We start from the raw sequence: 115,343 nt of genomic DNA on the forward strand, positions 1-115,343 counted from the left end.
AATCAAGTTGATGGTTTCGGAAAAAAAATTGCAGAAAAACTAAATGCAGAATTTTACGATAAAAATTTATTGAAGATTAAAGCATCCAAGCAGCGCGCTCTAAAAAAACGCATTTCTCGTTGGGAAAACATGGCTCAATCTTTCATTATTAAAGATGCTTCCGCTCTAGAGAACAAAAACATTTTATTAGTTGATGATATTTTAACTACCGGTGCAACTCTAGAAGCTTGTGTTAATTGCATTTCTAAAACTAATATTAAATCGATAAGTATAACTACCATGGCAATTACAATCTAATTATTACTTTTACAGCCAAAATAATTTCTAGTAGCCAATAACTATTAGACTTTTAAAATAATTGGTTCAACCTAAACTGAGCCTCTGAATATTTACATCTCACTTAGTGAGTAAAATTATTAGATTTTGAAGATGAAAAGTAAGTTTCCCGGAATTATAATAGGTATTGCTGTTGCTTTTTGTTTACTACAGTGTGCAAAAAAAGGGATGCCAGAAGGTGGACCTAAAGATGAAATTCCTCCTAGATTTATTAAATCCTTCCCGGAGAATTACACAACTAATTTCAACAAAAAAGAAATTAGTATTCTTTTTGATGAATTTATAAAATTAGAAAATCCACAACAACAAATAATTATTTCTCCGCCTATAGATCCTAGGCCTAATATTGCTCCTCAAGGATTAGCCAGAAAGGATATTAAAATTGAAATTACCGATACACTTCAGGAGAACACAACTTATACCATAAATTTCGGAAAAAGTATTGTAGATAATAATGAAGGAAATTCAAGTCCTTATTTTAAATACGTGTTTAGTACCGGAAGTTATATAGATTCATTAAAAGTCTCCGGTTTTGTAGAAGACAGCTATTTAAAAGAAACACCTCCTTATGTATCTGTATTACTTTACGAAATGGATAGTACCTATTCAGATTCTGTTGTATATAATAAAATTCCAAGATATGTAAGTTACACTAGAGATAGTAGCGTAAACTTCAACCTTGAAAATCTAAAAGCAGGAAAATACCAAATGGTAGCTATGTTAGATGACAATTCTAATTATAAATTCAATCCAAAAAAAGATAAAATAGGCTTTTTAGATCATCCAATTACTATCCCTACCGATAGCGTTTATACTATTTCTATCTTCCAAGAGGAATTGCCTTTTGATGTGAAACGACCGAAATTATTTAAAGGAAATCAACTAATTGTAGGATATGAAGGAAAACTAGAAATAGAAGATTTAGACCTGAATATATTATATCCGAAAATTATCGCTCCTACCACAAGAATTACTCGAGATGCTGAAACCGATACGCTTTATTACTGGTTTAAAGAACCCATAGAAAACGATAGCTTATCGATGGAAGTTGTAACATCTAATCAACGAGATACGGTATTTGTAAGAATGACAGATATTCCTAGAGATTCTTTAACCATAAGCGTAGAACCTAACGTTAATATCGCTTATAATGCGCCTATTTTTTTAAAAGCCAACACCCCTATTACTGAAAAAAATAATGATTTAATTTCGATTTTGAATAAAGATTCTATACCTGTACCTTTTACTTCTGAAATTAAACTAATAGAAAACGAGATCGTAATCAATTTCGATAAAGAAGAAAGCGAAACTTATTATTTTAAAGCTTTGCCTGGAGCGGTTATCGATTTGTTTGAACAAACTAACGACACACTCGTTAAAAAGTTTACCACAAAAGCGTATTCTGAATTTGGTAGCATCGCTATGAATTTAAGAAATGTTCGTAGCTACCCCATTATTATACAATTAACGTCAACAAAAGAAGAAGTTTACCGAGAACAAACCTTAACAAGCGGAACTTCATTTGAATTTAAAAATATAGATCCGGGAGAATATTATCTTCGAATAATTTACGATACCAATAAAAATGGAAAATGGGATACTGGTAAGTGGTTAGAACGCAGAAAACCCGAAAAAATAAGTTATTACCCAGATACCTTAGAAGTTCGAGCCAATTGGGACCAGAACTATCCTGCTTTTTATTTAGATTAATGTAAACCGGTCTCGATCCTGTAAAAATTTAAGCTGATTTCGTGTATTTTCGAGGTGAGTTTTATCGAGAGTAATTTCTTTTGCGAATTCAGTTTCGATATTTTCTTGGATTAATAGTTCGCCTAGGCAATCGTAAATAGCACTATGCCCATTGTAAATATGAGCAGCGCCATCTTTGCCAACCCTATTTACACCAACACAAAAACTCATATTTTCAATCGCTCTTGCTTTGAGTAAAGCATCCCAAGCTGCCACTCGTTTTTTAGGCCAGTTGGCCACAAAAACCAAAAGATCATAATCATCCGTATTTCTTGCCCAAACAGGAAATCTAAGGTCGTAACAAATAAGCGGACAAATTTTCCAGCCTTTATAATTTACAATCAAACGTTCTTCGCCTGCAGTATAAGTTTTATCTTCTTTAGCCAATGTAAAGGTATGTCGCTTGTCATATTTCTTGACCGTTCCATCTGGAAAGACAAAAAATAACCGATTGTAAAACTGTCTATTTTCGGTAATAATTATACTTCCAGTAATAGCCGAATTTTTCAGTTTTGCCTGCTTCTTCATCCATTGCAAAGTCTTACCATCATTTTCTTCTGCAAGATCTTCAGCATTCATACTAAAACCTGTAGTAAACATTTCAGGTAAAATGATAAGTTCTACGGAATCACTTAAAGTTTTGATTTTTTCACTAAAAAGATCTCGGTTGGCTTTGGAATCTTCCCATTTAAGATTCGCCTGAATTATTGATATATTCAAATTTTCGTTCGTACTCATATCCTAAATTTAAAGTTTTTTAAGCAACGGCTGTCAAATGATTGTTAAATCATTGCAGAAGCTCATCTTATTAAATAGCTTTATTGTGAAAATCACTCAGCAAGAACTATAATTTAATCTCACAAGGTGAGCAAAAACTCGATTTTATGTTTTTAGATACCATTAAAAATAATCCTACAATAAATAATTCTACAACCCGAAGTGTAGTGGCAGGAGCTATAGGTGGATTGGCAGGTGGAGCCGTAAAAGGATTAGTAGAATATTTTTTACCGGTTAGGAAAGTCGAAAATCGAAGCGCACAACTTAAAATTATAGATAATCTCTCTACCAAAATTACGGGAACTCCTATTAGCGTTCAGAATGAAGAACTGGCCGAACAGTTGGTAAATTTTCCTGTAGGGGCCAGCGTTGGAGCTGCTTATGGTTATGGAAAGAAAAATAAAGAGGGACTAAATATTGCAGAAGGCATTATTATGGGAACCTCAACTTGGATTTCTACCCATCAAACTTCGTTACCACTTATGGGACTTAAAGAAAAACCCACAGATGTTCCTGTAAAATTGCAGATAAACGAATTTATCGCCCATGTTTTATTCGGAATTACTACTGAATTGGTGAGAAATAAAGTGAATCAAAGCCTTAAAAAATAGCTGACAGTTTTCTATGTTAAAAAAATCTATATCCTAGGAACGAAGAGACATAAAGCAAAAAAGATCTCTCCGCAAGGTTGAGATGACACCTTTTTGCATTCAAAATTTAACCTGATTCATGATTTTTTGCCTCTCAAGTCTCTTTTCTATCTTCTAAAAGCGCAGCGATCTAACTTCTATCCTTCCAAACTTTTCATCATTCTTCGAATACGATCTTCGAGTTTTTCCGAAGACAATTTTTCACGTAACCTATCGGTAATAATCGGGAAAGAAAAAGGAGTGGGTTTCTCGCAATTTCGCCATATCATTTTTTGATGGTGTATTCGTTCTAAAGCCTCTCGCAATCGTCCTTCTTCCAGCTGATGCTCAAAAGTTTCTCTAAATGATTGTAAATACAACAAGTTATCTTCCTCGTAATCTTTAAATACACTAAACAACAACTGCGAACTGGATTGCAAATGCTTGCTTTTTACCATTTTGTTTGGATAGCCCGTAAAAACTAAACCCGCAATCACTGCAATATCCCTAAATTTTCGCCTAGCCATTTCAGTAGCATTTAAACTTTTGTAAAGATCATCCATCAAAAATTCAGCAGAAAATAAATTATTGTCAAGCACTTGCTGCATATCTATTTCCTGATCGCTCAACAATTCAAATCCATAATCATTAAAAGCTATTGAAAATGAGATTGGTAATAACAAGCTAATACGATAAGCTAGTAAACTTCCTAAAGCTTCATGTACAAACCGGCCTTCAAATGGATAAAAAATAGCATGATAACCTTCTCTGGTTTTAAAGGTTTCTATTAAAAATTCATCGCTTTTTGGTATTATCGATTCCTTTTTTTGACGCTCAAAAATACCGGTCAATGCCGAAAGTTCTTCAGACTTTCCGGTAACCGGATCATATTCTGAGGCTAAATACATTTCCTCTCGTAACAATTCACTCATCTGGGCCGAAAACGTCATTCTTCCGCCCATCCAACTAGGAACTTTAGCGGTTTTTTTCTTCGATTTTTTAACCAAAACCTGCATATTTTTAATATGAACCAACTCCAAATTTCTACCCGCAAAGGTAAATACATCACCAGGTGTTAATTTCGAAATAAACCACTCTTCAATCGTACCAATATAACCACCTTTCATATATTTTACGCTCAGCATCGCATCGCTTACAATCGTGCCAATTTGCAAACGGTGGCGCATAGCTACCCCACGATGATTCACTTTAAACTTTCCATCTTCTTCAATTTCTACTTTTTTATATTCGTCGTAAGCCTGTAAACTCTGGCTGCCTTTGGTAATAAAATTCAGTATCCAACGCCAGTCATCTTCGGTCATCGCCTGAAAGCAAAATGTAGATTTTATTTCAGGATAAATATCTTTAGGAAAAAATCCGTTTGAAACCGCCAAGGTCGTTAAATACTGTACTAATACATCGAAACTCAGCAAATACGGAATTCGATCTTCTACCGCTTTTTTTTCGACTGCTTTTTGTAAAGCAGAAGCTTCGATTAATTCGATAGCATGAGTGGGTAAAAAATAAATTACACTTTCTTTTCCCGGCTGGTGACCACTACGACCGGCGCGCTGCAGAAAACGTGCTACGCCTTTTGGGCCGCCAATCTGGATAATGGTTTCTACCGGTGCGAAATCGACTCCTAAATCTAAACTCGACGTACAAACCACCGCTTTTAAACTTTCGTTCCTTATCGCCTGCTCTACCCACAATCGAGTCTCTTTATTGATGCTCCCGTGATGCATGGCTAATTCTCCTGCAAACTCAGGGTATTTACTTATCAACTTCTGAAACCATAATTCGCATTGCGATCGGGTATTAGTAAAAAGCAGTGTAGTTCTCGAATTTTTAATAATCGGCACCACTTCATCAATTAAATGCAAGCCCATGTGTCCCCTCCAAGGAAATTTCTCCATGGTCTCTGGGATTATTGATTTTATTTTTATCTTTTTCTGAAGATTCGCCCTTATTAATTCTGAATGCTGAAGCGCTTCAGATTCTGGTCCCAGCAATACTTCTCTTGCCTGCTGAAGATTGCCTATAGTTGCTGAAATTCCCCAAATTCGGAGCTTTTTTGAAACCGTTTTCAATCGCGATAATGCCAATTCTACCTGAACTCCTCGTTTACTACCCAAAAGTTCGTGCCATTCATCAACTACAATGGCTTCCAGGTTTTTAAAGGTTTTATCGTAGTTTTTAGAAGAGAGTAAAAGATGTAAACTCTCTGGAGTAGTAATTAGTAAATCGGGCATCGATTTTTTTTGTGCAGCACGTTCTTTTTGTGAAGTATCACCAGTTCTAATTCCTACTGTTAGATTGGTGCCTAACCCACTAGCAAAACGTTCAGCAGCTTGTTTAATTTCTACAGAAAGTGCACGTAAAGGCGTTATCCAAATCGCTTTTAATTCTTTTTTGTGTTTGGTTTTATAATCGGGATTGTTTTTAATGTAATTCAGAACGATCGGTACCCAAAGCGCGTAGGTCTTACCACTTCCTGTAGGTGCATTTAGAAGTCCGTTTTTCTTTTGCAGATAAGCTTTCCAGGCATCCTTCTGAAATTTAAATGGTTTCCAACCCTGCTCGGCAAACCAATCATCAGCAATTTTCAAAAGTTCCGTTCTCGTCATCTATAATGCTTAGTTACTAAAAAGCCTTCATATTTTATACAATGAAGGCTTTTAGTTTCAATTAAATACTTTGTAATGCTGTCTTCTTTTCTGCAGGGATTTTTCGCTCTTCCTCTTGCTGAAATAATTGCGGATACTGATTTTTCAGCATCTGCTGATGTATAGAATCCATCTTTCTTATTTCCTGCTGAAATTCTTCCGGTAAACTTCCAGTCTGGAAGAAATCACTTCCGAAGAAGTTGTTTCCCACTGAAGTGGAATCGTTAAAAAACTGCTGCATCATCGCTGAAGACATTTCATCGTCTCCAAAAAATCGTTTAAAGTGTTGCCTAAGTTCGTCGCTATTAGCAATCGCTTCTCCATTAACACTACCGTAACTGTAAGTATACGTTGAGTCGTAACTTTTTAAGTTACCGTTTTCATCAAACTCCTTGTTCACCGTCCAGCTACCTTCCGGCTTTTCGTTGTTAGTTTTGGAACTTAATCCCAAATTGCTATTCTCATCAGTCTTTTTCTCCTGTGCGTTGCAGCCGGTAAACCCTAAAACTGCTAATGCCAACATTACGATTGATGTTCTCATTGTTACACATTTTAAATTTATAATCCAGTTAAAAATGACATCTGATTTTAAGCAATTTAAATACCAAATTGTTCAGACTGACATTAAAAAATTTATAAAATTATATCCTGAATTATGGAATTAGTGCTTTTAAATCTTCGAGCGTATTGGCTTCTTCAATTTTCTTATCGGTACGCCAGCGTAAAATGCGCGGAAACCTGGTCGCTACCCCACTTTTATGCCTTTTAGACTCAGCTATTCCTTCAAAAGCCACTTCAAAAACATGATGCGGCGTTACGCTTCTTACCGGTCCAAATCGTTCTAAGGTGTTTTTCTTAATCCAGGCATCTAATTTTCTGAATTCAGCATCGGTTAAACCACTATACGCTTTGGCGAAAGTGACCAACTCTTCTTTTTTCTCATCCCATAAACCAAAAGTATAATCGGTAAATAAATTACTTCGTCTACCATGACCACGCATTGCATAGGTAAGTACTGCATCAATAGTTAATGGATCAACTTTCCATTTCCACCAATCACCTTTCTTACGTCCTACCAAATATGGAGAATCCAAACGCTTCAGCATTAAACCTTCAGATTTTACTTCTCTAGAACGTTCTCTTTCTTCAGCAGCTTCCTCCCAACTTTTAAACTGAATGGTTTGCGATAAATGTAACGGCAGCTTGTCAGACCTAACTTCAGCATATAATTTCTCTAAAATCGTTCTGCGTTCCTGAAATGCATTTTGCCGAATATCTTCGCCTTGCCATTCTAACACATCGTAGGCTTTTAGAATCACCGGTGTTTTTTTCAATAAGCTTTTTGAAATGGTCTTTCTACCGATACGAGTTTGCAAATCTTTAAAAGTTCCGATTTCTCCTTCAGGATAAGGTAAAATTTCACCATCGATCACTGTTCCGTTAGGAATTACACCGAGAAATTTTTCGAATTCCGGATATTTATCAGTGACCAGTTCTTCCCCACGGCTCCATACAAATAATTCATCATTTCTAACAATTACCTGCGATCGGATACCATCCCATTTATGCTCTGCACTCCATTCGCTAACATCACCTAAATCTTTTGGTTCATCTTCGATGGCATAGGCCAAATAGAACGGATAAGGTTTGGATAAAAAATCCTCTTCGTTTTCTTCTAATATCAGCTTAGTATAGGTTTTCGCCGGATTCCAATCGCCCATTAATTTATATGCCAATATATCCTCGTCGATAGCTGTAGCTTTAGAAAGTGCTCTAGTCATTAACTTCTGACTCACTCCAATTCTAAAACTTCCGGTAATTAGTTTAGTGAATACAAAACGCTCGTAATAATTTAAACTGAGCCAATTCTCTTTTAAATATTCTTTTTTCTCTTCTTCAGATTTTGGTTTTAGATCGATGATTTCCTGTAAAAATTGCGTCAAACTTTTTTCTGAAGAGTCTTGAGAAGGCGGGATTACTAAAGCAATAGTTTCTGCTAAGTCACCTACAATATGATACGATTCTTCAAATAACCACAACGGAATATTTGCAATTTCTGAAGCCCACCCCCGCATTAACGTTGTATTTACAGGCCTTGGCGGACGGCGATGAGAAAGAATGGCTATCGTCCAGACTTTATCGCGATTAGGAGCATTATTAAAGTATTTGGTTAATGCTTCAACCTTTAAGGTCGTTTTATTAGTGGTATCCAGTGTTTTTATAAGTTCTGCAAACTGTCTCATTCGTCTTCGGTTTTAGAAGTTTGCTCGGCGTTTTCTTCCTCATACTGCGTTTGCTCGGTTCTTGCATCATAACCAAGCTCTCTAAGATATTTCGAAAATATATCGGTATATCCGTGCGTACAAATAATTTTTTCAGCTCCTGTTTCTTTTATAGAAGATAATAAGCCTTTCCAATCACAATGGTCGGAAAGTACAAATCCGCGGTCGATGGCCCGGCGGCGGCGTGCCCCCCGAAACGTCATCCATCCACTTGCTGAAGCGGTAACGTAAGGCACCATTTTTTTGATCCAAGGAGTACCATGAGCACTAGGCGGTGCTATCACAATATTCCCTTTAATTTCTTCCTTCTTTACTTCACGGGTAATTCTTATAGTTTCAGGCATTTCTAGTTGCGGCCGTAAAACCTCAGTCATATTCTCAATTGCTCCGTGTGTGTAAATTTTTCCAATAGAAGGATCCAAATATTTCAGTAATCGCTGTGCTTTTCCTAATGAATAACCAAAAATTACCGATGTTTTACCTTCCGACTGGTTTTGTTGCCACCAGTTATTTATTTCAGCAAAAACCTCTTCCTGCGGTTGCCATTTAAAAGCCGGCAAACCAAAAGTGCATTCAGTAATAAAGGTATGACATTTTACAGGTTCGTAAGGTTTAGCTAATCCATCGGCCTCGGTTTTGTAATCACCTGTAAACACCCAAACCTCACCTTTATATTCCACCCTAATTTGAGCAGAACCAATAATATGCCCAGCAGGATGAAAAGAAAATTTCACGTTATTAACAGTAAAAGTTTCATCCCAGTCTTTACCACTAACATTAATTTCTCCTAACCGATGTTTTATAATTGGTATATTACTATGATGAGTAATATATTTCTTATGCCCCCAACGAGAATGATCAGCATGTCCATGCGAAATAATTGCTTTATCTACTGGCCGCCATGGATCCAGATAAACATCGGCCTGAGCACAGTAAATTCCTTTTTCATTAAATGCCAACAAGGGAGTTTTCATCTATAAAGCTTATTTATTCAGCTGCAATTGTCATGAAATTAGGTAAAATAGAAAGGCTAAAAAAGGGATTAAGAAAAGATTAGTAATTCTTTGATTACGAAAAATCTAAATTTTCAACAAAATTTTAAAGTCTTTATTTATATTTACTGCCAAAATCCCTAAATATGTCATTTTCAGATTTGTTCGGCTCAGGAGAGCACTTAAGAAATTTAAGCCATTTTGCGGCTATTGTAAATCTTGCCGCTATAGATGGTGAAATTAATACTGAAGAAGAAAAGTTATTAAGGCGCTTTGCCGGAAAGCTAGATATTACTGAGAGTGAATATCAAAAAGTATTGGAAAACCCTAAAGCATATCCCCTTACCGCTTCTCACAATAGCGAGAAAAGATTAGAACGTCTTCATGATCTTTTTAAGATTATTTTTGCAGATAGCCGTATTGAAGAAGAAGAAGCCGGGCTAATTAAACGTTATGCTATTGGCCTTGGTTTTTCCAGCGAGGCTTCAGAAAATATTATCAAAAAATCTATCCGGATTTTTAGTGGGCAGATTCCTTTTGAAGATTATCAGTATTTATTAAACAAGCAGGATTAATCCTCAAATGCTTTCATAAATTCTTCTGCTTTTTCCACCATTTTTTTGCTTCCGCAGAAAATGGGAGATCGCTCGTGCAATTCGGTTGGTTTAATATCCATTATACGTTGGTAACCATCAGTAGCTTTTCCTCCGGCCTGCTCTACAATGTAGGCCATAGGATTGCATTCGTACAGCAAACGAAGTTTTCCCTTTTCGTGCTTAGAACTTTTTGGATAAATATAGATACCTCCTTTAATCATGTTTCGATGAATGTCTGAAACCATAGAACCAATATATCTTGAAGTATAAGGGCGATCTCCTTCTTCTTCCTGACAATATTTTATGTATTTTTTTACACCTGTTTGGAAATGTGCATAATTTCCTTCATTAATTGAATATATACTTCCTATCTCAGGAAACTTCATGTCTGGATGAGAAAGATACCAAGATCCTAAAGCAGGATTCAAAGTAAAACCATTCACACCATGACCTGTGGTATAAACTAACATTGTTGAAGTTCCGTAAATAATATATCCAGCGGCTACCTGCAAATTACCGGGTTGTAAAAAATCTTTTTCGGTTACCGGAGTTCCTATAGGTGTTACTCTACGATAAATAGAAAAAATTGTTCCCACCGATACATTCACATCTATATTAGAACTACCGTCTAATGGATCCATCAGGACCACATATTTGTTTTTATTATCATTTTTACTTCCCGAAATAGTAATATATTCATCGTTTTCTTCAGAAGCTATTCCGCAAACAATTTGGCGATTTGTCAAGGTTTTAATAAAAGTTTCATTAGCAAAAACATCCAATTTTTGTTGCTCTTCTCCTTGAATATTTTGCTCACCTACTGCTCCGGTTATGTCTACCAGTCCAGCTTTATTTACTTCGTGATTTACAACTTTTGCAGCTAATCTAATTGAACGAATAAGCCTTGATAATTCTCCTGTTGAGTATGGAAAATCTGATTGATTATCGATAATAAACTCTCCTAGTGTTGGTCTTGTGTTAGCCATTTGATATTTTGCAGTTTATATCTAAATTATTCAATTTATAGCTATTTATAACGTTTTCGATAACAATTTAACATATTTTAAAATATAATTTATGAATCTTATTATTCGCGAAGGCACAAAAAAAGATATGCCAGCTGTATTTGCACTAATACAGGAACTTGCTGAATTTGAAAATGAACCGGAAGCCGTACAAATAAGCATACGAGATTTGGAAAAAGACGGATTTGGAACAGCTCCCTTATTTTCTTGTTTTGTTGCCGAAATTGATGGAACTATAGAAGGTATGGCTTTATTTTACAATCGATATTCTACTTGGAAAGGCAAAACCATACATTTAGAAGATTTAGTGGTAAAAAAATCATCTCGAAATAAAGGTATAGGGAAACACTTATACCGCAAAGTAATTGAACATGCTAAAGAACAAGGATGCCAACGTGTAGAATGGGTTGTGCTGAATTGGAATACAAATGCTGTAAACTTCTATAAAAAAAGTGGCGCTACAGTATTTGACGATTGGCAAACCGTACAAATGGACAAAGAAGCTATTGATGCCTTTTGTAGTAACTAAAATTCAATACATAGAAGCTAATTTATTATTAGCACATATGTTTTACTATTCAATTAGCACTTAAATAACGTTAAGCTTTAGCAAAGGTCTCTTGTTTACTATAGTTTATAGAATTAGATTGCTATTTTTGTTAACTTAAGCTTTTAACTATGAATTATATTATACGAGAGGCAAAACGTACCGATATGCCTCAGGTACTAGAATTGATAAATGAATTAGCAAAACATGAAAATGCCTCTGAACAAGTAGAAATATCAGTTTCCGATCTTGAACAAGAAGGTTTTGAAAACGGTAATTTTAAATGTTTTGTTGCTGAAGTAGAAAACAAAATTGTAGGAATGGCTTTAGCCTATTTTCGATTTTCTACTTGGAAAGGACGAACTGTGCATTTAGAGGATTTAATTGTTACTGAAAGTCACCGAGGAACGGGGCTAGGAAAAGCTTTATACCAACGCGTAGTAAAATATGGATACGACCATGATGTAAAACGAGTAGAATGGGTTGTTTCCGAAGGAAATACAAACGCTATAGAGTTTTATGAAAACTCTGGTGCAAATATTAAAAAGAATTGGTATACGGTACACATGTCCGAGAACGTTATAAAAAAGAAAATAGAAGAATATAACGAATGAAAGTCTTCAAATTTGGAGGTGCATCTGTAAAAGATGCAGCAAGTGTCTATAATGTTTTAAAAGTATTACATAAGCATAATGCTAAAGATTTACTCATTGTTATTTCTGCAATGGGCAAAACTACTAATGCATTAGAAAAGCTTATTCAAAAATATTTAAGTGGTAGTTTTCCTTCAGAAGAAATTGTAGATTTAAAACAATTTCACAATCTGATTATACAAGAGTTATTTAATAGTGAGAAAGCTGCTGTGTATCCAAAAATCAATCAATTATTCGAAGAATTAAATGCTTTTTTAATCGGTAATAAATCGAATGGATACGATTTTGTATACGACCAAATAATTGGTTTTGGAGAATTACTTTCAACCACCATTGTAAGTGAATTTTTAGCAGAACAAGGCATTAAAAACACTTGGTTAGATGCCAGAAGTTATATAAAAACAGACACAGTTTATAGAGATGCAAATGTAGATTGGGAAAAAACTCAAAAAAATATTTTGGAGGGGATTCAACCAAATACAATAAACATCACTCAAGGATTTATAGGTTCAGATACTAACAACTTTACAACCTCTTTAGGTCGAGAAGGTAGTGATTATACTGCCGGTATTTTTGCGTATTGCTTAAATGCAGAAAGCGTAACTATCTGGAAAGATGTTCCCGGAGTTTTAAATGGAGATCCTCGTGTATTTGAAAATGCACAATTACTTCATCAAATTTCATACGAGGAGGCTATAGAATTAGCTTTTTACGGTGCTTCTGTAATTCACCCTAAAACACTTCAACCCCTTCAAAAAAAAGAAATTCCGTTACAGGTTAAATCATTCTACGAGCCAGATAATCCGGGAACTATCGTTTGTAAAGGAAATGGTAAACCTGTACAACCTGCAATTCCTTGTTTTATAGTGAAAAGAAATTTGGTACTCATTTCACTTTCTACCTTAGATTTCTCTTTTATGGTAGAAGAAAATATTAGAGATGTATTTAATCTGTTCCATAAATATCAAATGAAAGTAGATCTTATTCAAAATTCAGCCATCAGCTTTTCGGTTTGTGTAGATAATAAATTTAACCAACTTTCAGCTCTAATTCAAGAACTTAAAGCTCGTTTTAAAGTATCTTACACTACGGGAGTTTCTTTATACACTATTAGGCACTTCGATCCTCAATCGATAGACCGCATCGAAAACGGGAAGCAAATTCTACTAAAACAACTTACGCATAATACTGTGCAAATGGTTACTGTAGAAATAAAGAATTTCTAGATTTAATATATTTGATAAAAATTAATCATAACCCATGGGATTTGTTACTGCCAAAGAAGTTGCCAAAATAATGAAGCTAGAGAAGCTCGGTCTTCTTGGCACCTCTATGGGGTGGATGGTTTTACGAACTACTAAATTATCACGCCTTAATAAAGAATATCAAAAACGAAAGAACCTAGAAGGAACTGAATTTATAGATTCTATACTAGAAGGTTTTGAAATTCAATTCGATATTCCCGAAAAAGATTTAAAACGAATTCCAAAAGAAGGGCCTTTTATTACGATTGCCAATCACCCGCTTGGTGGAATTGATGGAATGATATTAATGAAACTATTATTAGCTCAACGAAAAGACTATAAAATAATAGCTAATTTTTTACTTCATCGATTAGATCCTTTGCGACCATTTATAATGGCGGTTAACCCTTTTGAAACCCATAAAGATGCTAAATCTAGCGTTGGTGGTATTAAAGAAGCTTTAGGTCATTTACGAGATGGGCATGCTCTGGGGATGTTTCCTGCCGGAGAAGTATCTACTTATAGAGATGAAAAACTTATTGTAGATAAACCTTGGGAACCAGTTGCAATGCGATTAATCCAGAAAGCAAAAGTTCCGGTAATCCCAATCTATTTTCATGCAAAAAATAGTACATTTTTTTATCGATTAGCTTCCATGAGCGACGTGTTTAGAACCGCGAAGCTACCTAGTGAAATGCTATCGCAAAAACGCCGCAAAATAAAAGTGCGTATCGGGAACCCGATATCCGTAGAAGACCAATCAAAATATAAAGATTTAGAAACTTTTACAGCCTACTTACGCCGTAAAACCTATATGTTAGCCAATGTTTTTGAAAAGAAAAAACTCTTCGAAAAACTACCGCAAACTTTAAAACTTCCAAAATTTCCAAAGAAAATCGCTACAGAGATTCAGACCGAATTGATGGAAGAAGAAATCGAAAATTGCCGAAAACTCGATAAAAAATTATTAGATAGTAAAAATTACGAAGTCTTTTTAGCAAAAAAAGAAATTATTCCACACATTTTACAAGAAATTGGACGATTACGAGAAATCACTTTTCGAGCAATAGGAGAGGGCACTAATAACGCATCAGATTTAGATGAATTTGATGATTATTACTACCACTTATTTCTTTGGGACAACGAGGCTAAAAAAGTAGTTGGAGCCTATAGAATGGGGATGGGTTCTGAAATTTTTGAGAAACACGGAATCGATGGTTTCTATCTTCAGAATTTATTCCGCTTTGAGCCTGAACTTCACCAAATGATGAGCGAATCTATTGAGATGGGAAGAGCCTTCATCGTTAAAGAATATCAGCAAAAACCAATGCCTCTATTTTTACTATGGAAAGGCATTGTGCATTGTACACTGCGCTTCCCTGAAAACAAATATTTAATTGGCGGAGTAAGTATAAGTAATAAATTTTCTGAATTTTCAAAATCATTAATGATAGAATTTATGCGCTCTAATTATTACGACCCGTATGTGGCTCAATATATTAGACCTAAAAAAGAATTTAAGGTAAAACTTAAAGATGCCGATAAAAATATTGTGTTTGATAAAAACGATGCTGACCTTAATAAATTCGACAAATTAATTGACGAAATTGAACCCGGAAACCTACGCTTACCGGTGCTTATCAAAAAATACATTAAACAAAATGCTAAAGTTGTAGCTTTTAATGTAGATCCGCTTTTTAACAATTCCGTAGATGGGCTTATGTACATTCAGATTTCAGACTTACCGGAAAGCACAGTAAAACCCGTAATGGAAGAATTTCAGAAGAAATTAGAAGAAGATAAAATTGCCGAAAATTGATGGTTTTCTTGTTAATTTCATGTTATTCTCAATCCATATTTAGGTAAGAAATACGTCAATTCATATCTTCCAAAAAAAGAAAAATTGTTATGGAAAAGATATTAATTGCTGGTGCTACTGGAAATACCGGTAAGCGCATAGTCGAAATACTAAATAGCTCAGAAAGTTTCGCTCCCGTTGCTATGATTCGTAAAGAAGAGCAGCAACAAATTTTTGACGATATGGGAGTTAAAAGTGTATTAGCCGACTTAGAAGGCGATGTAAATAAGGCTTTCGAAAAAGTTCCTGAAATCGATAAAGTAATATTCGCGGCAGGATCAGGAAGTAAAACCGGAGCCGATAAAACAACTAGTGTAGATGAAGAAGGCGCTAAAAAACTAATTGATGCTGCCAAAGAGAACAAAGTGAAAAAATTTATTTTATTAAGCTCAATGGGAACTAATAATCCTGAAGAAGCTGATGAAAGTATGCAGCATTACTTAAAAGCAAAAAAAGCAGCGGATGAGTATTTGCAAGCTAGCGGACTTACCTATACAATTGTAAGACCCGGACAGTTAAGTGATGATATGGGAATTGCAAAAGTAAAAGTAGCTAAACAATTAGGAGAGTATGGAGAAATTCCTCGTGATGATGTTGCTTTTATTATGGTAATGGCGTTGGCTGACCCGTTAACTAAAAATATGGTTTTTGAAGCTATTGAAGGAGAAACTCCAATTAAACAAGCACTTATTGAACTTAGCGGAATTGGATGAAAATTAGAAAAAATCAATTAAAAAAGGATGGTAAAAAACCATCCTTTTTTAATTGATTTATAAATATTCTCTCACAAATTTTTTACAATACAATTTTATTTCGTCTCGTGCTTTCTCAAAAGCATCATGTATTTCTCTATCCGAACCTTTAACCGTAGATGGATCTTTAAAATTCTGGTGAAGCACCTTCGTTTTTTCCGAGAAAAATACGGGACAAGTCTCTTTGGCATGATCACAAACCGTTATCACAAAGTCAAAATCCACATTTTCATATTCTTCTACTAAATTACAAGTGTGATCGCTAATATCAATCCCATCTTCTTGCATTATGGCAATAGATCTTGGTTTTACTCCATGTTTTGCAACCCCTGCACTATAAAATTGAGCTTTTTTCATTCCAAAATAGTTAAGGTAACCATGAGCTATTTGGCTACGGCAAGAATTTCCGGTACACAACACAAGGACATTTTTCATAGAAGCTTTTGCTTTACATTACCTGCTAAAATATTCAACTACTGAAAATTTTAAGTGATTTTCGCTAATATAGAAAGGAAATTATAGAGGTTTGTTTCTTGTATGTTAAGCCTATTTGAAATTAACCTATTAACAATACGTTATTATTTGTATTAAATTGAAAATAAAAAAGCCTGAAGTAACATACTTCAGACTTTTAAATAAAGGTTTAAGTCCGATTACTTTTCGGCTTCACCAAATTCTTCAATTATCTTGTTAGCAATAACTTCTGCTAAACGCTTATTAGATTCTACTGTCCATCCAGCTATATGGGGACTCAATATAGTATTAGGCATAAACATTAATTCTTGCATGGCTTTAGGAACTGCCTCAGCCGCACTTACCGCTACATATTTCTTATTTGCAAAAAGACTCTCAAAAGAAGATTTTTCATATTCCAAAACATCTAATCCGGCACCTAATACTTTTTTAGATTGTAAGGCAGCTACTAAATCCTCAGTAACTACATTTTTACCTCTAGAAGTATTTATAAACCAAAAAGGTTTTGCAAATTGACTAATAAAATCGGCATTTACCATTTTATTAGTGACTTCTGTCCACGGCACATGTAAACTTACTACATCACATTTATTAGTGAATTCTTCCCAACTTACTTGGGTTGCATTACTATCGTCTACATCTTCTTTAATATCATAACAAATAACTTCTACATCAAAACCTCTTAATTTTTTAGCAAAAGCTTTTCCCATATTTCCGTATCCTAAAAGTCCTACGGTTTTACCGTCTAGCTCTATTCCTCGGTTATCTTCTCTAGCCCAAAGTCCTTCTCGGACTTCCCTATCTGCTTTATTTAGTTTATTAAAAAGAGATAACAACATACCTAAGCTATGCTCACCTACTGCATTTCTGTTACCTTCTGGTGCAGAAAATAATTTTACGCCTCTCTTTTTTGCATATTCAACGTCTATATTTTCTAGACCTGCTCCTACTCTTGCAATAAATTTAAGATTAGGAGTTGCATCTATAAAATCTTTATCGATTGTATACCGGCTACGGATTACAATTCCATCATAAAGATGCTGATTTTGTATAGTTTCCTCTCTGGTTTGATTAAATCCTTCGATATTGTGATGCCCCGCATCTGCCAATAACTTCATCAAATTAGGATGATTGGTATCGGCGTGTAAAATAATCATTTTAAAAAGTTTTTATTAGTATTTAGTGATTGCTCTATAGAATAGCTAATACAGTAAAACGCTTCACTTTTAAATACATTATATGCACTTAAAAATGTTTGATTTTTTTGATATAAAAGAATTGAATTAAAAAAGTACTCGATACTTTTAATTTTAAAAAGCGTTTTTGAGAAAGTATGTTGTTGAAATTTGAAAAGTGTCATATTCAACCGCTACGAGCTTTCAAATTTAGCAAATCCTTTCAATATTTTGAAGAAAAAAAGGCAGAATCTTAAAATCCCAAAATAAGTTTTGCAATCAAAAAGTAAGTCAGAATACCAAAAACATCATTACTCGTAGTAATAAATGGCCCTGTAGCAACAGCAGGATCTATATTGTTTTTATCTAACACTATTGGAATTATCGTTCCTATTACAGCTGCTAATAATATTACAGATATTAAAGCTACACCAATACTTATCGATTCGGTATATGATGTATGAAAACCAAAGCTACTTATAAAGAATACTATTATTGCAATACAAAGTCCGTTTACTATAGCTAAAGAAGTCTCTTTTAATAATCGTTTAGCTATTATATTTCCTTTTAGGGTACCATTAGCTAAACCTTGTACTACAATTGCACTTGATTGCACCCCAACATTACCTGCTGTTGCCTGAATTAAAGGAACAAATAATAATAACTTCGGGAAGGTTAGCATAGCGCCTTGAAATCCTGAAATTATACTAGCAGCTCCTAAACCTCCGAACATACCAATAAGCAACCACGGTAATCGGGCACGGGTTTGTTTAAAAACATTATCATCTACTTCTATATCTTCAGAAAAACCAGCTGCCATCTGATAATCTTTATCTGCTTCATCTTTGATAAAATCGACAATATCATCAATTGTAATGCGCCCTACTAATCTTTTAACCTCATCAATCACAGGGATGGCTTCTAAGTCGTATTTACGCATTATTCTGGCCACTTCTTCACCTTCGGTATGAACTGTTACATAATCTACATTCGGGATATAAATATCACGTATATTTTCGTTGTTATGCGCAGTAAGTAAATCTTTTAAGGAGAGTCTTCCTTTTAGCCTATTTTTATCATCAACCACATAAATAGAATGTACACGAGTTACATTTTCTGCTTGTGCTCGCATTTCTGTCATACAGCCAACCACACTCCAATTTTCATTAACTTTCACCAACTCTTTTGCCATTAAACCTCCGGCAGAATCTTCATCGTAACGTAAAAGTTCAACAATATCTTCTACATGCTGCTCATCATCTATTTCAGAAATTACTTGCTGCTGAAGCTCTACTGATAGTTCGTTAATAATATCGGCAGCATCATCAGTATCCATTTCAACCAACTCATTCGCAATTTCCTTTGCGGAAAGTGATTCAAGGATACGTTCCCGAACGCTATCTTCTAATTCCATAATTGCCTCTGCCGTTTTATGGCTATCAAGCAATTTTATAAGATAGATCGCATCTTCTTGGCTAAGTTCTGTAACGATTTCTGCAATATCAGCATGGTGAATATCATCTAAATGCAGTTTCAACTCTTCATCTTTCTTTGTTTCGATGAGGAATTGAATTTTTTCAATTAGTTCGTTACTGATTTGAAACTGCATAGGGCTGAATTTTTAGTGTCAATGATATGAAATCTTCCGTACTAAGCTGTTCTGGGCGTTTACCAAAGATAGCATCTTCTCGTAAACTGCCTGGTAAATTAAGAGTTTTTAAACTATTTCTTAAGGTTTTACGGCGTTGTTGGAAAGCTGTTTTAACAACTCTAAAGAATAATTTTTCGTTACAAGGTAACTCATAATTTTCTTTTCTTGTTAACCTCAATACTCCACTATCTACTTTTGGAGGCGGATTAAAAACCGTAGGAGGCACAGTGAACAAATACTCTGCTTCATAAAAAGCCTGTGTTAATACCGAAAGTATTCCATACGCTTTACTTCCTTCTTTTTCACAAATTCGCTTAGCCACCTCTTTCTGAAACATTCCTGAAAATTCAGGAATCTGATTCCTCATCTCCAACACTTTAAATACAATCTGAGTGGAAATATTATAAGGGAAATTTCCGGTAACCGAAAAAGGTTTATCACCAAAAATAGCGGTAAGGTCGTACTTTAAAAAATCTTGTTCGTGAATGCGCTCACGGAGTTTTAAATAATGTGCTTGTAAATACTCTACACTTTCAGAATCGATTTCAACAACATGAACTTCTATACTTTTTTCTAACAAATATTTAGTTAGAACGCCCATACCAGGCCCTATTTCTAAAACATAGTCGTATCCGGAAAAACTTAATGTATCTGCAATTTTTTCAGCAATATTCTCATCATTTAAAAAATGTTGCCCTAAATGTTTTTTCGCTTTAACGGCATCTTCATTTACTTGACGAACTACTTTAGTACGGTAATCATTTTTATATTTTTTCTTACTCATATTGCTGTTTTTACTATGTTATTATTGTTGATCGATAACCTGAAGCTCTGTAGTAAATTCAACAAACTTTCCTTTAAAAGGAGCTGTTTTAGCTACCATATCGGCATGATTTTCAACATAAAATGTTTTTAAATGCGCCATGCTCTCAGCGGTATATTGAATTGAATAGGTTACTCCTCCCATAGGCTCTCTTGCTAAAACTTTAGTCATTAAAGCTTTTGTAAATTTTCCCGTAGCCAACATTGCCGGAATCTGTTCTTTTTGCATCCAGCTTTTCCATTCGTTATGCACTTCTTCTTCTACGTTTACCGTTACGTTATAGATAACCATAATTTAATAGCTTTTATTCTAAAAATGCGAAAGTACAATTAAAAACTAAAGTGATTCACCTCATTTAAAATTATACATGCTTTTCTGATTATTCTATAGTAAAAAAAGAACATTTTTATCTTATGTACAAGCAATAAAAAAGCGCATTTTGAAGGTTTCAAATGCGCTTTTAAATTAATACTGTATTAAAAAATATTAGTTGATGATATCAAACCCTGTATATGGAACCAATACTTCTGGAATTTTAATTCCATCTTCTGTTTGGTAATTTTCTAGAATACCAGCCAATACTCTTGGTAAAGCTAATGCACTACCATTTAAAGTATGTACCAATTCCTTTTTTCCTTCTTTATTTTTATAACGAAGTTTAAGACGATTCGCTTGAAAGGTTTCAAAATTAGATATAGAACTAATTTCTAACCAACGATCTTGTGCGGTAGAAAAAACTTCGAAATCGTAAGTTAATGCTGAGGTAAAACCTAGATCCCCTCCACATAATCTTAAAATTCTATATGGAAGTTGAAGTTCTTTCAGTAAATCTTTCACATGATTTACCATATTTTCTAAAGCATTATATGAATTTTCTGGTTTTTCTATACGAACCAATTCTACTTTATCGAATTGATGCAATCTATTTAACCCTCTAACATGAGCTCCATAAGACCCCGCTTCTCTTCTAAAACATGGTGTATACCCAGTACAAGCAATTGGAAAATCTTTATCTGTTAAAAGACGATCTCGATACATGTTAGTAATTGGCACTTCTGCCGTAGGTATCATATATAAATCGTCTGCCGGCATATGATACATTTGCCCTTCTTTATCTGGTAACTGCCCAGTACCATAACCAGAAGCTTCATTCACCATTAACGGCAATTGATATTCTGAATATCCGGCTTGAGTTGCTTTATCTAAAAAATAAGAAATTAAAGCTCGTTGTAACCGAGCTCCTTTACCTTTATAAACAGGAAATCCTGCTCCGGTAATTTTATTACCCAATTCAAAATCAATAATATCGTATTTCTTAGCTAATTCCCAATGTGGCATAGAACCTTCGGCTAATACAGGAATATCGCCTTCTTTAAACACTTCTTCATTATCTTCTTCTGAAACTCCCGAAGGCACTACTTCATTCGGAACATTCGGGATAGTATAAAGCAGTTTTTCTAGCTCTGCAATAGTATTTGCTAAAAGTTCGGAATATTTTTTAGAATCTTCTTTTAAAGTTCCGGTTTTCTCTTTTAAAATAGTTGCTTTTTGATGTTCTCCATTTTTAAACATCAAACCAATCTGTTTGGATAATTTATTCGATTCGGCCAAAGTCTCATCAAGTTTGGACTGAGTAGATTTTCTCAAATCATCCAATCTCAGTACCTCATCGAAAATGGAGGTAGCATCAAAATTTCTCTTTTTCAATGCTTCAATATACGCTTCTTTATGCGCTTTGATGTTGTTAACTTGTAACATAAGGCCTCTATAATTTTAATTGCCGTTAATAAATTGTATAAGCTACAAATTTAGGAAAAGTGTAGCTATTTATTCGTTTAATTTAGAAGGTAAAATCCAATCGTTATGCCAAAAGAAATTCCATTCGGTATTTGCTAAATCTACATCCGGATTTATTAATTGAACTTTTGGACGCCCATTTACAGATATTTTTGTATTTACATACACTTCTACATCTTTACCTTTTGCTGCAAAGTCTTCTTTTAAATGTTGTGAAAATTGCCAAATTAAATCGGGTTTAGAATTAATAGCCCGAAGTTGTTTTCTAGACAAATACAATTTTTTATTTATATAAATAGTGTCCTTTGTTCCTTTCTCTACAACCTTAAAGATAGAATATCCACTTTTAGAACGAAGCATCATTCGCCAGCTTAAACGATGGCCTTCTTCCGTCCACAACACATTATCCTGAATAAGCCAATGCCGTAAAGGCAATAATAACTGAATTGTAAACCACACCGATAAAATAGTTATGAGCAGATTCCGGTAAGGTGGCACAACAATTTGATCTTCTGAATAATATTCTTTTTTTCTGAATAGTAATTTTTTATTGATTTGCTCTGTAGGAAAAAAGAAAGCACAAAAAGCTAACGACAAATAAGGAAAAATACCTACCTGAAAAACGATACTATTAAAAATATGAAAAAATATAGCTAAACAGAAAAACGAAAACCTAGTACGTTTCCATAGTAACATAGGAACAATTAATAAATCGAAAAGTAAACCGTAATAAGCTACGACGTATTTAATCCAAGATTGCTGTAAAAAATCTCCTATTAATGCATAATTTTTTTTTGCTTTCATTAATAACTCGGGAACTGTACCGTCTAACCAATCTGGATACATTTTCGCTATTGAACCGTAGGTATAAACAATCGATATTTGTAATACAATAACTAACCAAACCCATTGTGGCATTGCAATACGATGTATCTTTTTATTTTTCCAAGCATCATACGATAAGGCTCGATGTGCCGGTAAAAAAATCATAATAAAACATAATAGCAACAATAAATAATAATGGTTGTTATACGATGATTTTTGCATTAAGTAAACCGATGCCCACATAATAGTATAACAAAACATCGAAAATCGATATTTAAAGCCCAGCATTACTAATAAACCAAAAACTCCCATTAACGCATAATAGTAAAGCATTAAATTCCCTGGAAGTGGTTGTAAAAAATCAAAACCAATAAAATTGAATGTAAATGTAGGCTCGATAAAAGTTCTATCTATCCAACCTGTAAAAATAGCTCCAATTGCTTCTAAGGCTATTAAAAAACCAAAAATAATTCTGAAAAATATTAAAGCAGAATTATCAATTTGTTTAAAAAGCCATCTATTTATCATTTTTGATCTTTTATAAATTGAAGCGAAAATGCCTCATCTTGTTTCATAGCGATCTTAAGTTCTTCAACAGAGTCGAATTTCTTTTCATCACGAATACGAATTAAAATATCTATTTGAAGCTCTTTTCCGTATAAATCGGTATCTAAATCAAAAAAGTACGTTTCAATTGTACGTTCAACACCACCTACAGTAGGATTAGTGCCAATGTTCATCATCCCATAATACTCTTCACCATCAATTTCAGATTTCACTACATATACGCCATTCTTAGGAACAAGCTTATAGGGTTCTTCTAACTGTAAGTTAGCTGTTGGATAATTAAATTGTCTACCAAGTCCTTTGCCTTTTACTACTTTTCCTCGCAGGGCAAATGCTTGCTTTAAAAAAGCATTTGCTTTACGAACATCCCCATCTTTAATGGCATTTCGTATTTTGGTAGAACTCACTCCAACTTCTTCTACATCGTGGCGTGAAATTTCTTCTACTTCAAAATCGTATTTTTTTCCAAATTCTCTTAAATCAGAAATATCGGCGGTACGATTACGGCCAAAACGATGATCGTAACCAATAATCACTTTTTTAGCCTTTAATTTTTCAACTAAAATATTATGAACAAATTCTTCCGCACTTAAGCGAGAAAATTCCATTGTAAAAGGATGGATCACTAAATGATCTATCCCGGTGTTCTCCAATATATCGATACGTTCTTCTATGGTATTAATAAGCTTTATATTTTTATGCTGTTGCAATACCATTCTAGGATGCGGAAAAAAAGTAAGTATTACCGATTCTAATTGATTCGCTTTTGCTGTATTTACTAATTTTTGAATGATTTTTTGATGCCCGGCATGTACACCATCAAATGTACCGATAGTAACAACTGTTGCCTTGCTACTTAAAAATGAATATGCGCTGCTATGTATTTTCAAGTTGATTTATTTTCCGTTAAACGTATTCATTGTATTAGCAAGACCTGCCGTAGCGAACGATTTTATTAATTCACTAGATTTTTCTAAACGCTCTGGCAATTCGCTACGTTCATCTTCACCCCATTCTCCCAGTACATAATCAATTTGTTTTCCTTTAGAATAGTTTGCACTAATCCCGAACCGAAATCGGCTATATTTAGTTGTTCCTAATTGAGCCTGAATATCTTTTAAACCATTATGGCCACCGTCACTTCCTTTACCTTTTAGCCGAATAGTACCAAATTCTAAATTTAGATCATCAGTTACTACTAACAGATTCTCTAAACCTATTTTTTCTTTTTGTAACCAATAGTTTACTGCTTTCCCGCTTAAATTCATAAACGTATTAGGTTTTAGTAATATAAAACTTCTACCCTTAAACCGAAATTGAGCAATTTCACCCAATTTTTCTGTAGTGAAACTTATATCTTCTTTCTCTGCTAGACTATCTAAAATTTTAAATCCGATGTTATGTCGGGTTTCTTTATAATCTAAGCCTGGATTTCCTAATCCAACTATTAAAAACTTTTTCATCAATTTAATTTTCACATTTTCTTTTCTCTAGTTCTGAAAAACAAAACGTAATAATTTACATGGGTAAAGATAAAATTTTCAAGTCGCTTTTTATAGTTCTTTACCTTAAACCAAAAAAATATCCCGTATCAAATTGATACGGGATATTAAAATACTATAATTTTTTATAGAAATTTATTCTTTAACAGCTGCTACATCATCTGTTTCAGTAGATGGTACATCTTGTGCATCATCATCGTCATCATCGTCTAATGCAACAATGTTACGAGATGTTCTTACTTGACAGATTACTGTATTATCAGGATGTTGTACTGTATAATCTTCGCTCTCTACGGCAGTAACATATAATTTCTGACCGATTTTAAGTTTAGATACATTTGCCTCGATATAATCTGGAAGTGATCCTGGTAAACCACGTACTTTTAAACGACGTAGGTTATATCTTAATACACCACCATTTTTAACACCTCTTGCAACTCCAACAGTATGAACTGGAATCTCCATAGTGATCTCTTTGTCATCAAAGATTTCATAAAAATCTACGTGAAGAATAGCATCAGTAACTGGATGGAATTGAATATCCTGAAGGATAGCATTAAATTTTTCTCCACTTCCCAACTCGATTACCACAGTATGTACATCTGCTGTATATACTAGGTGCTGGAATGATTTTTCCTCAGTTGCAAAGTGTAATGGTTCTGCATCACCACCATACAATACACAAGGAACCTGACCAGCATTACGTAGTGCTTTTGTAGCTTTCTTTCCTACGCTTTCTCTTTTAGATCCTTTAATTGTAATTGATTTCATTACTTGTATTTAAATTTTAAGATTTGCAAATTTGCGACTTTTTATTTAAATAATAAACTAATCCTACAATTTTTTTAATCTCAGGAATTTACATTAAAAATTTAGAGCTAATCGATCTATTTTCGTGTACACTTTTCATTACATCTGCGAATAAGTCGGCACAACTCACTACTCGAATTTTTTTACTTTCTTTACGAAGAGGAATAGAATCGGTAACAATAAGTTCTTCCAATTTAGATTTTTCTACACGTTCGTAAGCATCTCCAGACAAAACAGGATGTGTACAAACTGCACGAACACTTTTAGCTCCGCGCTCTATCATTAAATCTGCAGCTTTTGTAAGCGTACCAGCAGTATCTACCATATCGTCTACCAATACTACATTTTTACCGGTAACTTCACCAATAAGCTCCATATGAGAAATAACATTTGCTTTTTCTCGCTGCTTATAGCAAATAACAACATCGCTCTCCAATGCTTTAGAATAAGCATAAGCTCTTTTAGATCCACCCATATCTGGTGAAGCAATTGTTAAATAATCTAGATTTAGATTTCTTAGATACGGTAAAAACACGGTTGATGCAAAAAGATGATCTACCGGTTTTTCAAAAAAGCCTTGAATTTGATCAGCATGTAAATCCATTGTAATAATCCTGGTAGCACCTGCAGTTTCCAAAATACTAGCAATCATTTTCGCCGCAATCGGGACTCTCGGCTTATCTTTTCGGTCTTGCCTAGCCCAACCAAAATAAGGCATTACGGCTGTAATATGCCTTGCTGATGCCCTTTTAGCTGCATCTAACATTAGCAGCATTTCCATTAAATTATCGGCTCCCGGATTAGTAGAACCAATAATAAATAAACGAGCTCCGCGAACGGATTCTTCGAAAGAAGGTTGAAATTCTCCATCGCTATAAGTAGAAGTAATTACATTACCTAATTTAGCACCGTAGGCCGCTGCAATTTTTTTAGCTAATGCCGTACTTTGAGTGCAGCTGAAAAATTTAGCCTCGGTAAGAGGTGTAAGCATTGTTGTGTTGTTTTGATATTAATAAATAGTTGCCTTGCAAATTTAGAAATTAATTTTTTGTCAAAACAACATTATGAAAATGCTTAGCTTTAAAGTGAATTAAAAATAACAACCTCTATTTCCTCGTCTTACTTTAGCATTTCGGCTTGAGGTTTTAGTGAAAATTGCGTAATGGACATTTAAGGTTAGAATATTCATACGAGCATCATCCATATAAAACGACACACCTTCTCCTCCATAATTCAAAAAAGGCCGATTGTATCCTTTGGAATCAAGGGTCCAATCATACATAAGGCTAGCCTCAAATCTTTTACTAAACTGAAATTTAACTCCAAATAAAAGATTCATTTTTTTCATGTTGTCACTCATATCTTCACCTCGAACGTCAAACTCATTTCTAGCAATACGCTGATAAGCCGGTCCTGCCATTATTGCTACATTTTTAACAACCTCATAACCCAATAATAGCTCAAAATTAAATTTTTTTAATTTGTAAACTGGAGACGAGTTTGGAAAATCATAGTCTCCTCTAGAGAGATAATACATCAGCTGTGGACGCAGTATAAAACGAGAAAAATTATGCTCAAAAAACACACCGGCCTGGTAGCCTAGCATTGGATTTGGAAAAAAACTTCCTACGCTACCTACTAATTCTCCATTGTTTTCTTGTACAGGATAGTTTAAACCTGCTGAAACACCAATTTTAGTAGTTTGTGAAAATCCAAAAAAAGGCAATATGCCTATCAAAAGAGAATAAAGTATTTTTTTGTAAAACATAATCATGGTAATTTGGGAATCCGAAAGATAGAAACAACTTTAAAAAAAACAACGAGAGTTTTTATTTATTTAGTATCTTTTAACTTTTTATTAGTTTGTTTAGCTAGCTTTTGACCTCAATGGTAATTTATTATTTTGCCACAAGCTTCAACTTAAACTCAAAGATTATTTGTAACTAAATCTAGTAGTGTATGGTATTTTTTTTAGAACTGTAAAAAAATACACGATTTACATAAAACGCTAGTTCTCCATTATCAATTGTGTAACTCCACCATTTAGCCTGAAGATCTCCAGTTAATTCCATTTGGGACTCTTTAAGATCAAAACTGAAGTAAGCTGTATTTCCATTTTTGAAACGGAATACACCCGTACCATCATCATTAAAAAAGTATGTAGATCCCGTAAAATTATTATATAAATTACTTTCTAAATCCTCGACAATTTTGACATCTATTCCATCAATACCCAAAGTATTCAAATGATTAAATTTCCGTTCTTTTTCGTTAACCAACCATGCTCTTTTTGTCGCTAGATCAGGTCCTGAATCTATTATATTTCCATCTTCTGTACAACATAAGAATTAGAAAAAAACAACTTACTAAATATAAGACTTATTCATTTACCCTTATTAAGCACTCCTATTTTTCAATATATTCATGAATCACATAATCTTTATTGGAATTAGTTTCATCATAAAAAACTTTTACTACGTAACCCTGTTCATCATATTCAAAATATGCAGGGTAAGTACCTGTTTCATTAAAATCATAATATCCCGTCAAAGGATTATCTTTTGTAACTATTAGTCCGAAGATATCTAAAATATGACCTAGCTCATACTCGATAACACCTCCATAAGGATCCAATTTTTTATTAGAATCGAAATTAGAATATTCAAAACGGTACCTTCCGTCAGTACTTGAAATTAACTGATTTTTTGAATTCCTAGTAAATACCTGATCTGAAACATTCTCAGGATATTCAGAATTATATTGTTTAGTCGAGTCTATATATTTTTCGGTATGATAAATTTCTATAATTTCATTAAATTTTTCAGACTCAAGAGTAATTAAATTCTTGCTAAAAGAAATATGGTTATAATTAATAAATTCATTCCATTTTGAATCTTTATAATTAGTACTCACAGTTATATTAATAATCCGTTTATCAGAATAACTCACTTTATAACATTCCTTTAACTCCCCAATATATTCTATAGAAATTGAATCGATTTTAGCATCTTCATTATAAAAATATTCAGTAATACCAGTTATAGTATCTTCTGTAAACTCAATTGACTTTTTATATAATTTGTCTACATTTTTTTTTGTAGATAAGTTATCATTATCAGAAGAACAAGAGACTATCAATATAGTCAAGAATAGAAATAGTAATTTATAGTTTCTCATTATAATTTTACCATATTTAATTTATGCTGTATTTCTAAAAAATAAGTATCAAACCTATAATCCAAAATTGTTACTATATAAAAAGACTTTAAAATTCATCCAATAAGGATAAGTGTATAATGAAAAAAAAATATTACTAATCCTATTAAGTGTATTTTTTATGTGTTTTTAATGTAATTGTTTTTTTCATTTTATATTTCCTTTTAAATTTATGCCCTACCTTATTTTCAGGATTGGTCAGGTCAAATTTTATATCGCTATGTTCAAATTCTGTCAGAATACTTTTTATCAGTTCTTTTTTTGATTATGTCGGTTATTTTACTGAGATATTTTCTTCGTTCGCTAATTGCCCATAACGGTTTTGTATAACCTTCATTTACAGGTTAATATGCGTTAATTTTCGGTTTAGCACAGACTTTAGCAATTCCGAGTGGATTTGGACGTAGTCGAATCCGCCGTAATTGCGGTTATACATTGTTAGCATATGTTATTTTGATTCATGATTTGGATAAAAGTTTCATGCAAATAGATACGCCTTAATTCATTTTCTCCGTTTTTATTATAAATTATAATTTCAAATTCCACATCTGGACGGTGATTTTGAAGAGGCCCAGATAACATCTCTGATTCGACTTTTGCGATTGTGTGTAGATATCGAGTTTTTCCACTTAGAACCAAATTTCGAATAACTTGCTTAGCTTGTCCAACAGTTTGGTTGTCGGAATTTAGGAAGTAATCGTATGATTTAATAATTACCTTTTCCATGGACGGGTCATAAGAGAATCCATAAATGCTGTCCTGTGTAATTATTGCGCCATTTTTTATGAAATCATTGGACGTTTGTATTTGTAAGGCTCGCTCTTCCACAAAAACGAGGGAATCATATTGCTGTATATCTATCTTTAAACTTGAAAAAATCTCGGCAATTCTTTTAGATTTTTTTCTATGTCTATCTTTGGCATGATACAGAAGTTCCTCTTCAGGACTTCTCCCACTAGCTAGTTTATAGACTACGTTAGTATCTATAAATTGTTTAACATATTCTTTGTTTTCATAGACCGTCCAATCACTTTTGAATTGTTCGGAATACAGTTCTTTAATACCTTGACCTTGTGCATTGGCAATTGAACTAAAAATTAAAATAAGTAAATAGTATACTATTTTGAATTGAAAAGGAGTAATTTGGTTGTTAATTACATTAGAATAATCTTCAAAGATTGATAATCTAATTTCTTCTTTTTCATTATTAATTTTCTCTAACCTTTCAGCAAAATTGTCTAATTCTTCTTCAGTTAGAGCTCTGGTTTTCTTTAGGTTTAATTTTTCTCCTACAATATTTTTAAATTCTTGATGTTTATCTAAATACTCTTGAGTAAAGTGAGATTTATCAAAAATACCTTTTCTGTTTTCTTTTAAAAATATTTCATTAAAATTACTACTGGAAAAGGATTGGTCTAACATTATTTTTTCTAATTATTTTTTTGATTTCTAATTGTTCTCTTCACTTACTGCCAACATGTTTGTGTAAGAATAGTTGCGTGTGTTAGCACGGAACTTCGCAAGTACACACCAAGTTGGAAATTTTTGTGGAATCTCCAAACTACTCGATAACAAGCAATTACTTATAGCTATTGTTGACAAATCATTATTCTTTCTCTTAATTATATAGAACAATTTCCATTTAACATATCCGCTTCACTAGGATTGTATCCATTATTCGATGCGAAATTATAATCACTAATGAGATCATCTATTTCTGTAATAAGAGTAGTCAAGCCACACAAATCTGTTAGTTGTGTGTTGAATTTTACACTAATTAAACCTCTATTAAAGGTATAATTGGATAACGGGTTTAAGTTCGTGATATTTATATTTTCCCAAATAATTAAAGCGTGATAATTAGCTTGGTTGTCACTAAAAACAATATTTTGAATACCATTTAATTCTGTAAGACCAGAATTTCTTGCTATCTCAAGAGTATGATTTACATTTGTTAAGTTTTCTAAACCTGTTAGGTTAGTTAGCAAAGGGTTATCTGTAATACTTAAAGATGCCGAATAAGTCAAACTAGACAAATGACTCAGATTTTTTAAGCTTTCATTGCCAGCAATAATCAAAGAGGATGTACATGAATTTAAATTGTTTAGGCCATTTAAGGTCTCTAAAACCTCATTGTCTATTATATTTAATTGTCCTACAGAAGTAATATTTTCTAACCCACCTAATGTTAATAAACTGTCATTATTACTTATGTTAAGTGTGTGTGAAACACTATTCAAATTTTGAATTCCAGAAATAGAATTTAAATTTGGATTTAAAACTATCCATAAATAATTTGTTACTGAGTTTAAAGACGAAAGTCCATTTAAATTTAAAAGAGCATCATTATCTGCTATGTAAACTTCATGGACTTGACTGATACTATTAAGACCATTAAGATTAAGTAATTCATCATTATTTTCAATAGTTAACTTAGCATATTCATTTGTTATGTTAATGTTTTCTAGGCCAATAAAATTTGTACAAATAGTATTTCTTATTGAGAGGTCACCATTAACAGTACTTAAACTTGCTAATGGAGAAAGATCTACAACATCTGTTAAATTAATATTTAGAGAGCCGATTCGGAGACTACCATTTATTTGGTTATACCCACCTTCACCAAAAGTTTCAACTGATGGCTGATTATCTAATAATAAATCACCATCGTAAATTTTTATTTGGGTTGTAAAAGAGAAAGCATGGGTAGTTATTTTTCCTGTATTATCAATAGCTTCAATTTTTCCACTGTAACCAGTCAAACCTTTTAACTCTGGAAAAATATTATTTAGTGAATTAGTTCCTTCGACTAAAAGTTCTTCGTCCAAATAAACATTATAAGTTAATGCGTCGCCTTCTGGATCTACAGATTCGGTCCATTCAATTCTAGAAAAAAATGGATCAGTGCTAGTGACTGTTATTTTAAAAGGCGTAGGTGGTTGATTTTCTGTTGTTGTAAACGTAAATAAACTTGAAACGACATTGCCCTCTGGATCTGAGGCAATTATTTCTCCGGAATAACTTGTGTTTTCTAATAAATCTTCAAACGTATAATTGAGTTCAGTTATGTTATCAGATAACTTATTAGAGTTTAAGAATACATCATAAAAAACTGTGCTTCCTTCTGGGTCTACTGATTCTTCCCAAGTAATAGATGCTAATGTTTCAGATAAAGAATTTACTGTTACTTCAAAAGAAGAAGGGGGCTTATTTTCAATTTCATCAATATTAGTGTCAGAGCAACTTGATAAAATTAGAAATAATAAAAATATGTTTAAATACTTTTTAGTTGCTACAATTTCCATTTAAAATTTCTTCTATTGTTGGATTATATAAATTATTATAGATCGAATGACGAGATGAAGCAGTAAAAGTTTGCATTACAGTTTGAAGTGCGCAAAAATCTGACAAGCTACTATTTCCAACAAAATTAACAGCATTCCCAATTTGAGTTAGATTGTCCAAGCCATTCAAACTGGAAAGAGATGTATTATTAAAAAAACTTAAATCACCATATGTTATTTCTGTTAGAGCTCTTAATCCTTGAATATTATTTAATGACGAATTATTAGTAATGTCTAAATCTCCCCCAACTATTGATAGAGAAGAAAATGTGTCAAAATTTTGAATTTGTGTGTTTTTTATAAAAACTCGACCAATTTGTTCAATATTGTTGAAGCCACTAATAGAAGTTAACGAGGTGTTGTCAACAATACTTAAATCCCCAGTTAACTCAGAAACATTACTGAAGGCATTTATTTGAGTTAAAGACCAATTTGCATTTATAAAAATATTATCAACCGAATGTAGACTGTTAAACCCCTCTATGTTACTCAAAGCTATATTATTATTAATTGACAAAATACTACCAACTTGAGTTAAATTATTAATAGAGGATATGTCTTGTAAGTTTCCATTCTGCTCTATTTCTAAATTTCCTAGAACTTCCGATAAATTTTCTAACCCATTCAAGTTTAGTAAATTTTCATTTCTTGTTATTCTGAAACTGTAACCAACATGTTCAATTCCTAAACCAGTTAATGATGTTAGTTCATCCATAAAATTAATGGTGAAATATCCTCTCACTTTTTTTATACTATTTAATGGAGATAAATCATGTACATCTGTAAAAGCGGCGAGAGCATCCATTTCTAAATTTCCAGTTATTTCGATATAGCCCAATGCTCCAAAACTATTAACACCACTTTGAGTTCTCAAACTTACATCACCTTGATAAACGCCATTTAATGTTTCTTCATCAAATACAAGGTTAGTAACATTTCCTGCTTCATCTTTAGCTTGAATCTTTATATTATAAATATTTGCTGCACTCAGGTTTGTAAATAGAAAATATTCCTGCTCGTGATTTGATACTATTAATTGGTTATCCAAATATAAGTCATAGACAACATTTTCATCTTCAGGGTCTATAGCTTCTGTCCAACTTATATCTAACGACACATTACTTGGGGTAACATTAATTAGCTCAAAATCACTTGGGGGCAAATTTTCTGTAGTTGTAAAAGAAAAACTAGCAATAGTTTCATTGCCATTCGGGTCTGATGCAATAACCTGACCATTATATACTGTTGAAGTTAATAAATTTTGGAAATTATAGTTTTTTTTTATAATATTATTAGCTAATTCCTCATTCTCTAGATAAACTGAATATTTTATTATCTCATTCTCAGGATCAAATGACTCGCTCCAACTAATTTCCACATTAATATAGGATGAAGAATTTACCATTACCTCAAAGTCCGAGGGAGAACCATTGATGTTTTCGTTGTTTTCATTTTCACTACAACTTAAGATGATTAATAAAATTAATGAGTAAAGTGTTTTTTTCATATTACCTAACTTCCTTTTATCGACTAATTATTTTTCCATTTGGAAACGTTTAAAAACATAAAGCCGTTAAAATTAACGGCTTTTTTGTTTTAGAATATTTGAATATTCATTGAAATACTACGATTTTCAATGCAATTGATTCAAAATATTTATTCTACGTCAGCCTAGTGCAATTTTAAGTTAAATTCTTCTTAATACAAATCAAATCGACTAATTTAATTTTTATTGCAAAGAGTTAGTTTGTATTCCTTCCTATTCGATTAAATCTTCTTTCTCTAAAATCATACTGTCTCATCTTGCAAGCCTAAACAAGTAAATAGAATAGCTTCAATGGCTGTAAAGCAGGATATCAGCGCACCACTCAAGCGCAAACTGAAATCGGGAAAGCAGTATGATAAACTCATTCCGACGGTAAGTTGTGCAGCTACCGATCTAGGCGAAGGTGACACTTTCCATACGGTAGAAGAAATGCGAGATTGGATTATTGAGTATGCCCGGCAAACAGAAAAACTTGCCCCCCTGCTCTACAGCCATAATTTGCAACAGCTTGCCAATACTATTTATCAGTTTCAATACGATCATATCCAATATACCGCAGACGGTGCTTTGCAACAATTATCCTCTCCGGCTTGTACCTGGCGTAAACGTAAAACCGGTGTAGATTGCAAAAGCTATGCAATTTTTGCGAGTTCCCTCCTTACCAATTTAGGGATCAATCATGCCATTCGGCAAGTACGCCAACCTCATTTTAATCCAGAAAATTGGACACATGTTTACGTGGTTATATTTCAAGATCAAAAACAAAAAAACTATTCAGAAGATGCACCAACGTTTGTTATCGATGCTACACGGCATCACAATCAAGAAGTTAATTATTTAGAAAAATCAGACCTTATGATGTTACAACATGTTGGGCTTAATGCACCTTCTGTATTAAGTGCAGAAAAGCAAAATATTATTGATAATTTTAACCAATTTTGTCAATTCTTATTAGAACAAAAAGTTCCCGTTACAACGGTAAATGCCATTCGTCAAGAGGTACACAAATATACCTCCCAGGGGATAGATCCACAGTTTGCGATCATTACCAATGGTATCAGCATCCAGGGCAAGCCTTTTACCTTTAGATTGGTAGAAGACCGGGCATATCAACAAGGTTTAGGAGTAGTAGTAACGGCTACCGCTTCCCTAACGGCAGGGAAAGCCCTTATGAAAATGCTTCCTTCAGATTTCTTTGGTAGCACTTTCGGGGCCATTTTCGCGAATGGCTTTGATTTAAGTTGTTGGAATGCTTCTTATTCTGAAAGTAAAGCGCAAGCCGATTTATCAATCGATCTTCCTTATCTAATGAATGAGTATTCCGGCTTAGGTGACGGTGTAAGCACTGCAAAATTAAACAAGTTCCTTAATGCGATTGAAGCCTACATCTCGAATGCAAAGCACGGTCAGCAAAGCAAATATGCGAGCTGTACCCGTAAAGGCTATGCCGCGGTAGAAAAAGCCGCAACGGAAGCACGAGACAAAGTTTTAGCCACGATAAAGCAAGCAGGGCTTTCGCTTATACCTACGGGAACCCAGCAGGGATTTTTGGAGACAAAGATGCCCTCATTTGAAGGCCGGACGTGGAATTGGGGCGATGATGCCAACGAGCAATTCACCTACAAGACTTACCGTGTAGAAGGAAACGAAACCTCTACCCCTAATTATGACGATATAGTCACTACCAATCCTGGTAATTCCCAAGGCGGTGGTAGCAATCAAGGCGGCAATAACCAAAATGAAGGCAATCAGGGCGGTGGCGGCCAAGTGCCGGTAGGCTCCGGAGGTGGTAATGCAAAACAGGCCGGTATGGGGTGGGTAGCCGCTTTAGCACTTGCAGGCGTAGCCGTGCCAATGCTAATGAAAAACAACCTAATCACACCTTCAAAATCTAAAAAGTAATGAAGCTGGGTATCATCACATCATTAATCCGTTCGATAAATCTGGAAAGCTCGAAAACTAATTTTCATAATGTCCTGGCACAACAACTATTAGCGGTGCAATGCCAGGAAAAAGAAAATTTAGATAGCCATGTGCATAATGATCTAGAAGAATGGTTTAATTCCACATTTACCCCGTTTTTTGAACACCGTTGCAACGGTGGAAGACACCAATTTTCTAATCCGTGATCTTAGTTTTGCTAAAGCCTATTATAAAAGTAAAGCCAATACAGCATTAAGTAGCTCAATTGGTGATGTAGAACTTGCCAAGTGCGATATACTGCGAATGCTAATTGAAGTGATAGAAAAAGCAATACGTAAAACCTTATCTAATAAAGGGCTTGAAGTTTCTTTTATAATAAAACAAACGCTAGTTAGCGATGTGAGCATTGAAGAAATTGAACCTTATAACTGGCCATCAGATGAAACTCTTATTACTCATGTATGGTATCAAAACAAAGCTGTTGCAACGGTTTCAGGCAATGCCCCAGAAGTTAGTAATCCTGTAGTCCAAAACCCTAATCCAAGTCAAAAAAGTTGGGTTGATCGAAACTTTAAAAAAATTGCATTGGCCACAATGGTTATCAACCTTATTAAAAAATAAAAATCAGCATCAACATCAACACAAATTAGTAATCAAATTTAAAATCCATTTTAAAAATGAAAATTGGAAAAATCTCTTTAGCAAACATCAGCAATGAAACCGTTAGTTTCGGTGGTGCTGTTCTTGGTGGTGCTGTTTCCGATGGTGTTATGGCCATTGTTCCGGCCGACCAGAAAACTGTAGCTCGCTACGGAATGACAGGTGGTGACGTAGTCTTAGCTTCACTGGTCAAAGGAAAAGACAGTATTTCACAAATCGTAAAAATGGCCGGTATCGGTATTGCTGTAAAACAAGGTCTGGCGGTAATCCGTGATTTTGCGGAAGGCCAAATAAGCGTCGATGAAAATTCATTAGCCTCAAAATTTGTAGGTGGTGCAGTAGGTCTCGCATGCCCTTGCGAATATGAAAATGGTAATTACAGCAAATTAAGTGCTGCTCCGGCTATCAATTTCGACCCTGTCATTCCTCCGGCAGATCGGGCCATTACATCAGCAGCAAGTGTCTATTAAAATAAACATTCTTTAAACATTCATCATTACTCATTAAGTCATTTATCAAATTAAAAAACGAATACAACATGCAATCTATTCACAGTAATCACCCAAAATACCTTTCTGCTTTAGCTCATTTACAAGATAGTAAAAACAAATTATCTAATGCGCTTCAATCAGCCGTTGAAAACCATGAAATTCGGTTATTAAAACATACGGCTTACGTCAGAAAAGATGCAACCGGAGCTTCTTCAACCTATCCATTTATCGATGAAAACACCAAGAAATTAGGTGGTATTTCAACTATGAATGGAAATGCGCTTCCTCAAAATATGGCCGTAGTAGCCGATGCTATTGCAATTGCCATTGGCGAAGGGGCCGCCGGAGAAGAAGGAAAAGTAACATACTCGACTGCGATACCGGCAGCACTTCGAAATGCAAATTTTGTGTTAAAACAGAACGGCCGTGAAATCTTGGATATTCCGGTATCAGATTTAATTCCGGCTGAAATGCCTACCAAACAAGAAGACCTTTTCCATGATTTAGAAGCCTTTATTCTATTGGCCGATGAAGCTACGATGTCTTGGGACTTTGTATTCCCGAATGGGGCTGTATTAGAGCCTTCAGTAGAGGGTAAAAAAGTATTTGTAGAAGTACGCATCAAAGGCTATAAAACGCTTAGAAATAACATATAACATAGTTGGCTGGTTAGTTTAATCCAAAAGCCCTACTTCTAAATTAGTAGGTAGGGCTTTTTTAAAAGTAATAGCATGTCTCAAAATACAAAATGGCGTAAACAAACGCTTACCCTACAAACCGATTCAAATTTTGCGCAAAGTACAATCAATATCCCTCCCGGGAAACGTGTTTTTGCCGCAGCAGCGACCTCGCGAACCGTAAACCAAATTATCAATTTGGGATTAGATGAGAACGGTTCGGAAATAGAACCTGAAATGGATTTAAGTTTCTGGAAAAAGACCAATTCTGTAAAATTCTTAGATGGTTTTAAGCCACTAGATTATAAAGGGGGGAGTACCCTAACAATTAAAGCAACAGCAACTACGAACCTAACCGAGCCATTGCAAATACAAGTAGTATTTGCCATTCTTGAAAATAACAGCTCATGCAATTAGGCAAATTAACATTTACGCTAATTGAAGAAGATGCCCCGGACTTCTCATTAGATCATAAAGTAGAGCCAACCTTTTACAATTTTGGCACTACCGATGTAATTGTAATGCAAGCTCGCATTAAACCGGGAGAATGTTTTCAAGCCGGAGCAACCGGATTTGAAATGACCGGAACTATTCCTGTTCGATTTGTAGGAACTGGAAAAAAGGACTGTAAATGCTATTACGTAGTCCCTCAAAACCAATGTTAATATATTATGGCAACGCAAAGTTTAGACAAAATTATAGAGTGGCTTAAAAACGATCCGTTACATCGTTGGGAAGTGTATAACATCGATCAAGATTCCGTGATCGATAAATGTCTTTCCTATCAAGAACTTATTGATCGCTATACTTCTCCTATGGATTATTTCAAAGAATTGTTACATCAAGGCGTAACCAATGTACAATTGCAACGAAAGCGTAAAAACGGTTCTTCCCAAAGAAAAATAGGTTGTGGATTAAATTATGCGTTGTCTAAAAGCTCTAAAAATAACGTTGATGCAAGTGGTAGTACGGCACGCCCTGCTGCCACACATCAACAATTTCAAGGATTAGGTAATCCGGGAACCGGGCTTGGTTTTTCGGAAACAATGGATATTTACACCAAAGCACATCAGTTTGACACTCTATCATCTCAATACGAGGAACTTAAAACCGAACACAGAACGCTTCAAGATAAGCTAGAGAAGTACAAAGAAGATTCTATTCGCCATGAAATTGAGAAAAAAAGCAAACCTTCAGTAGCAGATACACTAATTGAGAGCTTGGCTAAAAATCCGGAAATGATAACCGGTATTATCGCTTCATTAAAACCGGCAACTACTTCTGGCTTACATGCACCGGCCCCTCAAAAAAAGCTTAGCGACAACAAACAATATCTAACTGATATGATCGCAATGGACAATGTTCCGGACGATTTGTCGAATGCTGCTTCGCATATTATTGCACAAGGACTTGCTGAAAACAAGGACTTTATTAATGACTATTTAGAATTACTTAAAAAATACGAACTCATTTAATTTTTACTTTATGGCCGCATCAACAGTTATAGTTACAGCTTCTAATCAACAAGAAGCTGATGCAAAACGAAAATCACTGAATAAACTGGCGCAACTTTCTATAACACATTTAGAAAAGCTCGAAGAGTTAGCTAGAAATCCAAAGGCTATCAATGCATTAGATAAAAAATGGCATTTGATAAAAATGGCCTTATAAAATTAATCATGTATGATCCCGCTTCCTTCTGAAAATGTAACTAAATATATTTACCCTGCTATTGGCATAGTCGCCATTGGTGGATTAATTTATATTGGGAATCGCATTCTTACAAAGGATGAAATTCCAAAACTGAAAAAAAATCCGAGTGTTCCGGATTCCAGTTTATCGAGCGTAGAAGCTCAAGCTATTACCGAAACACTTTATATTGCCATGCAATCCGCATTTGCAGCGAATGACAAGGAAACTAAAACCATCTTAAATACCCTTAATGGACTCACTCAAAATGATTTTGTAAAAGTATATGATGCTTTTGGGGCTAGGCAATATAGCTTGTTCTGGAAAAACGTAGGTGATCCTTTTACCAGTGACGATCATAGCTTGCTAACTTGGCTTAGCAACGAGTTGTCTGAGGAAAACTTCAGAAAGATTTCTCAAATTATACCCGAAGCTTTACAGTATCAAAAAACAGCTTAATATGTTAGTCCGAGTTCTTATTGTTAGCGATACAAATGGAAACCCTATTGAGGGTGCAAAAGCGGAAACATGGAATGAAGGGAACGGAGTATTATATACTAAATTTAGTGATGCTACCGGACGGGTATCAATAGGAGGACAACCCAATGATCGCCTAACAATTTCTCACCCGAATTTCGGAAAACAGAACTATAGGTTAAAATCTGTTAGACCTAAAATAATTCTTGAAAAATTTACGATGCACAAAACATTCGTCATAAAAAATATAGATGGGCAACCAGTTAAAAATGCTCATGTTCGAACATCTACTACCAATGGAGCCGTGACAAATGCCAATGGTGTAGCTACTCTAAGTGTCGAATTACAAGATACAGTTACCATTTCGCACCTTTCATACGCTACTGTTACTAAAACTATTGGCGAAAATACGCCCGATCAACTTAACATAACGCTACAAACCAAAATAAATGAACTACCGGATGTAGTCATTGGAAAAAAGAAAAAAACAGTCTGGTTAAAACCGATTGGTATTGGTCTGGCATTTCTATTACTAGTAGCAACGGCTAATAAACCTAAAAAAATTGCCCTATAATGGCACAGCTTCGAAACTATAAACCATTATTAGCCTACGATTTTGGAACGTTAGGACTTCATGCTTCTTTTGAAGCTTATTCCCCTATGTTACAACAAGTAGAAGGCGGCTACCAAAACAACCGACATGATCCAGGAAATAAAAATTCTCTTGGCGAGTATGTAGGTACTAATCATGGAATTTCGGCTCGTTGGTACGAAAATATTTTAGGCTACCCACCTTCTAAAGCCGATATGCTAGCCATCACAAAATCCTATGCTAAGCAATTATTTTTAAAATACTTCTGGCAACAAAATCAAGGGGATCGAATTTTAAGTCAGGCTATAGCCAATACTATTATCGATCACGAAGTAAATGCCGGTAACGGGGTGCAATTGGCCCAACGTTGTTTAAACGATCATTTTGGCTATCATTTAGATGATGATGATGTAATGGGCAACGAAACCCTTACTGCAATTAATAGCGTTAATCCAACCAAGTTTGTTAGGCTTTATAACGAGTACCGAAAAAAGCATTATCAAAATCTTTCTAATTCCCCTGAATTTCTTTCAGGATGGCTTAAACGCTTACAAAAATTCGCAGTTTCTAACCCTTCATTTTCTATTGGAAGTGTATTAGTTGTAGCCACTATTGGCTATTTCATATACCAAGGTTTAACCCAACAAAATATATAATTTAAGCATGGCAGTAGGAAAAGTAATCGATCGTGTAGGATGGGGAAACTCTGGGGATATCAATATTCCTGACAGCCTACTTGAAGATATCGAAAATCTAAAAAAAACAGATAATAAAACTATTGCACTTGGCAATATTGGCAATACTTTGGTTGAAAAAGCTTTTAATACTAAAGCCTTAGAACATTTTCAAGCTTATAGTGAAGGCTTTCATATACCGGCTACTGGTTATGTAAAAGTTACTGCTACCCAAAATGAAAAGCCGGTTATTTGGCTTTTTACTGGTAAAAGTGGGCATTACGAAGGGAATCTGCTAAAAGCTGATGCCAATGATTTCACAAGAGTTAGTTTTGATGGAGAAGTAGACTTAAAAGCCATTAAAGATGCACTTGGCGATCAACCAGTATTAGCAGGTGGGAATTTGACAGATACAGCTAAAACGTTAAGGGATGATGTAAACATTAAACCTACAATAGTCTCTACTGTAAACGTTCTCAAATCTTATTCTGGTACCGTAAAACAAGGTCAGTTATTTCAAACAATCGGATTTTCAGACACAGTTGATATAGGAGGAGCTAACTATGTTTATAACCAAAATCTTAATAGTTTCGATGAAATTACAACTTTTAAGTCAAATAATTTAGCTGGAGGTTTTTCATTAAAAATAAATGAAAAATTTCTAAATGTTGCTCAGCTTGGTGCTAACGGACAGAATGATGCAGATATAATAGAAAGAGCAATTGCTGTATCTGGAGGTAATATATATGTACCTATCGATATACATATTGAAAGGCAGATAAATGTGACTACTTCTTTTAGGGTTTTGTGTTACGGAGATATCAAAGATGGTGGATTAAATAATAAAATTTTTAATTTCGAGCCAGAGGACGGAGATGATAATGAAACTATTGATATTAAAGTTGAAGGATTCTCAAAATTTAAAGATTCTTCTTCACCTTTTTATGTTTCTAGAAATGTTAATTTAGTTTCATTTTCTAACTTAAATTTTGATGCCTGTTTGAATGGCATCACCTTCGTTAATCAAACCGGAGAAAGCTATTTTGGTAAAAGATTTAGAATGACTAATTGCTATTTTTCTAATTCTGAAAACGGCTTATACTCCTTCATGTATGATTGGGATAATGTAGAAGTTTTAGGCGGTGGTGCAGATAACATGTCTACAGATGGATCTATTGAGTTAAATAATAGATCACACCCAATGAGTAAGGGAGATATTAATGGTATATACATTAGAAATACCACAAAAGATAATATGAATGTAAGCATCTTAGGCTTTCATGCTAAAAATATTATCAATACAACTCCAGCAGCTACTTATACGGAAACTCATGGTATAGCAGTAGCTCTATCTGACGATACTCAAACAGATGTGATAATTGCCAACTGTAATGTAAAAAATATTACAGGAGAAAGATTAGATGGAGTAGAAGGAATTATGGGGCGAGGTCGAAGAGTAATACTCGACGTTCTTACAGCTCTTGATGCAGGAGGTACAGAAGGTTGTATATATTGCAAGGGGTCAAGATATCACAAAGTTTCAAATACCACTATAGAGGTATCTTCAGATAATCCAAGAAGGCATCTTATTAGAGGGTTTATTTCAACAGGATCAAACTGCGATATTAACAGTGTTAAATTGATAAACCTACGTTATGGTATTTATTTAAGATCACCAAAATCATCTATTTCTGATGTAGATTGGATAAATGTAGACACTGGAGTTCAATTGCAAATAGAAGACGGTGTTCAACATGAATTTACAAAAATATTAGGAGGAACTTGCGATGGTCATGCTGCTACAGATTTCTTATATCAAGGAGCCGTAGCTAATGGAGCAAGTTACGGAGAGATTACAATAGATAATCTCAAATTTAAAGGAAATAGAATTGCTGTTTTAACTCAATGTGAAAGTGTTTCTATAAGTAATAAATGTAGTATAGACAGACATGAAAATGCTGCATCAAGAGATCTTATAGAATTTGGGGGTGGACTTATTGGAGAATTAGAATTTAGTCTTAACAGAGTTAAAAATTTTCAAAGAGTTGGAGGTGACGGAAGAATTTTAACAGGGAACGATAATACACCTAAAATTAAATTTATTGGAAACACCAAGATAAAAAACGGTCATTCAGCATTGAGATTAAGGGATAGATCAAATCCTTATGAGCAAATTATTATAAAAGATAATAACTTCGATGAAAGTGTTGATTATCCAATTTTTGGAGACTACAATGTAAACTATACAGTTAGTGGAGATTACATTGTTAAAGATAATATAGGTTTAAAAGATGCAGATAGAATAAAAGAAATTAAGTTAAGTGATATATTATCAGGCAATTATACAATAAAGCCAGAAGATAGAAATATGTTTCTTCTATTTACAGTTGTAGTTAATAATGTAATTTTTAATTCAACGAGCGGTGTTTATAAAGGTGCGGAATATCAAGGTAAATTTGCTGCCAGTGAAGCAACTATTATTGGAAATGATGCATTAACTCTTGAATATCCGAACACGTTAACTGCAGTATACGCTCAGAAAGGTGTTTTTGGAATAAAAGCGGAAAGTTCAACAGTTCTTGCTTTAGCAGGTCACCAAAAAACTGTATAATATGTGGCAAGCAATATTAGCAAGCAGCTTAGGATTTGGAAGTGACTGGATGGTTTTTGCAGAAACAAATTCTGTACAATCTGCTTGGGCGTTTGATCGGTTTAGAATAGGCGGCATTAACCCTGAAGCTCAAATTGCTGTATTTGAAGATTCAGAAATGATAGCAGAAGATTTTGGTATAGTAAATAATCAATATGGTGATTTCCCAACTATTAATCATTCTGCTAAAGATAAAGCTCTCGACATTCAATCATTTGCCCCTTCAGGAGAGTCTGAACACACATTTACTTTTGATCTTTCTGGAACTTCGGGAAAGAAGTATATAGTCATAAAAAAAGCTTCAGGTGTTTGTTATCAAATGTATGCTTATCCAACAGGATATAGTGCTACTCGTAATAAAAACGCGGAGCTTACAAAATTTTATGCAGCAGCTCTTGGAGATGTTCGAGAATGGAATAATTCAATTGGCCGTATTAGATTAGACAACCAAATTATGGAGGATAACCCTTTCGGTAATTGGATAAAATCTCATGCAAAAGAAATGCGCTTAGACAATACTACATTCGCTGCCGGAGAACATGTAAACACTGCTTTAGATGTTTTAGACGCAAGTGAAGAAACTAACGGAGAATTCACATTTACCGGACTAACACATTCCAATCAACCAGCTTTTGATAGTTTAATAAATAAAATGTGGACATTAACTTAAATCAATAATTTCATCAATCATGCAAACATCAATCATCAAATTTATCGAAAAAAGAACTTGGTATCTTCAACTATTATTAGGGACTATCATTGCTATTTTAACGCTAGTATTTACGTCATTTTTACAAGGGCATAACTTATTAGCTTTAGTTATTGTGGGCCTTTTAGCTACCATTAAAGAACAATATTTGGAGCATAAAACCGGAGAAGCCTTTCATTGGCGAAACTTCATGCTATTACTGATACCTGTGGTTTTTGGCTATGTTATCCTACACTGGCAATAGCTCCTTTCTACCGCTATTCTATTTCTTGTTTCAAGTAATCCCTTAACCAATTCGTTATGTACCTATTCTCAATAGATATAGGAGAACTCATTCCTGTTCTCAATATCAAACAAGTGTCTTTAGTAGGTGTTCTACTACTTGTCATTGTCTATTTACTCAAAGAAAAATCAGCACTCAAAAAGGAAATCGAAGGAAAAAATACCAAAATCGATGAAATCGCTCTGAAATACTATAACCTTCTGAAAGATGGAAAAGCCGATGCCGGGCAAATGGTTACCCGATATGAAAATCTACTCCAAGAAGTATTACGATTAAAAATTGTTCCCCATGGAAAATCAAAAACTGAAAAACCAAGAGAATAAATTCAAAAGGCTAAAAGATAAATTTCAACAACGCCTAAACTATTTAGATCAAAAAGTGATACAACATTTTAATAATCAAAATCATGCGCCTTCTTAGCTACATAAAAACGTCTTTTCTGTATTGGATAGTGATTATAGTATTAAGTGTATTGCTAATAACCGATAGTTGTTGCCATACTCAACAAATAACAACACAAACTACTTCGGTAGAGACAGATACCATTAAACAAATTGATAGCGCTAGCAATTCAGCAATTAAAAATCGAGAGCTTGAAATCGTTGATGTGGTTGAATATAAGGACAGTATAAAAGTCATTCCGAAAGATAGTATAACTTCCGAAAAACCGATGAAAAAAGTATATCGATATCAAGATACGACACATTTCGATCAGGCTATTGTGTATAGTGAAATTCTCTCGGAAGGGCGAATACTGAAGCTTGATTTAAAAACGGCAATTAATCATTTACAAACCACTATTACCCAAACAAAAACGATAAGAGAACCGGTTAAGGGCTTCTTTCTAAAACCCAATATTGATTTTGTTCCCGGTTCAATACGCTCGTTCGGTACTGATATTGTTTTTATTAAAGGAAAAATTGGGGCTTCAGCCGGAATAGCGTATGCCCTTTATCACCCTGAAAATCCGATACATTTTAACCTTGGTATTCTCATAAAACTTTAATTATGGCATTCAAAAATTTACTTACCATTGGCGGAATTGCACTAGCTGCATCTTGGTATTTTGGAAAAGATAAAATTAAAAATCTAGCTCAATCTGTTCAGGGAATCGATTTTAATCTAAAATCGTTGCACAACCTAAATTTTGATGGGAATGGAGGGGCTACGTTAAAAGCAGATGTAGAAATAGTTAATCCTTCTCCTATTGACCTCTCTATCCCAGGAAATCTTATCAATATTAAACAAATTGATTTTTTTACCAAAAGTGGAAAACGTTTAGGGACGGCCTATACCAATTTAAACAATATTACTATACCGGCAAATGGCACAAAAACACTACAAAACATACCGGTACAAATTGCCATTTCACAAGCTTTTAGCAACATTAATGAAATACTAGATATAGCCGGAAATACTGGAAATTTAAAAATTGTACCTACTGTACAAGCATTTGGGAAAGAATTTACAATCGGATAATAAATAAATTTATGAACGTCGTACAAGCTTTTAACAATCTTCATGGAACTATTGCAACCAGAGAAGATTTAATTCATATCGCCAACCTAGCTACCGAGCAAGAACAGCAAGTAATAGCTACTAAAATAAATCAGCTTTTAACTACAGATCAAAGCGATAAATTTAAAATTACAATAAGTAAGTTTGCTTTTGAAAGCATTCCCGAAGAATGGCTTCTCACTCTCGATAAAGATATACCTCAAGAAGAATGTAAAGGTCTTTCCAAAGCAGTAAGTCCTGATGATATTTATCAGATGATAACCGACACGATGATTAGTAAAATCAACAAGGCCAGTGGAGAAAGTTATCAAACAAAATGGAAAAAAGAAGGTTATCTGATTCCTTTCAGTTTTGAAACAAAAAAACCTTATAGAGGCATAAATATGGCCATGCTATCCGATTTTGGTAATAAAAGTTTTCAAAATCCATTTTTTTTAACTTTTAACCAAATAGAGAAAAATAAAGGAAAACTAAAAAAAGGTGCAAAAGGAGAAAAAGTTATCTACTTTACTCAACTTTATAAATATCAGCAGGCTGAACCGGAATTAGAATTTGGCACTTATAGCAGAAGTAAAATGATAGCTTGGCTTAAAAAAAATAGAAAGCAGATTGAATTACTCAAAAATTTTAGTCCAGAAAATATAACGGATCAAAATGCTATACCTATTTTGAAATATTATAATGTATTTAATGGAAATGATATTGAAAACATTGATTTTGATTTGAAGAATTTCAAAATTGGCTATTATAATAACGGAATTAAAGGAAATAATGATTCCCGCTTAGAAATCGCTGATGCCATTTTTAAAAATTACCCTACACCTTCTCCAAAATTAAAAAATGAATCAGGTAGAGCATATTATAATTTCGTTGATGATTTTATTAGTTTACCTGCATTTGCAGATTTTGAAACAAGTTTAGATTATTACCGGACACTTTTCCATGAAATGACACATTCAACCGGATCTGAAAACCGATTAGATAGAAAAATTAAAAACAAATTTGGATCTAAAGCTTACGCTAAAGAAGAATTAATTGCTGAATTTGGAGCTGTATTTTTAAGCGCTCAAGCAGGTATAATTTGGAGAAATCAAAACAATCATGCCGAATACATTAAAAACTGGCAAAACGCACTAAAACATTTAGAAAAAGATAATCGATTATTAATGAGAGTAGCTAGTGCAGCGCAAAAATCGACTGATTTTATATTGAATTATGATAATAATGAGATTCCAAAATTTCAGAAAGAATTGGAAAAAACAAATTCAAATTCACCAAAAAAAAATAAAGAAAACCAACAAAAACAATTATCCTTATTTGAAGGGTTGAACGGAGCTCCAAATTTCACTACTGCAAAAGAAGCTAGACAATACCTAAAAAAGATTTTTGACAATAAAGATGTTCTAGAACAAATATTCCCAAAAGCATTAAAAGCTAATGGAAGATTGAAAAAAGGGTATATGTATGCTAAAGGTGGGGAAATTGTTAAAGTAAATGATTCAAAAAAACAATCTGTAAATTATAATTACGGATTAATGAAACCCGAATATTCACAAGTTGAGGAATTAGCTGTTTTAGACGATTTTGAACCCGATGTTGTTGAAGCTCAGCAAACCATAGAGCAATCTGGCCATACTAATAATACCGTTTCTACGGTGCATGAGGCTAAAGTTATTGAACGACAAGAACCTACACCGGAACTACCAAAGCTGCCAAGTCAAAATAATAATAAAATTCGCAATATGGTCGATAAAAGTGAGCGTACTTTTGAGTTTTATAATGTATCTGGTGAAACCGGTAAATTTTTGCAACGAGTAGAGCAAAAACCAAAAGGAAGTGTTGACATTACTTTGAGCGCACCCAAAGGAGCCGGTAAAACTACATTGATGTATCAAATGATGAATGATTTTGCAGCCGGTAAAAACCCTTCATTATTTGTAAGTCTGGAAGAAGATCCGGAAAGTGTTTTAGCTGAAGACAAGCGAGTAAAATATATTGATGATGCAAATAAACCGTACATTGATGAAGTAGGCGAAATAAAAAGTAAACAAGAACTTTACGATCTTATTGAACAATATGATATCATCTTTATCGATTCTTGGCAAAAACTTGTTCGTAAAAAATTCAATATTGAATTTGATGAAGGATTAAGAAAACGTTTTGATGGTAAAGTGTTTATTGTGATCTTCCAAGAAACCGTAGACGGTCGAGTAAAAGGTGGTGCCGATATTGAATTTGATGGTGATATCATAACTAAAGTACATAAGGGAGAAACCTTTGCTGAAAATTATGCGTGGTTTGATAAGAACCGCTACACCACGGTTCCAATACATACGCTTAGGTATATGATAGCCGATCAAAAATGTATTAGCGAAGCAGAGGAACAAATCTTAATGAAACAAATCCCGGACAATGTTCCGGAGCAATCAAACAGTAGTAGCTTATCCAATATAGGTATTGTTGCAACCGCATTCTAAAGTAAAGGCCTAGTTAATTTTACTAGGCTTTTTTATTTTCCATAAACACTCAAAAATATTCCAAATTTTAAGCTTTAAATATTCTTGGTTAAAAATCTATAGAATAAATATCACTATGATCTGCCGGTAATGCAATTTTAATATTCCGTAAATAGTTTCGTAAACCGCTTTCGCTTTTATGTCTGGTTATTGGCATAAGCTTATAAATAATCTCTTGTTCGCTTAATCCTAATTTCTGAAGTTCGTTATACAAATCTCCAATAGCCGTATGGCGAAAACTATACAAACCATATTCCCCTCCATAACCTAATGCTTTTTTTACTTTCTTAAAACGGTTGGTAAAATGATTAACTTTAGATTTTTCTTGTTCAGGTTCCCAAATGGTAGGCTGCCCTTCATTAGTAAATAAATGATAATTGCTTGGGTAATTATCGATGTTCATATTTTCGATAATAGGCTTCATTTTCGTTATAATTTTTCGATAACTAAAAGCTTCTGTTTTAGTTTCTACTCCTAGAATCCAATCTTTTGTGTTTAAATCTTTAACTTTTAAACGAGTTATTTCTATGGGGCGTAAAATAGGATAGAGCAAAAATGAAATAAAATTTATCAAATAAGGATCGTTTTTGGATAAGTATTTTTTAATTTCTACTAGTTGAGAAGCGGTAAAAGGACGATTTTTTAAGGGTTCAGATTTTAATTTAGATATACCTTTTACAAAGTTATGCTCTATCAACCTTTTATCTTTTAATACTGTAAATAAAGCTGAAATAACTCTTCGTGTATTGTCTATGCTAGTATTTGATAATCGTTCCCCTGTAGATTTATTGATGTAATCTAGCTCTAAATAATCCATAAACTCATAAAAATCGGCTAATTTAAATTTTTCCAATGTTAAGCCGGACTTAAAATTTTGATCTGCCCAATCTAAAAAGAATTGTGATCTAAATTTATAATCGAGAGCTGTACTCTCTTTTACTTTACGGATTTTAATTTCAAGAGCATATTTAATTGCTTCTTTTAAAGTTAAATCAGTTTTTTGATTATGTTTTCTTTGGTTAGGTAATTCATTAGTTACTGGGTTCCAACCATGATCGAGAAGTTTTTGATATGCCTTTCGAAGCAATTCTCCATACAATTTTCTTTCTTTAATTGTCTTTTTTCGATTGATACCCTTTTTATACATTTTTTTGATATCTAGCTTACCTGTTTCAGGATTGCGCCATCGAAACCATACATACCAAGGATTACCGGGTGATAAAATTATCTTTTTAGTCTTTTTATCTCTTGGAATATGCAGCTTAACATCTGTATATTTCTTTTCGTCCTCCATTTCAAATGTATAAGAAGTGGGTACTGTTTTGTGTACGTTTATTAACTTTACCTCAATTTTCATAGTATTACATTGAGGGCTGAAAACGAAAAAACCCCTGAAAATACAGGGGTTTTTGAGCTTTTGTACCTTGGGTGGGAATCGAACCCACACTCTCGAAAGAACTGGATTTTGAATCCAGCGCGTCTACCAATTCCGCCACCAAGGCAATTGGACGGCAAAATTAATAAATTCTATTTACTTAATACTCTTTTTTCTAAAAAAAATCGCCCTCTATAAAATAAAGGGCGAATTAAGAAACAAAAGGATTGGTAAGTTTATAGCACCTACCTTTCATATTTTATAGTATAAAATCATGAAGCTATACACAGCCTATACCGTGCTTTACAAAAGAATTCAATTTTTAATGAATTCCAGTTAGCTATAATTAAACACTATGTAAAGTTTAGCTTTAAGAATTGTTACTTATATTATGTAAACATGAAGAAATAAGGCTCTAAAAATTCTAAAACAACATTTAGAAACAATAAAAGCCTTATAAATTATTAAAAATCAAACAAAAACTAGATAACCTATTATACTATCAGTCTAATTAAAAAGTTTATCGCTTTTCTGAGTATTTTTAAAATTCATATTTAGATTGTAAGGCATAGCGCAGTAATTCTCCTGGACCATGTAAATCTAGTTTCTTGATCATATTTTTACGATGTGTTTCAACCGTAGTTTTACCAATAAATAAAGAATCGGCAATTTCCTGATTGGTTTTACCTTTGCTAATTAACTTCAAAATTTCAATTTGCCGCTTGGTAAGTATTCCTTTACTTTCGGTTATAGAGGCTTCTGTAGTTACACTTAAATTAGGATCATAATATAATTTTCCTTCAGAAACATCTATAATCGCTTTTTCCATCTCTGATAACGAAGAATTTTTAAGTAAATATCCTGTCGCTCCGGCTTGTAGCATTTTATCAACCGCCTCGTCTTGATCGAACATACTAAAGGCTATAATACCAATCCTATCGAACTTTGCTTTTATAAGCTTTGTGGCTTCAATCCCATCCATAACCGGCATTTTAATATCGGTTAACACCACATCGGGGATGTTCTTTTCTACCAATTCTAGTAATTCCTTTCCGTTAGTTGCCTGACCAATAATCGAAATTTGATCGTGATATTTAAAATACGCTAAAATTCCATCAGCTACTGCTAAATGATCTTCTGCTAACACCAGTCGTATCATAACATTGGGATATTTAAAATTACTGTTGTTCCACCACCAGGTTGACTATCGATTTCTACTTCTCCGCCAATATGTTCTACACGTTTGATGATAGATCCCAAGCCCATACCGTTATTTTCTTTGAGTATTGAAGGATTAAAACCTTTCCCATCATCTTCTACCATAATATTTATATGATCGTCGAAAGCGGTAAGGTGAACAATTATTTCTGAAGCTTCTGCATGCTTTATTACATTGGTAATTAATTCTTGCAGTATTCTGAAAATCGTTATTTCGAGACTGGTTTCTAAACGCCTTTCCATATCGTGATCTTCGATATGAATCACTAAACTATTCCCTACTGAAACTTTAGCGGCATAATTTTTTATGGAAGGCACTAAACCTTCGCTGGTTTTAAGACTGGCGTTACGCTGATGGGCATAATTCCTGACTTGCTGATAGGTTTCATCTAACAACGAATCGGTAGTTTTAAACAATTCGTCTTGTTCATCTCGTAAACGACCTGTTTTAATTTTTAAATTCTGAAAATGCAACTTTAAGGTTGCCAATAAACCGCCCAAATTATCGTGAAGATCGTTTGCAATTTGCTGGCGTTCTTTTTCTTGTCCTTCTAGCATGGCATCCAAACCGGCAAGCTCCTGATCTTTTAATTGTTTTTCTAACTGATTTTTCTCTAAAGCCGACTGTTTTATCTGAAGTTGTTTTTTTGCCATTCGGTTACGGTACACCAAATAACTAGCGACCAATAACAGCACTAACAAAATTATACCCGAAAACAACCAAATTCGATATTGTTTTAAACGAAGATTTTCATTTTCTTTTTTCTGAACCTCGTACTTGGTTTGGATATCATAAATCGCTTTTTCCTGCTCTTTCAGATTTAAACTATCCTGATAGGCCTGGGTTAGTTTATAATATTCTAAAGCTTTAGTAGGTTTATTGGCAAGCTCGTAGGTTTTTGCCATCAAATCATATAAAAAATGCTTACGCTCTTTACGATATTGTTTCCCTAAAAGTGAATCTGCCTTTTGGTAACTGGCAATAGCCCTGTCGTACTCGCCTATTTTTTTATAAGCACTAGCAGTATTTTGATAGCTAACTTGTAGATCTTCCGATTTTCTATATAATCTTCTAGAAGTTTTAAAATAGTATAATGCTGAATCTTTATATGGTGTAAATTCGTTATGTAGTACGCCAAAATTATTAAGCATATCAGCTTCAGCTAGCGTATCTTTATCTATTATTATTAAATGCAGCGCTTTTCTGAAATAGGCAAACGAACTATCTACAGTAGCTTTCCTTGCAAAATTAACAGCAATCCGGATATAGGCTTTCCGTAGATTTTTGGGATTGTTTTGTGAAAGATGATAATCTAAATACTCGTTGATGTATTCTTCATAATGTAATTGATCACTACCAATATTTTTTACTACCTGAAATAACTCAAGATTTATCGTTGCTACCTTCTCTAAACTATCTATTGTAGTGTATAGTTTTTTGGCTTTTAATAATAAAGGATAGGCTTCTGAATCTTCCTTTCTGAATTTATAATTAGCAGCTTGTAAATAATAAAACCTAGCCTTTTGTGGAACCGATAATTTCGTGGTGTCAATTTCTGAAAGAAGATCTAAAGATATTTGATAATTATCAGCTTCTTTAGAAGCTTCCGCTTTGCCCAATAGCTCTTGCTGCGCAAAGCAGGAAACCAACCCGAAAATTAACAATCCACAAAAAGTCAGTAGTTTTTTCATTATCCCATTCCTTTTAGAACACTTTCTCCTACAGTTTCACGACCCTCAGGATCACCAATACCAACACTTGATCCCATAGGTAGCATCCATACAATTTGAAATTTAAAGTATGAACCTGTTTCACCTTCTTTTAAATTGAAAGTTACAGGTACCGTTTTTGGAACTGGTGATGGAGCTTCTTTTTTATCCCCTGTAACTGTAAGTTGGATTTTTAAAATATCTGAAACTAGTTCGCTGTTACCTATTACAACATAATCTTTATCTTTATAGTTGAAATTTTCTGGTAAAATTAGCTCAACAGTATATTCATCGCTACTCGTTTTTTGTAAATCATCCACGTAAAAAAGTGGACTTCGGTTAGGGTTACTCATAATAAAAGTATTTTGGTTTTTATTTAGCATAAAATTAACAAATATACTAACCGGAAAAAGCCCCTTTTGATTTTTACAAAAATCTTCATAAATACCGATTTTTATTAAATTTTAATAAAGAAAAAGGCATATTACCTTAAATAATTAAGTAAAAATCAATAACACATATATTTGTTGTGAATTTTATTATTATAGCCTTGTAAAAATCTTCTTGGATTTTAAAAATTCTAAAAGAAATTATCATACAAAACCACCATACACAAGCGGCTTCTCTATTAAAATAAGATATCTAAAATTAGATTTTTAGCACTTACAATGCTGGTAATTTAACTTAAATTTGTTTAGATAATTCTTGTATATTTTTCGCTATTTTAACATTACAGTAAACGAACTAAAAAATAGATTATTTTTGAAAAAGTTCCATATATCATACCAATATGTAGCAGCTTTATTAACGAAACAATTCTTACATTTAATGGTTTTTCAGCAAAAACCTCTTTTTTAAGTATTGCACCATTTGTATCGATAATAAGCTTATCTGATGTAACCGGAAATAGTCTTCCTTTTTCGTATTTCTGCACACTATAAATACCTTTTTCTCCAGATAGAAAGAGAATTGAAGTTTTACCGCATAAGCCAATTCATCATCAGTAATTTGTTGAACTTTAGCTACAGAAATGTTTTCATTTTTATCGATTTTAGCTTCACTTTCTATACGTGGTCCTCTTCTACCTCCGAAAATTTCTGTCCCCATTACAGTGCTACCCGCATCACGGTACCACTGAAAAGACCAGCATAAACCGGTAAGCGCCATAATTACGATAAAAATGCAAGAATAAAAACCTAATATTGTGTGAATCGTGGTTTATATGCTTCCAGTTAGCCGAAAATTTTATCTTAAATCCAGGTTTTAGGGTTTTCCACTTTATTTTTTTCTTCGGAAACCAAAGCATAATACCACTAATTGAAATTAGTAGAAAAATTATAGTAGAAACACCAACTATTGGTCTCCCGATTGAAGAATCTAACAATAACCAACTATGTAGTTTAAAAACTGAAAAGAAGAATTCGTCTAATGAGGATTTTATATTGAATCTCTAATCTCCATCATTTTTAGCAGGAATTGTTGCTCCACTAAGCATTCCTTCATCTTTTAATTTTTCAGTTAACTCCTCTATAGATAATTTATCGCCTTCGGCTTCAATTGTAAATTCTTCAGTAAAAAATACTTTAATTTCATCATCAAATATAAGGAAGGTTTCACTCAGGCAAATAATAAACTCTACGAATTAAAACTAATGGCGTTTTAAAATATATCTTAAATACTGTTAGCACTTACCAGCGAATAACTAAACTTTTGGCATTTTATTAAGAAGTTGTATCTTCGAGGCTATTACCTATACTTCTTATGTCTCAATTTTGGTTATATCTTAATTTAGGTCTAGAACATGTGCTGGACTGGAATGCTTACGATCATATATTATTTTTAATTGCAATGGTCGCCTCATATACATTTAATTCCTGGAAACGTGTACTTTGGCTCGTAACAACGTTTACCATAGGGCACACTTTGGCACTTTTCTTATCGACATACGAAGTTGTGATTGTAAATACTGCTTGGGTAGAATTTTTAATCCCGATTACTATTATGGTTACGGCTTTTTACAACATTTTTACGGCAAGTAGCAAAGAGAAAAGTGGAAGTGCTAATTTATTATATTTCACCACTGCTTTTTTTGGTATTATTCATGGCTTAGGATTTTCTACTTATTTCAAAATGTTAAGCAATGGATTTTCTTCTAAAATTGCTCCTTTATTTGAATTTGCACTTGGTATAGAATGCGCACAGGCTATTGTAGTTTTCTCTGCATTGATATTGGCTTTTATTGGACAAAACTTTTTTAAAATTTCAAAGAGAGATTGGATTTTGGTAATTTCTGCAATTGTTATTGGTATTATTCTTCCAATCCTAAGAGATAACTTTCAAGCTATATAAAATGGTAAGTGTTTGCTCGAGTATTTTTAATATTTTAGCTACGTTTACCGCTAATTGTTTAGAAGATAAAAATGCAACACGCAAAACAGCTCAAATACGATAAAGCCTATTTAAGAATTGCTCGAGAATGGGGTAAATTATCGCACTGTAACAGGAAAAAAGTTGGTGCCGTTATCGTAAAAGATAGAATGATTATATCTGATGGATATAATGGTACCCCCAGTGGTTTTGAAAATTATTGCGAAGATGAAGAAGGTTACACCAAATGGTACGTATTACATGCCGAGGCCAATGCTATTTTAAAAGTTGCAGCTTCTACCCAATCTTGTATGGGAGCTACTTTATATATTACGTTATCACCTTGTAAAGAATGTAGCAAACTTATTCACCAAGCAGGTATTACCAGACTGGTATATGCCAAAAAATATAAAGATAATAGCGGGCTAGAATTTTTAGAAAAAGCCGGTGTTGAAATTGTCTATATAAGCAATTTTGAAGATTGAAAAACAAACAATATATATACACGCCATTACTATTAGGAATTGCATGTGCTATAGGTGTTCTTATAGGAGGAAAAATTAATTATTCTTCTAAAGAACTATTCTCGAATAATCCTAAAAAAGAAAAATTAAATCGGTTAATCGACTATATTGATTATGAATACGTAGACGATGTAAATACTGATAGTATTGTTGATGTTACTGTAAATGATATTTTAAGCAAACTAGATCCGCATTCGGTATATATTCCCAAAAAAGAATACAAAACAGTTGCACAAAATATGAGAGGTGATTTTGTAGGAATTGGAGTCAGTTTTTACACGATAGAAGATACCATTGTAGTTATCCAACCTATAAAAGGTGGACCTAGCGAAAAAGCAGGTATTCAAGACGGAGACCGTATTCTGTATGTTAACAAAACGCCACTATTTGGTAGAGGTATAGCTTCAGATTCTCTTACTAGTTTTTTACAAGGTAAAGCCGGATCTAAAATAACATTAACCGTAAAACGCCCAGGACAAGAAGAATTACTAGATTTTAAAATTAAACGTGATAAAGTTCCATTAAAAAGTGTAGATGCCGTTTATATGCTGAATAAGACTGTTGGCTATATTAAAATTAACCGATTTGCAGAATCTACTTACAGCGAATTTCAATCTGCTATTAAGGCTTTAGAATATGCGGGTGCTAAAGAGATCACATTAGATCTAAGAGATAATCCTGGCGGATATTTAACGGAAGCTATCGATATTGCCGATGAATTTTTAAAAAAAGGAAAATTAATTCTATTTACTAAAAATAAAAGCGGTGCTATTGAAAAGACATTTGCTGAAAGAGATGGCGATTTTGAGAATGGACATGTATATGTGTTAATTAACGAAAATTCGGCTTCTGCAAGCGAAATTGTTACCGGAGCCCTTCAAGACAATGACATAGGTACTATAATCGGCCGCCGTTCTTACGGAAAAGGTTTAGTGCAACGAGAAATGGATTTAGGAGATGGTAGCGCAGTAAGGCTAACCATTGCTCGTTACTACACGCCAACAGGGCGTTCCATACAAAAACCTTATGTACTTGGGCAAAAAGATTATTTTAAAGACTACGAAAAACGCTATGAAAATGGCGAATTAAAAAGTGCCGACAGTATTAAAGTTAACGATTCGCTACAATTTAAAACACCAAAAGGAAAAATAGTATATGGTGGCGGTGGTATTATTCCAGATATATTTATTCCTAAAGATATTGATATAGAAAGAGAGCATATTCGAATTCTCCTAAATCAAGGTTTTTTAAGCCGATTCGTTTTTAATGAGCTTGAAAAAAATAGGCCGTACTACAATAATTTATCGGAAACTGAATTTATAAACGAAGTAGAAATTACCGATGATGTTTTAAAAGAGTTAAAAAATTACGGAGAAGAATTAGGCCTAAGAATTAACATTCCCAATTATCGCGATTTAATGAAACAATATTTAAAAGCGATTATGGCCCAACAATTATTTGGTTCTACTCTTTACAATAAACTAAAAAATGAAGGAGACCCTATGATTAATAAAGTGCTTGAGCTCTCTAAAAAAAAGGAGAATCAATAAAATCCTAAGCTAATTTATCGTGTACTTTTGTTTGCACACCATCATTCCAATCTGTTAATATATCCGTAGCTACCGCTGCCCCACTTCCGCAGGCAATTGCATATTGGCTTCTCCAACCGGCTAAAGTCCCTGCTACATATAAATCAGGTAATACTAAATGATCTTGATTTATTAATTGAACTCGATTTTTATCGGTTTTGGCTTTTTTATGAGGAATTATATATTTTTCCAGGCCTCTTATTTTAAACGTATCGCTATAACCAATAGCAACTACTACTTTTTGAGTTTTATATTCATTCTCTTTATTAGTAGTAATTAGATATTTCCCATCTTCTAATTTTTCGATGGCAACAACTTTCTCTTTATCGATTTGTCGAACTCCAGGATACAGAGCTTGTAAATGTTGCGGTCCGTTTTGTAGAATATCTTTCGCGGCAGTTCCCGAAGGAATTCCTAATACGTTATTAAAAAGTGCATTTTGTAAATCTGAAGATCGCTGATGCATAAAAATGCCGACTTTTTTATTTTCTCCAAACTTTTTAGATAATCCAGATCCAACAACTAATGCGCAAGACATTCCTGCAGCACCGCCACCAACAATTAATAAATCGTACTCCATTCAGGCTAGCTATTATGTTTTTTTGCAATTGTTCTAGAAACAAGTAAAATACTCATCAAAACAATTACACAAAGTGCTGCTAAAATGGCAACAAGTGCACCTCCACTTTCATCTTCAAAAAGGTGATTAATATCTAAAATGGTTATACCATAACCAATAAGCACCACTGCCAAAAATATTATTGTATAAATTAAGTACTTAATCATTTAAATAAATTCTGAATGTTAGAGGCGAAAAGTTTTACCGCGATAGCTAATAAAATAACACCAAATATTTTTCGAATGATATTTATTCCCTGGTTACCTAAAATACGCTCTATTTTACCAGAAGCTTTTAATACCACATATACAAATATAATATTGATTATGATAGCAACAATAATATTTATGGTTTGATATTCTGCCCGTAAGGATATTATAGAGGTCATCGTCCCTGCACCTGCAACTAGCGGAAAAGCTAAAGGCACTATTGAGGCCGTTTCCGGAGCATCATCTTTATAAAGTGTAATTCCCAAAATCATTTCTAAAGCCAAGAAAAATAAAATAAAAGCCCCGGCTACAGCAAATGAATTTACATCAATACCAATTAAATTTAAAATCTCTTTCCCTAAAAAAAGAAACAAAATCATTAATAAACCTGCAACTATTGAGGCCTTCTCACTTTCTACATAACCTACTTTTTTTCGTAAATTTATAATTATTGGGATACTCCCAATAATATCGATAACCGCAAACAAGATCATCCCTGCGGTGAAAATTTCTTTAAAATTTAATTCTTCTAACATTTTTTTCGGCAAAAGTAATTTTTCCTTTCAATTCTTATTTTAAAAATTTATAATATTTTTTAAAATACCACAGTCTTTATTTTTAAAAATGATTGACGCTTGTATATTTGTGGCATGTTTCAACTAGGAAAAACTTTAATTTCAGAAGAGATTCTGAAAAACGAATTTGTTTGCAATATTAGCGCTTGCAAAGGAGCTTGTTGTGTAGATGGTGATGCTGGTGCTCCAGTTTCAGAAGAAGAACGCGCTATTTTAGAAGAGATTTACCCAAAAGTAAAACCTTTTCTTAGAGAAAAAGGTATTGAAGCTATAGAAGAGCAAGGTACTTACATTACTACAGAAGATGGTGAAATTGAAACACCACTTATAGATGGAGCTGACTGTGCGTATGTAACTTTTGACGAGAAAGGAACTGCTTTATGCGGTATTGAGCAAGCTTACAATCAAGGAGAAATAGATTGGAAAAAGCCAGTTTCTTGCCATTTATATCCAGTACGCGTACAGGAATATTCAGAATTTGCTGCGGTAAATTACCATAAATGGCATATTTGTGATGATGCTTGTTCTCTAGGTGAAGAATTAGGTGTGCCTATCTATAAATTTACTAAAGATGCACTTATCCGAAAATTTGGAGAAGATTGGTATATGGCTTTAGAAAAAGTAGCAGAAGAACTCGAAGCTAAATAAACACTATGAATTGGGAACAACTTTTATCTTTAAAACGCTTTGGAGACACCAATAAACGGCTTCGAAAAGAACAAAATGAAACACGATTAGGTTTTGAAGTTGATTACGACCGTATTATTTTTTCTTCTGCATTTAGAAGCCTTCAAGATAAAACTCAAGTTATCCCACTTTCCAAAACCGATTTTGTCCATACTAGGCTTACCCATAGTTTAGAAGTATCGGTAGTAGGTAGATCGTTAGGGCGACTTACCGGACAAAAAATACTACAGAAGCACCCTCATTTAAAAGAAACACATGGCTACCAAATGAACGATTTCGGAGCAATTGTAGCAGCAGCAGCATTAGCTCACGATATTGGAAATCCGCCCTTTGGCCATTCCGGAGAAAAAGCTATAGGTGAATATTTTTTAAATGGAAATGGAAAACGCTTTAAAGATCAACTTAGCGAAGCTGAATATCAAGACCTGATAAAATTTGAAGGTAATGCTAATGGATTTAAGATTTTAACTGAAAATAAACCAGGTATTAGTGGAGGGCTTCGATTATCGTATGCCACTTTAGGAGCATTTATAAAATACCCTAAAGAATCGTTACCCCATAAACCAACATCAAATATTGCAGATAAAAAATTTGGATTCTTCCAAAGTGAAAAAGAAATTTTTGAAGAAATATCCAAAGAATTAGGGCTGATAAAAACCGGAAATGATGCTAATATTAGTTTTAGCCGACATCCTCTAGCCTTTCTAGTTGAGGCTGCAGATGATATTTGTTATACTATTATCGATTTTGAAGATGGAATCAATTTAGAGCTTATCGATGAAGAATATGCTTTAGAATATCTTATTAATTTGGTGAAAAATTCAATTTCTACTGAAAAATATCATTCTTTAGAAAGCACTGCGGATCGGTTAAGCTATTTAAGAGCTTTAGCCATTAATACACTTATTACAGAAGCTGCTGAATTATTTTTAGAAAATGAAGAATCTATTCTAGCGGGTGAATTTCATGAATCTTTATTTGACAGAAGTCGATACGAAGCACAAATTAAAGATATTATTAAAATTAGCCGTGAGCGAATTTACCAAAGTGAAGAGGTAATCGATAAAGAAATCGCTGGCTATAAAATGGTTGATACCTTGTTAAATACCTACACAAATGCCTTTTTACCGGAACCTCAACATAAAGGATCTAACTTTACCAGCTTAGTATTAAAATCGGTTCCTAAATTACAGTTTTTAGAAAATGAAAAGTCTATTTACAAAAAACTAATACAAATTTGCTCGTATACCGCTTCTTTAACCGATGGATTTACAGTAGCTTCCTTTAAAAAGTACCAAGGTTTAAGTCTATAAGCAGTTTAAAAGACATAGGTGAAGCCTATACCTAAAAACTGTTTCCATTGTACTCGAGGTCCTAAGGTTTCTAAATCACCATCTCCATTTACATCTTCTTTATATTTAGTATCGTTATCATATAGAAGATGAGAACCAATATTAGCTTTTACAAAATCGTTAACCTTCATATCAAGACCCACTTGCCAATCTATATCAATATTTCCAAAGTCATTTAAATAGTCCGAGTATAAACTTATTTGGCTATTCAATATAATATTAGGAAACACTTGTTGTTTAATATCACTAGTTACTAAAAATCCAAATTCTGTACGTACCTTACCTCCTTCTTTTAATAAATTCCCATCATCATCGTACTCGGCAGGCTCCACCCCAAATGCTCCTTCATTAGCTAAACGCTGATCTAATACAAAAGTAGATTTTTCGGTCACCGGAGAGATATAAGCATTTAAATCTCTGCTAGGGTGCGAAAATTGAGTACCAATACCAATTAGTAAATAACCCGGAGCCATAAATTTGGAAATCGCATTCTCGGTATTCGGGTATTTATACCCATTAGTAAATTGCGATTTAAAATCTAAATTTGCTGAATAATACCAGTTATCTGTAGAATCGCTTCGGTAACCAAATGTAGTTTTAAAATGAAGTCGATCATCAGACTTTCGTAAGGATTGACCTTCTTGTGCATTTAAGCCATATCGAACGGATAGATAATTCTTCCAACTTGTTAACTTCTTTTTATAGTTACGCTCAAACTCTCCATGAAATAATGATGATATTGAATTATTACCACCGGCACTCCAATTAACAAAAGCGACTTCGTTTATATTAATTCCTACAGTGTTATTTTTAGACCAATAAACTATTACTGGATCTACATCGGCAGAATCTTGCGTTACTTGGAGAGAGTCCTTACTAGAAGTACTCTGAGACAAGCCTACTGTAGTAAAAGCGCATAAAATTACTAGGATTAAACAATTAGTTAACCAGGTTTGCATTGGTGTATTTAGATTTTTCGGATATTACAAAAATATAATTTACAATTCAGTTTTCAATTCCTCTTCTATAGATTTAACGTCGATATTTGAAATTTCTTGTAATTCATCTATACTACCATGTTCAATAAACTGATCGGGAATTCCTAGAATTTTAATTTTTATGTAATATTGGTGCAATTGTGCAAATTCTAAAATAGCAGATCCAAACCCTCCTTTTTTAACACCATCTTCTATAGTAACCAAAGTACTATATCGTTGGCAAATTGAATGTAGCAGTTGTTCATCTAACGGTTTTACAAAACGCATATTATAAAGACCAATAGTAGTTTCACTTTTTAAATTCTGAATAGCTTTTTTTGCATTCTTCAAAAGAACTCCAAAGACTAAAACAGCAATTTTGTTTCCTTTTTGGATACATTGGGCCTTTCCAATTGGTAAAGCTTCAAAAGAGACTTGCCAATTTAAAAACTCTCCGATACCTCTAGGATACCGAATAGCTAATGGCTTAGAAATTCCTAATTGTGCTGTATACAATAACTGCCGTAACTCAATTTCGTTAGCAGGAGCTGCAATAATTAAATTAGGGATTGCCCGCAAAAAAGCAATATCAAAAACTCCGTGATGGGTTGCTCCATCTTCTCCTACTAAACCTGCTCGATCTATACAAAAAACAACCGGTAAGTTTTGCAGTGCAACATCATGAATTAATTGATCGTAAGCTCGCTGTAAAAATGTAGAATAAATCGTACAAAAAACAACAAAGCCTTGAGTTGCCATACCCGCTGCAAGCGTTACCGCATGCTGTTCAGCAATACCAACATCGAAAGCTCGTTCTGGGTAAGCTTCCATAAAATACTTTAAGGAACTACCCGTAGGCATTGCTGGGGTAATACCTATAATTTTTTTATTAGTTTTAGCCAATTCTACTAGCGTATATCCAAAAACATCTTGATACTTAATTGGAGATTGTTTATTTGGTTTAGGTAATAACTCTCCAGTATCTGGTGAGAATTTTCCGGGTGCATGGTACGTAACCTGATTTTCTTCTGCTTTCTGCAAACCCTTCCCTTTTCTAGTTATTACATGTAAAAATTTAGGACCCTTTATTTTTTGTAGACTCTTTAAGGTACGCAATAACGTAGGTAAATCATGGCCATCTATAGGGCCAAAATACGTAAAATTTAAAGCTTCTATTATAGTATCTTGGTTGGGCTTTTTCCCTATTTTGGCTTTTGTAAAATAATTTTTTAGTGCACCAACGCTTGGATCGATTCCTATAGCATTATCATTTAAAATCACCAATAAATTTGCAGTATTAACACCAGCATGGTTTAATCCTTCAAAAGCCATTCCCGAGGCTATAGAAGCATCTCCTATAACTGCTATATGTTGTTTATTTACCTCTCCTTTTAATTGAGAGGCTATAGCCATGCCTAATGCAGCAGAAATAGATGTTGAAGAATGTCCTACTCCAAATGAATCATATTCGCTTTCTTTTCGTTTTGGGAATCCGCTAAGTCCATTAAGTTGCCTATTAGTTTCAAAATTATTTTTTCGCCCCGTAATTATTTTATGCCCGTATGCCTGATGGCCTACATCCCATACTAATAAATCCTTAGGCGTATTAAAAATATAATGCAAAGCCAGTGTTAATTCAACTACTCCTAAACTTGCTCCTAAATGACCTTCTTTAGCAGCAACAATCTGTATAATATAATGTCGTAACTCTTTAGCTACTTGAGGTAAAGTCTTTTCAGGTAGTTTCCGTAAATCGGAAGGAAACTCAATACTATTTAAAAACTGGTATTCCATAGAATCGCAAATTTAGAAGTAAAAAGCACTAATTTCATAATATACCTAAGCTTATTAGCAAGATAGTTTTTATATTGGCTTAAAAAGAGGTTTTGATACAAGTATTCGATGACCAATATTTTATGAAAAAAGCTTTAGAGGAAGCTTATATTGCTTACGAGGCAAACGAAATACCTGTTGGAGTTGTTGTTGTTGTGAAAGATAAAATTATTGCCCGATGCCACAATTTAACCGAGACATTAAACGATGTTACTGCTCATGCAGAAATGCAAGCTATTACAGCTGCTGCAAGTTTTTTAGGAGGAAAATATCTTCGTAATTGTACAATGTATGTAACCTTAGAGCCTTGCCAAATGTGTGCCGGTGCTTTATATTGGAGCCAATTATCCAAATTGGTATTTGGAGCTCCCGACACACACCGAGGTTATCGTAAATTTGGCGTACAGTTACATCCAAAAACTGTTGTGAAAAATGGAATTATGGAAAATGAATGCAGCGAATTACTCAAGCGCTTCTTTATTGAAAAAAGGAATCTAAACTAAACAACTCCTCTAGAATTTTGCATAATTTTTGGTATTCATCAAAATGAACTGTTATAAATAGTTAAAACTTATTTCGTATTTCTTTTTTTTTTGAAATTTTACCTTCTATAAAAATTCCAACGGAAGATTTTTCAAAAAATATGAATACAATTACTACTCGCTCTTCAAAAAAAACATATGGTTTATTTAGTTTTAAGGTTACGCTCCTAATTTTGGCTATATGTTCAATAGCTAATCTTCAAGCTCAAGAAGTTTCTCAAACTTTTTATTTTACTGGTAATACAGGCACTCAGCAAACTCCATATACAAAAAAAGTACTCTCTGCAATTACAAAAATGTCACAAAACGACAGTAAAGCTACTTTTGTAGCTCTGGGAAATATTACTAGTAGAGAGGGATTCCCCGCTGATAAAAAAGAACGGAAAAAGGCAAAAAAATGGTTAAGGGAATCGCTTATGGATCCGTTAGCAGATTTTAATGGACGTGTAATTTATACTCCTGGAAAAAACGAATGGAACAAAGAAGGTCACGAAAATATCGATGATATGGAGTCATTTATTCAAGATAACAGCAAAGCTGAATTTTGGCCAAATGACGGTTGTGTACGTGAAATTGAAGATTTAGATACCGATAATGTTGAATTACTGATGATTGATTCGCAGTGGTTTCTAGAAGATTGGGATCGGCATCCTTACATCAATAATAAGTGTGATATTAAAAGCCGAAAAGACTTTTTTGTAAAGTTTAGTGATGATATGAAGGATGAACAAAATAAAACCGTAATTGTGACTATTCATCATTCAATATTAAGCAATACTCGTCTTAGCTTTTTTGAAAAAATGGGAGGTTTTAAAAAAGAAGATTTTTATAGTGACCAACGGAAAGAACTACGTGGAAAACTAGAAACTCTAGCTAGTATGTTCCCAGATGTTATTTTTGTTTCTGCTAGCGATAATAACCTACAATATCTTTCAGATGATGGTATTCCACAGATAATAAGCGGCACAGCGAGTAAGCACACTCGTAAATCGAATCCTGATAAAGAAGAAGGACAATTTGGTTCTAAAGATCATGGTTTTGCTAAATTAACAGTTTATGAAGACAACACATCAACAGTTACTTTTTACTCCGTAGAAGAAAATACTCCTAAAGAGTTATTCACTACACAAATTCGTAGTAAACAAACTAAAATGGATGAAGTATCTTATCACAACTTAGATACCTATCCATCAACTAAAAAAAGTTCTATATATACAGAGGAAGAAACTACAAAAACGGGATTCTATAAGTTTTTATGGGGAGATCATTACAGAGATGTTTACAGCACTAAAATTGAAGCTCCTGTTTTGAATTTAGATACATTACAAGGCAATCCAAAAGCTATTACAGAAGGAGGAGGTCATCAATCACGTTCTTTACGGATTAAAAATAATAATGGTAATGAGTATACATTGCGTGAATTGCGTAAAAGTGCGCTTCGTTTTATACAATCTGCCATAAAAAATCATTATGTAGAAGATTATATGCGCAATACAATAGCGGAACGTATTGTACAAGATTTTTATACTACAGCACATCCTTATGCACCATTTGCACTAAACCCTATATTCGACACTCTTAATATTTTAAATGCTGAGCCTAAAATATATTATCTACCAAAACAAAAAGAATTAGGAAAATTCAATAAAGGTTACGGAGACAAATTATACATGCTAGAAGCTCATGCCGGAGATGAAAATAAAGACTTTGAATTATTCGGAAAACCGGATGATATTATTAGTACTACCGATCTATTAGAAGATTTAAAAAAATCGAATGAAGCATATGTTAGTGAAGATGAATTTTTAAAAATTCGATTAATGGATATACTTATCGGAGATTGGGATCGGCATTACGACCAATGGAGATGGGCAGAGCATAAACAGGAAAACGGCCGTAAAAAATATATCCCTATCCGACGAGATCGAGACCAAGCATTTCCTAAATATGATGGTATTATAATTGCGCTATTAAAAGCCGGTTTCACCGATTTTAGGCCTATGCAAAGTTACAGTTCAAATTTTAAAAATTTAAAATGGTTAAATAGTGCCGGATATCCGTTAGATCAAACTATTCTGAAAAATTTAGAATGGAAAGAATGGAAAAATCAAGTTGAATTTATCCAAAATAAATTAACTGACGAGCTAATTGATAATGCTTTTAAAACGCTTCCAAAAGCAGCACAAGACGAAACAATAGAAGAGATTAAGACAGAGATGAAAGCGCGTCGTGACAAACTATTAACTGCTGCTCGAGATTATTACGAATACCTAAGCAGCTTTCAGATACTAGTAGGTACCGAAGACGACGACACCTTCCTAATTACCCGAAAGCCTAATGGCATAACCCGTATTCAAATTCAGAAAGAAGATAGTACACTTTCCGATTATTCATACTCTAAAGATTTAACTAAAGAAATATGGCTATACGGGTTAGACGGAGAAGATAAATTTAAAATTGTAGGAAATGGTAACCATCCAATTAAGTTAAAAGTACTTGGTGGCGAGAATAACGATACCTACGATTTTGAAAATTCTAGAAATGCCAAAGTATACGATTACAAGAGCAAGAAAAATAGTATTGATGATAATGCCCGAAAATGGCTTGTAGATAGCTACGATATTAACATGTACAATCCTGGAAAAAGAAAGTACGACGAAAACACATTTTTCCCTAGTATCGGATTTAATCCAGATGCAGGCTTTAAGGTAGGCCTTTCAGATACTTACACTCGCTATGGCTTAGCTAACAATCCGTTTGAATCGCAACACAAATTTGGAATAAATTACTACGCTGCTACTAACGGATTTGAATTTTCCTATTCTGGAGAATTTGCTCATATTTTTTACAAATGGAATTTCGGAATCGAAGCTCGTTTAACATCTCCAAATTATTCAATCAATTACTTTGGGAATGGAAATAATTCTACTTACGACGATGATGCTGTAGATCGCGATTATAACAGAATCGGAATTGCAGAAAAAAAACTAGCTCCATCCCTAATTTATCGAAATGGTAGCGGTATTAAATTCAGCATAAAACCTTCTATAGAATCGTATGATGTAAAATATAATAATGACGAAGCTACCGGTGAGTTTTTTACAGAAGAGAATGATCTTTTTGAAGAACAATGGTATGCCGGTGGAGAATTAGATTTTCAGTATAAAAACAAATCTGGAGAAATTTCATTTATTCGCCGTGGAATGCAGTTCGATCTAAGTTCAGGCTATAAAAGAAATATTGACGAATACGATAATGAGTTTGCTTACTTAAAACCGTCTATTTCTTTAGATTACCCACTACATCCAAGTGGTTTAGTTGTGTTAGCAACAAAAATTGGTAGCGAAATGATATTTGGTGATAATTATGAATTTTATCATGCAGCTACTTTAGGTGGTAACCGAAGCTTACGAGGTTTCCGTAACGAACGTTTTAACGGAAAAACATCATTTTATCAAAGTACTGATTTACGAGTGGGAATTACAAAATTTAGAACTAACTTTGTACCCATACGAATGGGAGTTACCCTCGGCTTTGATTATGGAAGGGTGTGGACAGAAAACGACGATTCAGAGAAATGGCATAATAACTTTGGTGGTTCAGTATTCATTAATGGTTTTAATGCTCTCTCTGGTAATTTAGGACTATATCATAGCGACGAAGGTAACAGAGTCATGTTTACGCTAGGATTTAATTTCTAAAAAAACCACATAATGCAAATTATTGAACCTGTTTTTAGCTACATCGAGTTTTACGAATGGACCCTACAACTAGTTGAAAACAAACAAACATCCGGAGAAGAACAAACGGAAAAGCTTATTGAATATACGGCACTTAATGCCAAAAGAATGAAGCGAATTTCCAAAACAGCCAAGATTATTCCGGAATTAGAAAATTTAGTTTCTGAATTAGATAAACCACAAGTTTGGTATTTAATTACCGAGGCATGGTGCGGAGATAGCGCACAAAACTTACCGGTAATTGGTAAAATTGCTGCAGCAGGAGATAAAATTGACTTGCGAGTAATATTACGCGATAAAAACCCGGAGTTTATGGATAAATACCGTACAAATGGAAGCAAATCTATCCCAAAACTTGTTGCTTTTTCTGAAGAAGGAGTTGAATTGTTCACGTGGGGACCTCGTCCAGAACCTGGACAAGAAATATTAAGAGATTGGAAAGAAAATCCAAATGGGCGTGACCATGATGATTTTGCGAAAGAACTGCATGGTTGGTATGCTAAAGACAAATCGCATACTATTCAACATGAATTTTTAAACCTTATTAAAGGTGTAAAATAATAAAACCTGAATTATTAATAAGGTTTTGGTACTTAACTTAAAAAAATGCACATTCTAAATTAGAATGTGCATTTTTTATATAGTATTATATATAGTGCAAATAATTACTTCATTGCTCTATAATCAAACTTTTGTCCTCCTACGGAAAGTTCCACCATTGCTCCTGCTTTTGGCATGGTTACAATTGCTCTTCCATTAGAAAACTCTACCGATTTGGATTTTCCTTTTTCTATTGCTACAGCAGAAACATCTCCTGAAAATTTATAATCTCCTTTTTTAAATTTAGCTAATTCAGATGGTGTTTGAAAAAGTATGGCTTGACGAAATGCTTGTCCTCCTATTTGTAAACCTATATCAACTTGTCTTAACTCAGCAAAACCTACTACTTTTCCATTTTCAAAAAGTACTCCATTACCGGCTGCTCCTCCTAAAATATAAGCACCTTTTCCTACATTTGGAAAAATCACATAGGCTTCAGCTTTATCAAATAATCCAGCCATTTCAGGTTGTTGCTCTATAAAAGCAGCTTTAGATTCTTTTGCATCATTAATTAATTCTTGTTGTTCTTCAGTTTGCGCCAATAAATTTCCGGAAAATAGTAGCATAAAAATTCCTACCATTCCTAGCATGTACATGTTCCTTCTTTTCATAACTTTTATTTTTCTTTCTTTCAAAAGTAAAAAGCAAGAACAGAAACGGCTGTTAATCTGTTGTTATTTCACGTATGTTTAGCTTTTATGCAAGAATAAAAAAAAGTTGTAATAACTAAAAATCAATAAATCAACCTTTATTTTTAGTATGTTTTTGTGAAATCTTCAGGAACCAAAATAATAAAATTACCGGACTTTTTTTGGTTATTTTTAATAAGCGCCAATTCATTATTTTCACTTGAAAAAGCCGCAACCACTGCCACTTTTATATCAGGTTGCTGTTTTTTTAGATACCAATATATTCCACCAAAATCTTTACTATGAAAATTGCCATTAAAATGAATAAAAAGTCCGTTTTCAGGCAAATTCTTGATAATTTCAGTAGCCATTGTGGCATCTTTTAAAGCCTGAGCTTCTACAAAGTTCATAGCATTTCCTTGCATTCCATGACCACTCATCATCCCTAACATTTCAGCGTAACCCGGGGTTATGGTATCAACTTCTATGGGTAATGGAGCCATATATTTTTTTGCTTGTTCAGAAAAAGTAGTTAAACTATCGATTCCGAATTTAGAAACAACTGTAGCATAACGTCTAGGCACGTTAGTAGCAATAAATGGAAGTTGTTTTGTTTTGGCAAATTCAACCAGTGGTTTATAATCAGTTTTATAATTTGTCCATAATCGCATTTCCTCTTCAAAACGATTTTGTGGAATCTGTCCTTTTAAATATTCATCTAAAATAAGTTGATTATCAGTTTCAAACATTTCTGCTCCCAGCACTAAGTTTTTATCAATTTTATATAATTGCTGAACCGTTTTTAATTGAAGCCAATGTAGTACCGGATGATCGTGTAATTCGCCAAAAAGTACAACATCGTAATTCGATAAACTATCTACCAGTTTTGGAAAAGAAACAGTTTCTTCAGTTTCAGTATATATTTTGTAAACAGGTATATCTTGCCCATAACTACTTACAGTAACGAAAAGAATAAGTAGCAAAAAGATTGATTTTTGATACATAGAATAGATTTTTTTCAAAATAACTAAAAAAATCCCTACCGCTTCCGGTAGGGACTACTAAAAACAAACTAAAATAACACACAATAAAATTTTACTCTAAAATATCATATCTCAATTGAGGATAGCCACGCTCTCCACTTTCGCTCATAAGAGCGGTAAATTGTAATTTATAATAATTCCCTTCTACATCTTTTATCACATAATAACGATCCGTTTTAAGCCGCGTATCTGTTAGGCCTGCTATTCGCCAGCTGCTACCAATTAAGTTTCTATCGGTAAAATTCAACTCTGCTTCTTCAACATTGGCTAAGGTAAACTCGTCGTAAGATGGTGCTTCTGTTGGTTGTGGTGTAGCGTCTTCTCCTTCTCCCGGCTCTTCAGTTAATACCGTATACACACCTACTCCGTTTGTAGTATTATGTAGTACATAATCGGAATAGGTTACTCCTGCTGCTATATTGCCCATACTTCCGTAATATGAGAATACGCTGGTAAAATTTAAATCCCACTCGTTTTTAGCCGGCTCTACAGTAACTTGCTTTCCATTAGCCAAACTAAATGGCACAAAATTATAGGCCTCATCTTTGGCTATTTTAACTTCAGTATGCGAAGTTTCATTTAAAGGTGCGTATTGCAAAACATAGCTACCATCTTGCATAAAAACTTTAACTTTATAAAATCCGCGGTTCTCGCCAGCTGTATTGATACTTTCAAGCTCAGCAGGCTCTTCCGGAATTTCTTTTCCTAAGGAAACCACATACACTTCAGCTTCGGCTTCTGTAGTAGCAATAACGCCAAGCGCTGTTTTGTCTAAATCGCCATCTGAACTATCGGTAAAAGCAATATCATTTTCTAGATTTCCGTACATTTCATAACCTACAGGTAACCCAGCTATTAATTCTTCTACTGTAGAAACACTAACATCAATAGTAGAAAAGGTAGTAGGATTTAATGATTTTAGATCCATTTCGGATTGTAACGTAGTTGTTTCTGTAACCGCATCAATATCCGTAAAGCCTTCTATACGTGCTGCAGAAACAAGAATAGAATTGTTCAGTATTACTCGATTTTCAGAACTTACAAAACCAAGCTCCCAGGCATCTCGGCGAACCACGGTAGTTTCTTTTGTACTTAAGTCGATATAAACCTGATTTGGTTCTGTAGAACCACCCGCTTCTACATCTAACACAGCGCTCTCTACAGCAGGAATTTCTATTTCTCGGGCTACATCATCGTCGTCGCTACAGCTAAATAGCACAAAACACAGGCAGCATAATTGAAGTAACATATTTTTTTTCATGGAAAGTTATATTTGATTAAGGTTAAAAATTTAGATTATATGCGATTTTTAAAAAATACGAGCGACCATAACCAAATAGTAATGAGGTTTCTGGCGCATCGTGATCAGGCGTCGATGTTACTGCGGTGTTGCGTACCCGAACCACATCTAACAGATTGCGTGCCCCTGCCGTAACTTGAAATTGATTATTAAAAAAGCTTTTTTGAATGCTAGCATCTAATAAGGAATATGCTTCTCGCGTTCCTTTTACGTAAGTTTGCGTTTCAGTATTTTCTATATATTGCTGAAATTCACCGTTATACTTCCAAAGAATGAAAAAGTTTGTTTTCGTTTTTTCCCAATAATAACGCAATGAAGCTGTTGCATTTAAAGTGAATAGATAATCGTCAGCTTTATCATTGGTTTCAGTAGCTAATGATTGGGAAACCCCCGTGTAATTTAGGCCGATATTGGTTTGAAAATTTCGAAAACGAAAGCTGTTTTCAGAAGAAAACCCCAGTATTTTATAATTTTCTATATTAAGGTATTTCATTTCAGTACTCTCACCCGTACTCGCTAAATCAATTTTATCCTGAAAATTAAAATGAAATACCTTTAAGCTATTTTGTAATCGAAATTCATTAGCAAACGAGGTCTTTTTTTCCGCAGAAAGTAATACCGAAATTCCGTCTTCCGGATCTAAATCCGGATTTCCCTGTACGTTATGGTTAGCATCTACAAAATAATAGTACAAATTGGTAAATGTTGGCGTTTTATAAGCCGACCCCGTAACGAGACGGAAATTTAAATCGGGTTTTAATTTATAATTAGCGGTAGCCGACCAGATTAAATGATTGCCGTAATTGGAATTGGTATTAAAGCGAACTCCCGGATGTAACGAGAACTTATTTTTCCGAAAATCGAGTACAGAAAACAAGTCGTAATTACCTAGGTTTTGGGTTGAAATTTTATCGGAATGCTCGCCACTAGCCGAAGCATCATAGCCTTCTTGATAGGTGACTTCGTAACCTGCGGTTACGGCAAATAGAGATGACCTCTGGAGAAGATTAGAAACAGTTGCCTTAGAATACCAGAGGTCACTCTGTTGGTTGGTTAAGTTGGTTAAGGTCTGTTGTTTTTCTTGCGTTCTAAGATTATAAATATAGTCTTCTTTATCTCGTGTTTGGCGTTGGAAAGAAGCGCTTACCAAATAATCGGCACCCCCGTTAAAAGTACCAAAAGCCTGCGCTTCGTGCTGAAATCTATCCGTATTATACTGGGCATCGCGTGCCGTAATTTTATATTCTTTATCTTGAATTATAGATTCTACACTTTGGTTAAAAATATCGAGAGTTTCCGTATAATAATTGAATTTATAAAAAAAACTGAAATCCTTTTTTTGATATTTCAATAACGTATTTACGGTATTTTGTAACTTCGGATTCCACTCATATCCTCGCCTATTGTTAGTTTTAACGGTTCCTCCATCAATTATAAAATACTCTTTTCCGAAGTGATTATTTTTAAACCCTTTAAAATCGTTTCTTGAAAAATTAACGGAAGCATACCAATTTTCAGAAATATTATGGGCCACTCTCAAATTTTGAATGTGTCGCCCTTCATCCTCTAAATTATATTCGTTACCTACCGTTTCTTCTTGCAAACTGGCATCAATATTCCACGAATCCGAAATCGATTTTTTGGTAATAATATTGATTACTCCGGCCATTGCATTATCTCCGTATAATACACCCATAGCACCTTCAGATATTTCTATTCTGGCAATATTGTCAACATTAATCTGATTTAAATCGATATTATTCCCATAGCCATTATCGCTTACTAAGGGTACGTTATCGACTAAAATTTTCACATAGTCTCCGTTTAGCCCAAACATTCCTACAGTGGCTCGACCACTTGAAGCATCTTGACTCACCGATAAATTTAATTGTTGGTTTAATACACTGGTAAGCGAACTAACTCCCATTTGAGTAATTTCTTCTGCATTTATTGTTTTTACCGGAAACAATTCTTTATTTATTGAATTATTGACCATTTGCTGATTACCAACCAGCAATACCTCATCTAAAGTATTCACCTTAGAAGAATCAATTTGTGCATAACTAAATGAAGACAAAAACACACTATACAAAAATAGCCAGAATCTCATTATTTATAATTAGTTTAAATAAAATTAGCAACAAATCTAATTTCCAACTTTATAAATTCCAAGTATTTCTGATATTTATTTTTAAACAATCTAAATAAATATAATTTTAACAAGGACAAATTAGGTTCTTTAAAAAAAGCGTTTATATTTGATTATTTAGATTTAATTAAAATAATTAATTTATGAAATTTCCGAAAGTTTCAGGGGTGATCCTGTTTATTTTAATAACCATAACTAGTTGTAAAAATGCTACTAATTCAGCTAAAGGCAATACTGAAGAACATCCAAAAAAAGAACGTATAATTAGTTTAAATGGCACATTAACCGAAATTATAAGTGCTGTTAGTCATCAGGACCAACTTGTAGCTGTAGATGTAACCAGCACTTATCCAGAATCTGTAAAAGAAAATGCTACTGATTTAGGGCATGTGCGAAATTTGTCGGTAGAAGCTATACTTCAGGAAAAACCAACTCAGATTTTTGCGCTTAAAAATGATCTTTCTGAAGATCTCACCTCTAAATTAAATAATCTAAATATTCCTATCCATTATTACCAGACAGAGTATTCAGCTAAAGGAGCTAAAGAACTTATCAAAAAAGTTGCTGCCGATTTAGGTGAAGAAACGCCGAAAGAAGTAACTGAAACTATAGATTCTGAATTACAGAATTTGGCTACATTTAAAAATGAACCTCGTGTTCTATTTGTTTATGCTCGGGGCGCAGGAACACTTTTAGTAGCTGGGAAAACCACTCCGGTAGCAAAAATGATTGCACTTTCCGGAGGCAAAAATGCTATTGATTCTTTCGATGATTACCGCCCACTTACCACAGAAGCCGTAGCAAAAGCTAACCCAGATGTATTGCTTTTTTTTAAAAGTGGATTACAAAGCGTAGGCGGTCTCCAAGGAGTTAAAAAAATTCAAGGATTAGCAGAAACAGAAGCCGCAAAAAAAGAACAAATTATTGCCATGGATGGCTTGTTATTAACCAGTTTCGGACCTAGGACTGGAAAAGCCGCAAACATTTTAAACAGCAAGCTAAATTCTTATGCAAAATAAGTTTAAATGGTATCTGTCTATAGGATTTTTTCTATTGCTAGTAGCCTTTGTGGCTTCTACTATTTTAGGTGTTTACCATTTAAACTGGAATGACTTTTTACTATTATTTCAATCGCTTTTTAACGATAAGGTAAAGGTCAATCCTACCGATGCTTATATTTTTTTTGATATTCGGTTACCCAGAACTTTACTTGCAATTATAATGGGTAGTGGCTTAGCAGTTGCTGGAACATCATTACAAGGTATGTTTAAAAATCCGTTAGCCACACCGGGAATTATTGGCATTACAGCTGGTTCTGCTCTTTGTGCAGCTTTAGCTATTGTATTGGGAAGTACTATAAAAAGTTTTCTTCCGGAGATATTACATTATTCTTTGATTTCTATTGCAGCCTTTATAGGAGCGCTTACAGTGATGCTTTTAGTATATGGTATTTCCTTTAAGAATGGGAAAACACATGTTGTGATTATGTTATTAGGCGGGGTGGCAATTGCAGCGTTAGCAGAAGCTACTACTGGTTTTTTAACTTTTATTTCTACAGATGATGAACTTCGAGATCTTACGTTTTGGCGTCTCGGGAGTTTAGGAGCAGCTAATTGGCCTAAAGTAATTTTACTTACAATAGTTACTTGTATTAGTTTTTTCTTTTTATTAGGAAACGGCAAAGCACTCAACGCTATGATGTTAGGGGAAGAAAATGCAAAACATTTAGGTATCGATATAAAAAAACATCATCGTAAAATCATATGGTTCTCATCGCTCATGGTAGGTACATCAGTAGCATTTGCAGGAACTATTGCCTTTGTTGGTTTAATTGTGCCTTATATATTACGTTTAACTTTAGGCTCTGACTATCGCATTATTCTTCCGTTATCCGCTTTGTTTGGAAGTTTATTATTGCTTTCTGCAGATATTATTAGCAGAGTGGCTTTGGCTCCGGTTGAGATTCCTATTGGTATTATTACTGCATTTATGGGAGCTCCGGTATTCATACTTATTTTACTTCAATTTAAAAAAGAATTATAAGACATGTTGAAAATCGATAATCTTACAGTACAAATAAAAAATAAAGTTTTATTAAACGATATTTCTTTCCGTATAAAATCAGGCGAATTATTGGTTATAATTGGCCCTAACGGCGCCGGAAAAAGCACGCTATTAAGAGCTATTGCTCAAGAATTGCCATATAGCGGAAGTATTTTATTTCAAAACCAACCAATTACTAATTGGGATTCTCAAAATTTAGCGAAAAATCGGGCAAAATTCAGTCAACATAATCCACAAGATATTCCGCTTCCGGTTCAAGAAGTGGTTATGATGGGGCGTTACCCCTATTTCAGTAACAACGCATCTAATACCGATTTAAAAATAGTTGTTGAAAGTTTACAACTTACAGAAATGAATCGATTTAAAAACCAACCTTATAATCGGCTTTCAGGAGGTGAAAAACAGCGGATTCATCTTTCTCGGATTTTTGCTCAATTACACAATTCAAACTCTGACAAATTAATGTTGTTAGATGAACCACTTAATAATTTGGACATCTATTATCAACATAAAACTTTAAACGCTATACAAAATTTTGTAAAACAAGGTAATGTGGGAATTATTGTAATGCATGATCTCAATTTAGCGGCCCAATTTGCCGATTATATTTTGTTGCTGAAAAAAGGAACTATCGTAAAATCAGGAAAGCCTGATGAAGTACTTACGCCTAACATTATTTGTAACACCTACGAGTTCCCTTGCCAAGTAATGCCGCATCCAATAGCAAAAACTCCGCTTATTATTTTCGGAGAAAAACAACAAACACCAACACTCTAAATTATTAAAAATGAATACTACACTAAAACAACGCTGGGAAGCTTTACTACAAATTAAACCACAATTAAGAATTCGAAATGCTGCTCAAGAATTAAAGGTTAGCGAAGCAGAATTATTAGCCACTAAAATTGGTGAATATGTAATTCAACTAGAAAATAAACCCAAAGAAATTTTACAGGAGGTAGTTTCATTAGGAAAAGTTATGGCACTTACTAGAAACGAAAGTTGTGTACACGAACGAAAAGGAACTTACGATAATGCCAATATCGGAAAATCAGCAGTGGGTTTATTTGTAGGAGAAGATATCGATTTACGGATATTTTTCACCTATTGGCAATTTGTGTTTGCAGTATCTGAAATTTCTAATGGAAAAGAACGGCATAGCTTACAGTTTTTCGGAAAAGATGGCATGGCAATTCATAAAATTTACCTAACCCCAAAAAGTAATTACGATGCTTTTGCAAAACTTATCAAAAAGTATGAAAATAAAAACGCTGTGCCCAAGCTAAATATTCTTCCTTATATTGAACAGAAAAAGTATAAAACCGATCAAGAAGTAGATATTTTAGCTTTTCAAAAAGATTGGTTAGCTTTAAAAGACACTCATCATTTTTTCAGTTTACTAAAAAAGTATAAAATTAGTCGAACACAAGCACTCCGACTAGCACCTAGCAAACATGAAGCCTCTCCTATAGATAAAATGAAAATAGCCAATATGTTAGAAATAGCTGCAAGCAAAAATGTTCCTATTATGGTTTTTGTTGGTAACCGTGGTAATATCCAAATACACACAGGAACAATAAAAAAGACTTTATGGCACGAGCAATGGTTTAATGTTATGGATCCGGATTTTAATTTGCATTTGAATATGGATCAAGTTAAACAATCTTGGATTGTTAGGAAACCTACAGAAGATGGTATAGTAACTTCTATTGAATGTTTTGATGAAAATGGGGAGCTTATTGTTCAATTTTTTGGTAAGCGGAAACCGGGGGTCCCTGAGTTAAAAGAATGGCAGGAAGTAATTGCTAACCTTTAAAAAGAAAAAAGTAGCCTCGCCAGGAATCGAACCTGGATCTAAAGTTTAGGAAACTTCTATTCTATCCGTTGAACTACGAGGCCAAATTTGAAACAAAAATAGAAATGTTTTTCAAAATTCATCGTGTTCTTCAAGCAAAAATATTTGTAAGCCTAAATCACAAAAAGTTATAGATTAAATTATATTCATGTAAAAACAATTAAGATATTTGTAGATCTAAATAATATTTTTACTTAAATTAAGTATTCTTACTAAAAAAGTGACAGTATACAACCAGATGGATTGTTATAAATAGTCTATTATTTTTGTTCAGCTACAATTATAACAAGCCAGATAAGTTATTACTATATGGATATTGAATATATAAGGAAGCAATTCCCTGCGCTTAGTAAAGATTTTGTCTTTATGGATAATGCAGGCGGATCTCAGGCTTTGGGAAAAGTAATAGAACGAATAAGTGGTTATCTAGTGCACCATAACGTTCAATTAGGGGCATCTTATAAAATAAGTAAAGAGGCCAATGAAAAACAGCAATACACCTTAAAACAACTTGCTAAATTTATTAATGCAAACCGGAGTGAAGAGGTTGTTATTGGGCCTTCGGCAAGTATGCTTTTAAAAATTTTAAGCATTAGCCTTAGCCAAAATTGGAAAAAAGGAGACGAAGTTATTGTAACTAATACCGATCATGAAGCGAATGTTTCTCCTTGGACCGCGCTTCAAGAAAGAGGAATTACTGTAAAAATATGGAAAGTAAATCCAGAAAATTTTCAATTAGAAATTGATGATTTAAAAAAATTGCTTTCTGATAAAACAAAATTAGTAGCTGTTACGCACTGCTCAAACATTTTAGGTAGTATTAATGATATTCCTAAAATTGCAAATGTAGTTCACAATCATAATGCCTTAATTTGTGTAGATGGCGTGGCTTATGCACCTCATCGGCAAATCGATGTACAGAAATGGAATGTTGATTTTTACACCTTTAGTTGGTATAAAACCTTTGGACCTCACTTAGGAATTATGTATGGCAAATACGATTTATTGCATGAAATGGAAGGAATTAATCATTACTTTTTTTCTAAAGACGATATTCCTTATAAATTCCAACCGGGTAATTATAACTTCGAATTAACGTATAGTTTACTAGGTATTGTTGAATATTATCTTGATTTATTTCAACATCATTTTACTGATAAACAGGCAAGTTTTCAAGATAAATTAAAAAAATCGTACCAATTAATCGCTAACCAGGAAGAAGCACTTTCTACCGAACTCCTTTCTTATTTATCGACAAATCCGAAAATTAAAATTATAGGCTCTAACGAGGCTGATGCTAATAAACGAGTACCTACAATTTCTTTTGTGCATGAAGACTTAACTAGCGACGAAATTGTGAAATTTGTAGACGATTACCGAATTGGAATTCGCTTTGGAGATTTTTATGCCAAAAAAATTATTGAAGATTTAGAACTTACACCTAAGAATGGAGTCGTTCGCATAAGTTTGGTACATTATAATACAGTTGCAGAAGTAAAACGATTAGTAAAAGTTTTTAAAGAAATACTATAAAAGTAATTCATAACTATCAATTTTAAAGTAAAAAGCTCCGTTTAAAAACGGAGCTTTTTAGTTAATAAAACCTACTTAAAAAAGGTTATTTTTCTAAAGCTTGTTTTAAATCAGCTATTAAATCTTCAGCATCTTCAACGCCTACACTTAACCGAATTAAACTATCTACAATTCCTGTTTTTTCCCGTACCTCTTTTGGTATAGAAGCATGTGTCATGCTAGCCGGATGACCGGCAAGCGATTCTACGCCACCTAAAGATTCTGCTAACGTAAAAACCTTCAGGTTTTCGACAATTTTTAACGCGCTTTCTAAGGTGTTTTCTTTTGTAGAAAACGATATCATTCCGCCAAATCCTTTCATTTGTTTTTTGGCAATATCGTGGTTAGGATGATCTTCAAAACCTGGCCAATTTACTGTGGCTACTTTTGGGTGCCCTTTTAAAAATCGTGCGACTTTCTCTCCATTTTCGCAATGGCGTTGCATCCTTAAATGCAAAGTTTTAATTCCTCGTAGCACTAAAAAGCTATCTTGCGGACCACAAACGGCACCACTGGCATTTTGTATAAAATATAGCTTATCGGCCAGATCTTTATCTTTTACAACTAAACCGCCCATTACTACATCGCTATGTCCACCTAAATATTTAGTGGCGCTATGCATTACTAAGTCAGCTCCTAAATCTAGCGGTTGTTGTAAATACGGAGTCGCAAATGTGTTATCTACTGCCAATAAAAGTTCATGTTTTTTAGCGATTTTAGATACTGCTTCTATATCGATAATATTCATCATTGGGTTTGTTGGTGTTTCAACCCAAATCAGTTTTGTATTTTCATTGATATATGATTCTATATTAGAAACCTCTTGCATTCCTACAAAATGAAATTTGATTCCTAAATTCTCGAATATAGAGGTAAACAATCGGTAAGAACCTCCATATAAATCATTTGTACTTATAATTTCATCGCCGGGTTTACATAATTTCAATACGGCATCTATAGCAGCCAATCCAGATCCAAAAGCTAAACCATATTTTCCGTTTTCGATACTCGCCAATGCATTCTCTAAAGCTTGCCGGGTTGGATTTCCGCTACGCGAATATTCAAACCCTTTATGTCCTCCCGGTGTATCTTGAGCATAAGTACTAGTTTGATAAATTGGCGGCATTACTGAATTATAAGCCGGATCGGTGTTTTCTTGACCACCGTGTATTGTTTTTGTGTTGAATTTCATAAGTTACTTTTTCTGTATTCTATAATTATTCAGACGAAAATTACCCTCCAAATTACTTAAAATAACTAAGGATAATGTTTAAAATTGGTTAAAGTAAAAGGACTTACGTTGCTAATCCGAAAAATGAAGTGTACTTTTAATTTATAATTCAAAATAACCGAAAATTGAAAAAAACGCTAATCCTTATATTCTCGATAATCTTATTAATTAGTTGTAAAGATGAAACCAAAAAAGAAACAAAGGAGCTTACTTTCCAAACTAAAAATTTAGAAAAAACTTTTGAAGATTGCGATCCTGAAAAAGGCTCTTGTACCTCCATAGAATTGAGCTATCCTATTATTGATGCTAACAAAAAAATAGCACAACCTATTAATGATAGTATTGAACAACATATTATTAAAATTATTACTACAACCGAAGAATCACCTAAAAATATAGATAGTTTACTAAACCTATTTATTGAGAGCTATAAAGAATATCGTAAAGATTTTGCCGATTTAGATATTCCTTGGGAAGCTTCTGTAAATTCAGATGTTACTACATTACAATCTAATATATTAAGCATTCAATTTGAATCCTATGTTTTTTCGGGCGGCGCTCATGGCTATGGAAGCACTACGTTTTTAAATTTTAATCCGAAGACCGGAGCGGTTTATAAAAACTCAGCTATTTTTAAACCGGAATTTAAAGATTTTGTAGAAAAGGATTTCAGAAAAAAAGAAAATATTCCTGCAGAAGATAATATTAACAGCACCGGAATGTTCTTCGAAAATGATGAATTTCAATTACCAATTAATATTGGTTTTGAAAATGACAATGTAATTCTAGTTTACAATCAGTATGAAATTGCAGCTTATGCCGCTGGTCAATTTACTTATACCTATCCGATTAGTGAAATACAAGAGTATTTAAAAATCAAACTGCAAAAACCACAACTGGATAAAAATTAGGTACTTGTAAGGAAACCCCTTATTTTGCAGTTTAAAAAAATTAGCAAAATGGCCAAAATCTATTATTTATCTACTTGTGACACTTGCAAACGTATACTTAAAGAATTAGAACTTCCTGAATCTTTTACGCTGCAAGACATAAAAAAAGAACCGTTAACTGAAAAAGATGTTGAACAAATGCATCAACTAACTGGTTCTTACGAGGCTTTATTTAGCAAAAGAGCTCGCCTTTATAAAGAACGTGATCTAAAAAATAAAAAATTATCAGAACAAGATTATAAAGATTTATTATTGGAACATTATACGTTTTTAAAACGTCCTGTTATTTTATATAATGATAAAATTTTTGTTGGAAATTCTAAAAAAGTAGTAGCAAGTGCAAAAGAGGCTATTCATGAATAGCCGCATTTTTGCTATTCTAGCTGCAACTGGAGCCAGCGCGATTTATGGGCTTAACCATACTATCGCAAAAGGGGTTATGCCCACTTATATTCAACCTTTTGGTTTTATCATGCTTAGAGTATTAGGAGCTGCTATTTTATTCTGGTTGCTAACACCTTTTGCTCCTAAAGAGCGGATCGCTAAAAACGATTGGCCCAGAATGTTAGCCTGTGCTATTTTCGGGATGGCAATTAATATGCTTTTCTTTTTTAAAGGGCTAAGCCTTTCTACACCTATCAATAGTTCGGTAATTGTAACATTATCTCCGGTAATGGTATTGATATTAGCTTCTTTTATTCTGAAAGAAAAAATCACATGGTTAAAAGGAATCGGGATTGGCATAGGTTTATCTGGAGCGTTAACCCTTGTTCTTTTTAGTGCGAAACATGTAGATAATGCGCCTAATATACCGTTAGGAAATATGCTATTTATTGTAAATGCATTTTCATATGGCTTGTATCTGGTAATTGTAAAACCCCTTACTAAAAAATACCACGCGATTACATTAATGAAATGGTTATTTTTAATGGGTATTATTATTAATTTACCAGTTACATATACCGAATTTATTGCTGTAGATTGGTCTAATTTACCTTTTGATGCTATATGGAGAATGGGATATGTAGTTGCAGGAACAACCTTTGCTACCTATCTCTTAAATATTTATGCTTTAAAACATTTATCAGCATCTACCATTAGTGTTTTTATGTATCTACAACCTTTAATAGCGATTATTTATGCTATTCTAGTTGGTGCCGATGAACTTAATTTGGTAAAAATTGTTGCCGGATTATTAGTTTTTGTTGGGGTTTATTTGGTTAGTACCAAAAAAACAAAAACCCACGCTTAGCTTAGCGTGGGTTATTTTTTATCCTAATTCATTAGGGTCAATATCTTGGGGCAAACGTCCATGTTTACGAGTATCTTCTTTTGTTAATACTTTAAAATCATCAGTATGTGGTAAATTATTTAGATTGGCAAACATCGCTTCCGGCAAACCCGTTAGCTTTCTTTTTTCTAGATCTATCCAACCACCCATCATTTCACAACGGGCAAAATTTCTTCCGCTTTTATCATAAAAATTATGGATAAACTCGAAATACATTCCATCTTCAGATAAGCCTTTTAATTGTAAACTAACTTTTACAGGCTCTCCCGGAAATACTTCTTTAAAATAATAGATATGTTCATAAAAAACCACTGGTCCTAGGTTATGCTTTGCTAACTCTTCCTGCCCAAACCCATTTTTCATTAAAAAGCTCATTCGGGTATGGCTCATAAAGTTAATATAAGAGGTGTTGGCTAGATGGCGATTCGCATCTATATCGCTCCATCGTATTTCAAATTCTTTAGTGTACATTATTTTTAATTCTCAATTTTAAACAAACTACTAATTTACGATTATTTAATATGCGCGCATAATTAAATTATTTTTAAGATCTTTGAAGTATGCCTATTCTATCTAGTAATTATCAGCCTCCTTTTGTATTTAAAAATGCACATTTTGCTACTATTTTTTCAGCAACACTACGAAAAGTAAACTTTAAAATTGCTCGTAGAGAACGCCTCAATTTACAAGATGGCGATTTTATAGATTTGGATTGGGCTACTTCCCAAAGAAAATCAAAAAAATTAGTTATTGCCATGCATGGGCTTTCCGGAAATGCTCGGCGCCCCTATATGCTAGGAATTGCCAAAACTTTTACGGAAAATGGTTGGGATTCAATAGGTATAAATTTTAGAAGCTGTAGTGGAGAAATAAACCGATTATATAGAAGTTATAATGCCGGTGCTACAGAAGATTTGGCAGAGGTTATTTCGCATATTAATCAAACACAGGCATATTCAACTATTGTTTTAATTGGCTTTAGCTTAGGCGGTAATTTATTGTTGAAGTATTTAGGAGAAACCGATATTCTTCCTTTACAAATTAAAGCAGCTGTAGCTGTTTCTACTCCTTGCGATCTTGGCGCGAGTTTACAAGCTTTAGATGCTCCAAAAAACAAGTTATACACCAAACGTTTTGAAAAAGAATTAAAAGCGCAACTTTTTGAGCGACAACTAAATTTTCCACAGAAATTATCGAAATCCGATATTTCTGCTTGTCATTCTTTATTGGCTATCGACGAGTTGTATACCAGCAAAGCGCACGGTTATAAAAATGCTTCGGACTACTATAAAAAATGCAGTAGTTTGCAATTTTTACCGGCTATTAAAACGCCTACTTTGTTAATTAATGCCAAAAATGATAGTTTTTTAACCGAGGCTTCCTATCCAAAAAACATTGCTGAAAATTCTGAATTCTTATATTTAGAAACTCCCAAATATGGCGGCCATGTGGGTTTTATAGAATCTAACAATAGCTGCTATCACGAAAAAAGAGCGCTAGAATTTGTCTACGATTTTGTAAAATAATAGCTAAAACAGCTAATTTAATCGGTTCACTTTGCACTGCTTTAGAATTGATTATCTTTGCACTACTATAAAATCGTAGCATGATTCAGTCAATGACAGGTTTTGGGAAAAGCGTATTACAACTTCCCAACAAAAAGATTACCGTAGAAATTAAATCGTTAAACAGCAAAAACTTCGATCTTAATGCCAGAATTCCGTCTCAGTACCGAGAACGTGAGCTCGATTTAAGGTCTATTATCTCAAATTCGTTACAACGAGGAAAAGTAGATTTCTCGTTATATATAGAACAAACAGGTACTGAAACTGCCGCATCGGTAAATGCTGCAGTGGTAAAAAAATATATTCAAGAATTAAAAGATTTAGGATTAGAAGGTGTTTCTAAAAATTCTGATTCGCAATTACTTGAAATAGCTATGCGTTTACCAGATTCTTTAAAGACAGAACGTGAAGAAATTGACGAAAAAGAATTTGAAGCAATCGAAAAAACAGTAATCGAAGCATTAGCAGAAATCAATAAATTTCGATCTGATGAAGGCGCTGCTATGGAAAAAGATCTTCGACTTCGAGTAAGTAATATTACTAATTTATTAGATCAAATAATCGAAGTAAACCCAGATCGTGTAGCTAATACAAGAGAAAGACTTCGAAAAGCGGTTGATGATCTAAAAGAAAATATAGATGAAAACCGTTTCGAGCAAGAACTAGTCTATTACATTGAGAAATACGATATAAATGAAGAAGAAGTGCGTTTAAAAAACCACCTTTCTTACTTTAATGATAATTTAAATTCTACCGAAAATAATGGTCGTAAACTAGCTTTTATTTCTCAGGAAATGGGTCGTGAAATTAACACCATTGGTAGCAAAAGTAACCATGCCCCTATGCAGCAGTTAGTGGTGCAAATGAAGGATGAGTTAGAAAAAATTAAAGAGCAAATTCTAAACGTACTGTAAATCATGAGACAAGGCAAGTTAATCGTATTTTCAGCCCCATCTGGATCCGGAAAAACTACCATTGTACGGCACCTTTTAAAGCAAGAAGATTTAAAATTAGATTTTTCTATCTCTGCAACTTCTCGTGCCCCAAGAGAAAATGAAGTAAACGGCAAAGATTACTATTTTTTAAGCTTAGAAGATTTTAAAAAGAAAATTAAAAACGACGAGTTTTTAGAGTGGGAAGAAGTATATCGTGATAATTTCTACGGAACCTTAAAAGCTGAAGTAGAACGCATTTGGGCAGAAGGTAAACATGTTATTTTTGATATTGATGTTGTTGGCGGTTTAGATATTAAAAAAATATACCCAGAAAAAACATTAGCCGTTTTTGTAAAGCCACCTAGTATCGAAGAGCTAAAAATTAGGCTTAAAAAGCGTAAAACCGAATCGATGGATAAAATTAATATGCGTGTTGCAAAAGCTAGTATAGAACTTGCTACTGCTCCGCAATTTGATTATATCATTGAAAATAATGATTTAGAAATTGCTTTAGCAAAGGCTCAAGAATTGGTTGCCGGATATATTAAAACGAATAATGAATAAAAAAGTAGGCCTTTTTTTTGGGACATTTAACCCAATACATGTTGGGCATCTAATAATTGCTAACCATATGGCTGAATTTTCAGATTTAGATGAAATATGGTTAGTTGTCACCCCCCACAATCCGCATAAAAAAAAGAATACACTGTTAGAAAATCACCATCGGTTAGAATTGGTTTACCAAGCTTGTGAAGGTTACAAAAATTTAAAGCCTAGTAATATAGAATTTGGATTAGAACAACCTAATTATACAGTAAAAACGCTAGCACATCTTCAAGAAAAATATCCAGATAATGATTTTAGCCTTATTATGGGTGAGGATAATTTAAAAACCTTCCATAAATGGAAGAATTTTGAGGTTATTTTAGAAAATCATTCGCTATATGTATATCCTAGAAAATCTGGAGGAACAGTAGAGAATCAATTTAAAGAACATCCGAAAATTAATCGAGTAGCCGCACCTATTGTTGAAATCTCAGCTACCTTCATTCGAGATTCAATAAAAAATCAGAAAAATATTAGACCCATGCTACCAGAAAAAGTTTGGGACTATATAGATAGAATGAACTTCTACCGTTAAAATAATTAGTACTACTTATAAAACATACTAGAAAAAAGCCACTTTAAATAAAGTGGCTTTTCAAACTAAATAACCAACCAAAAAACTAAGAATTCCTAGCATTCTTAATATTATGTATTGATAACGCAGGGATGCAATGCCAGATTGTTTAAAGTTTTGTTATTAGTGTTAAACTTTTACTATTGTTTGTACCTGTATTAACACTTGCATTTTTTACTTTAAGATTATCCTTAATTTTGTAAGAGGCATAAAATAAAATAAATTATGAAAACATCTCCACAAGTTGCAGTTTTAGGAGGCGGAAGCTGGGCTACTGCAATTGTAAAAATGTTAACTGAAAATCTTAATAAAGTACACTGGTATATGCGTAGCGTATATGCTATAGAACATATTAAACGCAACGACCATAATCCAAATTATTTAAGTGATGTAGAATTTGATAATAATCAACTAATACTTCATAACGATATTAATGAAGCGATAGCTAATGCCGATATTTTAATTTTTGTAATACCTTCTGCTTTTCTAAATAGCGAATTGAATAAACTAACGGCTTCTTTAGAAAACAAAACAATTTTCTCTGCTATAAAAGGTATTGTACCAGAAAGCAGCCTAATTGTTGGGGAACATTTCAATACAAATTACAATATTCCATTCGATAATATTGGAGTGCTAACAGGCCCTTGCCATGCAGAAGAAGTGGCTTTAGAGCGTCTTTCTTACCTTACTCTAGCTTGCAGCAATGAAGAGAAAGCCATGCAACTAGCCGGCTTTTTGAGTAGTGACTATATTAAATGCAAAACCAGCGACGATATTGTTGGTACTGAATATGCTGCAGTATTAAAAAATATTTATGCTATTGCTGCTGGTATTGCTCATGGATTAGGATATGGTGATAATTTCCAGAGTGTTTTAATGAGCAATGCTATTCGTGAAATGAAAAAATTTATCAAAAAAGTTCATGATATGAAGCGCAATATTAATGACTCTGCTTATTTAGGTGATTTACTAGTAACTGGTTATTCTGTTTTTAGTAGAAACCGAATGTTCGGAAATATGATCGGGAAAGGTTATACCGTAAAAAGTGCCCAAATGGAAATGAATATGGTAGCCGAAGGATATTATGCTACAGAAAGCGCCTATAAAATTAAAAAAGAAAGAAACGCAAAAACGCCAATTATAAATGCAGTTTATGCCATTCTTTATGAAGGTAAAAACCCAAAAAAAACATTTAAAAAACTTGCTGATAAACTAAACTAAGTAATTCGTCGGAACAAAACTTACACTCATCGAATTTTCAGGTAATTAGAGTAGCATTATACCTTACTTTTACAAAACTTAACTTAAAATTTAGAGCCATGAACAAAAAATTATTTCTGGGAGGCTTAGTATTATCATTCTTAGCTATAAGCTGTAGTGATAATCAAGATGATTTCGATGAGCAAGAATATACTCAGGAAAGATTCAATATCAATAATAGTGCTGCTAATCTTAAAAATGAAGTGAGTTTAGATGGTGCCGGAGTATTAAGTATTTCTTCTATTACAGCCTTAAAAAAAGGAAAACAACAAGTAGAAGAGGAACCACAAGTTGCCAATATTGCTTTAGAACAAATTGCAACGGTAGCTTCTCCAGTAATTAATGGAACTACATTACGAGCAAGCCATGTTGATATAGATGGAGATTATGCTTACGTTACCTATATGGTTGAAGGTAACGATTATTTAGGAGGTATAGATATTATTAATATTTCTGATAGAACAAATCCAGTTGTAGAAAGTAGAGTTACTTCAGAAATTGCCGATTTCACGTCCGCTTTCTTCCAAAACGGCAAACTTTATTTTTCTTCAGCAGTAAACAACGACGAACTTTTAACTTTAGATTCTAGAGCAAACTTGGGAATGGTTAGCATAGATAACGGAAAGTTTTCCGAAGATTTTGAATTCAAATCAATTCCTGGATATGTAGCCGTAGATATAGCCGGTTTCGAAAATACCATAATTGGGGTTAGTGGAGATGTTGGAGTTTTAGGGTTATACGATTTAGTTAGTTTAGAAATGCAAAATGAAATTGAACTTCCAGACCTTAGATCAGTTGCCTATAGTAATGGTAAAATAGCCGTTTTAACTGGAGGAAATGCACTTGGTATTTACGATGCTTCTTCTTTAGCTGAATTAAATACTATTAATACGCCTAACCTTACTGGCGCATCCAAACGAACTATTGCCTTTAAAAATCAAAATATTTTAGTTTCTGAAGGAGAAAATGGTGTAGGTATTTACAATACTAATTCAGGCTCAGAAATTTTACATTTACCTATACAAATTGCACCTAACGCAGAATATGATGAAAAAGATATTGTAACTAATGCCGTTTCTATAGCAGACGATTTTATATTAATGGCTAATGGTGGTGCCGGATTCGGAATTTCTAGATTAGACGAGAACAATACACTTATAGAAGAAGGTATTGTAGATTTAGAAGGTTCTTCTAATTATGTACAATCTGATGGTGAATACATATTTGTAGCTTCTGGTTTAGGCGGTTTACGAATTATAAAAATGAGTACAGCTAATAGAGCAGAAACCGAATTTACATCCTGCGAATCTTACGAAGTTTATAACGGAAAATCGAATGTAAATATTAATCCTAATGAAGAGGAAGCTTATCAAGGTATAGCTACATTAAAACACTTAAATGTAGGTGGTAAATTTACATTTTGTGGTACGCTTAACATTCAAAAAAGCACTAATATCAATAGCGAAGGTGAAATTAATATTAGAGGTGCTATGGCTGTTGGTACATTCGGAAAAAACGATGATTTAAGCATTAATAGCAATGCTGTATTGCGTGTTGAAGGAAATCTTACGGTTTATGGTAATTTAAATTTACAAAGCGGTGCTACTTTAGAATTTGTAGGAGAAGATTCTTCTTTAAAAGTATATGGAAAAATTAAGCAAAATAGCGGTAGCCAAATTACAGGAAATTATATAGATATTTCTAATTAAGTTTAATAGCCCCAAACTCAATTAAAAAGGTCGCTGTAGTAGCGACCTTTTTTATATTATTTTGCTAATATTCCTTTATTCGGAAGTAGCGGAAGTTCGATTAAATTTTCTTCTGAGACACTATTCTTTTTAAACAGATATTTCTTTTCGTACATTTTATTATCGGCAAAAAAAGTAACCTGATATTCGTTATTTAAGGTTAAAACCTCATCTTGAATAAACTCTATTTTTGCAAACGAGTGTGGTGGTAGTTTTTCAACCTTGTGGCGCATAGTCGATGTTTCTTTAGAACCATCGTGGCCTTTAGCAACAATCAACACCATCTCTATAGAAGTATTCCTATTGTTAATTACGTAGGCATTCCATTCATCTGTACGAAAGGCTTTATTAAACTCTCTTACTGCTGCAACATGAACCTTTTCAACCTCAGGTATTTCAATATCCTTTTTCAAAATTGACTATTTTTAAACGTCTTTTTCAATATGATCTTCCCAACGGTGCTTTATTTTATACCATATTATAATTAATAATACAGCTGCCACCGCTAGAATAATAAGCCCTATAGTTATTTTAAGAACTGCTATTGCTAAATATACAAGCGCACTTAAAATTAATACTGATACTATAATAAAAGTTGCTTTCCCCATAACCTATGATTTTGGAGAAAAGTTCGAACTTTTAAATAGGCTTCTATCTCAAGAAAGTCATAAATATTTTTAATTTCTTCTAAATAGAAGATTTAAATTGCTCTAAAAAGCGAATATCATTTTCATAAAACATACGAATATCGCCAATTTGGTATAAAAGCATTGCAATACGTTCTATTCCCATTCCAAAGGCAAAACCTGAGTATTCTTTCGGATCGATATTACAATTTTTTAAAACATTCGGGTCTACCATTCCGCAACCTCCAATTTCTAGCCAACCGGTTCCTTTGGTGATTCGGTAATCGGTTTCGTTTTCCAATCCCCAATAAATATCAATCTCGGCACTAGGCTCTGTAAATGGAAAATAAGAAGGACGAAGTCTTATTTTAGATTTACCAAAAAGTTGCTTGGTGAAATACAATAAGGTTTGTTTTAAATCGGCAAACGATACATCTTTATCAATATACAAACCTTCTACTTGGTGAAATATACAGTGAGAGCGTGCTGAAATGGCTTCATTTCTAAAAACTCGTCCCGGAGAAATTGTACGTATGGGAGGTTTATTATCTTCCATATAACGTACTTGTACTGAAGATGTATGTGTTCTTAACAGAATATCCGGATCGGTTTGAATAAAAAAGGTGTCTTGCATATCTCTAGCAGGGTGATATTCCGGAAGATTTAAGGCAGTAAAATTATGCCAATCGTCTTCCATTTCCGGACCTTCAGAAACATTAAACCCGATATTAGAAAAGATCTCAATGATTTGATTTTTAACAATAGATATGGGATGTCTTGCCCCGATTTCGATAGATTCTCCCGTACGGGTTAAATCACCATACACGCCTTTTTCTTCCAGCTTACTTTCTAATTCTTCTTTTAGCTGGTTGACTTTATCCTGAGCCGCATTTTTTAGCTGATTAATGGTTTGCCCAAATTCTTTTTTAGATTCATTGGGAACATTTTTAAATTCAGCAAAAAAATGGTTTAAAATCCCTTTTTTTCCTAAAAATTTAATTCTGAAATTTTCGATTTCCTCTTGAGAAGAAGCACTAAACTTTTCAACTTCAGCAATATAATTTTTAATCTTATCTATCATTTGTTCGTCAATTAGAGCCACAAAGTTAAGAAAAAATAGAGGTTATTGAAGAAAATAAAGATTAAGGCAAAGGAAATTTTAGTCCTTTCCATTTATTCCCTTTTTTCCACCAGATAATAAAACCGGTTATTGGCAAGCTGGTGGCAACTAAGCAGACCAAGAATGCAATAATTTTTGTCCAAATTCCTCCTATAGCCCCCACGTGTAAATCATAATTAAGCCGCATAAGTTGATCGCCTCCATTCGCTTTACTTAAGGTCGGCTCAGCCTTAATAATTTTTAATGAATTTTGTTCGTAATGAATGGTTGTTGTTTGCCACCTGCTTTGAAAACTTGGATTAATACCAATGCTCCAAACTCCATTTTTTCCGTAAGGATATTTTACGTTAATTTTATTGTGGTTAGGATCTACTTTACTAACTACATTACGAAACAAAATATCTTCGTCTTTTTTAGCATACTTTGCAATAGCGGTAGTATCTGAAACTAAGCTTTCTCTGGTAAACTCTTCCCCTCCTGATGCAGCCCAATAACTAGCATCTCTAAACCAATTCATCCCATAGACCATTCCTGTTAAACCAAAAATTAAGGCTACAAACAAGGTGTAAAAGCCTAAAACATTATGAAGATCGTAATTTAGCCTTTTAAATTTCGCCTTCCACTTTATTTCAAAGCTTGCTTTTTTAGTGGCTTTATTCCATTTTTTTGGCCACCATAAAACTAATCCTGTAAGTAAAGTTATTACGAATATTAAAGTAGAATATGCAACCAATGGTTTCCCTATATTTCTAGGTAACCAAAAATTATAGTGGCCTTCTAAAACAAACCTCCAAAAATCGGAATTTAAATACCTGTTGTGTAAAATCTCACCGTTATAAGGGTTTACATAAACCACTTGGTAATTCGTCCTATCTGCATAATAAGGCACTTCTACACTTTTATCTTTTCCCCTATAATAAACACCCCAAATAGAAGAGAAATCATACTTTTCTTTAACTCTTTCACTTAAGACTGAAGGCAGTAAGAATTCTTTATTTTCTGGTACTTCTACGGTTTGATAGGGTTCAAAAAGAAGTTTCAATTCTCTTTCAAAAACCAAAATTGTAGCTGTTAAACTCACAATAACTACAACTATACCAGAAATTAAACCTAACCATAAATGTAGCCATGCAGAAAACCTATAAAAATAGGATCTTTTTTTCTTCTTTTTTTTATTTTTAATAGATTTCTTACCCATAAGAAAAAAGCCTGAACGATTAACGCCCAGGCTTATTTAATTTAAAAAAGTTTATTCTTCTGTATCTATAGGAGATAGTTTACTAATAGCAGTAATACTACCGGCTTCAACTTCTAGACCTCTATTAGCACTGGCACTAGCAACGTCTATATTATACACGTAATTTCCTGCCTCTGTATTTATACCTATATGAACCATATTTCCATCTTCTGAAGTATAATTTGTACTTGTTATAGAAGAAACTTGATTTGCATCTGGCAAACCACTTATCCAACTAAAAGTCTTAGCATAAACATCTACTACAGCTAATTTATTTCCTGATGAATAAGCTCCTTTATCTTCTATTGATCTCATCATTACTACAAATTTACCGTTTGAAGCATAATGTTGAGAAGCTATATAATACCCATTAGAAGCTTCTTCTAAATTGAAAAAGTAATCTTCATCAAATTCCATAATTGATGGATTAATTTTAGTAATAGCAGAAGGCTTAGAAGAAGTAAATTCTTTATTTAAGGTGGCTACAGAAGAAGAAAATGCATACACCTCTCCATTATCTGTAACTTCCAATCCGCTATTAAAATAACGTCCTAAAAAACTTGTACGATCATCTTCTATAACTTTTTCTAGATTCATAGAAGGATAGGAATAAACCGCTACCCATGCTTGATCTGGATATTCTGTTCCCCAAGCATCATTACAACAAGCTTTCATAGACATAAAAGGAGCATATACTTTATTTCCTACTTGTGTCATCCATGTAAAAAAAGCTTGCTCTCCCTCTGGAGCTAAATCTGCTGTATTAATTTGTCCATTTGAATCAAAACTAAAAGTATTGGTATTTAATCGATACCATTCTGCTGTAGGGTTGTCCGAATTTCTAGAAACTCTTGTCATTAACACATCATCATTTACATTGGTGAAAGTTTGCACTGTTTCGGAAGGTAAGCTTGGAGATTTAGTTAGTGACATATCACTTTCTAATTGATAATTATTTACAGCTCCTGGATCACCTTGACCATATAATAAACTGAAAAATTTATTATTATTAGTAATGTAATATCGGTAAGTACCATCTTGCTCTATACCGTTACCTAACAAAGTAGTCTTACCTCCGGTTAGTGATTCAACATTTAGCACATAATCTGCTACTCCTTCACTTTCTTGTGGTGTAGCGGTAATAATATATTCTCCTTTTTCAACATAATTTTCACCTCTAGGTCCATCATCATCTTCGGAACAGCTAAAGCTAAATATAGAAAGCACTACCATCGTAAAAGCGTATAAATTGATTTTTTTCATAATAAAATTGAATGATTTAAGGGTTATAATGTATATCTAATCTTTGCAGAAAAACTTCTTCCTGGTTTTTGTAAACTAAAATTATCGTAAAGAAGTTCATCAAAAATATTTCGGCATTCTAAGGTAAATTGAAAATGATCTAGTGTTAAGCTTGCATTGAAACCATGAGCCGTTTGTTGTGGCACTCCATACTTACCGTCACTTTTAGCCCCAGCTTCTGGCCAGTATAAATAAAAGTCATGAACATATAGAAAATCATAACCTAAACTTAGGGTCTGATTTTCACCAAATACATGATGTATAGTATAAGTCGCATTCGCATTTCCATAAGTAAAAGGCATATTGGGTATTCTAGATCTATAAAAAATACTCTCTGGATTATTATTTCTTAATTCTTGATGAGTAATATTTGCTGTTAGACTAAGTTTATTTTTATAATTATAGCGTAATTGAGCTTCTACCCCGTAATTGTTCATTGCAGCAACGTTTTCATATATGTTTTCTGATTGATTAATGTTTAAACGTTTTCTTATAAAATCATTCGCATCTCTAAAAAAAACGTTTGCTTCTAAATTAAGTGTATGTGCTTTAGTTAGGTTTAACCAATACGAGCCCCCTAAATTATAGTTATCACTGTTTTCAGGTTTTAAATCTATATTTCCTGCAATAATATTGGCATCACCAAATAATTCTATAGCTGAGGCTAATCGATAACTTTTCTCATAAGAGGCTTTAATTTGCACATTATCATTAAAGAAATAAGTTACAGCAGCACCATAACCAAAATAATTTTCAGACCTATCCATTTTTTGGTAATAAGTATCCGTACTATTATTTTTCTCCCGCCTTTCAGAATAATTAATTACTTGATTGTAGTTTTTTACAAATCCAAGCATATTCCAATCTCCTCCTTCATAGGTATAAGAAAAACCTGCTATATTTTTATGGGTTTTTTGAGGTTGATCAAAATCAACCTCATCTTTTTCATTTAAAAGATTTTCTTGCTTTCTGTTAAACGTAGTATAAACGTTATTAATAGCTATTCGATGATTCTTATTAATTTCATACGCTGCAGATAAGGTTGCTATTCCGTTATTATCCTGAAGCTGAAGGTGCTGATAATTTAATTCTCCCCCTCTACTGGTAACCGTATATTCACCTAACCAATTATAACGCCTAGAGAGTGTATCTATATATTTTTCTTTACCAAAATTATAATTAGCATTTGCTTTTACATCTAAATCAGGTATTAAAAAATTTTGTTTTTTATAACTTATGGAAGGCATAATAGTATTGCCTTTACTATGCCTACCACCATATACTGCTATTTGTCTAGCACCAGTTTGTATCTCTTTATAGTTTTGACCAAGTGTAATTCCAAAAAGTAATTCATCTGCAAAAGTTTTATTTACCACCCCTACTTTACCAATAAATGTTTCATTGTGATATTCATCATTAAATCTTTTGACTTTTTTTTCTTCAAAACCATTTCCATTTTGATTGACTTCTGCTAAAATCTTATAATTATTATCTGAATAATTCTGAAAAGCATTTATATGAAAAACAAAATCAGAATTGGTAACATGAGTAGCTGAAATATTTGTGCGATGAGTATTGAAAGATCCATAAGAATATGAAAGATCTAAATTATCTTTCTCGTAAGTATTGGTTACAACATTAATTGCTCCACCTAAAGCATCTGCACCCAGATTAATAGGAACAACCCCTTTATAAACCTCTATTCTATTAGCTAAACCAATTGGTATATTATTAATTTGAAACGAACTCCCAAAATGCTCCATAGGTATTCCATCTATAAATAGCTTGACTTGATTCCCCCTAAATCCATTCATAGATAAACTCATATCAGAACCCACACCTCCACTTTCTCGAATTCTAATCCCTGAAACCCGATCTAAAGCATGCCCTACATCTAATGTGGTTTTGTGTAATTTCTTTGCATCTATAACATCTACATTATATGCTAAAGCTTCTATTTTCTGAATTTTACTTTTAGCAGATATGCTCACCTCATCAAGGTTATAACCGGTTTTTAGGGTTATCTTTTTATAATATTCTTTCCCCTTTTTCAATACTAAAACTTCTCGGTAAGTCTGAAAACCGATATACGAAACTTCTAAAGTGTATTCCCCTTCGAACTTTCCTTTAATTGTAAAATCACCATTTTTATTGGTCATTTTTCCTACAGAACCTTTCTTTAATATTACCGTCGCACCAAAAATTGGCGCACCAGAATCATCGACAACCCGACCTTTTAATTGGACTTCTTGGGAAAAAGAAGTAAATGATATAAATCCGACCAATAAAAGTAATAAGCGCATAATTTCAATCTATATTAATTAAGATTTATTCTAAATAAATGCAAATATAAATTTTATATAATATTTAACAAGACTTATTCTAAATAATTAGAGTAACAATGAGAATTTATACTAAAAAGGAATTATTCTTTGGAATTGAAAGTTGAATTTTGATGTTTTGCATCAAAAAAAATATACTTCATTATAAAGAAAACAGAAATAGCGCCGAAAGTATGCCACAACCAGTGTGTCCCCATCGAAAATTCTAAATACCTATCTAAAGTTCGGAAGCTAATTGCTACAGAAAAACTAAATACAGAAAATAAAACATATTTAAAAAACAGAAAATGTGTTTGCCAAGCATGTAGTATTATTGGAAAAATTAATCCTAAAGCCGTTGCGATATACCTATACGTTTCTCCATGCGATTGAAATGGAATAAAACGAATGCCAAAAACTAGTATCAAAACCAATATAATACAAAGTGCTACATATAGTTTATTCTTACTAATTTTTGAAGCAAAATATAATGAAGCTGACAAACAAAGCACCAAAATTGGAACCCAATCCATAAGCAACCAAATTTCATTACTCCTAGTAGCATGATAAATAGTCCCACCTAACCAACCAATAAACAAGATAGGTAAAACGTAAATTAAAAATTTTTGATTTTTATGGTTCTTATAAACCAAAACAGAAAAGTATATTACAATAACCAAAAATAATAAATTACTGTAGGTATTAAAAGGTTCTACAGGAAACCTACCTTTTACTATTTCTTGATAAATTGGTCCCGAATCGTTCGGAAAATTGGCTAAAATAGTACCGACTTGCATTTAAGAAATATATTCCTTTTCTAAAAAATAAGTTACAATAGCTTCTTTCATTAAAACACTTTGTTCTCCTGCTTTAAGGCTAGGTAGTGTTTCTAACACTTTGTAATGTGGCCAACCTTCTTCATCGAAATAATCAAACTCGTAATAACCGTAAGGCTCTAACAATCTACAAATAGCGATATGCATTAAATCGATTTTCTGATCTTTTTTAAATCGCCTATGTAGTTGCCCTAATTCCTGTACTCCAATTAAATATATAATAGCATCAAGCTCCATTAACTCACCATCTGCAAACTGATTGGATAGTTTACGCTGAAGACCATCCCATCTATTTTTTAACTGTTCATCTCTTGCCATGGTGCAAATATAGCTTTCAAGAACAATTTATTATATTTGAAAAGCATTTCATTTTAACCCATTTTCAATAAATAAACGTTAATTTTTCTAAGGAAGAAATAAGTTTTAATAAAAACTTTTCCAAATAAGGATCTATTAACTAATCCAAATTGCATGAATATTTTAGATATTATTCTAGGGCTTGTACTATTATACGGGCTTGTTGTAGGTTTTTTTAAAGGTCTTATTATAGAAATAGCAGCTTTAGTAGGGTTAATTGCCGGTATTTATATTGCACTATATTTTAGTGACGGTCTAAGTATATTTATTGATAGTTTAACCGACTGGGGAAGCAATATATGCCACTTAATTTCATTTGGGCTTATATTCATAATCGTAATATTCTTGACAAATTTTCTTGGTAAATTCCTTACCAAACTTTTCAATATGGTTGCTTTAGGCTTATTGAATAAGTTATTGGGTAGCATTTTTGGAGTATTAAAATCGGCTTTTATTATTAGCCTATTATTATTGATGATGAATTCTTTAGAAGACAACTCCATAAATATTATTGACAAAGAAACGAAAGCGCAATCTGTACTATATAAACCTGTTTCTGTCATTGCTCCTGCATTTTTACCGAGCATTATTGAAAAAGCAAAAGAAGAAAATATTTGGTTCTTTTCCGAAGAGAAGACTAATGAAGAGGAATTATAAAAAAAGGAAGAACTAATGTTCTTCCTTTTTGATATTATGAATTATAAGATTTTAATTTCGATTAGTGAAGTCGGTACACCTCATCTAAATCTTGGTTACTCATTAAATCTACTTCTAAATCTTTTACTATTCCATCTCCAACTCCATATACCCAGCCATGTACAATTAATTTTTGTCCACTTTTCCAAGCATTTTGAACAATCGATGTTTCTGCCAAATCATACACTTGTTCAATTACATTAAGTTCAACTAAGCGATCCCAACGTTTTTTTTCATCATCAATAGCTTCAAGTTCGGCTTGATGCATTTTATAGACATCTTTAATATGGCGAATCCAATTATCGATTAACCCTACCGATTTATTTTCCATCGCTGCCTTAATTCCACCACAACCGTAATGCCCACATACTAATACATGCTGAATTTTAAGTGCATTTACAGCATAATCCAAAACGCTAAGCATATTCATATCGGTATGAACTACCATGTTAGCAATATTACGATGAACAAACACCTCACCAGGATCTGCTCCTATAATTTGGTTTGCAGGCACACGACTATCGGCACATCCAATCCATAGTAACGGTGGTTTTTGTCCGTTTTCCAAACGCTTAAAAAAATTAGGATCTTCTTCAAGCTTTTTTGTTACCCACTCCTTGTTGTTCTCTAAAATTTTGTAGTAAAATTCCATTTTAATTTTTTTATAAAGTTACGCATTGATGGGATTAATAAAAATATTTGAATAATTTTCTGGATTAATTATTACACCTTGCTTAGAGATTACTTGAATGGTTATGTTTCGTTCTTTAGCATGAATGGAGAATTCATCTAAAATTTCAAGAATATCATAATCCAAATATTTTGTATTTCTAATGTCTATTTCTAAATATGATTTTTTAGCGAGACTATGTAATTCTCGGTTTATAGCTCCTTTATTTAAGAAGGTAACCTCTTCTGCCAAAACCATATGAAACTTTCCTTCTTCATCTATTTTTTTATGAAGGAAATGCGAATTTTTATAACTATTCAGTAATATGGTAATAATACCTACCGCTAGCCCCAATCCGATTCCTATCAAGAGATCAGTAAATACAATTCCTATAATAGTAACTATAAATGGCAAGAATTGAAATTTACCTAAACGGTACATTTTTATAAATAATATGGGTTTTGCTAATTTAAAACCTACTAATAATAAAATAGCGGCTAAAACAGATAACGGAATTAAGTTTAATAAACGCGGAATAGTAAGTATAGAAATTAATAAAAGAAGTCCATGTACAATAGCAGATAGTTTTGTTTTTCCTCCTGACTGAACATTGGCTGAACTACGTACAATAACTTGTGTAATAGGTAATCCGCCTATTAATCCTGAAACAATATTCCCTACTCCTTGAGCAAATAACTCTCTATTAGTAGGCGTTATCCGCTTTTCTGGATCTAATTTATCGGTAGCTTCTACAGAAAGTAATGTCTCTAAACTCGCAACAATAGCAATAGTAATACCTGTAATCCAAACCTGCGGAGTTGTAATTACTGAAAAGTTTGGAAAACGAAACTGCCCGAAAAAATCTGATGGGCTATGGGGAACCGGAACAGATACTAAATGTGCTTGCTCTATTGCCCAATTACTATTTTCAGGTACCATTAATGTGTACAAAATTCCAACTACCACAGCTACTAAAGGACCAGGAATTATTTTAAATATAGCTGATTTTTTAATTAATATTTTTTCCCATAATAACAATATAGACAAAGCCATTAAGGTAACTAAAATAGCTCCTAACGAGATATAATCTAACATATTAACTAACTCAGAAAATGTGTTTTCTCCATCACTTTGCCAGAAATATAGATTTCCTTCAAAATCACCATCGTAACCAAATGCATGTGGAATTTGCTTTAAAAAAATAATTATTCCTATTCCTGCAAGCATCCCTTTTATTACTGAAGACGGAAAATAATACCCAATTACTCCCGCCTTTAGTATTCCCAGTAAAATCTGGATAACTCCACCTATAACTACAGCAACTAAAAAATTCTCGAAACTACCTAAAGTTGCTATTGCTCCTAATACAATAACGGCTAATCCGGCTGCTGGACCACTAACTCCTAATGAGGATCCACTTAGTGCTCCAATTACGACACCCCCAACAATACCTGCTATTAAACCCGAAAATAATGGTGCGCCACTAGCCAAAGCAATACCCAAACACAATGGTAAGGCCACAAAAAATACCACAAGACTTGCGGGTAAATCTTTATTTAAATATTTAAACATACGCTGATTCTCCTTTTAAAATTGAAAAGTTTTGAATTAAAAAATGATATAGAAAAAACGATTATTTTCTCTATTTACAATTAAATACAACTAAACTAATTCAGGAGGAGGAGAGGATAAATTAGCATATACAGATTGATACCTGTTTAGATACAAGCATTGTAAATCTTGTGATTTTGAAAAAGAATAAGCTAAGAAAGATAAGTTAAAAAGAACTTTATCTGGAATACTAAATGTTGATTTTGCATATAATTTTTCAGTGCCCTGTTCTTCTTCATTAGCTCCCAAAATCTTTATAGTATCAACATCTGTAGCATGATAATTTATAAAAGCAGTTATGTTGGGTATTGCTATAACACCCAAGAAAAGAATAATAAAAAAACATTTAAATACCCTCACAGCTTTAAAAGTATCACTTTTTTAACTAGAAAAGGAAATAAACTATAATTTTCTTATATTTTCTTTTTTTGTCCATCCTTGTTTACCATCCGCAATTTCAATCTTATACCAATCCTGAAATTTCTCTAAAATTTCAGCTTTTGTTCCTTCATGAAGTATAAATGAAGAGTTTCCTCTTAAATTAGGCTCACTTCTAACAGGAGCTTCTTCTTGAAAAACAATTCCATAGTTGGTATTCAATACTAGAGTATGTTGATTATAAGCAAAAATTATAGATGTTATACTACCCAAAATAAAAATAGTTGCTAGTGCAAAAAGTATACGTTTTTTTAAACTAGAAGAAGTATAATAGTATAGAAGAAAAGATATTGCAAATAAAAACATAGCTACTACAGCAAACATAGCCCATGTATTGTAACTGAACGTAGCTATAATGTTATTAACTGTTTTAGAAAGGCCGGTGCGTGTTACAGGCTTAATAGCATCAATCGCCATATTTCTTGCAAACTCTATATTATTTTTTACATCCGCATCATTAGGTGCTAATTGTAATGCCTTTTCAAAATTATAAATGCTAGGCGCTATATGATTTAGTTTATAATGGGCATTTCCTAGATTATAATATACAGCAACAGATGCATCTCCGTTTGTTATTATTTTATTATAATCAGCAATTGCTTTTTCATAAGCCCCATCTGCATATTCTTGATTCGCTTTATCGAATAATTCTTGATTTTGTCCAAAACCAATTGTGTTGCAAAACAATATGCACAGTATTAGAATCTTTTTCATAACTACAATTGTTTATCTAAAATTGAAATTACCTCAGCAGACTTATCGTAATCCTGTTGCATGGTAACCATAGATGCTGGAGTATAACGAGCCAATTCACAACTTTTTAAAATCTCGATAAACTTGTCTACCGTTGTACTTTCTACTCCTTTTTCAGTAAGAATTTGACTAATTCTTTCTTTACTCATTTCTCCGGTTTGAATGTGTAATTTAGCCTTCAAATAATTGTGCATTGCTCTTTCTAAAGCGATGTAAAATTCTTGAGGGTTGCCAAGATTCTTACGGGCATTCGACAAATATTTTCTAGCTAATTTATCGGCTTTACGAATTTTATTTCCTCGAACATCGTTCGCTTTTGCTTTTCGTTTTTTTCCAAATATAATTACAAGAGGAATTACAAAAAGCGGTACAAATAATAGCACCCAAAACTTCCAAGAACCAAAAAATGGTTTACGATCTATTGGATGCAATTTAGTATTTAGTTTAATATATCTAAATTGATCTCCAGATAACGTAACGGCTTGTTTGTTTGTATTTGTTAAATTACCACTACTTTGGTTGGACGTAGTTGTAGTAGGCAATGGTCCATTTTCAACATTAATTACAATATCTTCTGAAGTAATTGTTTTATAGGTCTTGGTTTGCGGATTAAAATATGAAAAACTTAATCCTGGAATAGGATACTTACCTTTTCGAGTTGGAACTATAGTATAATCTTCTGCAATACTTCCCTGAGTTCCTCCTAAAGATGTACTAATATTTTCTTTACGTTCCGGATCGTAAATTTCTAATGTACTTGGCACGTTCAATTCCGGTAATTCAAACAGTTTTAAATTTCCTTTTCCACGAACTTTTACCGAAGCAGTTAACGATTCTGTAGCATCTAAATTAGTTTTATTAGCAGATACTGAAAATTTATACTCTCCAACAGCTCCGGTAAAGTTTGCCGGCTTGCCTTTTGTTGGAAGTTGTTTTACATTTATCTCTCTTTTATTTGAAGTAACGGTTTTATCAACCGTTTTATAAATAATTCCTCCAAATATAGAACGCCGTTGACTAGGAACATCTATAGAAACAGAAACCGCTAGCGGATCTATTGTTAATTTACCTGTTTTTTGAGGATATAATACCGTTTTATACAATACAACATATCGATAAGGCTCGCCTTTGTAAGTTCCTTCTTCTACCCTAAACTTATTATCTAGTGCCTGACTCCAGAAGTCAGGAAAAGCTGGGTTATCTAGTAATCGGAAATTACTAACACTTACGCGAGGACTTACATATAATTTGTAGGTTATAGAAATCCCTTCGTTTAAATAGGGATTGGTTTTAGATACTTCGGCTACAAAATGTAAATTATCTGCTGCTATAATCTCAGAGTTATCTCCATCTTTTGGTTTCTCTACAGCGTCTCCTACAGTTATTATAACAGGGCTAGTTTTGTAAACAGTTTCATCTACTGTTACCTCTGCCTGCTTTATTGTTTTTTTTCCTTTTGTTTCAGGTTCTAAATAATAGCTATATGTTTTTGAAAAAGTACTTTTCCCATTAACCCAACTATTACTTACTTGTTGATTTGGTCCACCTACAACTTTAAAACCTCTAAAAGATGGTGGTCTAAAATTATCTCCATTTTTATTCATCTTGAAATCAACTCGTAAACGCTCGTTGATTCCAATTTCCTTTCTACTTACCTCTGTGGTAAAGGTAACCTGTGCCGAAACTAATCCGGCTGTTAATAGAAACAGATTTAATAATATTAACTTCAATTTCATTAGTAACGCGTCTACTTAATTCTTTAATATGAAAAGTTTCTTTTAGCGAATTCTACCAATCTTTATCAGATCTTGTTTTTACACCTTTAGCCTTCTCTGCATTTATTTTGTCCTGTGTTTTCTCTTCTTCATTATTCATCGCTTTTAACAGGTTTTTAATTTGCTGAGGAGATAATTGCCCTTGTACCGGCTGTTGTTGTTGCTTAGGCTTTTTATCTGGATTACCTTCTTGATCTTGTTTTCCTTTATCAGTTTTATCTTTTTTATTGTCCTGATCTTGTTTTTTCTTATCCTGATCGCCTTCGCCGTCTTTTTTATCCTGCTTATCGTTATCACCTTTATCCTTCGGCTGGCCATCCTTATTCTTATCTTTATCGCCTTGATCTTTCTGATCTTTATTTTGATCTTTTTTATTATCGTCCTTGTTGTCCTTATTGTCTTTGTTATCCTTGTTCTTGTCTTTATTCTGATTTTTATCTTGCTCCTCCTTCAGCTTCTCTTTTGCTAATGCTAAATTGTAACGCGTTTCATCGTCAGAAGGATCATTTCTAAGCGCCTCTTTATAAGCATCCACAGCTTCTTTATACTTTTTTTGTTTCATAAAAGAATTTCCTAAATTGTGGCTTATCCGGTGTTTTTCAGCTTTATTAGTAGCCACCTCTTTGGCTCCTCGTAAACGCGATTGGGCTTCACCTGCTTTTTCTCGAGTATAATATAAATTACCCATATTATATTTTGCCGTAACGTTAGCTGGATCTTTAGCTATTGCCTTTCGGTAGGACGCTTCAGCGTTAGCAAAATCGTTCTCTGACATCGCTTCCTGAGCTTCGTTAATATATTTTTGAGCTTCTTCTTTGGCTTCCTCTGCTTCTTTTTGAGCAAAGCCTGAATACGCCAAAAGAAAAAGTATCAGAAAAAATATCGATTTCTGAAAATTCAGTTTTAATTGCCTGTTTTTCATATTACTCATTTGTTTTTTCATTAAACAAATTCAGTTTTTTAACCCAACTAGTACTTCTTTCTAGTAAGAAAATATCTAAAAATAGAAATAAAAAGCATAATCCTAAAAACCATTGAAAATGTGACTTATAATCTGCAAACTGTTTCGCTTCAAATTCGGTTTTTTCTATATTCTGTAGCAAATCTTGTACCTTTTCTGTAACTTTTGCTGTTACATTTCCATCAATATACTCTCCATTAGCTGCTGAGGCTATTTCTTTTAATGTATTTGGATTAAGCTTTGTTATTACTGTTTCTCCTTGCTGATTTTTTTTGTAACGTTGGGTTATTCCATTTCGCTTTATAGGAATTGGTCCTCCCTTTTCTGTACCTACTCCTATTGTATAAATTCGGATTCCTTTTTCGGAAGCTTCATTAGCTATTTCTTCTACATTTCCTTCATGATCTTCTCCATCACTAATAATAAAAAGCACTCGATTAGTTTGATTATTATCATCGTAATAGGTAGTAGCTAAATTAATAGCGTCTCGTATAGCTGTTCCTTGAGAGCTAATCATATTCGTATTTAAACCTTGTAAAAACATTTTAGCCGAAGCAAAATCTGTAGTAATAGGTAATTGCGGAAAAGCACTACCTGCATAAGCAATAATACCTACTCGATCGCTCCCTAATTTGGTTAAGATTTGTCGAACTAATTGTTTTGATTTTGCTAACCGGTTTGGAGCAACATCTTCCGCATCCATACTTTTAGAAACATCGATTGCAAAAACAATATCGACACCTTCTCTTTTTACGGTTTCCATGGTTGTTCCCATTTTGGGATTAACCAAAGCGATTACTAAACTAACTATTGCAAGACAACTAAAAATTACTTTTACAATAGGTTTAAAATTCGATTTATTAGGTGCTAGTTTATTTAATAAACTTTTGCTGGCAAATTTATTTTTAGCGCTTCGTTGCCAAAATAAGAGCACTATAAATAATAACAATACCACCGGTATTGCTATTAGTAACCAAAAGTATATTTTTTCTTCTAAGACTAACATTCGTGTTCGGTTTAAATAAAACTTCTAAAAACAGTATACTTTAAGCCCACTTCAAACAACAGAAAAAATCCTGCCAACAAAGCAAAGGCACGAAATTTCTCATCGTAATTAGTATATTTGAATTCTTCAATTTCTGTTTTTTCTAATTGGTCTATTTCATCGTAAATTTCTTGAAGCTTTTTATTATCGGTTGCTCTAAAATATTTTCCTCCAGTTTCTTCAGCAATCTGCTTCAATAAATCTTCATCAATTTCTACACGACGATTTCCATATTGAAATTTTCCGTTTGGTAAAATACTCACCGGTGTTAATGCCATTCCGTTACTACCAACACCTATAGTGTATACTTTAATTCCAAATTCTTTAGCTAACTCACTAGCTACTTTAGGATCTATAAATCCGGAATTATTAACTCCATCAGTCAATAGAATAATTACCTTACTCTCGGCTTTACTATCTTTTAATCTATTCACAGAAGTGGCTAATCCCGATCCAATTGCTGTACCACTTTCTAGAACATCATTATATTCAATATTATCCATTGCTCTAAGCACCACGGATTTATCTGTAGTAATAGGCGTTTTAGTAAAACTTTCTCCAGAATACAAAACAAGTCCAATCCGGTCTGATGGTCTACCTTTAATAAACTCCTCTCCTACTGTTTTGGTAGCTTCCAATCTATTTGGTTTTAAATCTCTGGCAAGCATACTGGCAGAAACATCTAAAGCTATCACAATATCTATCCCTTGAGTACTATTTGTTCGGGTAGAAACATCTACTGTTCTCGGTCGTGCCAAAGCTATTATAAGAAACGACAAAGCTAATAATCGAAAAATAAAAAGTATTGGTTTTAACTTAGCGAGTAAGCTCGGTTTAGCTTTAAAACCTTGAATACTTGAAATCCGTAAAGCAGGAGTTTGCATATTCCTTTTCCAGAAATACCATCCTATTGCTACCGGAAGTAGTAAGAACAACCAGAAAAATCCAGGATTCTCAAAAGTGAAATTCGCAAACATTAATTTGAAGTTTTAATTAATTCTACTGAATTGATAATACGGCTAGCAATTTCTGATGCATATTTATCATCTTTTGCATAAATAACTGTTACTTGCTGAAATCCTCCCCCTTGCGCAAAATTTAATATGCTGTATTTTTTGGATTGTATATCGCCATTAATAGGATTTTCAACTTCTAGAGTACCGTAGACTTTTACTCCCTTTGCTCCATTTATTGTGCTAAAATCTTCTTGCTTCATAACAATATTTTTAGCTCCCCGTTTTTCTAAATCTTTATAAATGCCATCTACTCCCGTTTTAAGATCGAATTGTCCTTTTTTACTAAATATTCTTGTGGTTAAACCTGTATAAAAATTAGCGACTAAACTTCCATATTCAAAATGTTCACTATTAGCGTAGGTTTTTGTAGCATCTTCAGAAAGTTTCATCTCTTTTCTTACCAATACATCAGGTGTTGTTACGCTTATTTCAGGTGTTCCGTAAGCACTTCTAACCCAATCTCCTTCTAACAATTCTTTTGAAGCATTTCCAAAATAAGTATCTACAACATAAGTAAATCCTTTAGTAGAAATTAATACTGTTAATCCCACTAAAATGGCTACAACTGTTGCTGTAATAGCTATAATTATTGTTTTTTTACGTTTTTTGGCTTGTTTTTGTTTTCTATATTCTTCATCCAACATTAAATCTTCTTCTGTTGGTTCTGGAATAGAAGATTTTACATCAGTTATTATTTTACGGCTATTATCACGATCTTCTTTAGCTGTAATTACATCCGGTTTAGAATTTGCAAATTTCGCTAAATCTGCTCTATTCAAAATTTTCTTTAAATTTTCTAATGTTTTCGGGTGCAAGCTAAGCCTATCGGTTTTACGCTGCAATTCCAGATAAGCAATTAAATCTGTAGTGGTGCTTTCTAGAGCTCCATCATATACTTTTTCATCTAAATAATGGCGCAGGGTACTCGTTAAACGCGAGTAATATTCTTTTACTTGTTTATCTTTAAGAAGCGTACTTTTATCTAAGGCATCTAAATCGTTCATGGCTTGTTCAAACGGAGGTAGCTTCTTTTCATGTTTCTTCTTTAGTTGTTTCTTAGTAAAGAAAAATGCAACAATTCCAAGCAAAACAGCTACTGCTAAAGTCCACCATACCCAATTCGGTATAGAAAAACTTTTTGAAACTTCTACCGAAGGTTTTATAGGATACATAGCCTGTTTAGTGGTATCTACAGCCACATCTGCTACAGCCACTTTTAACGAATCGGTAAGCCAAGGTTTATTATTTATAATGATTTTCTGAGAAGGAATGGTATAGGAACCTGAATCGAAAACCGTTAATTTATATTCTTTTAAAAGTTTATAGTTATTTGCAGCACGAGTAGTATCCGCTCCTAACGATGCTACAACTTCTAGAGGAGCAAAAGTATTACCTTCAGGAAAAATTACTAAATCTGTAGAGTCGGTTTCTACTTTTACCTGATATGTTATTTGCTCACCTATTTTAATTTTAGCCGTATCTATACTTGCAGAAACTGTGGGTTGTTGTGCCCAATTTGTTGCTGATATTAAGCTAAAAACTAAAGTAGTTAGTAACTGAAAATATTTGCTTTTTATATTTATTTTTTCTTTCAACTGAACGTTATTCATTTTACAAAGTACTTAGCCTCTTCGTTTAAAATACCCTAAAAGTTTTTTCACATAACTTTCATCGGTTCGGGTATTAATAACTCCCGCTCCACTTAGAGTAAAACTTTCTTCAAAATATCTTACCTGATTTCGATAATAGTCATTATAACTTTTCCGAACTGATTTAGACCCTGTATTTACAGTAATATATTCGTTGGTTTCTTCATCCAACATTTGTACCAAACCTATATTTGGAATTTCTGTTTCTCGTTCATCAAAAACTCGAATTCCTGTAACATCGTGTCTATTTGCTGTAATTTTTAAGGTTTGTTGATAATCGTTCGCCATAAAATCCGAAAGCACAAATACAATAGCTTTCTTTTTCATAACATTTGATAGATATTTTAAAGCTCCGGTAATATCTGTTTTTTTACTTTCAGGTTTAAATTCTAGCAGTTCTCGAATTATTCGAAGCACATGAGAACGCCCTTTTTTTGGCGGAATATATTTTTCTATTTGATCAGAAAATAATAGAAGCCCTATTTTATCGTTATTCTGAGTAGCAGAGAAAGCTAATGTTGCTGCAATTTCAGTAATAACGTCTCTTTTGAATTGGTTTTTAGTTCCGAAAATTTCAGATCCGGAAACATCGACAACTAACATCATTGTAAGTTCTCGTTCTTCTTCAAAAACTTTAACGAAAGGTTCATTATAACGCGCTGTAACATTCCAGTCAATGCTTCGCACATCATCCCCAAACTGATATTTTCTAACTTCACTAAACGTCATCCCTCTACCTTTAAATGTAGAGTGATATTCCCCTCCAAAAACATGATCGCTAAGGCGTCTTGTTTTTATTTCTATTTTCCGTACTTTTTTAAGTAACTCTTTGGTATCCATGCGGTATGGTATTGAAAGCCCACAAATTTAATTTGATTAAAGAAATGAAGTCCCTAATGGGAATTTTCTCTTTAAGGCACTTCAATCTCATTTACAATTTTACCGATTATATCTTCGGAAGTAATATTTTCTGCCTCTGCTTCGTAAGTGATTCCGATACGGTGGCGCAATACATCGTATACTACAGCACGTACATCTTCTGGAACAACAAAACCTCGACGTTTAATAAATGCATAACATTTAGAAGCTACTGCTAAATTAATACTACCCCTTGGTGAAGCTCCAAAACTAATTAGCGGTTTTAAATCTTGTAAATTATATTTCTCAGGTGTTCTTGTAGCAAAAATGATATCTAGAATATATTTCTCTATCTTTTCATCCATATATACTTCTCGAACTGTCTCTTGAGCTTTTTGAATTTGATCTAAACTAACTACTTGATTAACCTTCTGGTAACTTCCTTTTAAATTAGCACGAACAATTAATTGCTCTTCTTCTAACTTAGGATAATCTATAACTGTTTTTAACATAAAACGGTCAACCTGAGCTTCTGGTAACGGATATGTTCCTTCTTGCTCTACCGGGTTTTGAGTTGCCATTACTAAAAAAGGGCGATCTAAACGAAATGTTTCATCTCCAATAGTAACTTGCTTTTCTTGCATGGCCTCTAACAGAGCAGATTGCACTTTTGCAGGAGCCCTGTTAATCTCATCTGCTAAAACAAAGTTGGCAAATATTGGTCCTTTCCTAATACTAAAATCATTAATTTTCATATTATAGATAAGCGTACCTATAACATCAGCAGGAAGAAGATCAGGAGTAAACTGTATTCTACTAAAACTACCATGAACTGCTTGAGACAATGTATTAATTGCTAGTGTTTTTGCGAGCCCCGGCACACCTTCTAAAAGAATATGTCCTTGACCTAATATCCCTATCAGTAATCGTTCAACCATATGCTTTTGCCCAACAATTACTTTATTCATTTCAGCACTTAATATATCTATAAAAGCACTTTCTCTCTCTATTCTTTCATTAAGGCTTGAAATATCTACCGAGGATTCCTGATCTGTCATTTCAATTTGTTTTTTAGAACGTGAATATACAACGCTGCATGCTGCGCCGCAAATTCTATATGTAAATTAAAGTTTTCGGACTTAAATTTAAAAAATACTTTAAAATAAGCTCTTAGTAAACGCAAGTATAAAAAATGTATTGCTTAAATGTCCTTATAATTTTTCTAAAATTTTACTTAGCGATCTGAAATCTAGAAAACTGCTGTACATTTTAGGCTTTATAGTAGCTTGAACAAAATTCTTATGTAATATGCTAATTATAAGATTTAACTTTTTTTAACAGAATTTAAAACGGAATTAATGCAATTAAGGATCTTAGCTGTAAATACTTTAGTACTTTGTATTTAAAAATTTAACATGAAAACAGCCTTAATAACCGGAGCTACTAGTGGAATAGGAAAAGCTACAGCTAAAGCTTTTGCTGCGGAAGGAATTAATTTAATTATCTGCGGAAGACGAGAAACTCGATTACAAGAATTAAAAGAAAAACTTCACAAAAAAGTTGATGTGCTATCGCTAAGTTTCGATGTTCGAGATAAAAATGAAGTATTCAAAAAAATCCAAAATTTACCAGCAAATTTTTCTAAAATCGATATTCTAATCAATAATGCTGGTAATGCACATGGATTAGATAAAATACAAGATGGAAATATTGAAGATTGGGATGCCATGCTAGATATCAATGTAAAAGGTCTCCTATATGTAAGCAAAGCAGTAATTCCAATAATGCTTTCTCAAAAATCGGGACATATTATTAACATTGGATCTACTGCAGGTAAAGAAGTATACCCTAAAGGAAATGTATACTGTGCTAGCAAACATGCTGTAGATGCTATTAACCAAGGGATGAGAATCGACTTAAACGGTAGCGGTATACGAGTTGGAGCAATAAACCCAGGACTTACAGAAACCGAGTTTAGCGATGTTCGTTTTAAAGGAGATTCTGAAAAAGCAAAACAAGTATACACCGGTTTCAAAGCTTTACAACCAGAAGATATTGCTGATATTATTCGGTTTGTAGTTACCCGACCTTATCATGTAAATATTGCCGATTTAATGGTAATGTGTACCTCGCAAGCTAGTAGCACGATATTAGATAAAAAATAAGCTTATCTAGCATGATTAATAAACGCCTTTTAATTAAAAATTTACTAGCGCATAACGACGAAAACAGCTTTTACGACAAAAAACTGCAACTGAATATTGGCTCTAAAGAAGGTAAGGCTAAATTTTTAAAACATATTTGTGCGCTAGCAAATTCTAACCCTAACAATAATTCATTTATTGTAATTGGCGTTCAAGATGAGGATAACCAAATAGTAGGAACCGATTTTTTTGATGATAGTAAACTTCAAAACTTAATTAATGCCTATGTTGAAAATCCTCCTAAAATTACCTACGAAAATATTTCATTTCCACATTTACCCGACAAACTAGTAGTTGGTTTAGTAACAATTGGTGCTAACTATGGTAAAATATGTTTTCTACGTAAAAATATATGGAAGTATTACAGCGGCTCTATTTTTTTAAGAGACGGCAGCATAAGCATGCCTAAAAATTTTGATATTGAAATAAAAGACGAGAACTCTGCCACGGTAAACGCATTAGAAAAACATGCTCAAAACAATATTGAGCTTACGCTAAATGGTGTTTTCGATTTTTTAGAAGAACATCAAAACCTGACTTCAGAATATTTAGTTTTTAAAGAGTTTTTTGTGGTTTGTTGGGCCGGTAAACCCAAAAAAAATAAAGATACTATTTATTACAGTCGAGTAGATATCGCATTAATCAATGAGCAAGTAAAGCTGTTTTATTCAGATCTGGATGAAGTAAGCATTAGTTGGAATAAAAATAGTTTCAAAATTATAGAATATGTGCTTTTAGGTTTACCCAATAATTACAAATATTATCCTCTTGAAGAGGTAGAAATTCAATTTCGAGATAATGGCAGCTACGAAATTAATAGCGAATTGCTTTTTACGCCTCCAGAATTTAATAAGGAAATTTTATTCCATATTTATAACAGTAATAACCTGCTACTCGAAAAGCTAAAACGCCTGCAACCGCTAACAAATACTCAAACCAAAGAAATTAAAAATCTACCATCTATTTATTTATTATGTTATCTAAACGGATTTAACGAGGCAATAGAAAAATTGGAAGAAGCGCGACCATTTTTAAAAAAATATAGTGAGGAAGCTTACCAATATTATAAAGAAAGTACACGAATTTTAAGAAAAGTAAAATATAATTAATATGGCAAGAACTTTTGCTATCGGAGATATTCATGGCGGACTAAAAGCCTTACAACAACTTCTCGAAAAAATCGAAATTACCGAAAATGATCAACTTATTTTTTTAGGAGATTATGTAGATGGGTGGAGCGACTCTGCAAATGTAATTTCATTTTTAATTGAACTAGGAAAAAAGTATACCTGCATTTTTTTACGTGGTAATCATGATGATCTAGTTCAACAATGGTTGCAAGATCAATCCTATACCGATAAATGGATAGAACATGGTGGGCAAAGTAGCATCGATAGTTATGCAAAGCTTTCAGAAGAAACAATCCAAAGTCATCTTTCTTTTTTTCAAGAATTGCAAAATTATTATATCGATACCGAAAATCGATTATTTTTACATGCAGGTTTTACAAACCTTCATGGTCCAGAATACGAATATTATAGCACCGGTTTTTATTGGGACCGTACGTTATGGGAAACGGTATTGGCTTTAGATCCAAAACTGAAAAAAAACCATCCGTTTTACCCCAAACGCATTAAGCTTTTTAATGAAATTTATATCGGGCACACCCCTGTTACCAGAATAGGAGAAGATGAACCTATACAAAAGGCAAATGTTTGGAATGTAGATACCGGAGCAGCTTTTAAAGGGAAACTTTCTGCTATTAATATAGATACTAAGAAGGTACATCAAAGCGCTCCTGTTTATACATTTTATCCTGATGAAAACGGGCGAAATTAATTACTAAAAAATTTAGCACTTTGTTTTTCAAGGTTTTTCCCTTTTATTTGCATCTAATGGTTGTGCAATTATTTGCATGATATTTGCAATCTTACTAGTAAGATTACAATTATTAATTCACAGATAAAATTATATATGGCCCTTAAAAATATTCGATTAGAAGTAATGAAATCTATTGAAAGTAAAGTAGATGGATTTATTGATAAATACTTAATTCCTGTAGAGGATATTTGGCAACCTACCGATATGTTGCCTAATCTACAAGATGATAGTGGCTTTGACCAAGTACACCAAATTCGAGAAGAAGCTAAAGAATTAGGATACGATTTTTGGGTAGTTCTCGTTGGAGATATGGTTACCGAAGAAGCACTTCCTACTTACGAAAGTTGGCTAATGGATGTTGAAGGTGTAGAACAACACCCTAAAGACGGAAAACAAAATGGTTGGTCTAAATGGGTTCGACAATGGACTGGTGAGGAAAATCGCCACGGTGACACATTAAACAAATATCTTTACCTATCAGGACGTATTAATATGCGTGAAGTAGAAAAAACGACTCAATATTTAATAAATGATGGTTTTGATATTGGTACCGGTAGAGACCCTTACAAAAACTTTGTTTATACAAGTTTTCAAGAACTAGCTACTAATATTTCCCATAAAAGAGTAGGGCAACTTGCTCGTAAAAAAGGAAATAAAATGCTTGCTAAAATGTGTAATGTTATTTCAGGAGATGAAATGAGACACTATTTAGCATATCGAGAATTTGTAAAAACAATTTTTGAACACGATCCAAGTGAAATGATGTTGGCTTTTCAAGACATGATGAAGAAAAAAATTGTGATGCCAGCACAGTTTATACGCGAAAGCGGACAAGGAATTGCTGAAGCTTTCGAGAACTTCTCTAACGCAGCTCAGCGTTTAGGTGTTTATACTACTTATGATTATATCGATATTCTTAAAAAACTAAATACGTATTGGGAAATCGATAAAATAAGAGGTCTTACTGATGATGCTGAAAAAGCAAGAGATTATTTAATGAAACTTCCAGATAGAATGACGCGTATTGCAGATAGAATTGCAATACCGAAAGATCAACATACATTTAAATGGGTAGAACCAAACGGAATTCTATAATATTTAAACAGAAGCATAATAAAAAAAGCCTGCTGATTTAAATCAGTAGGCTTTTTTATTACCTATTATATATTAAAGCTTATTTAATTTTAGTATTCTTCCAAAGTTTATAAGCTACTAAATCTTTTTCTATTAAATTTAAACAGAACGCAATAACAGCTGCATCATCTAAATAGCCGATTACCGGAATAAAATCGGGGATTAAGTCTAAAGGAGATAACACATATATTAAAGCTGCTCCAATAGCCGCTACAACATTAAACGGAATCTCTTTATAGTGGCCATTTGCATAATCCCGAATTAAATTAAACAAAATTTGAACATCGTCTATATATCGTTTTAAAGCTCCTTTCTTTTCAAATTTAGATTTTATTTTATCTTCATCTTCTAAAACCTCAGTTACATCTTCTTCTGAAAAATCATCTTGTCTTTTTTTATACTCTTCAGCTACTTGGTCTTTATCTACTTTGCTCATAATTTCAATTTAAACTGATCCGAAAATAATAAATTTCAATCAGTTTTAAAGAAACCTTATAATTGTTTTAGCATTATTATTTATATTAAATTGGAATCAACTTATCTCCAATTTTACGTAATTGATAATGAAAATGAGGGATAAGCGCTATTCCTAATATTACTATGCCTATAAATATACTCATGTACAGATAATAATCTCTTGCAAAAAGTAAATTGGTTTGTTTACCAATAGCTTTTGCCATTAGCTTTTTAGAACCTGCTTTTGCTTGTAACGAACTAGCCCCATTTTTTTTAAATACTTGCTGATAACCTGCTAACCTATTATTTGCTAATTGATTGGTACTCGTTATTTCTTCTGAAAAATGCTGTTTATGTATTTTCTGCTGATGTAAACTCATAAAAGCTACTAAAGCCATACTTGCTGTAAATGTAGTTGCTCTAAAGCCCACACCAGTAACCGATGCAGAAAAAGCAATTTCTTTCGGCACAGATGTCGCATAAAAAATAACAATAGAAAGCATTAGGGTTCCGTTACCAAAACCTTGTAAAAATAATGGAATTAATAAATCGATTCCCTCTCCGTTAGCACTCAACAAAAACAAACTATAAACATGAAATCCCAGTAACGCCAAAAAACCCGTAATCCAAACCAATCGAATACTTGTTTTAGCCAATACAAAACGAGCAGTAAGAGCAGCGCCAGCTACAATACCAAATGCATTACTTATCATTAAATAACTTTTATGGTATACATCTAAATTTACACTGTTAGCCATATATCCATACAACACACTTAAATCTCCTTTACTAAAGTAAAAAACAACCAATAGAAGCATTCCTATTCTAAAATTCCGAATTTTAAAAATTGATAAATTAATATAGGGCCTATCTAGCTTTAACTGTCTAAAAACAAAACATAAGAGGAAAAATATAGCTCCTATACATGTAAAAACAATTCTCTGATTAGAAAACCACTGGTAATACTGACCGTATAATAAAGTGTAAGCTAAACTTAGTAAACCAGAAGCATA

General features: G+C 33.3%; 113 protein-coding genes, 2 tRNA genes and 1 pseudogene (2 of these 116 only partly in view). 54 read left to right on the forward strand and 62 right to left on the reverse strand.

The window, feature by feature from the left end; translation table 11 throughout:
- Positions 1–297, forward strand: partial view of a ComF family protein gene (locus tag ACN0WI_RS03815; protein ID WP_417885298.1) — the 3' end only. 384 nt of this gene lie to the left of the window's left edge; 297 of the gene's 681 nt are visible here — the last part of the coding sequence; the start codon falls outside the window, past its left edge; it ends in the stop codon at positions 295–297.
- 132 nt (positions 298–429) lie between these two features.
- Complete coding sequence (locus ACN0WI_RS03820; protein WP_417885299.1) at positions 430–2,046, forward strand: Ig-like domain-containing protein; 1,617 nt, start codon at positions 430–432, stop codon at positions 2,044–2,046.
- Here the strand turns inward: ACN0WI_RS03820 and ACN0WI_RS03825 are convergent.
- Positions 2,038–2,823 (reverse strand): amidohydrolase, encoded by a 786-nt coding sequence (locus ACN0WI_RS03825; RefSeq protein WP_417885300.1) that lies wholly within the window; start codon positions 2,821–2,823, stop codon positions 2,038–2,040. The genes ACN0WI_RS03820 and ACN0WI_RS03825 overlap by 9 nt on opposite strands.
- A 146-nt stretch (positions 2,824–2,969) precedes the next feature.
- On the opposite strand from ACN0WI_RS03825, the gene ACN0WI_RS03830 reads away from it, so the two are divergent.
- On the forward strand, positions 2,970–3,473 hold the full coding sequence (locus ACN0WI_RS03830; RefSeq protein WP_417885301.1) for a DUF1440 domain-containing protein: 504 nt from the start codon (positions 2,970–2,972) through the stop codon (positions 3,471–3,473).
- A 176-nt stretch (positions 3,474–3,649) separates the two neighbouring features.
- On the opposite strand, the gene ACN0WI_RS03835 is transcribed toward ACN0WI_RS03830, so the two are convergent.
- The 4 genes from ACN0WI_RS03835 to ACN0WI_RS03850 form a co-directional block, all read right to left on the reverse strand.
- Complete coding sequence (locus ACN0WI_RS03835) at positions 3,650–6,118, reverse strand: ligase-associated DNA damage response DEXH box helicase (RefSeq protein ID WP_417885302.1); 2,469 nt, start codon at positions 6,116–6,118, stop codon at positions 3,650–3,652.
- A 61-nt stretch (positions 6,119–6,179) separates the two neighbouring features.
- Positions 6,180–6,698: a hypothetical protein gene (locus ACN0WI_RS03840; RefSeq protein ID WP_417885303.1), complete on the reverse strand. Its 519-nt coding sequence runs from the start codon at positions 6,696–6,698 to the stop codon at positions 6,180–6,182.
- A gap of 112 nt (positions 6,699–6,810) precedes the next feature.
- The gene (locus ACN0WI_RS03845) at positions 6,811–8,400 is read right to left on the reverse strand and encodes an ATP-dependent DNA ligase (protein WP_417885304.1); all 1,590 of its coding nucleotides are present in this window, start codon (positions 8,398–8,400) and stop codon (positions 6,811–6,813) included.
- Complete coding sequence (locus ACN0WI_RS03850) at positions 8,397–9,413, reverse strand: ligase-associated DNA damage response exonuclease (RefSeq protein WP_417885305.1); 1,017 nt, start codon at positions 9,411–9,413, stop codon at positions 8,397–8,399. Before ACN0WI_RS03850 ends, ACN0WI_RS03845 begins: the two co-directional genes overlap by 4 nt.
- A gap of 164 nt (positions 9,414–9,577) precedes the next feature.
- Here ACN0WI_RS03850 and ACN0WI_RS03855 point away from each other — a divergent pair, with 164 nt between their 5' ends.
- Complete coding sequence (locus ACN0WI_RS03855) at positions 9,578–10,006, forward strand: TerB family tellurite resistance protein (RefSeq protein ID WP_417885306.1); 429 nt, start codon at positions 9,578–9,580, stop codon at positions 10,004–10,006.
- Here the strand turns inward: ACN0WI_RS03855 and fbp are convergent.
- Entirely contained in the window at positions 10,003–11,013 is a 1,011-nt protein-coding gene (gene fbp, locus ACN0WI_RS03860; RefSeq protein ID WP_417885307.1) for a class 1 fructose-bisphosphatase, read from the reverse strand. The two genes, ACN0WI_RS03855 and fbp, sit on opposite strands and share 4 nt — an antisense overlap.
- Positions 11,014–11,104: 91 nt before the next feature.
- Between fbp and ACN0WI_RS03865 the strand changes: the two genes are divergently transcribed.
- The 5 genes from ACN0WI_RS03865 to ACN0WI_RS03885 all read left to right on the forward strand — a co-directional run bounded on the left by ACN0WI_RS03865 (position 11,105) and on the right by ACN0WI_RS03885 (position 16,067).
- Entirely contained in the window at positions 11,105–11,581 is a 477-nt protein-coding gene (locus ACN0WI_RS03865; RefSeq protein WP_417885308.1) for a GNAT family N-acetyltransferase, read from the forward strand.
- Positions 11,582–11,730: 149 nt separating this feature from the next.
- Positions 11,731–12,213: a GNAT family N-acetyltransferase gene (locus ACN0WI_RS03870; RefSeq protein ID WP_417885309.1), complete on the forward strand. Its 483-nt coding sequence runs from the start codon at positions 11,731–11,733 to the stop codon at positions 12,211–12,213.
- Positions 12,210–13,478 (forward strand): aspartate kinase, encoded by a 1,269-nt coding sequence (locus tag ACN0WI_RS03875; protein WP_417885310.1) that lies wholly within the window; start codon positions 12,210–12,212, stop codon positions 13,476–13,478. The genes ACN0WI_RS03870 and ACN0WI_RS03875 overlap by 4 nt, the downstream gene beginning before the upstream one ends.
- 34 nt (positions 13,479–13,512) lie before the next feature.
- Positions 13,513–15,315 (forward strand): GNAT family N-acyltransferase, encoded by a 1,803-nt coding sequence (locus ACN0WI_RS03880; protein WP_417885311.1) that lies wholly within the window; start codon positions 13,513–13,515, stop codon positions 15,313–15,315.
- A gap of 89 nt (positions 15,316–15,404) precedes the next feature.
- Positions 15,405–16,067: an SDR family oxidoreductase gene (locus tag ACN0WI_RS03885; protein ID WP_417885312.1), complete on the forward strand. Its 663-nt coding sequence runs from the start codon at positions 15,405–15,407 to the stop codon at positions 16,065–16,067.
- A gap of 57 nt (positions 16,068–16,124) precedes the next feature.
- Here ACN0WI_RS03885 and ACN0WI_RS03890 read toward each other — a convergent pair whose 3' ends face one another.
- The 17 genes from ACN0WI_RS03890 to ACN0WI_RS03970 form a co-directional block, all read right to left on the reverse strand.
- Positions 16,125–16,541, reverse strand: a complete 417-nt coding sequence (locus tag ACN0WI_RS03890) for an arsenate reductase ArsC (RefSeq protein WP_417885313.1) — start codon at positions 16,539–16,541, stop codon at positions 16,125–16,127.
- 218 nt (positions 16,542–16,759) lie between these two features.
- Positions 16,760–17,737 carry a 2-hydroxyacid dehydrogenase gene (locus ACN0WI_RS03895; protein WP_417885314.1) on the reverse strand — a complete coding sequence of 326 codons (978 nt, stop codon included), beginning with the start codon at positions 17,735–17,737 and terminating at the stop codon, positions 16,760–16,762.
- A 271-nt stretch (positions 17,738–18,008) separates the two neighbouring features.
- Positions 18,009–19,364 (reverse strand): magnesium transporter, encoded by a 1,356-nt coding sequence (gene mgtE, locus ACN0WI_RS03900; RefSeq protein ID WP_417885315.1) that lies wholly within the window; start codon positions 19,362–19,364, stop codon positions 18,009–18,011.
- The gene (rsmA, locus tag ACN0WI_RS03905) at positions 19,345–20,190 is read right to left on the reverse strand and encodes a 16S rRNA (adenine(1518)-N(6)/adenine(1519)-N(6))-dimethyltransferase RsmA (protein WP_417885316.1); all 846 of its coding nucleotides are present in this window, start codon (positions 20,188–20,190) and stop codon (positions 19,345–19,347) included. The genes mgtE and rsmA overlap by 20 nt, the downstream gene beginning before the upstream one ends.
- Positions 20,191–20,211: 21 nt before the next feature.
- Positions 20,212–20,520: a DUF4286 family protein gene (locus ACN0WI_RS03910; RefSeq protein WP_417885317.1), complete on the reverse strand. Its 309-nt coding sequence runs from the start codon at positions 20,518–20,520 to the stop codon at positions 20,212–20,214.
- 195 nt (positions 20,521–20,715) lie between these two features.
- Positions 20,716–21,987 carry a serine--tRNA ligase gene (gene serS, locus ACN0WI_RS03915; RefSeq protein WP_417885318.1) on the reverse strand — a complete coding sequence of 424 codons (1,272 nt, stop codon included), beginning with the start codon at positions 21,985–21,987 and terminating at the stop codon, positions 20,716–20,718.
- Between the two features lie 69 nt (positions 21,988–22,056).
- On the reverse strand, positions 22,057–23,379 hold the full coding sequence (locus tag ACN0WI_RS03920; RefSeq protein ID WP_417885319.1) for an HTTM domain-containing protein: 1,323 nt from the start codon (positions 23,377–23,379) through the stop codon (positions 22,057–22,059).
- Positions 23,376–24,308: a bifunctional riboflavin kinase/FAD synthetase gene (locus ACN0WI_RS03925; protein WP_417885320.1), complete on the reverse strand. Its 933-nt coding sequence runs from the start codon at positions 24,306–24,308 to the stop codon at positions 23,376–23,378. Before ACN0WI_RS03925 ends, ACN0WI_RS03920 begins: the two co-directional genes overlap by 4 nt.
- Positions 24,309–24,314: 6 nt before the next feature.
- Positions 24,315–24,881: an aminoacyl-tRNA hydrolase gene (gene pth / locus ACN0WI_RS03930; RefSeq protein ID WP_417885321.1), complete on the reverse strand. Its 567-nt coding sequence runs from the start codon at positions 24,879–24,881 to the stop codon at positions 24,315–24,317.
- A gap of 174 nt (positions 24,882–25,055) precedes the next feature.
- Positions 25,056–25,691, reverse strand: coding sequence for a 50S ribosomal protein L25/general stress protein Ctc (locus ACN0WI_RS03935; protein ID WP_417885322.1), 636 nt, complete (start codon positions 25,689–25,691; stop codon positions 25,056–25,058).
- 88 nt (positions 25,692–25,779) lie between these two features.
- Positions 25,780–26,721 carry a ribose-phosphate pyrophosphokinase gene (locus ACN0WI_RS03940; RefSeq protein ID WP_417885323.1) on the reverse strand — a complete coding sequence of 314 codons (942 nt, stop codon included), beginning with the start codon at positions 26,719–26,721 and terminating at the stop codon, positions 25,780–25,782.
- A 99-nt stretch (positions 26,722–26,820) separates the two neighbouring features.
- Positions 26,821–27,498, reverse strand: a complete 678-nt coding sequence (locus tag ACN0WI_RS03945; protein WP_417885324.1) for a hypothetical protein — start codon at positions 27,496–27,498, stop codon at positions 26,821–26,823.
- 181 nt (positions 27,499–27,679) lie between these two features.
- The gene (locus tag ACN0WI_RS03950) at positions 27,680–28,009 is read right to left on the reverse strand and encodes a hypothetical protein (RefSeq protein WP_417885325.1); all 330 of its coding nucleotides are present in this window, start codon (positions 28,007–28,009) and stop codon (positions 27,680–27,682) included.
- A 127-nt stretch (positions 28,010–28,136) separates the two neighbouring features.
- Positions 28,137–28,907, reverse strand: a complete 771-nt coding sequence (locus tag ACN0WI_RS03955) for a hypothetical protein (RefSeq protein ID WP_417885326.1) — start codon at positions 28,905–28,907, stop codon at positions 28,137–28,139.
- A gap of 477 nt (positions 28,908–29,384) precedes the next feature.
- Positions 29,385–30,368 (reverse strand): hypothetical protein, encoded by a 984-nt coding sequence (locus ACN0WI_RS03960; RefSeq protein ID WP_417885327.1) that lies wholly within the window; start codon positions 30,366–30,368, stop codon positions 29,385–29,387.
- Positions 30,369–30,568: 200 nt separating this feature from the next.
- Positions 30,569–32,251: a hypothetical protein gene (locus ACN0WI_RS03965; protein WP_417885328.1), complete on the reverse strand. Its 1,683-nt coding sequence runs from the start codon at positions 32,249–32,251 to the stop codon at positions 30,569–30,571.
- The gene (locus tag ACN0WI_RS03970; RefSeq protein WP_417885329.1) at positions 32,232–33,797 is read right to left on the reverse strand and encodes a fibronectin type III domain-containing protein; all 1,566 of its coding nucleotides are present in this window, start codon (positions 33,795–33,797) and stop codon (positions 32,232–32,234) included. The genes ACN0WI_RS03965 and ACN0WI_RS03970 overlap by 20 nt, the downstream gene beginning before the upstream one ends.
- Positions 33,798–34,265: 468 nt before the next feature.
- On the opposite strand from ACN0WI_RS03970, the gene ACN0WI_RS03975 reads away from it, so the two are divergent.
- The 18 genes from ACN0WI_RS03975 to ACN0WI_RS04060 all read left to right on the forward strand — a co-directional run bounded on the left by ACN0WI_RS03975 (position 34,266) and on the right by ACN0WI_RS04060 (position 48,656).
- Entirely contained in the window at positions 34,266–35,738 is a 1,473-nt protein-coding gene (locus ACN0WI_RS03975) for a hypothetical protein (RefSeq protein ID WP_417885330.1), read from the forward strand.
- A 180-nt stretch (positions 35,739–35,918) separates the two neighbouring features.
- Positions 35,919–36,380 carry a hypothetical protein gene (locus tag ACN0WI_RS03980; RefSeq protein WP_417885331.1) on the forward strand — a complete coding sequence of 154 codons (462 nt, stop codon included), beginning with the start codon at positions 35,919–35,921 and terminating at the stop codon, positions 36,378–36,380.
- A gap of 56 nt (positions 36,381–36,436) precedes the next feature.
- Positions 36,437–36,889, forward strand: a complete 453-nt coding sequence (locus ACN0WI_RS03985) for a hypothetical protein (protein WP_417885332.1) — start codon at positions 36,437–36,439, stop codon at positions 36,887–36,889.
- Between the two features lie 68 nt (positions 36,890–36,957).
- Positions 36,958–37,566 carry a hypothetical protein gene (locus ACN0WI_RS03990; protein WP_417885333.1) on the forward strand — a complete coding sequence of 203 codons (609 nt, stop codon included), beginning with the start codon at positions 36,958–36,960 and terminating at the stop codon, positions 37,564–37,566.
- Between the two features lie 75 nt (positions 37,567–37,641).
- Positions 37,642–38,004 carry a hypothetical protein gene (locus ACN0WI_RS03995; RefSeq protein WP_417885334.1) on the forward strand — a complete coding sequence of 121 codons (363 nt, stop codon included), beginning with the start codon at positions 37,642–37,644 and terminating at the stop codon, positions 38,002–38,004.
- Positions 37,995–38,252 carry a hypothetical protein gene (locus tag ACN0WI_RS04000; protein ID WP_417885335.1) on the forward strand — a complete coding sequence of 86 codons (258 nt, stop codon included), beginning with the start codon at positions 37,995–37,997 and terminating at the stop codon, positions 38,250–38,252. The genes ACN0WI_RS03995 and ACN0WI_RS04000 overlap by 10 nt, the downstream gene beginning before the upstream one ends.
- Before the next feature lie 6 nt (positions 38,253–38,258).
- Positions 38,259–39,062 carry a hypothetical protein gene (locus tag ACN0WI_RS04005; RefSeq protein WP_417885336.1) on the forward strand — a complete coding sequence of 268 codons (804 nt, stop codon included), beginning with the start codon at positions 38,259–38,261 and terminating at the stop codon, positions 39,060–39,062.
- A 10-nt stretch (positions 39,063–39,072) separates the two neighbouring features.
- Positions 39,073–39,258 carry a hypothetical protein gene (locus ACN0WI_RS04010; protein ID WP_417885337.1) on the forward strand — a complete coding sequence of 62 codons (186 nt, stop codon included), beginning with the start codon at positions 39,073–39,075 and terminating at the stop codon, positions 39,256–39,258.
- Positions 39,259–39,270: 12 nt separating this feature from the next.
- Complete coding sequence (locus tag ACN0WI_RS04015) at positions 39,271–39,735, forward strand: hypothetical protein (RefSeq protein WP_417885338.1); 465 nt, start codon at positions 39,271–39,273, stop codon at positions 39,733–39,735.
- 1 nt (position 39,736) lies between these two features.
- A complete protein-coding gene (locus tag ACN0WI_RS04020) occupies positions 39,737–40,327 on the forward strand; it encodes a carboxypeptidase regulatory-like domain-containing protein (protein WP_417885339.1) in 591 nt (196 codons plus the stop codon).
- The gene (locus ACN0WI_RS04025; RefSeq protein ID WP_417885340.1) at positions 40,327–41,001 is read left to right on the forward strand and encodes a glycoside hydrolase family 108 protein; all 675 of its coding nucleotides are present in this window, start codon (positions 40,327–40,329) and stop codon (positions 40,999–41,001) included. Before ACN0WI_RS04020 ends, ACN0WI_RS04025 begins: the two co-directional genes overlap by 1 nt.
- Positions 41,002–41,008: 7 nt before the next feature.
- Positions 41,009–43,630, forward strand: coding sequence for a hypothetical protein (locus tag ACN0WI_RS04030; RefSeq protein WP_417885341.1), 2,622 nt, complete (start codon positions 41,009–41,011; stop codon positions 43,628–43,630).
- A 1-nt stretch (position 43,631) separates the two neighbouring features.
- Entirely contained in the window at positions 43,632–44,339 is a 708-nt protein-coding gene (locus tag ACN0WI_RS04035) for a hypothetical protein (protein WP_417885342.1), read from the forward strand.
- A gap of 19 nt (positions 44,340–44,358) precedes the next feature.
- Positions 44,359–44,622 (forward strand): hypothetical protein, encoded by a 264-nt coding sequence (locus ACN0WI_RS04040; protein WP_417885343.1) that lies wholly within the window; start codon positions 44,359–44,361, stop codon positions 44,620–44,622.
- Between the two features lie 56 nt (positions 44,623–44,678).
- Positions 44,679–44,984 carry a hypothetical protein gene (locus ACN0WI_RS04045; protein ID WP_417885344.1) on the forward strand — a complete coding sequence of 102 codons (306 nt, stop codon included), beginning with the start codon at positions 44,679–44,681 and terminating at the stop codon, positions 44,982–44,984.
- 83 nt (positions 44,985–45,067) lie between these two features.
- Positions 45,068–45,667, forward strand: a complete 600-nt coding sequence (locus tag ACN0WI_RS04050; RefSeq protein ID WP_417885345.1) for a hypothetical protein — start codon at positions 45,068–45,070, stop codon at positions 45,665–45,667.
- 2 nt (positions 45,668–45,669) lie between these two features.
- The gene (locus ACN0WI_RS04055) at positions 45,670–46,140 is read left to right on the forward strand and encodes a hypothetical protein (RefSeq protein WP_417885346.1); all 471 of its coding nucleotides are present in this window, start codon (positions 45,670–45,672) and stop codon (positions 46,138–46,140) included.
- Positions 46,141–46,151: 11 nt separating this feature from the next.
- On the forward strand, positions 46,152–48,656 hold the full coding sequence (locus tag ACN0WI_RS04060; protein ID WP_417885347.1) for a zincin-like metallopeptidase domain-containing protein: 2,505 nt from the start codon (positions 46,152–46,154) through the stop codon (positions 48,654–48,656).
- Between the two features lie 88 nt (positions 48,657–48,744).
- Here the strand turns inward: ACN0WI_RS04060 and ACN0WI_RS04065 are convergent, their stop codons facing one another.
- The 6 genes and pseudogenes from ACN0WI_RS04065 to ACN0WI_RS04090 all read right to left on the reverse strand — a co-directional run bounded on the left by ACN0WI_RS04065 (position 48,745) and on the right by ACN0WI_RS04090 (position 54,382).
- A complete protein-coding gene (locus ACN0WI_RS04065; protein WP_417885348.1) occupies positions 48,745–50,052 on the reverse strand; it encodes a site-specific integrase in 1,308 nt (435 codons plus the stop codon).
- 63 nt (positions 50,053–50,115) lie between these two features.
- Positions 50,116–50,197, reverse strand: a tRNA-Leu gene (locus tag ACN0WI_RS04070).
- A gap of 414 nt (positions 50,198–50,611) precedes the next feature.
- Complete coding sequence (locus tag ACN0WI_RS04075) at positions 50,612–51,229, reverse strand: response regulator (protein ID WP_417885349.1); 618 nt, start codon at positions 51,227–51,229, stop codon at positions 50,612–50,614.
- Positions 51,226–52,980: a sensor histidine kinase gene (locus ACN0WI_RS04080; RefSeq protein ID WP_417885350.1), complete on the reverse strand. Its 1,755-nt coding sequence runs from the start codon at positions 52,978–52,980 to the stop codon at positions 51,226–51,228. Before ACN0WI_RS04080 ends, ACN0WI_RS04075 begins: the two co-directional genes overlap by 4 nt.
- Positions 52,980–53,351, reverse strand: coding sequence for a hypothetical protein (locus ACN0WI_RS04085; protein ID WP_417885351.1), 372 nt, complete (start codon positions 53,349–53,351; stop codon positions 52,980–52,982). The genes ACN0WI_RS04080 and ACN0WI_RS04085 overlap by 1 nt, the downstream gene beginning before the upstream one ends.
- A gap of 472 nt (positions 53,352–53,823) precedes the next feature.
- A pseudogene (locus ACN0WI_RS04090) lies at positions 53,824–54,382 on the reverse strand (PepSY domain-containing protein).
- Between the two features lie 377 nt (positions 54,383–54,759).
- On the opposite strand from ACN0WI_RS04090, the gene ACN0WI_RS04095 reads away from it, so the two are divergent.
- The 3 genes from ACN0WI_RS04095 (at position 54,760) to ACN0WI_RS04105 (ending at position 57,439) form a co-directional block, all read left to right on the forward strand.
- Positions 54,760–55,347, forward strand: a complete 588-nt coding sequence (locus ACN0WI_RS04095; protein WP_417885352.1) for a HupE/UreJ family protein — start codon at positions 54,760–54,762, stop codon at positions 55,345–55,347.
- 71 nt (positions 55,348–55,418) lie between these two features.
- Positions 55,419–55,850, forward strand: coding sequence for a deoxycytidylate deaminase (locus ACN0WI_RS04100; protein ID WP_417885353.1), 432 nt, complete (start codon positions 55,419–55,421; stop codon positions 55,848–55,850).
- A complete protein-coding gene (locus ACN0WI_RS04105; RefSeq protein ID WP_417885354.1) occupies positions 55,847–57,439 on the forward strand; it encodes a S41 family peptidase in 1,593 nt (530 codons plus the stop codon). Before ACN0WI_RS04100 ends, ACN0WI_RS04105 begins: the two co-directional genes overlap by 4 nt.
- A 4-nt stretch (positions 57,440–57,443) precedes the next feature.
- Here ACN0WI_RS04105 and ACN0WI_RS04110 read toward each other — a convergent pair whose 3' ends face one another.
- Genes ACN0WI_RS04110 through ACN0WI_RS04120 form a run of 3 tightly spaced genes read right to left on the reverse strand, consistent with a single transcriptional unit; the run spans position 57,444 to position 58,842 of the window.
- Entirely contained in the window at positions 57,444–58,058 is a 615-nt protein-coding gene (locus tag ACN0WI_RS04110; RefSeq protein WP_417885355.1) for an FAD-dependent oxidoreductase, read from the reverse strand.
- Between the two features lie 5 nt (positions 58,059–58,063).
- On the reverse strand, positions 58,064–58,264 hold the full coding sequence (locus ACN0WI_RS04115) for a hypothetical protein (protein WP_417885356.1): 201 nt from the start codon (positions 58,262–58,264) through the stop codon (positions 58,064–58,066).
- Positions 58,261–58,842 carry a MarC family protein gene (locus ACN0WI_RS04120; protein ID WP_417885358.1) on the reverse strand — a complete coding sequence of 194 codons (582 nt, stop codon included), beginning with the start codon at positions 58,840–58,842 and terminating at the stop codon, positions 58,261–58,263. Before ACN0WI_RS04120 ends, ACN0WI_RS04115 begins: the two co-directional genes overlap by 4 nt.
- A gap of 114 nt (positions 58,843–58,956) precedes the next feature.
- On the opposite strand from ACN0WI_RS04120, the gene ACN0WI_RS04125 reads away from it, so the two are divergent.
- On the forward strand, positions 58,957–59,529 hold the full coding sequence (locus ACN0WI_RS04125; RefSeq protein ID WP_417885359.1) for a DUF3109 family protein: 573 nt from the start codon (positions 58,957–58,959) through the stop codon (positions 59,527–59,529).
- 5 nt (positions 59,530–59,534) lie between these two features.
- Positions 59,535–60,881: a dGTP triphosphohydrolase gene (gene dgt, locus ACN0WI_RS04130; RefSeq protein ID WP_417885360.1), complete on the forward strand. Its 1,347-nt coding sequence runs from the start codon at positions 59,535–59,537 to the stop codon at positions 60,879–60,881.
- A 5-nt stretch (positions 60,882–60,886) separates the two neighbouring features.
- Here dgt and ACN0WI_RS04135 read toward each other — a convergent pair whose 3' ends face one another.
- A complete protein-coding gene (locus ACN0WI_RS04135; RefSeq protein WP_417885361.1) occupies positions 60,887–61,879 on the reverse strand; it encodes a DUF3078 domain-containing protein in 993 nt (330 codons plus the stop codon).
- 39 nt (positions 61,880–61,918) lie between these two features.
- Entirely contained in the window at positions 61,919–63,691 is a 1,773-nt protein-coding gene (gene dxs, locus ACN0WI_RS04140) for a 1-deoxy-D-xylulose-5-phosphate synthase (RefSeq protein WP_417885362.1), read from the reverse strand.
- Between the two features lie 92 nt (positions 63,692–63,783).
- Between dxs and ACN0WI_RS04145 the strand changes: the two genes are divergently transcribed.
- From ACN0WI_RS04145 to ACN0WI_RS04155, 3 genes are all read left to right on the forward strand, one after another.
- Positions 63,784–64,233 carry a nucleoside deaminase gene (locus ACN0WI_RS04145; RefSeq protein WP_417885363.1) on the forward strand — a complete coding sequence of 150 codons (450 nt, stop codon included), beginning with the start codon at positions 63,784–63,786 and terminating at the stop codon, positions 64,231–64,233.
- A gap of 140 nt (positions 64,234–64,373) precedes the next feature.
- Positions 64,374–67,973 (forward strand): metallophosphatase, encoded by a 3,600-nt coding sequence (locus tag ACN0WI_RS04150; RefSeq protein WP_417885364.1) that lies wholly within the window; start codon positions 64,374–64,376, stop codon positions 67,971–67,973.
- Positions 67,974–67,985: 12 nt separating this feature from the next.
- Positions 67,986–68,573: a thioredoxin family protein gene (locus tag ACN0WI_RS04155; protein ID WP_417885365.1), complete on the forward strand. Its 588-nt coding sequence runs from the start codon at positions 67,986–67,988 to the stop codon at positions 68,571–68,573.
- 104 nt (positions 68,574–68,677) lie between these two features.
- Here the strand turns inward: ACN0WI_RS04155 and ACN0WI_RS04160 are convergent, their stop codons facing one another.
- The 4 genes from ACN0WI_RS04160 to ACN0WI_RS04175 all read right to left on the reverse strand — a co-directional run bounded on the left by ACN0WI_RS04160 (position 68,678) and on the right by ACN0WI_RS04175 (position 73,694).
- Complete coding sequence (locus ACN0WI_RS04160; RefSeq protein ID WP_417885366.1) at positions 68,678–69,223, reverse strand: hypothetical protein; 546 nt, start codon at positions 69,221–69,223, stop codon at positions 68,678–68,680.
- 143 nt (positions 69,224–69,366) lie between these two features.
- Complete coding sequence (locus ACN0WI_RS04165) at positions 69,367–70,245, reverse strand: ChaN family lipoprotein (protein WP_417885367.1); 879 nt, start codon at positions 70,243–70,245, stop codon at positions 69,367–69,369.
- Between the two features lie 91 nt (positions 70,246–70,336).
- Positions 70,337–71,545 carry an HmuY family protein gene (locus tag ACN0WI_RS04170; RefSeq protein WP_417885368.1) on the reverse strand — a complete coding sequence of 403 codons (1,209 nt, stop codon included), beginning with the start codon at positions 71,543–71,545 and terminating at the stop codon, positions 70,337–70,339.
- A 22-nt stretch (positions 71,546–71,567) separates the two neighbouring features.
- Complete coding sequence (locus ACN0WI_RS04175; protein WP_417885369.1) at positions 71,568–73,694, reverse strand: TonB-dependent receptor plug domain-containing protein; 2,127 nt, start codon at positions 73,692–73,694, stop codon at positions 71,568–71,570.
- Positions 73,695–73,876: 182 nt separating this feature from the next.
- Between ACN0WI_RS04175 and ACN0WI_RS04180 the strand changes: the two genes are divergently transcribed.
- The 4 genes from ACN0WI_RS04180 to ACN0WI_RS04195 are packed head-to-tail and all read left to right on the forward strand — an operon-like array spanning position 73,877 to position 77,613.
- Positions 73,877–74,752 carry a heme/hemin ABC transporter substrate-binding protein gene (locus tag ACN0WI_RS04180; protein WP_417885370.1) on the forward strand — a complete coding sequence of 292 codons (876 nt, stop codon included), beginning with the start codon at positions 73,877–73,879 and terminating at the stop codon, positions 74,750–74,752.
- Entirely contained in the window at positions 74,742–75,776 is a 1,035-nt protein-coding gene (locus ACN0WI_RS04185; RefSeq protein ID WP_417885371.1) for a FecCD family ABC transporter permease, read from the forward strand. Before ACN0WI_RS04180 ends, ACN0WI_RS04185 begins: the two co-directional genes overlap by 11 nt.
- Before the next feature lie 3 nt (positions 75,777–75,779).
- Positions 75,780–76,574, forward strand: coding sequence for a heme ABC transporter ATP-binding protein (locus tag ACN0WI_RS04190; RefSeq protein ID WP_417885372.1), 795 nt, complete (start codon positions 75,780–75,782; stop codon positions 76,572–76,574).
- A gap of 10 nt (positions 76,575–76,584) precedes the next feature.
- Entirely contained in the window at positions 76,585–77,613 is a 1,029-nt protein-coding gene (locus ACN0WI_RS04195) for a hemin-degrading factor (RefSeq protein WP_417885373.1), read from the forward strand.
- Between the two features lie 11 nt (positions 77,614–77,624).
- Here the strand turns inward: ACN0WI_RS04195 and ACN0WI_RS04200 are convergent.
- Positions 77,625–77,696: transfer RNA gene (locus ACN0WI_RS04200), tRNA-Arg, on the reverse strand.
- A gap of 265 nt (positions 77,697–77,961) precedes the next feature.
- Here ACN0WI_RS04200 and ACN0WI_RS04205 point away from each other — a divergent pair.
- Complete coding sequence (locus ACN0WI_RS04205) at positions 77,962–79,185, forward strand: cysteine desulfurase-like protein (RefSeq protein WP_417885374.1); 1,224 nt, start codon at positions 77,962–77,964, stop codon at positions 79,183–79,185.
- 85 nt (positions 79,186–79,270) lie between these two features.
- Here ACN0WI_RS04205 and ACN0WI_RS04210 read toward each other — a convergent pair whose 3' ends face one another.
- Positions 79,271–80,416, reverse strand: a complete 1,146-nt coding sequence (locus ACN0WI_RS04210; protein ID WP_417885375.1) for a cystathionine gamma-synthase — start codon at positions 80,414–80,416, stop codon at positions 79,271–79,273.
- 164 nt (positions 80,417–80,580) lie between these two features.
- Between ACN0WI_RS04210 and ACN0WI_RS04215 the strand changes: the two genes are divergently transcribed.
- The 3 genes from ACN0WI_RS04215 to ACN0WI_RS04225 are packed head-to-tail and all read left to right on the forward strand — an operon-like array spanning position 80,581 to position 82,657.
- Positions 80,581–81,366 (forward strand): DUF3298 and DUF4163 domain-containing protein, encoded by a 786-nt coding sequence (locus ACN0WI_RS04215; RefSeq protein WP_417885376.1) that lies wholly within the window; start codon positions 80,581–80,583, stop codon positions 81,364–81,366.
- A 48-nt stretch (positions 81,367–81,414) separates the two neighbouring features.
- Positions 81,415–81,768, forward strand: a complete 354-nt coding sequence (locus ACN0WI_RS04220) for an arsenate reductase family protein (protein WP_417885377.1) — start codon at positions 81,415–81,417, stop codon at positions 81,766–81,768.
- Positions 81,761–82,657: a DMT family transporter gene (locus ACN0WI_RS04225; protein ID WP_417885378.1), complete on the forward strand. Its 897-nt coding sequence runs from the start codon at positions 81,761–81,763 to the stop codon at positions 82,655–82,657. Before ACN0WI_RS04220 ends, ACN0WI_RS04225 begins: the two co-directional genes overlap by 8 nt.
- Before the next feature lie 18 nt (positions 82,658–82,675).
- Here the strand turns inward: ACN0WI_RS04225 and ACN0WI_RS04230 are convergent, their stop codons facing one another.
- Positions 82,676–83,167, reverse strand: coding sequence for an acyl-CoA thioesterase (locus tag ACN0WI_RS04230; protein WP_417885379.1), 492 nt, complete (start codon positions 83,165–83,167; stop codon positions 82,676–82,678).
- A gap of 89 nt (positions 83,168–83,256) precedes the next feature.
- On the opposite strand from ACN0WI_RS04230, the gene ACN0WI_RS04235 reads away from it, so the two are divergent.
- The 6 genes from ACN0WI_RS04235 to ACN0WI_RS04260 all read left to right on the forward strand — a co-directional run bounded on the left by ACN0WI_RS04235 (position 83,257) and on the right by ACN0WI_RS04260 (position 89,345).
- Positions 83,257–84,222 (forward strand): YheT family hydrolase, encoded by a 966-nt coding sequence (locus tag ACN0WI_RS04235; RefSeq protein ID WP_417885380.1) that lies wholly within the window; start codon positions 83,257–83,259, stop codon positions 84,220–84,222.
- Between the two features lie 80 nt (positions 84,223–84,302).
- Positions 84,303–85,175, forward strand: a complete 873-nt coding sequence (locus ACN0WI_RS04240) for a YicC/YloC family endoribonuclease (RefSeq protein ID WP_417885381.1) — start codon at positions 84,303–84,305, stop codon at positions 85,173–85,175.
- Between the two features lie 3 nt (positions 85,176–85,178).
- Positions 85,179–85,760, forward strand: a complete 582-nt coding sequence (gene gmk, locus ACN0WI_RS04245; protein WP_417885382.1) for a guanylate kinase — start codon at positions 85,179–85,181, stop codon at positions 85,758–85,760.
- Positions 85,753–86,337, forward strand: a complete 585-nt coding sequence (gene nadD / locus ACN0WI_RS04250) for a nicotinate (nicotinamide) nucleotide adenylyltransferase (RefSeq protein WP_417885383.1) — start codon at positions 85,753–85,755, stop codon at positions 86,335–86,337. Before gmk ends, nadD begins: the two co-directional genes overlap by 8 nt.
- Before the next feature lie 264 nt (positions 86,338–86,601).
- Positions 86,602–87,597, forward strand: coding sequence for an NAD(P)H-dependent glycerol-3-phosphate dehydrogenase (locus ACN0WI_RS04255; protein ID WP_417885384.1), 996 nt, complete (start codon positions 86,602–86,604; stop codon positions 87,595–87,597).
- Between the two features lie 98 nt (positions 87,598–87,695).
- Positions 87,696–89,345, forward strand: a complete 1,650-nt coding sequence (locus tag ACN0WI_RS04260; RefSeq protein WP_417885385.1) for a hypothetical protein — start codon at positions 87,696–87,698, stop codon at positions 89,343–89,345.
- Positions 89,346–89,401: 56 nt separating this feature from the next.
- Here ACN0WI_RS04260 and ACN0WI_RS04265 read toward each other — a convergent pair whose 3' ends face one another.
- The 8 genes from ACN0WI_RS04265 to ACN0WI_RS04300 form a co-directional block, all read right to left on the reverse strand.
- Positions 89,402–89,797 (reverse strand): hypothetical protein, encoded by a 396-nt coding sequence (locus ACN0WI_RS04265; protein WP_417885386.1) that lies wholly within the window; start codon positions 89,795–89,797, stop codon positions 89,402–89,404.
- Between the two features lie 12 nt (positions 89,798–89,809).
- A complete protein-coding gene (locus tag ACN0WI_RS04270) occupies positions 89,810–89,992 on the reverse strand; it encodes a hypothetical protein (RefSeq protein WP_417885387.1) in 183 nt (60 codons plus the stop codon).
- Positions 89,993–90,071: 79 nt separating this feature from the next.
- Positions 90,072–91,091, reverse strand: coding sequence for a phenylalanine--tRNA ligase subunit alpha (gene pheS, locus ACN0WI_RS04275; RefSeq protein WP_417885388.1), 1,020 nt, complete (start codon positions 91,089–91,091; stop codon positions 90,072–90,074).
- 61 nt (positions 91,092–91,152) lie between these two features.
- Positions 91,153–92,328 carry a PepSY-associated TM helix domain-containing protein gene (locus ACN0WI_RS04280; RefSeq protein ID WP_417885389.1) on the reverse strand — a complete coding sequence of 392 codons (1,176 nt, stop codon included), beginning with the start codon at positions 92,326–92,328 and terminating at the stop codon, positions 91,153–91,155.
- Between the two features lie 51 nt (positions 92,329–92,379).
- Positions 92,380–93,630 carry a DUF4374 domain-containing protein gene (locus tag ACN0WI_RS04285; RefSeq protein ID WP_417885390.1) on the reverse strand — a complete coding sequence of 417 codons (1,251 nt, stop codon included), beginning with the start codon at positions 93,628–93,630 and terminating at the stop codon, positions 92,380–92,382.
- Between the two features lie 23 nt (positions 93,631–93,653).
- Complete coding sequence (locus tag ACN0WI_RS04290) at positions 93,654–95,972, reverse strand: TonB-dependent receptor (protein WP_417885391.1); 2,319 nt, start codon at positions 95,970–95,972, stop codon at positions 93,654–93,656.
- Positions 95,973–96,094: 122 nt separating this feature from the next.
- Positions 96,095–96,787 carry a hypothetical protein gene (locus ACN0WI_RS04295; protein WP_417885392.1) on the reverse strand — a complete coding sequence of 231 codons (693 nt, stop codon included), beginning with the start codon at positions 96,785–96,787 and terminating at the stop codon, positions 96,095–96,097.
- Complete coding sequence (locus ACN0WI_RS04300) at positions 96,788–97,144, reverse strand: hypothetical protein (RefSeq protein ID WP_417885393.1); 357 nt, start codon at positions 97,142–97,144, stop codon at positions 96,788–96,790.
- Positions 97,145–97,297: 153 nt separating this feature from the next.
- Here ACN0WI_RS04300 and ACN0WI_RS04305 point away from each other — a divergent pair, with 153 nt between their 5' ends.
- Entirely contained in the window at positions 97,298–97,840 is a 543-nt protein-coding gene (locus ACN0WI_RS04305; protein WP_417885394.1) for a CvpA family protein, read from the forward strand.
- 61 nt (positions 97,841–97,901) lie between these two features.
- On the opposite strand, the gene can is transcribed toward ACN0WI_RS04305, so the two are convergent.
- The 11 genes from can to ACN0WI_RS04360 form a co-directional block, all read right to left on the reverse strand.
- Positions 97,902–98,531 (reverse strand): carbonate dehydratase, encoded by a 630-nt coding sequence (gene can, locus ACN0WI_RS04310; RefSeq protein WP_417885395.1) that lies wholly within the window; start codon positions 98,529–98,531, stop codon positions 97,902–97,904.
- An 18-nt stretch (positions 98,532–98,549) separates the two neighbouring features.
- Positions 98,550–100,121: a SulP family inorganic anion transporter gene (locus tag ACN0WI_RS04315; RefSeq protein ID WP_417885396.1), complete on the reverse strand. Its 1,572-nt coding sequence runs from the start codon at positions 100,119–100,121 to the stop codon at positions 98,550–98,552.
- A 90-nt stretch (positions 100,122–100,211) separates the two neighbouring features.
- Positions 100,212–100,520 carry a hypothetical protein gene (locus tag ACN0WI_RS04320; protein ID WP_417885398.1) on the reverse strand — a complete coding sequence of 103 codons (309 nt, stop codon included), beginning with the start codon at positions 100,518–100,520 and terminating at the stop codon, positions 100,212–100,214.
- A 42-nt stretch (positions 100,521–100,562) separates the two neighbouring features.
- Positions 100,563–101,312, reverse strand: coding sequence for a tetratricopeptide repeat protein (locus ACN0WI_RS04325; RefSeq protein WP_417885399.1), 750 nt, complete (start codon positions 101,310–101,312; stop codon positions 100,563–100,565).
- Positions 101,313–101,314: 2 nt separating this feature from the next.
- Entirely contained in the window at positions 101,315–103,087 is a 1,773-nt protein-coding gene (locus ACN0WI_RS04330) for a BatD family protein (RefSeq protein WP_417885400.1), read from the reverse strand.
- Positions 103,088–103,139: 52 nt separating this feature from the next.
- A complete protein-coding gene (locus tag ACN0WI_RS04335) occupies positions 103,140–104,069 on the reverse strand; it encodes a tetratricopeptide repeat protein (RefSeq protein ID WP_417885401.1) in 930 nt (309 codons plus the stop codon).
- Complete coding sequence (locus tag ACN0WI_RS04340) at positions 104,050–105,093, reverse strand: VWA domain-containing protein (RefSeq protein ID WP_417885402.1); 1,044 nt, start codon at positions 105,091–105,093, stop codon at positions 104,050–104,052. Before ACN0WI_RS04340 ends, ACN0WI_RS04335 begins: the two co-directional genes overlap by 20 nt.
- A gap of 11 nt (positions 105,094–105,104) precedes the next feature.
- Positions 105,105–106,109, reverse strand: coding sequence for a vWA domain-containing protein (locus ACN0WI_RS04345; RefSeq protein WP_417885403.1), 1,005 nt, complete (start codon positions 106,107–106,109; stop codon positions 105,105–105,107).
- The gene (locus ACN0WI_RS04350; protein WP_417885404.1) at positions 106,109–107,758 is read right to left on the reverse strand and encodes a BatD family protein; all 1,650 of its coding nucleotides are present in this window, start codon (positions 107,756–107,758) and stop codon (positions 106,109–106,111) included. Before ACN0WI_RS04350 ends, ACN0WI_RS04345 begins: the two co-directional genes overlap by 1 nt.
- Positions 107,759–107,770: 12 nt before the next feature.
- Complete coding sequence (locus tag ACN0WI_RS04355; protein WP_417885405.1) at positions 107,771–108,637, reverse strand: DUF58 domain-containing protein; 867 nt, start codon at positions 108,635–108,637, stop codon at positions 107,771–107,773.
- A 71-nt stretch (positions 108,638–108,708) separates the two neighbouring features.
- On the reverse strand, positions 108,709–109,713 hold the full coding sequence (locus ACN0WI_RS04360) for an AAA family ATPase (RefSeq protein WP_417885406.1): 1,005 nt from the start codon (positions 109,711–109,713) through the stop codon (positions 108,709–108,711).
- A 357-nt stretch (positions 109,714–110,070) separates the two neighbouring features.
- Between ACN0WI_RS04360 and ACN0WI_RS04365 the strand changes: the two genes are divergently transcribed.
- The 4 genes from ACN0WI_RS04365 (at position 110,071) to ACN0WI_RS04380 (ending at position 113,835) form a co-directional block, all read left to right on the forward strand.
- Entirely contained in the window at positions 110,071–110,820 is a 750-nt protein-coding gene (locus ACN0WI_RS04365) for an SDR family NAD(P)-dependent oxidoreductase (RefSeq protein ID WP_417885407.1), read from the forward strand.
- 11 nt (positions 110,821–110,831) lie between these two features.
- Complete coding sequence (locus tag ACN0WI_RS04370) at positions 110,832–111,968, forward strand: ATP-binding protein (RefSeq protein WP_417885408.1); 1,137 nt, start codon at positions 110,832–110,834, stop codon at positions 111,966–111,968.
- 1 nt (position 111,969) lies between these two features.
- Positions 111,970–112,698: a metallophosphoesterase family protein gene (locus ACN0WI_RS04375; RefSeq protein WP_417885409.1), complete on the forward strand. Its 729-nt coding sequence runs from the start codon at positions 111,970–111,972 to the stop codon at positions 112,696–112,698.
- Positions 112,699–112,833: 135 nt separating this feature from the next.
- Entirely contained in the window at positions 112,834–113,835 is a 1,002-nt protein-coding gene (locus ACN0WI_RS04380) for an acyl-ACP desaturase (RefSeq protein ID WP_417885410.1), read from the forward strand.
- A gap of 79 nt (positions 113,836–113,914) precedes the next feature.
- Here ACN0WI_RS04380 and ACN0WI_RS04385 read toward each other — a convergent pair whose 3' ends face one another.
- Together ACN0WI_RS04385 and ACN0WI_RS04390 are read right to left on the reverse strand one after the other, a co-directional pair.
- A complete protein-coding gene (locus ACN0WI_RS04385) occupies positions 113,915–114,310 on the reverse strand; it encodes a YkvA family protein (protein WP_417885411.1) in 396 nt (131 codons plus the stop codon).
- An 85-nt stretch (positions 114,311–114,395) separates the two neighbouring features.
- Positions 114,396–115,343, reverse strand: partial view of an MFS transporter gene (locus tag ACN0WI_RS04390; RefSeq protein ID WP_417885412.1) — the 3' portion only. The gene runs 654 nt beyond the window's last position; 948 of the gene's 1,602 nt are visible here — the last part of the coding sequence; its start codon lies beyond the right edge, outside the window; it ends in the stop codon at positions 114,396–114,398.

This window comes from Zunongwangia sp. (assembly GCF_048269745.1).
Classification (GTDB): domain Bacteria; phylum Bacteroidota; class Bacteroidia; order Flavobacteriales; family Flavobacteriaceae; genus Zunongwangia.

What these genes read in the sequence shown, in the direction of transcription:
- ACN0WI_RS03820 (WP_417885299.1), top strand. Translation starts at nt 430, where the DNA reads ATGAAAAGTAAGTTTCCCGGAATTATAATAGGTATTGCTGTTGCTTTT.
- ACN0WI_RS03825 (WP_417885300.1), bottom strand. Translation starts at nt 2,823, where the DNA reads ATGAGTACGAACGAAAATTTGAATATATCAATAATTCAGGCGAATCTT.
- ACN0WI_RS03830 (WP_417885301.1), top strand. Translation starts at nt 2,970, where the DNA reads ATGTTTTTAGATACCATTAAAAATAATCCTACAATAAATAATTCTACA.
- ACN0WI_RS03835 (WP_417885302.1), bottom strand. Translation starts at nt 6,118, where the DNA reads ATGACGAGAACGGAACTTTTGAAAATTGCTGATGATTGGTTTGCCGAG.
- ACN0WI_RS03840 (WP_417885303.1), bottom strand. Translation starts at nt 6,698, where the DNA reads ATGAGAACATCAATCGTAATGTTGGCATTAGCAGTTTTAGGGTTTACC.
- ACN0WI_RS03845 (WP_417885304.1), bottom strand. Translation starts at nt 8,400, where the DNA reads ATGAGACAGTTTGCAGAACTTATAAAAACACTGGATACCACTAATAAA.
- ACN0WI_RS03850 (WP_417885305.1), bottom strand. Translation starts at nt 9,413, where the DNA reads ATGAAAACTCCCTTGTTGGCATTTAATGAAAAAGGAATTTACTGTGCT.
- ACN0WI_RS03855 (WP_417885306.1), top strand. Translation starts at nt 9,578, where the DNA reads ATGTCATTTTCAGATTTGTTCGGCTCAGGAGAGCACTTAAGAAATTTA.
- fbp (WP_417885307.1), bottom strand. Translation starts at nt 11,013, where the DNA reads ATGGCTAACACAAGACCAACACTAGGAGAGTTTATTATCGATAATCAA.
- ACN0WI_RS03865 (WP_417885308.1), top strand. Translation starts at nt 11,105, where the DNA reads ATGAATCTTATTATTCGCGAAGGCACAAAAAAAGATATGCCAGCTGTA.
- ACN0WI_RS03870 (WP_417885309.1), top strand. Translation starts at nt 11,731, where the DNA reads ATGAATTATATTATACGAGAGGCAAAACGTACCGATATGCCTCAGGTA.
- ACN0WI_RS03875 (WP_417885310.1), top strand. Translation starts at nt 12,210, where the DNA reads ATGAAAGTCTTCAAATTTGGAGGTGCATCTGTAAAAGATGCAGCAAGT.
- ACN0WI_RS03880 (WP_417885311.1), top strand. Translation starts at nt 13,513, where the DNA reads ATGGGATTTGTTACTGCCAAAGAAGTTGCCAAAATAATGAAGCTAGAG.
- ACN0WI_RS03885 (WP_417885312.1), top strand. Translation starts at nt 15,405, where the DNA reads ATGGAAAAGATATTAATTGCTGGTGCTACTGGAAATACCGGTAAGCGC.
- ACN0WI_RS03890 (WP_417885313.1), bottom strand. Translation starts at nt 16,541, where the DNA reads ATGAAAAATGTCCTTGTGTTGTGTACCGGAAATTCTTGCCGTAGCCAA.
- ACN0WI_RS03895 (WP_417885314.1), bottom strand. Translation starts at nt 17,737, where the DNA reads ATGATTATTTTACACGCCGATACCAATCATCCTAATTTGATGAAGTTA.
- mgtE (WP_417885315.1), bottom strand. Translation starts at nt 19,364, where the DNA reads ATGCAGTTTCAAATCAGTAACGAACTAATTGAAAAAATTCAATTCCTC.
- rsmA (WP_417885316.1), bottom strand. Translation starts at nt 20,190, where the DNA reads ATGAGTAAGAAAAAATATAAAAATGATTACCGTACTAAAGTAGTTCGT.
- ACN0WI_RS03910 (WP_417885317.1), bottom strand. Translation starts at nt 20,520, where the DNA reads ATGGTTATCTATAACGTAACGGTAAACGTAGAAGAAGAAGTGCATAAC.
- serS (WP_417885318.1), bottom strand. Translation starts at nt 21,987, where the DNA reads ATGTTACAAGTTAACAACATCAAAGCGCATAAAGAAGCGTATATTGAA.
- ACN0WI_RS03920 (WP_417885319.1), bottom strand. Translation starts at nt 23,379, where the DNA reads ATGATAAATAGATGGCTTTTTAAACAAATTGATAATTCTGCTTTAATA.
- pth (WP_417885321.1), bottom strand. Translation starts at nt 24,881, where the DNA reads ATGAAAAAGTTTTTAATAGTTGGATTAGGAAATCCAGGCTTAGATTAT.
- ACN0WI_RS03935 (WP_417885322.1), bottom strand. Translation starts at nt 25,691, where the DNA reads ATGAAATCAATTACAATTAAAGGATCTAAAAGAGAAAGCGTAGGAAAG.
- ACN0WI_RS03940 (WP_417885323.1), bottom strand. Translation starts at nt 26,721, where the DNA reads ATGCTTACACCTCTTACCGAGGCTAAATTTTTCAGCTGCACTCAAAGT.
- ACN0WI_RS03945 (WP_417885324.1), bottom strand. Translation starts at nt 27,498, where the DNA reads ATGTTTTACAAAAAAATACTTTATTCTCTTTTGATAGGCATATTGCCT.
- ACN0WI_RS03955 (WP_417885326.1), bottom strand. Translation starts at nt 28,907, where the DNA reads ATGAGAAACTATAAATTACTATTTCTATTCTTGACTATATTGATAGTC.
- ACN0WI_RS03960 (WP_417885327.1), bottom strand. Translation starts at nt 30,368, where the DNA reads ATGTTAGACCAATCCTTTTCCAGTAGTAATTTTAATGAAATATTTTTA.
- ACN0WI_RS03965 (WP_417885328.1), bottom strand. Translation starts at nt 32,251, where the DNA reads ATGGAAATTGTAGCAACTAAAAAGTATTTAAACATATTTTTATTATTT.
- ACN0WI_RS03970 (WP_417885329.1), bottom strand. Translation starts at nt 33,797, where the DNA reads ATGAAAAAAACACTTTACTCATTAATTTTATTAATCATCTTAAGTTGT.
- ACN0WI_RS03975 (WP_417885330.1), top strand. Translation starts at nt 34,266, where the DNA reads ATGCGAGATTGGATTATTGAGTATGCCCGGCAAACAGAAAAACTTGCC.
- ACN0WI_RS03985 (WP_417885332.1), top strand. Translation starts at nt 36,437, where the DNA reads ATGAAAATTGGAAAAATCTCTTTAGCAAACATCAGCAATGAAACCGTT.
- ACN0WI_RS03990 (WP_417885333.1), top strand. Translation starts at nt 36,958, where the DNA reads ATGCAATCTATTCACAGTAATCACCCAAAATACCTTTCTGCTTTAGCT.
- ACN0WI_RS03995 (WP_417885334.1), top strand. Translation starts at nt 37,642, where the DNA reads ATGTCTCAAAATACAAAATGGCGTAAACAAACGCTTACCCTACAAACC.
- ACN0WI_RS04000 (WP_417885335.1), top strand. Translation starts at nt 37,995, where the DNA reads ATGCAATTAGGCAAATTAACATTTACGCTAATTGAAGAAGATGCCCCG.
- ACN0WI_RS04005 (WP_417885336.1), top strand. Translation starts at nt 38,259, where the DNA reads ATGGCAACGCAAAGTTTAGACAAAATTATAGAGTGGCTTAAAAACGAT.
- ACN0WI_RS04010 (WP_417885337.1), top strand. Translation starts at nt 39,073, where the DNA reads ATGGCCGCATCAACAGTTATAGTTACAGCTTCTAATCAACAAGAAGCT.
- ACN0WI_RS04015 (WP_417885338.1), top strand. Translation starts at nt 39,271, where the DNA reads ATGATCCCGCTTCCTTCTGAAAATGTAACTAAATATATTTACCCTGCT.
- ACN0WI_RS04020 (WP_417885339.1), top strand. Translation starts at nt 39,737, where the DNA reads ATGTTAGTCCGAGTTCTTATTGTTAGCGATACAAATGGAAACCCTATT.
- ACN0WI_RS04025 (WP_417885340.1), top strand. Translation starts at nt 40,327, where the DNA reads ATGGCACAGCTTCGAAACTATAAACCATTATTAGCCTACGATTTTGGA.
- ACN0WI_RS04030 (WP_417885341.1), top strand. Translation starts at nt 41,009, where the DNA reads ATGGCAGTAGGAAAAGTAATCGATCGTGTAGGATGGGGAAACTCTGGG.
- ACN0WI_RS04035 (WP_417885342.1), top strand. Translation starts at nt 43,632, where the DNA reads ATGTGGCAAGCAATATTAGCAAGCAGCTTAGGATTTGGAAGTGACTGG.
- ACN0WI_RS04040 (WP_417885343.1), top strand. Translation starts at nt 44,359, where the DNA reads ATGCAAACATCAATCATCAAATTTATCGAAAAAAGAACTTGGTATCTT.
- ACN0WI_RS04045 (WP_417885344.1), top strand. Translation starts at nt 44,679, where the DNA reads ATGTACCTATTCTCAATAGATATAGGAGAACTCATTCCTGTTCTCAAT.
- ACN0WI_RS04050 (WP_417885345.1), top strand. Translation starts at nt 45,068, where the DNA reads ATGCGCCTTCTTAGCTACATAAAAACGTCTTTTCTGTATTGGATAGTG.
- ACN0WI_RS04055 (WP_417885346.1), top strand. Translation starts at nt 45,670, where the DNA reads ATGGCATTCAAAAATTTACTTACCATTGGCGGAATTGCACTAGCTGCA.
- ACN0WI_RS04060 (WP_417885347.1), top strand. Translation starts at nt 46,152, where the DNA reads ATGAACGTCGTACAAGCTTTTAACAATCTTCATGGAACTATTGCAACC.
- ACN0WI_RS04065 (WP_417885348.1), bottom strand. Translation starts at nt 50,052, where the DNA reads ATGAAAATTGAGGTAAAGTTAATAAACGTACACAAAACAGTACCCACT.
- ACN0WI_RS04075 (WP_417885349.1), bottom strand. Translation starts at nt 51,229, where the DNA reads ATGATACGACTGGTGTTAGCAGAAGATCATTTAGCAGTAGCTGATGGA.
- ACN0WI_RS04080 (WP_417885350.1), bottom strand. Translation starts at nt 52,980, where the DNA reads ATGAAAAAACTACTGACTTTTTGTGGATTGTTAATTTTCGGGTTGGTT.
- ACN0WI_RS04085 (WP_417885351.1), bottom strand. Translation starts at nt 53,351, where the DNA reads ATGAGTAACCCTAACCGAAGTCCACTTTTTTACGTGGATGATTTACAA.
- ACN0WI_RS04095 (WP_417885352.1), top strand. Translation starts at nt 54,760, where the DNA reads ATGTCTCAATTTTGGTTATATCTTAATTTAGGTCTAGAACATGTGCTG.
- ACN0WI_RS04100 (WP_417885353.1), top strand. Translation starts at nt 55,419, where the DNA reads ATGCAACACGCAAAACAGCTCAAATACGATAAAGCCTATTTAAGAATT.
- ACN0WI_RS04110 (WP_417885355.1), bottom strand. Translation starts at nt 58,058, where the DNA reads ATGGAGTACGATTTATTAATTGTTGGTGGCGGTGCTGCAGGAATGTCT.
- ACN0WI_RS04115 (WP_417885356.1), bottom strand. Translation starts at nt 58,264, where the DNA reads ATGATTAAGTACTTAATTTATACAATAATATTTTTGGCAGTGGTGCTT.
- ACN0WI_RS04120 (WP_417885358.1), bottom strand. Translation starts at nt 58,842, where the DNA reads ATGTTAGAAGAATTAAATTTTAAAGAAATTTTCACCGCAGGGATGATC.
- ACN0WI_RS04125 (WP_417885359.1), top strand. Translation starts at nt 58,957, where the DNA reads ATGTTTCAACTAGGAAAAACTTTAATTTCAGAAGAGATTCTGAAAAAC.
- dgt (WP_417885360.1), top strand. Translation starts at nt 59,535, where the DNA reads ATGAATTGGGAACAACTTTTATCTTTAAAACGCTTTGGAGACACCAAT.
- ACN0WI_RS04135 (WP_417885361.1), bottom strand. Translation starts at nt 61,879, where the DNA reads ATGCAAACCTGGTTAACTAATTGTTTAATCCTAGTAATTTTATGCGCT.
- dxs (WP_417885362.1), bottom strand. Translation starts at nt 63,691, where the DNA reads ATGGAATACCAGTTTTTAAATAGTATTGAGTTTCCTTCCGATTTACGG.
- ACN0WI_RS04150 (WP_417885364.1), top strand. Translation starts at nt 64,374, where the DNA reads ATGAATACAATTACTACTCGCTCTTCAAAAAAAACATATGGTTTATTT.
- ACN0WI_RS04155 (WP_417885365.1), top strand. Translation starts at nt 67,986, where the DNA reads ATGCAAATTATTGAACCTGTTTTTAGCTACATCGAGTTTTACGAATGG.
- ACN0WI_RS04160 (WP_417885366.1), bottom strand. Translation starts at nt 69,223, where the DNA reads ATGAAAAGAAGGAACATGTACATGCTAGGAATGGTAGGAATTTTTATG.
- ACN0WI_RS04165 (WP_417885367.1), bottom strand. Translation starts at nt 70,245, where the DNA reads ATGTATCAAAAATCAATCTTTTTGCTACTTATTCTTTTCGTTACTGTA.
- ACN0WI_RS04170 (WP_417885368.1), bottom strand. Translation starts at nt 71,545, where the DNA reads ATGAAAAAAAATATGTTACTTCAATTATGCTGCCTGTGTTTTGTGCTA.
- ACN0WI_RS04175 (WP_417885369.1), bottom strand. Translation starts at nt 73,694, where the DNA reads ATGAGATTCTGGCTATTTTTGTATAGTGTGTTTTTGTCTTCATTTAGT.
- ACN0WI_RS04180 (WP_417885370.1), top strand. Translation starts at nt 73,877, where the DNA reads ATGAAATTTCCGAAAGTTTCAGGGGTGATCCTGTTTATTTTAATAACC.
- ACN0WI_RS04185 (WP_417885371.1), top strand. Translation starts at nt 74,742, where the DNA reads ATGCAAAATAAGTTTAAATGGTATCTGTCTATAGGATTTTTTCTATTG.
- ACN0WI_RS04190 (WP_417885372.1), top strand. Translation starts at nt 75,780, where the DNA reads ATGTTGAAAATCGATAATCTTACAGTACAAATAAAAAATAAAGTTTTA.
- ACN0WI_RS04195 (WP_417885373.1), top strand. Translation starts at nt 76,585, where the DNA reads ATGAATACTACACTAAAACAACGCTGGGAAGCTTTACTACAAATTAAA.
- ACN0WI_RS04205 (WP_417885374.1), top strand. Translation starts at nt 77,962, where the DNA reads ATGGATATTGAATATATAAGGAAGCAATTCCCTGCGCTTAGTAAAGAT.
- ACN0WI_RS04210 (WP_417885375.1), bottom strand. Translation starts at nt 80,416, where the DNA reads ATGAAATTCAACACAAAAACAATACACGGTGGTCAAGAAAACACCGAT.
- ACN0WI_RS04220 (WP_417885377.1), top strand. Translation starts at nt 81,415, where the DNA reads ATGGCCAAAATCTATTATTTATCTACTTGTGACACTTGCAAACGTATA.
- ACN0WI_RS04225 (WP_417885378.1), top strand. Translation starts at nt 81,761, where the DNA reads ATGAATAGCCGCATTTTTGCTATTCTAGCTGCAACTGGAGCCAGCGCG.
- ACN0WI_RS04230 (WP_417885379.1), bottom strand. Translation starts at nt 83,167, where the DNA reads ATGTACACTAAAGAATTTGAAATACGATGGAGCGATATAGATGCGAAT.
- ACN0WI_RS04235 (WP_417885380.1), top strand. Translation starts at nt 83,257, where the DNA reads ATGCCTATTCTATCTAGTAATTATCAGCCTCCTTTTGTATTTAAAAAT.
- ACN0WI_RS04240 (WP_417885381.1), top strand. Translation starts at nt 84,303, where the DNA reads ATGATTCAGTCAATGACAGGTTTTGGGAAAAGCGTATTACAACTTCCC.
- gmk (WP_417885382.1), top strand. Translation starts at nt 85,179, where the DNA reads ATGAGACAAGGCAAGTTAATCGTATTTTCAGCCCCATCTGGATCCGGA.
- nadD (WP_417885383.1), top strand. Translation starts at nt 85,753, where the DNA reads ATGAATAAAAAAGTAGGCCTTTTTTTTGGGACATTTAACCCAATACAT.
- ACN0WI_RS04255 (WP_417885384.1), top strand. Translation starts at nt 86,602, where the DNA reads ATGAAAACATCTCCACAAGTTGCAGTTTTAGGAGGCGGAAGCTGGGCT.
- ACN0WI_RS04260 (WP_417885385.1), top strand. Translation starts at nt 87,696, where the DNA reads ATGAACAAAAAATTATTTCTGGGAGGCTTAGTATTATCATTCTTAGCT.
- ACN0WI_RS04270 (WP_417885387.1), bottom strand. Translation starts at nt 89,992, where the DNA reads ATGGGGAAAGCAACTTTTATTATAGTATCAGTATTAATTTTAAGTGCG.
- pheS (WP_417885388.1), bottom strand. Translation starts at nt 91,091, where the DNA reads ATGATAGATAAGATTAAAAATTATATTGCTGAAGTTGAAAAGTTTAGT.
- ACN0WI_RS04280 (WP_417885389.1), bottom strand. Translation starts at nt 92,328, where the DNA reads ATGGGTAAGAAATCTATTAAAAATAAAAAAAAGAAGAAAAAAAGATCC.
- ACN0WI_RS04285 (WP_417885390.1), bottom strand. Translation starts at nt 93,630, where the DNA reads ATGAAAAAAATCAATTTATACGCTTTTACGATGGTAGTGCTTTCTATA.
- ACN0WI_RS04290 (WP_417885391.1), bottom strand. Translation starts at nt 95,972, where the DNA reads ATGCGCTTATTACTTTTATTGGTCGGATTTATATCATTTACTTCTTTT.
- ACN0WI_RS04295 (WP_417885392.1), bottom strand. Translation starts at nt 96,787, where the DNA reads ATGCAAGTCGGTACTATTTTAGCCAATTTTCCGAACGATTCGGGACCA.
- ACN0WI_RS04300 (WP_417885393.1), bottom strand. Translation starts at nt 97,144, where the DNA reads ATGGCAAGAGATGAACAGTTAAAAAATAGATGGGATGGTCTTCAGCGT.
- ACN0WI_RS04305 (WP_417885394.1), top strand. Translation starts at nt 97,298, where the DNA reads ATGAATATTTTAGATATTATTCTAGGGCTTGTACTATTATACGGGCTT.
- can (WP_417885395.1), bottom strand. Translation starts at nt 98,531, where the DNA reads ATGGAATTTTACTACAAAATTTTAGAGAACAACAAGGAGTGGGTAACA.
- ACN0WI_RS04315 (WP_417885396.1), bottom strand. Translation starts at nt 100,121, where the DNA reads ATGTTTAAATATTTAAATAAAGATTTACCCGCAAGTCTTGTGGTATTT.
- ACN0WI_RS04325 (WP_417885399.1), bottom strand. Translation starts at nt 101,312, where the DNA reads ATGAAAAAGATTCTAATACTGTGCATATTGTTTTGCAACACAATTGGT.
- ACN0WI_RS04330 (WP_417885400.1), bottom strand. Translation starts at nt 103,087, where the DNA reads ATGAAATTGAAGTTAATATTATTAAATCTGTTTCTATTAACAGCCGGA.
- ACN0WI_RS04335 (WP_417885401.1), bottom strand. Translation starts at nt 104,069, where the DNA reads ATGAAAAAACAAATGAGTAATATGAAAAACAGGCAATTAAAACTGAAT.
- ACN0WI_RS04340 (WP_417885402.1), bottom strand. Translation starts at nt 105,093, where the DNA reads ATGTTAGTCTTAGAAGAAAAAATATACTTTTGGTTACTAATAGCAATA.
- ACN0WI_RS04345 (WP_417885403.1), bottom strand. Translation starts at nt 106,109, where the DNA reads ATGTTTGCGAATTTCACTTTTGAGAATCCTGGATTTTTCTGGTTGTTC.
- ACN0WI_RS04350 (WP_417885404.1), bottom strand. Translation starts at nt 107,758, where the DNA reads ATGAATAACGTTCAGTTGAAAGAAAAAATAAATATAAAAAGCAAATAT.
- ACN0WI_RS04355 (WP_417885405.1), bottom strand. Translation starts at nt 108,637, where the DNA reads ATGGATACCAAAGAGTTACTTAAAAAAGTACGGAAAATAGAAATAAAA.
- ACN0WI_RS04360 (WP_417885406.1), bottom strand. Translation starts at nt 109,713, where the DNA reads ATGACAGATCAGGAATCCTCGGTAGATATTTCAAGCCTTAATGAAAGA.
- ACN0WI_RS04365 (WP_417885407.1), top strand. Translation starts at nt 110,071, where the DNA reads ATGAAAACAGCCTTAATAACCGGAGCTACTAGTGGAATAGGAAAAGCT.
- ACN0WI_RS04370 (WP_417885408.1), top strand. Translation starts at nt 110,832, where the DNA reads ATGATTAATAAACGCCTTTTAATTAAAAATTTACTAGCGCATAACGAC.
- ACN0WI_RS04375 (WP_417885409.1), top strand. Translation starts at nt 111,970, where the DNA reads ATGGCAAGAACTTTTGCTATCGGAGATATTCATGGCGGACTAAAAGCC.
- ACN0WI_RS04380 (WP_417885410.1), top strand. Translation starts at nt 112,834, where the DNA reads ATGGCCCTTAAAAATATTCGATTAGAAGTAATGAAATCTATTGAAAGT.
- ACN0WI_RS04385 (WP_417885411.1), bottom strand. Translation starts at nt 114,310, where the DNA reads ATGAGCAAAGTAGATAAAGACCAAGTAGCTGAAGAGTATAAAAAAAGA.